111 protein-coding genes, 1 tRNA gene, 1 other RNA gene and 1 riboswitch (1 of these 114 only partly in view) are annotated in these 111987 nt (G+C 56.7%); of the genes, 55 read left to right on the forward strand and 58 right to left on the reverse strand.

What is annotated here, in order from left to right; all coding sequences use genetic code 11:
- The first annotated feature begins 4 nt into the window (after window positions 1-4).
- From NR114_RS00005 to pnuC, 4 genes are all read left to right on the forward strand, one after another.
- Window positions 5-136, forward strand: a non-coding RNA gene (locus NR114_RS00005) — RtT sRNA.
- Window positions 137-193: 57 nt separating this feature from the next.
- Window positions 194-269 (forward strand) — tRNA-Lys (locus tag NR114_RS00010).
- A gap of 345 nt (window positions 270-614) precedes the next feature.
- Window positions 615-1676, forward strand: coding sequence for a quinolinate synthase NadA (gene nadA, locus NR114_RS00015; protein WP_041415250.1), 1062 nt, complete (start codon window positions 615-617; stop codon window positions 1674-1676).
- A 21-nt stretch (window positions 1677-1697) separates the two neighbouring features.
- Window positions 1698-2423 carry a nicotinamide riboside transporter PnuC gene (gene pnuC, locus NR114_RS00020; protein ID WP_046374260.1) on the forward strand — a complete coding sequence of 242 codons (726 nt, stop codon included), beginning with the start codon at window positions 1698-1700 and terminating at the stop codon, window positions 2421-2423.
- Between the two features lie 38 nt (window positions 2424-2461).
- On the opposite strand, the gene zitB is transcribed toward pnuC, so the two are convergent.
- From zitB to NR114_RS00035, 3 genes are read right to left on the reverse strand one after another with little or no spacing between them, the layout of a single operon-like run.
- Entirely contained in the window at window positions 2462-3424 is a 963-nt protein-coding gene (gene zitB, locus NR114_RS00025) for a CDF family zinc transporter ZitB (RefSeq protein ID WP_046374259.1), read from the reverse strand.
- Entirely contained in the window at window positions 3424-6639 is a 3216-nt protein-coding gene (locus NR114_RS00030; protein ID WP_256813843.1) for an ATP-binding protein, read from the reverse strand. Before NR114_RS00030 ends, zitB begins: the two co-directional genes overlap by 1 nt.
- Window positions 6636-7241, reverse strand: coding sequence for a response regulator transcription factor (locus NR114_RS00035; RefSeq protein ID WP_020825691.1), 606 nt, complete (start codon window positions 7239-7241; stop codon window positions 6636-6638). The genes NR114_RS00030 and NR114_RS00035 overlap by 4 nt, the downstream gene beginning before the upstream one ends.
- Before the next feature lie 206 nt (window positions 7242-7447).
- On the opposite strand from NR114_RS00035, the gene aroG reads away from it, so the two are divergent.
- Window positions 7448-8500, forward strand: a complete 1053-nt coding sequence (aroG, locus tag NR114_RS00040) for a 3-deoxy-7-phosphoheptulonate synthase AroG (protein ID WP_020825692.1) — start codon at window positions 7448-7450, stop codon at window positions 8498-8500.
- 274 nt (window positions 8501-8774) lie between these two features.
- Window positions 8775-9926, forward strand: coding sequence for a YjgN family protein (locus tag NR114_RS00045; protein ID WP_234529455.1), 1152 nt, complete (start codon window positions 8775-8777; stop codon window positions 9924-9926).
- 73 nt (window positions 9927-9999) lie between these two features.
- Here the strand turns inward: NR114_RS00045 and gpmA are convergent, their stop codons facing one another.
- From gpmA to modE, 9 genes are all read right to left on the reverse strand, one after another.
- Window positions 10000-10752, reverse strand: a complete 753-nt coding sequence (gene gpmA, locus NR114_RS00050; RefSeq protein ID WP_004941818.1) for a 2,3-diphosphoglycerate-dependent phosphoglycerate mutase — start codon at window positions 10750-10752, stop codon at window positions 10000-10002.
- A 213-nt stretch (window positions 10753-10965) separates the two neighbouring features.
- Entirely contained in the window at window positions 10966-11304 is a 339-nt protein-coding gene (locus NR114_RS00055) for a PsiF family protein (RefSeq protein ID WP_046374257.1), read from the reverse strand.
- A 196-nt stretch (window positions 11305-11500) separates the two neighbouring features.
- On the reverse strand, window positions 11501-12544 hold the full coding sequence (galM, locus tag NR114_RS00060; protein WP_234529454.1) for a galactose-1-epimerase: 1044 nt from the start codon (window positions 12542-12544) through the stop codon (window positions 11501-11503).
- Window positions 12538-13689 carry a galactokinase gene (galK, locus tag NR114_RS00065; RefSeq protein WP_234529453.1) on the reverse strand — a complete coding sequence of 384 codons (1152 nt, stop codon included), beginning with the start codon at window positions 13687-13689 and terminating at the stop codon, window positions 12538-12540. The genes galM and galK overlap by 7 nt, the downstream gene beginning before the upstream one ends.
- Window positions 13686-14738, reverse strand: a complete 1053-nt coding sequence (galT, locus tag NR114_RS00070) for a galactose-1-phosphate uridylyltransferase (protein WP_020825697.1) — start codon at window positions 14736-14738, stop codon at window positions 13686-13688. The genes galK and galT overlap by 4 nt, the downstream gene beginning before the upstream one ends.
- 286 nt (window positions 14739-15024) lie before the next feature.
- A complete protein-coding gene (locus NR114_RS00075; protein ID WP_234529452.1) occupies window positions 15025-15846 on the reverse strand; it encodes a CPBP family intramembrane glutamic endopeptidase in 822 nt (273 codons plus the stop codon).
- 153 nt (window positions 15847-15999) lie between these two features.
- Window positions 16000-16572 (reverse strand): cysteine hydrolase family protein, encoded by a 573-nt coding sequence (locus NR114_RS00080; protein ID WP_130015920.1) that lies wholly within the window; start codon window positions 16570-16572, stop codon window positions 16000-16002.
- A gap of 131 nt (window positions 16573-16703) precedes the next feature.
- Window positions 16704-18176, reverse strand: coding sequence for a molybdate ABC transporter ATP-binding protein ModF (gene modF / locus NR114_RS00085; protein WP_048761185.1), 1473 nt, complete (start codon window positions 18174-18176; stop codon window positions 16704-16706).
- A gap of 90 nt (window positions 18177-18266) precedes the next feature.
- Window positions 18267-19058, reverse strand: a complete 792-nt coding sequence (gene modE, locus NR114_RS00090; RefSeq protein ID WP_046374251.1) for a molybdenum-dependent transcriptional regulator — start codon at window positions 19056-19058, stop codon at window positions 18267-18269.
- Between the two features lie 194 nt (window positions 19059-19252).
- Here modE and NR114_RS00095 point away from each other — a divergent pair, with 194 nt between their 5' ends.
- The 9 genes from NR114_RS00095 to modC all read left to right on the forward strand — a co-directional run bounded on the left by NR114_RS00095 (window position 19253) and on the right by modC (window position 28006).
- On the forward strand, window positions 19253-21418 hold the full coding sequence (locus tag NR114_RS00095) for a TonB-dependent siderophore receptor (protein WP_256813844.1): 2166 nt from the start codon (window positions 19253-19255) through the stop codon (window positions 21416-21418).
- Between the two features lie 7 nt (window positions 21419-21425).
- Entirely contained in the window at window positions 21426-22421 is a 996-nt protein-coding gene (locus NR114_RS00100; protein ID WP_234529450.1) for an ABC transporter substrate-binding protein, read from the forward strand.
- A 1-nt stretch (window position 22422) separates the two neighbouring features.
- A complete protein-coding gene (locus tag NR114_RS00105; protein ID WP_234529449.1) occupies window positions 22423-23178 on the forward strand; it encodes a trans-aconitate 2-methyltransferase in 756 nt (251 codons plus the stop codon).
- Window position 23179: 1 nt separating this feature from the next.
- Window positions 23180-24214 carry an iron ABC transporter permease gene (locus NR114_RS00110; RefSeq protein WP_129983916.1) on the forward strand — a complete coding sequence of 345 codons (1035 nt, stop codon included), beginning with the start codon at window positions 23180-23182 and terminating at the stop codon, window positions 24212-24214.
- A complete protein-coding gene (locus NR114_RS00115) occupies window positions 24211-24996 on the forward strand; it encodes an ABC transporter ATP-binding protein (RefSeq protein WP_256813845.1) in 786 nt (261 codons plus the stop codon). The genes NR114_RS00110 and NR114_RS00115 overlap by 4 nt, the downstream gene beginning before the upstream one ends.
- A 169-nt stretch (window positions 24997-25165) precedes the next feature.
- Window positions 25166-25315 (forward strand): AcrZ family multidrug efflux pump-associated protein, encoded by a 150-nt coding sequence (locus tag NR114_RS00120; RefSeq protein WP_020825707.1) that lies wholly within the window; start codon window positions 25166-25168, stop codon window positions 25313-25315.
- A gap of 163 nt (window positions 25316-25478) precedes the next feature.
- Window positions 25479-26252: a molybdate ABC transporter substrate-binding protein gene (gene modA / locus NR114_RS00125; protein ID WP_129983918.1), complete on the forward strand. Its 774-nt coding sequence runs from the start codon at window positions 25479-25481 to the stop codon at window positions 26250-26252.
- On the forward strand, window positions 26249-26938 hold the full coding sequence (gene modB / locus NR114_RS00130) for a molybdate ABC transporter permease subunit (RefSeq protein WP_020825709.1): 690 nt from the start codon (window positions 26249-26251) through the stop codon (window positions 26936-26938). The genes modA and modB overlap by 4 nt, the downstream gene beginning before the upstream one ends.
- The gene (gene modC / locus NR114_RS00135; protein ID WP_020825710.1) at window positions 26939-28006 is read left to right on the forward strand and encodes a molybdenum ABC transporter ATP-binding protein ModC; all 1068 of its coding nucleotides are present in this window, start codon (window positions 26939-26941) and stop codon (window positions 28004-28006) included. It begins immediately after the preceding gene.
- Between the two features lie 34 nt (window positions 28007-28040).
- On the opposite strand, the gene NR114_RS00140 is transcribed toward modC, so the two are convergent.
- On the reverse strand, window positions 28041-28865 hold the full coding sequence (locus NR114_RS00140) for a pyridoxal phosphatase (protein WP_020825711.1): 825 nt from the start codon (window positions 28863-28865) through the stop codon (window positions 28041-28043).
- A gap of 178 nt (window positions 28866-29043) precedes the next feature.
- On the opposite strand from NR114_RS00140, the gene pgl reads away from it, so the two are divergent.
- The gene (gene pgl, locus NR114_RS00145) at window positions 29044-30039 is read left to right on the forward strand and encodes a 6-phosphogluconolactonase (RefSeq protein ID WP_020825712.1); all 996 of its coding nucleotides are present in this window, start codon (window positions 29044-29046) and stop codon (window positions 30037-30039) included.
- A gap of 94 nt (window positions 30040-30133) precedes the next feature.
- Here the strand turns inward: pgl and NR114_RS00150 are convergent, their stop codons facing one another.
- Window positions 30134-30616, reverse strand: coding sequence for a kinase inhibitor (locus tag NR114_RS00150; protein ID WP_176983683.1), 483 nt, complete (start codon window positions 30614-30616; stop codon window positions 30134-30136).
- Window positions 30617-30781: 165 nt separating this feature from the next.
- Here NR114_RS00150 and NR114_RS24240 point away from each other — a divergent pair, with 165 nt between their 5' ends.
- Window positions 30782-31183, forward strand: coding sequence for a YkvA family protein (locus NR114_RS24240; protein ID WP_048761208.1), 402 nt, complete (start codon window positions 30782-30784; stop codon window positions 31181-31183).
- Window positions 31184-31187: 4 nt separating this feature from the next.
- On the opposite strand, the gene bioA is transcribed toward NR114_RS24240, so the two are convergent.
- Complete coding sequence (gene bioA, locus NR114_RS00160; RefSeq protein ID WP_234529448.1) at window positions 31188-32462, reverse strand: adenosylmethionine--8-amino-7-oxononanoate transaminase; 1275 nt, start codon at window positions 32460-32462, stop codon at window positions 31188-31190.
- A gap of 90 nt (window positions 32463-32552) precedes the next feature.
- On the opposite strand from bioA, the gene bioB reads away from it, so the two are divergent.
- The 4 genes from bioB to bioD are packed head-to-tail and all read left to right on the forward strand — an operon-like array spanning window position 32553 to window position 36159.
- Window positions 32553-33590, forward strand: coding sequence for a biotin synthase BioB (gene bioB / locus NR114_RS00165; protein WP_020825716.1), 1038 nt, complete (start codon window positions 32553-32555; stop codon window positions 33588-33590).
- Window positions 33590-34741 (forward strand): 8-amino-7-oxononanoate synthase, encoded by a 1152-nt coding sequence (gene bioF / locus NR114_RS00170; RefSeq protein ID WP_234529447.1) that lies wholly within the window; start codon window positions 33590-33592, stop codon window positions 34739-34741. Before bioB ends, bioF begins: the two co-directional genes overlap by 1 nt.
- On the forward strand, window positions 34725-35492 hold the full coding sequence (gene bioC, locus NR114_RS00175) for a malonyl-ACP O-methyltransferase BioC (protein ID WP_234529446.1): 768 nt from the start codon (window positions 34725-34727) through the stop codon (window positions 35490-35492). Before bioF ends, bioC begins: the two co-directional genes overlap by 17 nt.
- Window positions 35485-36159: a dethiobiotin synthase gene (gene bioD, locus NR114_RS00180; RefSeq protein WP_234529445.1), complete on the forward strand. Its 675-nt coding sequence runs from the start codon at window positions 35485-35487 to the stop codon at window positions 36157-36159. The genes bioC and bioD overlap by 8 nt, the downstream gene beginning before the upstream one ends.
- A gap of 38 nt (window positions 36160-36197) precedes the next feature.
- Here the strand turns inward: bioD and NR114_RS00185 are convergent, their stop codons facing one another.
- Window positions 36198-36908, reverse strand: coding sequence for an ATP-binding cassette domain-containing protein (locus tag NR114_RS00185; RefSeq protein WP_041414306.1), 711 nt, complete (start codon window positions 36906-36908; stop codon window positions 36198-36200).
- 1270 nt (window positions 36909-38178) lie between these two features.
- On the opposite strand from NR114_RS00185, the gene uvrB reads away from it, so the two are divergent.
- Both uvrB and NR114_RS00195 read left to right on the forward strand, forming a co-directional pair.
- A complete protein-coding gene (gene uvrB / locus NR114_RS00190; RefSeq protein WP_020825721.1) occupies window positions 38179-40191 on the forward strand; it encodes an excinuclease ABC subunit UvrB in 2013 nt (670 codons plus the stop codon).
- 108 nt (window positions 40192-40299) lie between these two features.
- Window positions 40300-40557, forward strand: a complete 258-nt coding sequence (locus NR114_RS00195; RefSeq protein ID WP_020825722.1) for a VF530 family DNA-binding protein — start codon at window positions 40300-40302, stop codon at window positions 40555-40557.
- Between the two features lie 4 nt (window positions 40558-40561).
- Here the strand turns inward: NR114_RS00195 and yvcK are convergent, their stop codons facing one another.
- Window positions 40562-41479, reverse strand: coding sequence for a uridine diphosphate-N-acetylglucosamine-binding protein YvcK (gene yvcK / locus NR114_RS00200; RefSeq protein ID WP_234529444.1), 918 nt, complete (start codon window positions 41477-41479; stop codon window positions 40562-40564).
- A gap of 260 nt (window positions 41480-41739) precedes the next feature.
- Window positions 41740-41882: riboswitch (molybdenum cofactor riboswitch) on the forward strand.
- Here yvcK and moaA point away from each other — a divergent pair.
- The 6 genes from moaA to NR114_RS00230 all read left to right on the forward strand — a co-directional run bounded on the left by moaA (window position 41869) and on the right by NR114_RS00230 (window position 45554).
- Window positions 41869-42855, forward strand: coding sequence for a GTP 3',8-cyclase MoaA (gene moaA / locus NR114_RS00205; RefSeq protein ID WP_020825724.1), 987 nt, complete (start codon window positions 41869-41871; stop codon window positions 42853-42855). It overlaps the preceding riboswitch by 14 nt.
- 149 nt (window positions 42856-43004) lie before the next feature.
- A complete protein-coding gene (gene moaB / locus NR114_RS00210) occupies window positions 43005-43517 on the forward strand; it encodes a molybdenum cofactor biosynthesis protein B (RefSeq protein ID WP_234529443.1) in 513 nt (170 codons plus the stop codon).
- Between the two features lie 5 nt (window positions 43518-43522).
- Window positions 43523-44002, forward strand: coding sequence for a cyclic pyranopterin monophosphate synthase MoaC (moaC, locus tag NR114_RS00215; protein ID WP_012005756.1), 480 nt, complete (start codon window positions 43523-43525; stop codon window positions 44000-44002).
- A complete protein-coding gene (moaD, locus tag NR114_RS00220; RefSeq protein ID WP_012005757.1) occupies window positions 43999-44244 on the forward strand; it encodes a molybdopterin synthase sulfur carrier subunit in 246 nt (81 codons plus the stop codon). The genes moaC and moaD overlap by 4 nt, the downstream gene beginning before the upstream one ends.
- A 2-nt stretch (window positions 44245-44246) precedes the next feature.
- A complete protein-coding gene (gene moaE / locus NR114_RS00225) occupies window positions 44247-44714 on the forward strand; it encodes a molybdopterin synthase catalytic subunit MoaE (RefSeq protein ID WP_234529461.1) in 468 nt (155 codons plus the stop codon).
- A gap of 129 nt (window positions 44715-44843) precedes the next feature.
- A complete protein-coding gene (locus NR114_RS00230) occupies window positions 44844-45554 on the forward strand; it encodes a Bax inhibitor-1/YccA family protein (RefSeq protein WP_020825728.1) in 711 nt (236 codons plus the stop codon).
- A gap of 168 nt (window positions 45555-45722) precedes the next feature.
- Here NR114_RS00230 and NR114_RS00235 read toward each other — a convergent pair whose 3' ends face one another.
- The 5 genes from NR114_RS00235 to cecR are packed head-to-tail and all read right to left on the reverse strand — an operon-like array spanning window position 45723 to window position 51427.
- The gene (locus tag NR114_RS00235) at window positions 45723-46829 is read right to left on the reverse strand and encodes an ABC transporter permease (RefSeq protein WP_020825729.1); all 1107 of its coding nucleotides are present in this window, start codon (window positions 46827-46829) and stop codon (window positions 45723-45725) included.
- 11 nt (window positions 46830-46840) lie between these two features.
- Entirely contained in the window at window positions 46841-47995 is a 1155-nt protein-coding gene (locus NR114_RS00240; protein ID WP_048761234.1) for an ABC transporter permease, read from the reverse strand.
- A complete protein-coding gene (locus NR114_RS00245; protein WP_020825731.1) occupies window positions 47992-49722 on the reverse strand; it encodes an ATP-binding cassette domain-containing protein in 1731 nt (576 codons plus the stop codon). Before NR114_RS00245 ends, NR114_RS00240 begins: the two co-directional genes overlap by 4 nt.
- A gap of 10 nt (window positions 49723-49732) precedes the next feature.
- Window positions 49733-50719 carry a secretion protein HlyD gene (gene hlyD, locus NR114_RS00250; RefSeq protein WP_046374234.1) on the reverse strand — a complete coding sequence of 329 codons (987 nt, stop codon included), beginning with the start codon at window positions 50717-50719 and terminating at the stop codon, window positions 49733-49735.
- A gap of 18 nt (window positions 50720-50737) precedes the next feature.
- Window positions 50738-51427, reverse strand: coding sequence for a transcriptional regulator CecR (gene cecR, locus NR114_RS00255; protein ID WP_234529441.1), 690 nt, complete (start codon window positions 51425-51427; stop codon window positions 50738-50740).
- A 302-nt stretch (window positions 51428-51729) separates the two neighbouring features.
- Here cecR and rhlE point away from each other — a divergent pair, with 302 nt between their 5' ends.
- Window positions 51730-53091, forward strand: a complete 1362-nt coding sequence (gene rhlE, locus NR114_RS00260; RefSeq protein WP_020825734.1) for an ATP-dependent RNA helicase RhlE — start codon at window positions 51730-51732, stop codon at window positions 53089-53091.
- A 92-nt stretch (window positions 53092-53183) separates the two neighbouring features.
- Here the strand turns inward: rhlE and NR114_RS00265 are convergent, their stop codons facing one another.
- On the reverse strand, window positions 53184-54212 hold the full coding sequence (locus NR114_RS00265; RefSeq protein ID WP_020825735.1) for an HlyD family secretion protein: 1029 nt from the start codon (window positions 54210-54212) through the stop codon (window positions 53184-53186).
- A gap of 2 nt (window positions 54213-54214) precedes the next feature.
- Entirely contained in the window at window positions 54215-55819 is a 1605-nt protein-coding gene (locus NR114_RS00270) for an MFS transporter (protein WP_234529440.1), read from the reverse strand.
- Between the two features lie 160 nt (window positions 55820-55979).
- Between NR114_RS00270 and NR114_RS00275 the strand changes: the two genes are divergently transcribed.
- From NR114_RS00275 to dusC, 4 genes are all read left to right on the forward strand, one after another.
- Window positions 55980-56759, forward strand: coding sequence for an IclR family transcriptional regulator (locus NR114_RS00275; RefSeq protein ID WP_122077661.1), 780 nt, complete (start codon window positions 55980-55982; stop codon window positions 56757-56759).
- 12 nt (window positions 56760-56771) lie between these two features.
- Window positions 56772-57221, forward strand: a complete 450-nt coding sequence (locus tag NR114_RS00280; RefSeq protein ID WP_234529439.1) for a universal stress protein — start codon at window positions 56772-56774, stop codon at window positions 57219-57221.
- A gap of 25 nt (window positions 57222-57246) precedes the next feature.
- Complete coding sequence (locus tag NR114_RS00285) at window positions 57247-58206, forward strand: D-2-hydroxyacid dehydrogenase family protein (protein ID WP_234529438.1); 960 nt, start codon at window positions 57247-57249, stop codon at window positions 58204-58206.
- Window positions 58207-58286: 80 nt separating this feature from the next.
- Window positions 58287-59222: a tRNA dihydrouridine(16) synthase DusC gene (dusC, locus tag NR114_RS00290; RefSeq protein ID WP_234529437.1), complete on the forward strand. Its 936-nt coding sequence runs from the start codon at window positions 58287-58289 to the stop codon at window positions 59220-59222.
- 40 nt (window positions 59223-59262) lie between these two features.
- Here dusC and NR114_RS00295 read toward each other — a convergent pair whose 3' ends face one another.
- The 3 genes from NR114_RS00295 to NR114_RS00305 form a co-directional block, all read right to left on the reverse strand.
- Window positions 59263-59529, reverse strand: coding sequence for a hypothetical protein (locus NR114_RS00295; RefSeq protein WP_020825741.1), 267 nt, complete (start codon window positions 59527-59529; stop codon window positions 59263-59265).
- 386 nt (window positions 59530-59915) lie between these two features.
- Complete coding sequence (locus NR114_RS00300) at window positions 59916-60677, reverse strand: arylamine N-acetyltransferase (RefSeq protein ID WP_116690977.1); 762 nt, start codon at window positions 60675-60677, stop codon at window positions 59916-59918.
- Between the two features lie 200 nt (window positions 60678-60877).
- Complete coding sequence (locus NR114_RS00305) at window positions 60878-61816, reverse strand: LysR substrate-binding domain-containing protein (RefSeq protein ID WP_116690976.1); 939 nt, start codon at window positions 61814-61816, stop codon at window positions 60878-60880.
- A gap of 90 nt (window positions 61817-61906) precedes the next feature.
- On the opposite strand from NR114_RS00305, the gene NR114_RS00310 reads away from it, so the two are divergent.
- Entirely contained in the window at window positions 61907-62752 is an 846-nt protein-coding gene (locus NR114_RS00310; protein ID WP_256814031.1) for a DMT family transporter, read from the forward strand.
- A 111-nt stretch (window positions 62753-62863) separates the two neighbouring features.
- On the opposite strand, the gene NR114_RS00315 is transcribed toward NR114_RS00310, so the two are convergent.
- Both NR114_RS00315 and NR114_RS00320 read right to left on the reverse strand, forming a co-directional pair.
- Window positions 62864-63907, reverse strand: coding sequence for an FAD-binding oxidoreductase (locus tag NR114_RS00315; RefSeq protein ID WP_256813851.1), 1044 nt, complete (start codon window positions 63905-63907; stop codon window positions 62864-62866).
- A gap of 97 nt (window positions 63908-64004) precedes the next feature.
- A complete protein-coding gene (locus tag NR114_RS00320; RefSeq protein WP_116690974.1) occupies window positions 64005-65297 on the reverse strand; it encodes an oligosaccharide flippase family protein in 1293 nt (430 codons plus the stop codon).
- 154 nt (window positions 65298-65451) lie between these two features.
- On the opposite strand from NR114_RS00320, the gene NR114_RS00325 reads away from it, so the two are divergent.
- The gene (locus tag NR114_RS00325) at window positions 65452-66306 is read left to right on the forward strand and encodes an ATP-grasp fold amidoligase family protein (protein ID WP_048761268.1); all 855 of its coding nucleotides are present in this window, start codon (window positions 65452-65454) and stop codon (window positions 66304-66306) included.
- A gap of 15 nt (window positions 66307-66321) precedes the next feature.
- On the opposite strand, the gene NR114_RS00330 is transcribed toward NR114_RS00325, so the two are convergent.
- Window positions 66322-67224: a LysR substrate-binding domain-containing protein gene (locus NR114_RS00330; protein WP_256813852.1), complete on the reverse strand. Its 903-nt coding sequence runs from the start codon at window positions 67222-67224 to the stop codon at window positions 66322-66324.
- A gap of 113 nt (window positions 67225-67337) precedes the next feature.
- Between NR114_RS00330 and NR114_RS00335 the strand changes: the two genes are divergently transcribed.
- The gene (locus NR114_RS00335; RefSeq protein ID WP_046374223.1) at window positions 67338-68117 is read left to right on the forward strand and encodes a 2OG-Fe(II) oxygenase; all 780 of its coding nucleotides are present in this window, start codon (window positions 67338-67340) and stop codon (window positions 68115-68117) included.
- A 155-nt stretch (window positions 68118-68272) separates the two neighbouring features.
- Here the strand turns inward: NR114_RS00335 and ansP are convergent, their stop codons facing one another.
- Together ansP and NR114_RS00345 are read right to left on the reverse strand one after the other, a co-directional pair.
- Window positions 68273-69736 (reverse strand): L-asparagine permease, encoded by a 1464-nt coding sequence (gene ansP, locus NR114_RS00340; protein ID WP_041414311.1) that lies wholly within the window; start codon window positions 69734-69736, stop codon window positions 68273-68275.
- Between the two features lie 446 nt (window positions 69737-70182).
- On the reverse strand, window positions 70183-70620 hold the full coding sequence (locus NR114_RS00345; RefSeq protein ID WP_048761278.1) for a PACE efflux transporter: 438 nt from the start codon (window positions 70618-70620) through the stop codon (window positions 70183-70185).
- A gap of 128 nt (window positions 70621-70748) precedes the next feature.
- Here NR114_RS00345 and NR114_RS00350 point away from each other — a divergent pair, with 128 nt between their 5' ends.
- Together NR114_RS00350 and NR114_RS00355 are read left to right on the forward strand one after the other, a co-directional pair.
- Complete coding sequence (locus NR114_RS00350) at window positions 70749-71642, forward strand: LysR family transcriptional regulator (RefSeq protein ID WP_020825752.1); 894 nt, start codon at window positions 70749-70751, stop codon at window positions 71640-71642.
- 75 nt (window positions 71643-71717) lie between these two features.
- Window positions 71718-72344 carry a LysE family translocator gene (locus NR114_RS00355; RefSeq protein WP_130015935.1) on the forward strand — a complete coding sequence of 209 codons (627 nt, stop codon included), beginning with the start codon at window positions 71718-71720 and terminating at the stop codon, window positions 72342-72344.
- A 2-nt stretch (window positions 72345-72346) separates the two neighbouring features.
- Here NR114_RS00355 and NR114_RS00360 read toward each other — a convergent pair whose 3' ends face one another.
- Entirely contained in the window at window positions 72347-72910 is a 564-nt protein-coding gene (locus NR114_RS00360; RefSeq protein ID WP_256813853.1) for a DedA family protein, read from the reverse strand.
- A gap of 50 nt (window positions 72911-72960) precedes the next feature.
- Window positions 72961-73641 carry a DJ-1/PfpI family protein gene (locus tag NR114_RS00365; RefSeq protein WP_256813854.1) on the reverse strand — a complete coding sequence of 227 codons (681 nt, stop codon included), beginning with the start codon at window positions 73639-73641 and terminating at the stop codon, window positions 72961-72963.
- A gap of 91 nt (window positions 73642-73732) precedes the next feature.
- Here NR114_RS00365 and NR114_RS00370 point away from each other — a divergent pair, with 91 nt between their 5' ends.
- The 3 genes from NR114_RS00370 (at window position 73733) to pbpG (ending at window position 76920) form a co-directional block, all read left to right on the forward strand.
- Window positions 73733-74677, forward strand: a complete 945-nt coding sequence (locus tag NR114_RS00370; protein ID WP_256814032.1) for a GlxA family transcriptional regulator — start codon at window positions 73733-73735, stop codon at window positions 74675-74677.
- 47 nt (window positions 74678-74724) lie between these two features.
- Window positions 74725-75828: an adenosylhomocysteinase gene (locus NR114_RS00375; protein WP_256813855.1), complete on the forward strand. Its 1104-nt coding sequence runs from the start codon at window positions 74725-74727 to the stop codon at window positions 75826-75828.
- A gap of 162 nt (window positions 75829-75990) precedes the next feature.
- Complete coding sequence (gene pbpG, locus NR114_RS00380) at window positions 75991-76920, forward strand: D-alanyl-D-alanine endopeptidase (RefSeq protein WP_020825758.1); 930 nt, start codon at window positions 75991-75993, stop codon at window positions 76918-76920.
- 35 nt (window positions 76921-76955) lie between these two features.
- On the opposite strand, the gene NR114_RS00385 is transcribed toward pbpG, so the two are convergent.
- Window positions 76956-77411 carry a GNAT family N-acetyltransferase gene (locus NR114_RS00385; RefSeq protein WP_176983696.1) on the reverse strand — a complete coding sequence of 152 codons (456 nt, stop codon included), beginning with the start codon at window positions 77409-77411 and terminating at the stop codon, window positions 76956-76958.
- An 82-nt stretch (window positions 77412-77493) separates the two neighbouring features.
- Here NR114_RS00385 and NR114_RS00390 point away from each other — a divergent pair, with 82 nt between their 5' ends.
- The 5 genes from NR114_RS00390 (at window position 77494) to NR114_RS00410 (ending at window position 81739) form a co-directional block, all read left to right on the forward strand.
- Entirely contained in the window at window positions 77494-77898 is a 405-nt protein-coding gene (locus NR114_RS00390) for a VOC family protein (protein ID WP_187962492.1), read from the forward strand.
- Window positions 77899-77963: 65 nt separating this feature from the next.
- Window positions 77964-79283: a sensor histidine kinase gene (locus NR114_RS00395; RefSeq protein ID WP_046374216.1), complete on the forward strand. Its 1320-nt coding sequence runs from the start codon at window positions 77964-77966 to the stop codon at window positions 79281-79283.
- Window positions 79283-79903, forward strand: coding sequence for a response regulator transcription factor (locus NR114_RS00400; protein ID WP_020825762.1), 621 nt, complete (start codon window positions 79283-79285; stop codon window positions 79901-79903). Before NR114_RS00395 ends, NR114_RS00400 begins: the two co-directional genes overlap by 1 nt.
- Before the next feature lie 159 nt (window positions 79904-80062).
- On the forward strand, window positions 80063-80560 hold the full coding sequence (locus tag NR114_RS00405) for a heme-binding protein (protein ID WP_020825763.1): 498 nt from the start codon (window positions 80063-80065) through the stop codon (window positions 80558-80560).
- Between the two features lie 258 nt (window positions 80561-80818).
- Window positions 80819-81739 (forward strand): DUF808 domain-containing protein, encoded by a 921-nt coding sequence (locus NR114_RS00410; protein ID WP_046374213.1) that lies wholly within the window; start codon window positions 80819-80821, stop codon window positions 81737-81739.
- Window positions 81740-81958: 219 nt separating this feature from the next.
- Here the strand turns inward: NR114_RS00410 and NR114_RS00415 are convergent, their stop codons facing one another.
- The 8 genes from NR114_RS00415 to NR114_RS00450 all read right to left on the reverse strand — a co-directional run bounded on the left by NR114_RS00415 (window position 81959) and on the right by NR114_RS00450 (window position 89148).
- Complete coding sequence (locus NR114_RS00415; protein WP_256813856.1) at window positions 81959-82495, reverse strand: GNAT family N-acetyltransferase; 537 nt, start codon at window positions 82493-82495, stop codon at window positions 81959-81961.
- 198 nt (window positions 82496-82693) lie between these two features.
- Complete coding sequence (locus tag NR114_RS00420; protein WP_256813857.1) at window positions 82694-83719, reverse strand: MerR family transcriptional regulator; 1026 nt, start codon at window positions 83717-83719, stop codon at window positions 82694-82696.
- A 289-nt stretch (window positions 83720-84008) separates the two neighbouring features.
- A complete protein-coding gene (locus tag NR114_RS00425; RefSeq protein ID WP_176983700.1) occupies window positions 84009-85238 on the reverse strand; it encodes a cysteine desulfurase-like protein in 1230 nt (409 codons plus the stop codon).
- A complete protein-coding gene (locus NR114_RS00430; RefSeq protein ID WP_104410908.1) occupies window positions 85235-85849 on the reverse strand; it encodes a 2OG-Fe dioxygenase family protein in 615 nt (204 codons plus the stop codon). The genes NR114_RS00425 and NR114_RS00430 overlap by 4 nt, the downstream gene beginning before the upstream one ends.
- A 346-nt stretch (window positions 85850-86195) precedes the next feature.
- The gene (locus tag NR114_RS00435) at window positions 86196-87008 is read right to left on the reverse strand and encodes a MetQ/NlpA family lipoprotein (protein WP_020825771.1); all 813 of its coding nucleotides are present in this window, start codon (window positions 87006-87008) and stop codon (window positions 86196-86198) included.
- Window positions 87009-87198: 190 nt separating this feature from the next.
- Window positions 87199-88035 (reverse strand): DUF1460 domain-containing protein, encoded by an 837-nt coding sequence (locus NR114_RS00440; protein WP_041414317.1) that lies wholly within the window; start codon window positions 88033-88035, stop codon window positions 87199-87201.
- A 103-nt stretch (window positions 88036-88138) separates the two neighbouring features.
- A complete protein-coding gene (locus tag NR114_RS00445) occupies window positions 88139-88681 on the reverse strand; it encodes a GNAT family N-acetyltransferase (RefSeq protein WP_046374208.1) in 543 nt (180 codons plus the stop codon).
- Window positions 88678-89148, reverse strand: coding sequence for an acyltransferase (locus NR114_RS00450; protein WP_122077695.1), 471 nt, complete (start codon window positions 89146-89148; stop codon window positions 88678-88680). Before NR114_RS00450 ends, NR114_RS00445 begins: the two co-directional genes overlap by 4 nt.
- A gap of 204 nt (window positions 89149-89352) precedes the next feature.
- On the opposite strand from NR114_RS00450, the gene NR114_RS00455 reads away from it, so the two are divergent.
- Window positions 89353-89943 (forward strand): Yip1 family protein, encoded by a 591-nt coding sequence (locus NR114_RS00455; protein ID WP_020825776.1) that lies wholly within the window; start codon window positions 89353-89355, stop codon window positions 89941-89943.
- 53 nt (window positions 89944-89996) lie between these two features.
- Here NR114_RS00455 and NR114_RS00460 read toward each other — a convergent pair whose 3' ends face one another.
- From NR114_RS00460 to NR114_RS00485, 6 genes are all read right to left on the reverse strand, one after another.
- On the reverse strand, window positions 89997-90848 hold the full coding sequence (locus tag NR114_RS00460; protein WP_020825777.1) for a DMT family transporter: 852 nt from the start codon (window positions 90846-90848) through the stop codon (window positions 89997-89999).
- A gap of 342 nt (window positions 90849-91190) precedes the next feature.
- Complete coding sequence (locus NR114_RS00465; protein ID WP_234529426.1) at window positions 91191-92732, reverse strand: sulfite reductase flavoprotein subunit alpha; 1542 nt, start codon at window positions 92730-92732, stop codon at window positions 91191-91193.
- Between the two features lie 5 nt (window positions 92733-92737).
- Complete coding sequence (locus NR114_RS00470; RefSeq protein WP_020825779.1) at window positions 92738-93163, reverse strand: PAS domain-containing protein; 426 nt, start codon at window positions 93161-93163, stop codon at window positions 92738-92740.
- A 208-nt stretch (window positions 93164-93371) separates the two neighbouring features.
- Window positions 93372-95090 (reverse strand): D-lactate dehydrogenase, encoded by a 1719-nt coding sequence (dld, locus tag NR114_RS00475; protein ID WP_020825780.1) that lies wholly within the window; start codon window positions 95088-95090, stop codon window positions 93372-93374.
- A 119-nt stretch (window positions 95091-95209) separates the two neighbouring features.
- Entirely contained in the window at window positions 95210-96004 is a 795-nt protein-coding gene (gene map, locus NR114_RS00480; RefSeq protein ID WP_149573468.1) for a type I methionyl aminopeptidase, read from the reverse strand.
- The gene (locus NR114_RS00485) at window positions 96001-96204 is read right to left on the reverse strand and encodes a ParD-like family protein (RefSeq protein ID WP_020825782.1); all 204 of its coding nucleotides are present in this window, start codon (window positions 96202-96204) and stop codon (window positions 96001-96003) included. Before NR114_RS00485 ends, map begins: the two co-directional genes overlap by 4 nt.
- 167 nt (window positions 96205-96371) lie before the next feature.
- Between NR114_RS00485 and ddlA the strand changes: the two genes are divergently transcribed.
- A complete protein-coding gene (ddlA, locus tag NR114_RS00490) occupies window positions 96372-97475 on the forward strand; it encodes a D-alanine--D-alanine ligase (protein ID WP_020825783.1) in 1104 nt (367 codons plus the stop codon).
- A 36-nt stretch (window positions 97476-97511) separates the two neighbouring features.
- On the opposite strand, the gene NR114_RS00495 is transcribed toward ddlA, so the two are convergent.
- Together NR114_RS00495 and NR114_RS00500 are read right to left on the reverse strand one after the other, a co-directional pair.
- Complete coding sequence (locus NR114_RS00495; protein ID WP_020825784.1) at window positions 97512-98291, reverse strand: ABC transporter substrate-binding protein; 780 nt, start codon at window positions 98289-98291, stop codon at window positions 97512-97514.
- A 42-nt stretch (window positions 98292-98333) separates the two neighbouring features.
- Window positions 98334-99488, reverse strand: coding sequence for a pyridoxal phosphate-dependent aminotransferase (locus NR114_RS00500; protein WP_116690958.1), 1155 nt, complete (start codon window positions 99486-99488; stop codon window positions 98334-98336).
- A 265-nt stretch (window positions 99489-99753) separates the two neighbouring features.
- On the opposite strand from NR114_RS00500, the gene NR114_RS00505 reads away from it, so the two are divergent.
- The 6 genes from NR114_RS00505 (at window position 99754) to NR114_RS00530 (ending at window position 106815) form a co-directional block, all read left to right on the forward strand.
- The gene (locus NR114_RS00505; protein WP_116690957.1) at window positions 99754-100683 is read left to right on the forward strand and encodes a LysR substrate-binding domain-containing protein; all 930 of its coding nucleotides are present in this window, start codon (window positions 99754-99756) and stop codon (window positions 100681-100683) included.
- A gap of 115 nt (window positions 100684-100798) precedes the next feature.
- On the forward strand, window positions 100799-103096 hold the full coding sequence (gene bglX, locus NR114_RS00510) for a beta-glucosidase BglX (RefSeq protein ID WP_256813858.1): 2298 nt from the start codon (window positions 100799-100801) through the stop codon (window positions 103094-103096).
- Between the two features lie 187 nt (window positions 103097-103283).
- Complete coding sequence (locus tag NR114_RS00515; RefSeq protein ID WP_048761328.1) at window positions 103284-104324, forward strand: ABC transporter substrate-binding protein; 1041 nt, start codon at window positions 103284-103286, stop codon at window positions 104322-104324.
- Window positions 104321-105319: an iron ABC transporter permease gene (locus NR114_RS00520; RefSeq protein WP_256813859.1), complete on the forward strand. Its 999-nt coding sequence runs from the start codon at window positions 104321-104323 to the stop codon at window positions 105317-105319. Before NR114_RS00515 ends, NR114_RS00520 begins: the two co-directional genes overlap by 4 nt.
- The gene (locus tag NR114_RS00525) at window positions 105312-106091 is read left to right on the forward strand and encodes an ABC transporter ATP-binding protein (protein ID WP_046374199.1); all 780 of its coding nucleotides are present in this window, start codon (window positions 105312-105314) and stop codon (window positions 106089-106091) included. Before NR114_RS00520 ends, NR114_RS00525 begins: the two co-directional genes overlap by 8 nt.
- Entirely contained in the window at window positions 106084-106815 is a 732-nt protein-coding gene (locus NR114_RS00530) for a substrate-binding domain-containing protein (RefSeq protein ID WP_256813860.1), read from the forward strand. The genes NR114_RS00525 and NR114_RS00530 overlap by 8 nt, the downstream gene beginning before the upstream one ends.
- A gap of 31 nt (window positions 106816-106846) precedes the next feature.
- Here the strand turns inward: NR114_RS00530 and NR114_RS00535 are convergent, their stop codons facing one another.
- The 7 genes from NR114_RS00535 to lsrK form a co-directional block, all read right to left on the reverse strand.
- Window positions 106847-107143: a hypothetical protein gene (locus NR114_RS00535; protein ID WP_020825792.1), complete on the reverse strand. Its 297-nt coding sequence runs from the start codon at window positions 107141-107143 to the stop codon at window positions 106847-106849.
- Window positions 107140-107775, reverse strand: coding sequence for an AAA family ATPase (locus tag NR114_RS00540; protein ID WP_256813861.1), 636 nt, complete (start codon window positions 107773-107775; stop codon window positions 107140-107142). The genes NR114_RS00535 and NR114_RS00540 overlap by 4 nt, the downstream gene beginning before the upstream one ends.
- Before the next feature lie 277 nt (window positions 107776-108052).
- The gene (yajD, locus tag NR114_RS00545; RefSeq protein WP_020825794.1) at window positions 108053-108394 is read right to left on the reverse strand and encodes an HNH nuclease YajD; all 342 of its coding nucleotides are present in this window, start codon (window positions 108392-108394) and stop codon (window positions 108053-108055) included.
- Between the two features lie 58 nt (window positions 108395-108452).
- A complete protein-coding gene (locus NR114_RS00550) occupies window positions 108453-108914 on the reverse strand; it encodes a GNAT family N-acetyltransferase (protein ID WP_020825795.1) in 462 nt (153 codons plus the stop codon).
- A gap of 52 nt (window positions 108915-108966) precedes the next feature.
- Window positions 108967-109860, reverse strand: a complete 894-nt coding sequence (locus NR114_RS00555; RefSeq protein WP_020825796.1) for a LysR family transcriptional regulator — start codon at window positions 109858-109860, stop codon at window positions 108967-108969.
- A gap of 210 nt (window positions 109861-110070) precedes the next feature.
- On the reverse strand, window positions 110071-111255 hold the full coding sequence (locus NR114_RS00560; RefSeq protein WP_020825797.1) for an MFS transporter: 1185 nt from the start codon (window positions 111253-111255) through the stop codon (window positions 110071-110073).
- A 235-nt stretch (window positions 111256-111490) separates the two neighbouring features.
- A protein-coding gene (lsrK, locus tag NR114_RS00565) for an autoinducer-2 kinase (RefSeq protein ID WP_256813862.1) crosses the window boundary here: on the reverse strand, window positions 111491-111987 show its 3' portion. It continues 1069 nt past the right edge of the window; only the last 497 of its 1566 coding nucleotides appear in the window; its start codon lies off the right edge, out of view; the stop codon is at window positions 111491-111493.

The following is a 111987-nucleotide window of genomic DNA, read 5'->3' on the forward strand; positions in this document are numbered from 1 at the left end:
TCGTTAGCTCAGTTGGTAGAGCAGTTGACTTTTAATCAATTGGTCGCAGGTTCGAGCCGAGCGAAGCGAGACGACAACGCGCAGCGTTGCCCGCAGGCTGAGGCCAGAGGCCGAATCAATCCTGCACGACTTACCATTCTTACGAATGGTTAGAAATTAAGTTTAGAGCAGTTCAGCAGTAAACCACACCAGTGGGTCGTTAGCTCAGTTGGTAGAGCAGTTGACTTTTAATCAATTGGTCGCAGGTTCGAATCCTGCACGACCCACCATCTCTCATAGTCCCTCAGTACTTCCCCAGAATTAAAATTCATATAGCACGAATCGTGTCGGTGAGAAGCTGCGTTCAGATTCGAGGAAATCTCCGGTACGTTCCACCCTCCGCCATTTTTGTTGGCATGCGCACTCCATTCTCTCTATCACGAAAGCACTTTCCCCCTGCAGATCTCGCTCTTTGATCAAAAATTCAATCCATTAAACTTCATCGGCGTGATATTGAAAATATCAGCGGACTTTTCGCTCAATTTTAGGTATTTTGTTTAGTATATAAAACGAAGGGGGTTGCGATGGGTAATACCCGGGCAGCAGACACCCAGCCTAGCACAGAGATTGCAGCGATGAGTGAAATGTTTGATGTTAATGCGGCGGTGTACCCGTTCCCGCCCAAACCCGTGCCGTTAGACGTCGCGCAGAAGGCGTTTTATCGTGAGAAGATTAAAACCCTGCTCAAGCAGCGTAATGCGGTGATGGTGGCCCATTACTATACCGATCCTGAGATCCAGGCGCTGGCGGAGGAAACCGGCGGCTGTGTGGCGGACTCGCTGGAAATGGCGCGCTTTGGCAGTAATCACCCGGCTTCGACCTTATTGGTCGCCGGCGTGCGCTTTATGGGCGAAACCGCCAAAATCCTCAGCCCGGAAAAACAGGTGCTGATGCCGACGTTGCACGCAGAATGCTCGCTGGATCTTGGCTGTCCGGAAGAAGAATTCCATGCATTTTGCGACAGCCACCCCGATCGCACCGTGGTGGTCTACGCTAATACCTCGGCGGCGGTAAAAGCTCGCGCGGACTGGGTAGTTACCTCCAGTATCGCCGTTGAACTGATTGAGCACCTCGACAGCCTGGGCGAGAAAATCATCTGGGCCCCGGACCGTCACCTGGGCAACTACGTGCAAAAGCAGACGGGCGCCGACGTATTGTGTTGGCAGGGGGCCTGTATCGTCCATGACGAGTTTAAAACCCAGGCACTGATGCGCATGAAGGCCTTATACCCTGACGCGGCGATACTGGTGCACCCTGAGTCGCCACAGGCGGTGGTTGATCTGGCCGATGCGGTAGGCTCAACCAGCCAATTGATACAGGCGGCGAAAACTTTGCCTAATCCGCAACTGATTGTCGCCACCGATCGCGGTATTTTTTATAAGATGCAACAGGCCTGCCCGGACAAGGAGCTTTTTGAAGCACCGACCGCCGGTGAAGGCGCCACCTGTCGCAGCTGTGCGCACTGCCCATGGATGGCGATGAACGGCCTGAAGGCGATTGCCGACGGGCTGGAGCAGGGCGGTGCACTGCATGAGATCCACGTGGATGCGGCGTTACGTCAAAAGGCGTTAATCCCGCTGAACCGGATGTTGGATTTTGCTGCCCAATTAAAAATGCAGGTAAAAGGGAACGCTTAACCGTTTAATAAGGATAATAAAATGAGCTTTTTCAGTACCAGCAATATCTTGGTGCATATCCCGCTGGGCGCGGGGGGTTATGATCTGTCATGGATTGAGGCGATCGGCACCCTGTTTGGTTTGTTGTGTATCTGGTATGCCAGCAAAGAGAAAATCATCAATTACCTGTTCGGCCTGATTAACGTCACGCTGTTCGCGGTGATTTTCTTCCAAATCCAGCTTTATGCCAGCCTGCTGCTGCAGCTTTTCTTCTTTGTTGCCAATATCTACGGCTGGTACGCCTGGAGTCGCCAGACGCAGGATAATCAGGCCGAGCTGAAGATTCGTTGGTTACCGCTGCCGAAGGCATTGGGCTGGGCGGCGGTATGCGTGATCGGTATTGCACTGATGACCTTTAATATCGACCGCGTTTTCGCCTGGTTGACGCAGGTTGCGGTGACGGTAATGCAGGGCTTGGGCCTCAGCGTGCAAATGCCTGAGCTGCAACCGGACGCCTTCCCGTTCTGGGATTCGGCGATGATGGTGCTGTCGATCGTCGCGATGATTCTGATGACGCGCAAGTACGTGGAAAACTGGTTGCTGTGGGTGGTGATTGACGTGATCAGCGTAGCGATTTTTGCCTATCAGGGCGTTTACGCCATGGCGCTGGAATACGTGATCCTGACGCTGATTGCGCTGAACGGTTCCTGGCTGTGGATCAAAAGCGCCGGGAACAACCACTCGCGGCCTTTGTCTTCCGCACCCTAAAATATCGCCGGGGCGCCCTATAAGGCGCCCCGAGTGTTTTAATGATGGTGCCCCAGATGGGAATGCGAGCCGGAATGTGAGTGGTCACTCGGCTCGGGAGCCCGATTAATTCCGCAGTCGGGCGTATCACAATGCTGGTATTCCATTTGAATGGTCACGTGGCCAATCCGGTAGTGTTCCAACAGATAACCCTGAATGCGGCGCAGCAAGCCATCATGGTCATTCGGCGGTATCACCTGCGCATGCAGCGTCATCAGCTTCTGTTCACCAATCTGCCAGACGTGGACGTGGTGGATATTGCGTACTTCCGGAATATTCAGGCACAGGTCTTTTTGCAGTTTGGCGATATCCACTTCCTGTGGCGTACCTTCCAGCAGCTCGTGGAAGCTCTCCTTCAGCAGCCGCCAGGCACTGCGTATCACCAGGCAGGATACCAGTACCGACAATATCGGGTCGATCGGCGTCCAGCCGGTGGTCAGGATCACAATCGCCGCGGCAATGGCACCCACCGACCCCAGTAAATCCCCCAATACGTGCAATGCCGCGGCCCGCACGTTGATGTTCTTCTCTTCGCTGCCGCGGTGCAACAGCCAGAAGGCGAACAGGTTAGCCAGCAACCCCGCTATGGCGATAATCAGCATTGGGGTACCCATCACCGGCTGTGGTTCGAAGAAACGCCGTATCGCCTCCCACAGTATGAATACCACGATCACCAACAGCGCGGCGGCGTTGAGGAAAGCCGCCAGTGTCGTCAAGCGCAGATAACCGAAGGTATGGCGTGCATTGGGCTTACGCTGCGAGAAGTGCACCGCCATCAATGCCACCAGCAGCGCCGCCGCATCGGTGAGCATATGGCCGGCATCGGCCAGCAGCGCCAGGGACCCTGAAATTAACCCACCGATCACTTCGGCGATCATGAATACCGCAGTGACTAAAAAAGCGGTCAGTAGGCGTTTACTATTACTGTCTTTCGGTAGGTGTACGTGCGGGCTATCCGACATTATTCATCCTTATGATGCATAGCAATATACGACTCGTTAGCGCTGACCAGATCATCCAGTTCTATCAGTATCTGTTCCACTAACGTACTTAGTTCAGTATAGGCATCCTGAAGCAATGTTCCTTCACGACCGCTTTCCACCAATTGTTGGCACAGGCTGGCCGCTGCCGGCAGTTGCAACATCAACAGGCTACCCTTAATGCGATGCGCGGCTTGCCCAAGCTGTAGCCAGTCCTCGTTTTGTGCCGCTAGCGCGAGCCGCTGTCGGTCTTGCTGCAGGGTTGTCAGCAGCGTTGTCGCCAAACGTTGGATCATCGGTCGGTCATTACCGGCCATATCGGTCAGGGACTGCTGAAGGTCAGTAAGGACTAACTGCTGCTCCAGCACCTGGGGTTGCTGTGGCAACGCTTGGGCGAGTGCGTCCAGCGAGATGGGCTTGGTTAAAAAGCGATCTATAGCCACCAGCTCCGGCGGGATACGGGTAAATTCCTGCACGTCCGCCGAGCAGAGGATAATTTGGCAAGCCGGACGTCGATGGCGTTGCTCGTCGCGGCGTATCAGCCTCGCTAGCGTCAGGCCATCCGGGCGCGGCATATTGTAATCAATGAACAGCAGATCAAACGGCTGCCGACGGTGGGCTTTCAGCAGCGGATAACCCTGCTCGAACAGCGTCGGCTGCAGACCGAAGTGGCGCAACTGTCGTTCCATCAGCAGGAGATTGGTGGGATGATCGTCAATCAGCGCCACGCGCAAACTCGGCGGCGGCAGGTTGAGCGGCTTATCGGTTTGCTGTGTCGCCGAGTCAAGAGCAACCTCGGTGACCGGTACCGACAGGGAAACCTCAGTGCCGACGCCGAGACGCGAGTGCAACTCAATCCGTCCGCCCATTTGTTCGATAATTTCCTTGCAAATAGACAGCCCTAATCCTGTTCCCTGTACGGATACACGCTGTGCACCACGCGCGCGGTAAAACGGCTGGAACAGTTTGCCAATCTCATCGGCGGCGATGCCACACCCGCTGTCGGTCACCGTCAGCGACAGTTCTCCCTGCTGTGCAGACTGCTCACGCCAGCCGATGCTGACCTGAATACTGCCGCGCGGGGTGAACTTAATCGCATTATTTATCAGATTGTTAGCGACCTGAAGTAAACGCTCACCATCAATAAGAACGGCTGCGGGCAGGTTGTCGGCCGCACTCACGTTTAGCGTCACCGGGCGTTCGCCAATCAGCGGTCGGTACAGGGCGCTAATGTGGGCCACCCAAGGGTGCAGGGCTACGGCCTTGGGCGCTAAGGTTAACGAGCCGGTGGCCAGCCGGGCATGATCTTGCAAGTCATTGAGCAGGTTGAGCAACGATGATGCCGAGCTGTAGATCACCGGCAGCCCCTCGGGCGTTGGCTGACGTTTCAGCTCCAGTTCCAACAAACCAAGAATGGCGTGCATCGGAGTGCGCAATTCATGGCTGACGGTAGCCAGGAATTTACTCTTCATTCGGTTTTCGGCTTCCGCATGCCGACGAGCCTGTTCAAGCACTTCCCGTTCGCGCTTATCCCGTCTCTGCAGGATAAACCGGCGCAGGGTCAGCCCCAACAGCAACAGGATCGCCGCAGCCAGCAGCGCCAGCAGCCAGGTGGTTTGCGGCTGCATACGGTTTTCATTCACGGCGTCAATCAGGTTGCTACGATCGACAATCCACTCATCGCGCAGTGATTGCAGCGTTTCCGACGGGATCTGCATCAGGTTTTTATCGAGGATAGCCAACAGTAATGGCTGATCCTGCCGCACGCCGAACGCTACCGGGTAGGCAATATTATTGGCGGCGAACGCCAACTTTATCGCCCCGGAGTAACGAGACAAAGCGACAAAGTTTGCCGAAATCACATTATCCACCAGCGCATCCAACTGGCCATTAGCCAGAGCGTCATACATGGCCTTACTGTCGGCAAAACGGATCTGTTCTTCGTTGGCAGGCACCAGGCCTTGTGCCAGATCGCCTTGCAGTACGCCGATGCGTTTACCGGCCAGATCGCTCCAGGTGGAAATCCCGTTGTCGTGTTGGCCAACATACACCCCCCACAGCGAACGGTGGATGGGCATACTTGCGCTGTAGCGCGCTTTAACCCCACGCGCCAATGGCAACGCGGTGCGAAAGCTGGCCTGGCCGGATTGCACCAATTGATCGGCCTGTTCGGCATTGCGCGCCCACAGCGGAACAAAGCGCAACCCGGTGTTTTGCGCAATGATATTCAAAATGTCGATGGCATAACCGCGCGCTTGCCCACCGGAACCGCGGTAAGCGAAGGGGAAGTTATTCTCGATGGCGGCGTAATAGACGGTGGGGTGAGTCTTCACCCAGCTTTTCTCCATCTGCGTCAGATCGGCGTTGCCGGTATCGAGATAGCTGGGGATCTTTTTACTCCAGCGACTTTGGATGGCATTCATCAACTCCATCGGGGTGTCGGCGATGGCCACGTTGAGGGTCTCGATCAGCGCCGGGTTGGCGGCGGCAAATACGAACGACAGGTTGCCGAGGTTGAGGGTACTTTCGATCTGATAAAGCTGGCCGAGCTGCAGCTGGTCGATAATAAAGCTGGCGCTGGCTTCATCGGCAATAAAGTAGTCGCTGCTGCCATTGAGCAGGGCATACACCGCCTGAAGGTTGTTGTCATAGCGTTGTACGTGGGACGACACCGTCTTTAGCGCATTGCCGGCCTGCATATCGGTCAGGGTGCTGATCGCCACCCGGGCATTGGCGGAGTTGAGCATCACTTTGCGATCGTTGCTGCGATCCCGCAGTACGCGCAGGTTACTGACGTAATAAGGCTGAGAAATTTTCAAGCCGTGTAGCGCTTCGTTTTGTGGAATGCCGTACACCAGATCGACAGTCCCGTCATGCAGCGCTTGCTCAAGTTTCGCCAGATAGGAGAAGCCGTAGATCTGAAAGTGGATGCCGGTGACCTGCTGAACATAGCCCAGGTAGTCGGCATTCAGACCGTACAGGTCGTCATCCACAATAATGTTATAAGGGCTGGTATTTTCACTGATGATACCGATGCGCAGCGTCGTGTCGCGCCAGGGGTTTTTCTCGCTGGCAATCAGCAGGTCGGGCGGGATATTCAGATTGCTGACCAATTGATAACGTACCGGCTGCGCCGCGTGCGCCAAGCTGCCGACGCACAGCAACATCGTTACCAGCAGCAAGAGCGCACGCATCATGGCGCCAACTCTTTAAACACCGCCACCAGCTCCAACAGATTACTGGCGCCGGTCTTACGTAGAATATTCTTCTTGTGGGTACTGACGGTTTTGTTGCTGATGTTCAGCATCTCGGCGATTTGCAGATTGGACAAGCCTTTGCTGAGCAGCCCGAGCACCTGCAGTTCTTTTGGCGTCAGCAGTGTGCCTTCTGCCGGTAGCGCCTCCTCGGTCATGGCGGTGGCGGGAAAGCTCAAGCTTCCATCCAGTACGGTTTCAATCGCCAGCACCAGTTCTTCAAGGCGGCTGCCCTTGTGCACAAATCCGTTGGCGCCGGCCGAATAGGCCATACGGGCGTAGATATCTTCTTCCTGTGCGGTATAGATCAGGATCGGTTGCTGCGGATAGTGGCGGCGGATTTTTTTCAATAATTGCAAACCGTCCACCTGTGGCAGACCGATATCGAGGATCACCAGCGCAAAGTCGGCCGTGGCCAATTGGGCCATTGCCTGAACGTCGTCTTGCACCGCCTGCAGGTGAAAGCGGCGGGATGACTTGATTAGCGCCGCTTCCAGTGCGACATGAACCACCGGGTGGTCATCAACTAATAACAAAGAGGGCATGGCTTGGCTCGAGTAACAGTATCCTGGCCGTTAGCATAACGAAAAAGGAGCCACTGCGCTCCCCTGATGAAACAGCACAATCCACTGTTAATTTAGAGGTTCATTCGGCAGGTGGCAAAGGTGATTTACAGCGTTATCCGCACAGGCTAAATTGGTTGGATCTATGCTCTGCGAAATACCGCCTCTCGATACCGAATGGAAAAGTTATGAATTACCAAAACGACGATTTACGCATTAAAGAAATTAAGGAACTCCTGCCACCGGTGGCCCTGTTAGAGAAGTTTCCGGCTACTGAACGTGCAGCAGAGACGGTGTCAAAGGCACGCAGTGCCATTCATCAGATCCTTCGCGGCAGTGACGATCGCCTGCTGGTGGTGATTGGTCCTTGTTCAATCCACGATACCAAAGCGGCGAAAGAGTATGCCGGTCGCCTGCTGTCGCTGCGTCAGGAACTGAGCGGCGAGCTGGAAGTGGTGATGCGGGTTTATTTTGAAAAGCCGCGTACCACCGTGGGCTGGAAAGGGTTGATCAACGATCCGCAAATGGATAACAGCTTCCAGATCAACGACGGTCTGCGTCTGGCCCGTAAGCTGCTGCTGGATATTAACGATACCGGTTTGCCGGCGGCGGGCGAATTCCTCGACATGATCACCCCGCAGTATCTGGCAGATCTGATGAGCTGGGGCGCGATCGGCGCTCGTACCACTGAATCTCAGGTGCATCGCGAGCTCTCTTCCGGCCTGTCTTGCCCGGTTGGCTTCAAGAACGGTACCGACGGCACCATCAAGGTTGCTATTGACGCCATCAATGCTGCCAGCGCACCGCACTGTTTCCTGTCGGTGACCAAATGGGGCCATTCAGCCATTGTGAACACCAGCGGTAACGGTGATTGCCACATTATTCTGCGCGGCGGCAAAGAGCCGAACTACAGCGCGGCACATGTGAAAGAAGTCAAAGAAGGCCTGGTCAAAGCAGGTCTGCCAGCGCAGGTGATGATCGATTTCAGCCATGCCAACAGCAGCAAGCAATTCAAAAAGCAGCTGGAAGTGAATGCTGACGTTTGCAAGCAGATTGCCGGCGGCGAAAAGGCGATTATGGGCGTGATGATTGAAAGCCATCTGGTGGAAGGCAACCAAAACCTGGAAAGCGGTGATCCGCTGGTTTATGGCAAGAGCGTCACCGACGCCTGCATCGGTTGGGAAGACACCGAAACCGTGCTGCGCGAGTTGGCAACAGCGGTGAAAGCGCGCCGCGGTTGATAAACCGATATTTATAGGGCCGCCTAAAAAGGTGGCCCTTTTTTTATCTATTTAACTAAAAATATATAAATATTTTGTATTTTAAAATTTAAATCATTTTAAAAAATGATATTTATGTTTTTTATTTATTACTTATGACGCTTTTAAGAATAAAATGTTTGCTGTCATCTGAAAACTATGATTACATAGCACGCTTTCTATATTCCGTTAAGCTGTTCCCTTTATTTGTGAGGGGACATGGAACGTTATTTATTACCTTCAGGATGAAAGGGTCATGGCTGAAAACAAGTCGCAGCTGCAAGGGCTGCATCGTATGAAATTCACTGGTAAAAGTAGCGAATACTTTTTTATTTGGTTAACTAATATTTTCTTAATAACGATAACACTGGGCGTGTATTCTGCCTGGGCAACGGTGCGCGAACATCGCTATTTTTATAATCATATGGAGCTGGATGGCGAAAAATTTGATTATCACGCACAGCCATTGCAAATTCTCATCGGCAGATTATTGGTGGTTGCCGGTATCGTCATTTTATTCTTTCTTTTAAAAATGGCACCAAAGCAGGGATTAGCAGTATTGCTGTTATTGATGGCGTTGATTCCTTGGGGAATTATTCATAATTGGCGTTACAATGCCGTCATGTCAAGCTATCGCGGCGTCCGATTTAATTACACTTGTCGTGTTTTGCGTACATATTGGGTTTTAATGCTGTGCCCAGCCCTACTGGGTGCTGGCGTTTATACCGCACTGGCGGTGTTAGCCGGTATCAGTAGTATCTTTGGATATGCCATTATGCTACTGACAGTTGTTATTTTGATAGTGCCAGCGTTGGCGCTGATCAACGGTATACTTTGTGCGATGCAATATGATCTGTACGTAAAAAACATGTACTTTGGTCATAGCCCGTTCGTCGTTAAATTGAAGAAGTTATCCTTTATAAAAATTTATCTTGTTAGTTGGTCAATTATCATATTATTTTTGATTAGTTCGCTCGTGCTTGGCAGAACATTTTATATTTCCCTGTATCAGACGGTGGTATTGGGGAGGGTATTTGATGTATTGTCCTTGCTGCAGGATAATGGCGGTATTCTACTTTTGAATATGTTTGTATTACTGTTCGGTATCCTGATTGCCAATAGTTACTATACCGTGGCTCAGCGAAATTATCTTTATAATCAAATGACGTTGAATACGAATATCAGGTTTCACTCTTCTGTGAAAATGTTCCCATATATGTGGTTGATACTGAGTAATAGCCTTATGACTGTACTCACCTTAGGCTTTGCTTTCCCTGTGGCGAAAGTCAGATTTGCCCGATATATGGCGAACTGTACAGCAGTCGAAGGGGATCTCTCAACGCTGGATACGGCAACTCACCAGATGACAGAGAACAGTGCAGAGGTTGAAGTTGTCGCAATGGTATAACAGATAAATCGTTACGCTAAACGATAAAAGCCCCCGGCCAAAACCGGGGGCTTTTTAGATCATGCGGCGAAAATTACTTCGCTTTACCCTGGTTTGCCACGGCGGCCGCTTTAGCAGCGATCTCGTCGGCATTGCCCAGGTAGTAACGTTTGATTGGCTTGAAGTTCTCGTCAAATTCATACACCAACGGCACGCCGGTTGGGATGTTCAGCTCGAGGATCTCGTCTTCGCTCAGGTTATCCAGGTATTTCACCAGCGCACGCAGGGAGTTGCCGTGTGCAGCAACGATAACGCGCTCGCCGCTTTTGATGCGTGGCAGAATTTCTTCGTCCCAGTAAGGGATCACGCGATCGATGGTCAGCGCCAGACTCTCGGTCAGCGGCAGCTCTTTCTCGGTCAGCGCGGAATAACGCGGATCGTGGCCCGGGTAACGTTCGTCATCTTTGGTCAGCTCTGGTGGAGTAACGGCGAAGCCGCGACGCCATTGCTTAACCTGCTCGTCACCGTATTTTTCTGCGGTTTCAGCCTTGTTCAGACCCTGCAGCGCGCCGTAGTGGCGTTCGTTCAGTTTCCAGGATTTCTCAGTCGGCAGCCAGGCCTGATCCAGTTCGTCCAGAATGTTCCACAGGGTGTGGATAGCGCGCTTCAGTACGGAGGTGTAAGCAAAGTCAAAAGAGAAACCTTCGTCTTTCAACAGTTTGCCTGCGGCTTTCGCTTCGGTGCGGCCTTTGTCGGACAAATCAACATCATACCAACCGGTGAAGCGGTTTTCGTTGTTCCACTGGCTTTCGCCGTGACGCACCAGAACCAGCTTAGTTACAGCCATAGCTTAACTCCTTAATAATCTGACATTTCAATGATAACGAAAATCATTATATTGCCGCGGCCGGGGGCTCGGCAATCGATAGTGTTTAACCATAGCCAATTTCTTGCCGCAAAGTAAGTGCTGTTCTGAGGAAAAGCTGAATCGATCAGGCTGGTGCAGACAGGGAGTGCGGCACGGCGAAGGGAGATTCGGCCGTGCCGTGGGGAAGGGCAATCAGGCTGCTTTTTTCAGGCAATTGCTCATAAAGGTTTTGCGCTCGTCACCCTTCAGGTTTTTGGTCTTGGCGTCGGCGTTACAGGTTTTCATTTTCTGCTGCTGCGGAGTCAGCGTTTTGGTCGCAGCGGTGCCTTCGGATTTCAGGCAGGTGCTCATGAAGGTAGAGCGATCTGCGCCTTTCAGCGTTTTGCTGGTGGCCTGTTGATTACAATCGGTCATGCGTTTCTGCTGCGCGGCCTGTGCCGGTGATGGCGTTTTTGCTGCGGTCTCGGCAGCCATCAGATTGGTGCTCAGCAGTAAACCCGCCAGTAATGGAAGTGCAGTAATCAGACGCATAGGTGTTCCTTCAGCTATTGGCCGGCCGGGGTGGCCGAAAATTGTGACGTTGCACAAGGTGTTGTGCTTATCACCGTAGCCTGATTCTAGTGCGCACTTTGGAATAAGGAAAGGCAGCCCTCGGCGCGGCAGCGGGGTAAAAAGGTAAGCATTTATAACAAACGGCCCCTCGCCGCGTGGCAAGGGGCGTAGCGGGTCAGATAGGATAAAACTGATAATGGGTGGCGCTCAGGTATTGTTGCCCCGGCTGCAGCCAACAGTTGGGCTGCGGCCATTCCGGGTGGTTCGGGCTGTCCGGCAAAAACTCGCTTTCCAGCGCCACGCCGGCGTAATTGGCATAGCTGCCGCCTTCACGTGCCGGCGTTCCGCCCAGATAGTTGCCGCTGTAGAGCTGCAACGCCGGCGCACTGGTGAAGACGCTCATTTGTACCTGGCCATCAGCCGACCAAAGATGGGCCGCCGGGCAGTCCAATGCGCCACAGGTACGATGCAGCAAAAAGGCATGATCGTAGCCTTTTACCCGCTGTTGACAGCGATCGCTCAAAAAATCCTGCAGCAGCGTTTTTGGTTGGCGGAAGTCCATGCCGCTGTCTGCCACCGGGGTTAGATCGGCACAGGGGATGCCTTCGCTGTCGACCGGCAGATAGCGGTCGGCAAACAGCTGTAGCCGCTGATGGCGGGCGTCGGTTCCGGCCCCGTCGAGGTTGAAGTAGGCGTGGTTGGTTAAATTGACCGGACAGGCGCTGTCGGTCCGCGCCTGATAGCTGATTTCCAGTCGATTGTCGGCAGTGAGTCGATAGTTGACCTGAACGTCGAGATTGCCGGGAAAACCCTGGTCACCCTCTGGCGAATGCAAGGCGTAGCTCACCTGCTGCTGATCCTGTTGGGTAATGCGCCAGCGGCGGGCATTAAAGCCTTCCGGCCCACCGTGCAGTTGGTGTTCTCCCTGATTGGCGACCAGCGGATGCGGTTTGCCATCAATCTGCAGGTTGGCGTGCGCGATGCGGTTGGCGTAGCGCCCGACGGTAGCGCCCAGGTAGGCCGCTTGATTCAGGTAGTCCGCTGGAGTACGACACCCCAGCAGCAACTCGCGCGTTTTGCCCGATTTCAGCGGCAATACTGCGGAGAGCCAGGTGGCGCCCCAATCCATCAGCGTTACCGTCATTCCGCCAGCGTTTTTCAACTGGGTCAATTGGTAGGGCTGGCCGTCAGGGGCCAACGTTTGACTGTCGCTCAGCATCTGCCGGCCCCCTCTGATGCCTTACAGACGTAAAAGGTTTCTTTCAGCCCATGGGTCTGCAGCGGGTATTCGCGTGCTACTGCCTCGCGGACCGGCTCGACCAGCGCCTGTGGCATTAGCGCCACGATACAGCCGCCAAAACCGCCGCCGGTCATGCGCACGCCGCCGCGGTCGCCGATAACGGCTTTGACGATCTCTACCAGCCGGTCGATCGGCGGCACGGTAATTTCAAAATCATCGCGCATCGAGGCGTGCGACTCCGCCATCAGTTTGCCCATCAGCTTCATATCTCCGGCGGCCAGCGCATCGGCAGCAGCCAGTGTACGATCGTTTTCGCTGATCACATGACGCGCTCGTTTGGCGACGATCGGGTCCAGCTCATGCTGGATCGGGAAAAACAGATCCGGGCTGACATCGCGCAGCGCTTTGACACCGAAGAAGCGCGCGGCTTCCTCACACTGCTTGCGGCGGGTGTTGTATTCGCTGTCTACCAGACCGCGTTTCACATTGGAATTGATGATCACCACCGCGATATCTTCCGGCACCGATACTGCGCGGGTTTCCAGCGTTCGGCAGTCGATCAGCAAAGCATGATCCCGTTCGCCGAGCGCGGAAATCAGTTGATCCATAATCCCGCAGTTACAGCCGACAAACTGGTTCTCTGCTTCTTGACCATTGAGGGCCAGCGCTACGCCATCCAGCGGCAGGGCATACAGTGCCTGCATGGCCTGACCAACGGCGACTTCCAAAGAGGCGGAAGAACTGAGGCCAGCACCTTGCGGCACATTACCGGAAATCACCAGGTCTGCACCGCAAAAATCGCTGTTGCGTTGCTGCAGGTGTTTGATCACGCCGCGTACGTAATCGGACCAGCGTTGGGTTGGATGGCTGACGATCGGTTCGTCGAGCGAAAACAGATCCTGCTCGGCGTCGTAATCGGCGGCGATCACCCGGATCTGACGGTCGTCTCGTTTGGCGCAGGCGATCACCGTCTGGTAATCGATGGCGCACGGCAGCACAAAACCGTCGTTATAGTCGGTATGCTCGCCGATCAAGTTCACCCGGCCCGGGGCCTGGATAGTCAGTGCGGGCGCGTAGCCAAAACGTTCGGTAAAAAGGGTGTGGGTAAGGTTCTTTAAACTCATTGTTGGGCTCCGGCTTCACGGTAATGAACATCGCTAACGGCACGCAGACGTTCTGCGGCCTGTTCTGCAGTCAAATCGCGCTGGGTTTCTGCCAGCATCTCGTAACCCACCATAAATTTACGCACCGTGGCGGAACGAAGCAGCGGCGGATAGAAGTGGGCGTGTAGTTGCCAATGGCGGTTATCTGCGTCGTTAAACGGGGCTCCGTGCCAGCCCATGGAGTAGGGGAAGGAGCACTGGAACAGGTTGTCGTAACGACTGGTCAGTTTTTTCAGCGCCACGGCCAGGTCACGGCTCTGTTCGGCGCTGAGGTCGGTAATGCGCTGCACCGAACTCTTCGGCAACAGCAGCGTTTCAAACGGCCAGGCCGCCCAGTAGGGCACCACGGCCAGCCAGTGTTCGGTTTCCACCACCGTACGGCTGCCGTCAGCCTGTTCGCGCTGGACGTAATCCGTCAACATCGCGGAGTGGTGCCGTTGGAAATACTCGCGTTGCAGTCGGTCCTCATGCTCGACTTCGTTCGGCAAGAAGCTGTTGGCCCAAACCTGTCCATGCGGATGCGGATTAGAGCAGCCCATCGCGGCGCCTTTGTTTTCAAAAACCTGCACCCACGGATAGCTGCGTCCCAGATCGGCGGTCTGTTCCTGCCAGGTGGCAATCACTCGTTCCAGCGCTTGCAGCGGCAGTTCCGGCAGGGTTTTGCTGTGATCGGGCGAGAAACAAATCACCCGGCTGGTGCCACGGGCGCTCTGGCAGCGCATCAACGGATCCTGACTTTCCGGTGCCAGCGGGGTATCCGTCATCAGCGCGGCAAAGTCGTTGGTGAATACGTAGGTGTCCTGATAGTTCGGGTTTTTATCGCCGGTAACACGGGTGTTGCCTGGGCAGAGGAAACAGTCGGGATCGTGCTGCGGCAACGTTTCCTGCTGTGTTGACTCCTGCTGGCCTTGCCACGGCCGTTTGGCACGGTGTGGCGAGACTAATACCCATTGGCCGGTCAGCGGGTTGTAGCGGCGATGGGGATGATCTACGGGGTTAAAATCCGTCATGGTGGTTCCTTTTTCTGGGGCGATGCGGCGCGGTGTAATCGCTTTCATCTGCCGCTAACCTACCCTTGACTCATACAAATGGATAACTATGAGCAAAAAGATAGCACGTCCCACGGGGGAAAAAGGTGATCCAGAGCGAAAAATGGAATCGTTTACACTGCGTGATGCAAGTGAGAAAACCGCTGGCAGTGTAGGAGGGGGAAAGCTGAAAAAGTTGGCATCGGGCTGGGAGTGATAGCGTTTTCACACTGGTAACCGGCAGGCGTTTACCTGCCGGTTATGGCGATCAGGAATGCTGGTACAGCGGATAAGTGAACAGCAGCAGATGGGTCAGATTAAGTCCGAAGTGGAATAAAATCGGCACCCACAAGCGGCCACTCCACATCCATGCCAGGCCGTAAATCAACCCGGCAAGCGTGGCGAAAATGACCATCAGCATGCCACCGGCCAGATGCGCGGCGCCAAAAATCAGCGCGGCAATAATCAATGCCGGCCAGGCCCCCAACCATTGGCTCAGCCGTTGCTGCAGATAACCGCGGAACAGCGCTTCTTCAGCCATGCAGACAAAGAACAGGTTGGCCATGATAAACGGCAGGATCCAGGCTGGTGCATGCAGCTCAATCTTCAGGCCACCGAGCGCCACCGCCAGCAACAGCAAGGCCGGAACGCTGATAACCAGCGCCGCCCAGGCCGATGTACCTACGCTTTTTTCAGGTTTATCGCGTTTAAACAGCGTTGGCAGACAGGCGAACAACAGGAAGGGCACTATCGCCTTGTCAAAGTTGTAATACATGGTGAAAGGGGCGCTTAAGGGGCCTGCTTTATCGCCGTCGATCATCAATTGGTTATTGATCCCCGGCACCAGGTGCAGAAATAGCGCCACACAGCTTAAAACCACTAACACTTCGAGCGGAACAACCAGATTACGCCGTGTCCGAAAATGGTGTCGCAGCCCTGCGAGGGCGGCAATGCCTAATAAGCAAGTCAGGCTGAGCGGGGTGAGTACCGCGTGGTACATGCCCATCCCCGCCGATGCGGCCAGAATCAAACAGGCAATAAGCCGGTTAAATGGCAAAAAGAATAACGAAGAAGCCAGTACGCCCCACATAACTATGTCCCTTTAAAATATGCACACGGTACCCATTACCGAAGGCAATCATTGCTTTATCGGTGTGCGAATGATCGGTGAGTTGGGCACTATGCCGGATAGTAGCACAGCGAAATGACGATAAAGGTCGGTGCAGTGGGTGAAATAGTGCTGTTAACCCTTCATCCAGGCTTGCGAACGGGTGATTTCCGCCAGGTTCTGCAGGATATCCAGACTCTGCTGGTGGATTTCCTGCGTCGGTGCGGCGCATAAGTCCTGCAAGACGGTCACCTGAAAACCGGCGTCGTGCGCCTGTCTAGCTGTGCTTTCGATCGCCAGTGGGGTACTGACTCCGCCCAGCAGCAAATGATGGCAGCGATGCTGCTGCAACCAGGCTAACAAATTGTTACCGGCAAAGGCGCCAACGCCGTGCTTTTCGAACTGAATATCCGTTGGCAGCACCTGCAAATCCTTATCCCATTGGCAGCCGGGGCTGCTCAGACGCAGTGCGCCAATCTGTTTCAGGTGGCTAAACAGCGGAGAGTGAGCGGGAATGTCGTGATAATCGTCGGCAAAACCGACGCGCACCCAAATCACAGGAATTTTACGTACCCGGGCGTAAGCCGCGGCGGCGTTGGTGTTGGCAATCAGGTCTTGTGCCAACACCTGCTCACGGCAATGATTCGCACGCCCTTTGGGGCCAATCAGATCGTCGATAAGATCGATAATAATCAGTGCGGCGGACATGGTGTCTCCAGAAGCGGATCCTTTACTCCTTATGATAAAAGGCCAAATGTGATGTGTTGCAGAGGAAGTGTTGCCGGATATGTCATCGGATGAGTAGCGGGGCTACCCATCCGCGCGGATTATCGAGGATTTCAGATCAGCGTATCCAACTGATAACGGTAGCCGTCGCCGTCAGGGACAAAGCTCAGGCGGTGGGTAATACTTTGCGGCGCGTCTTCCGCATGGTGGGAGACAAACAGCAGTTGGGTCGATCCCTGGCCGATCAACACGTCGACAAAGCGACGGACCAACTGGCGATTGAGCGGATCCAGCCCCTGCAGCGGTTCATCGAGGATCAACAGCGCCGGGTGTTTGACCAGTGCGCGGGCGATCAGCGCTAACCGTTGCTGGCCCCAGGAAAGGCTGTGGAAGGGGGCCTCGCCGTTTGCCCCGCCCAGCCCCAGCAACGCCAGCCACTGGTCAGCCAATTGCCGTTGGCGATCGGATACCGCCTGGTAAATGCCGATCGAATCGAAAAAACCGGACAGGATCACGTTGCGCACGCTGGCGCTGACGCGGTAATCCAGATGCAGACTGCTGCTGACGTAGCCGATATGGCGTTTGATATCCCAGATGGTTTCCCCGCTGCCGCGCCGCCGGCCGAACAGGGTAAGATCGTTACTGTACCCCTGAGGGTGATCGCCGGTGATCAGGCTGAGCAGCGTCGATTTACCGGCACCGTTCGGGCCGACGATCTGCCAGTGTTCGCCGGGATTAACCTGCCAGTCGAGGTGATTGAGAATAGGTCGATCGTTGTAGCTGACCCTCCCGTCGCGCAGGATAATTAACGGTTGATCCGCCGGCAGCGTGGTTTTCTGCGCCGGATCTTCGGTTTCCGGCAGCGCCAGGCCATCCAGATTCTCGCTGTGCGCCAGTTGCGCTACCAGCGCTTCCGCCATCACCTGCCGGCGCGTCCCCTGGCTTGCCAGGGTGCAATCGGCAAGCACGCCCACGTTACGGATAAAGTCCGGCACTTCGTCAAAGCGATTGAGCACCAGCACCAGGGTATAGCCATGCCCGGAGAGGTCATTCAACAGCGTAGCCAACTGAGCGCGTGAATTCACGTCCAGCCCGTCGAAGGGTTCATCCAGGATCAGTAAATCGGGTTGTGGCATCAGCGCCCGACACAGCAGGGTTTTGCGCGTTTCGCCGGTAGAAAGGTATTTAAAGCGACGTGACAACAGCGAGGTAATGCCGAACTGCTCCGCCAGCTGCGCACAGCGCGTGGGGTCTTTGACCTCTTCCTGAATGATTTCCGCTGCGGTGCGTCCGGTATCTTCCTCGCCCGGGCTGAGCAGGTCGGTATTGTTACGTTGCCATTCGTCGCTGACCAGCTTTTGCAACTGTTCGAAGGAGATGCGCACCGCATGCTTGAAATCGCTGTGGCGCTCGCCGTTGAGCAACACCAGTTCATCGGCCAGTGCGCGTGCCAGGGCGGATTTGCCGCTGCCGTTGGCGCCGACAAAGGCCCAGCTGTCGCCGGCCTGAATCTCCAGCGCTTCCAGCGTCAGGGTACGGGTATCGCTTAAGCGAAATGAACCTTGCGAAATGTGCAACGACGACATCACCTGTTCCTTTTTATGCAATTATTTTGTTTAGAAATAGGCGCATTGCGGAGCGATGTCAATCGGCAAAAATGCAACGTTACGTTGCGTTTAGCACAACGTGGCGACAATCACCCGATCGGCGTTAAACAAGGCGTGAACCTGGCTGCCGGTTCGCAGTTTAAGCTGCTGCAGCTCTGGGTTGGCCACGGTGGCGCACAGGGTTTCACCGCCCGTCAGCGTGACCAGCACCTCGCTGTGATCGGCACCCGGTTGAATGCTGGCGACCACGCCCGCCAATGCGTTGTCCGCTGCCCCGACCAGGGCCGGATCGGTATTCAGTTTCACCCAGGGGGCTTTAATCAGCGCCAGCACTTCCTTTCCGGGGGAGAGCTGCAGCCGATCGGCGCTCTGTTGGGTGATGGCCGCGCTGAGACGGGTTTTGCCGTCGTTAAGCAGAATATCCAGATGCTGCTGCACCTGCTGGTGATCGCGTTCGATCACGGTGCCAAAGAACTGGTTGCGGGCGCTGGTTTGCAGCGAGAAACGCGAGATTGCCGCTAACAGGCTATCGAGCGGCAACTCGTCCTGTTGCAGCACGTCGAAGGCTTTTTGTTGGATCTGCCCCAGCAGATCGTAAAGCTGGATCAACCTCTCACCATAGCGAGTCACCTGCGCACCGCCACCGCCTTTGCCGCCGGTGGCACGTTCCACCACCGTCTGCTCCGCCAACTGGTTCATTTCGTTAATCGCGTCCCAGGCACTTTTATAGCTGATGCCCGCCAGTTTGGCGCCCTGGCTGATGGAACCGGTGTGCCGGACCTGTTTAAGCAGCGCGATGCGGCGCGGGTCGGCGAACAGCTTCTGCTGAAGTTTTAGGGTAAGAAGAATTTCGGCCTGCATAACGCGTCCTGTCGGCTGCAAAAGCCTTATTGTCGCCGATTTAGCCGCAAAGCGCCAAAGGATGCGTCGGCTACAGTCAGGGCTCGGTAACAATAAAACTGGCCTTCAATAATTGAAATGTTATAACATAACAAAAAATATAATGATTGATGCCGGCCACGGCGGGTTTTTATTTCACCAAAGGGATGCTGTAAATGAGTGCTGCACGTCTGGGTTTCGTCACGCCCAAAAAACCACCTTATTACCTGATTACCGCTTTGCTGTTAAGCCTGCCGAACGCCGCGCTGGCCGTCGGCGCTTGCGACAAAACCGAAAAGTCATCACGTTGCGAAGACAGCTTAACCGTGCAGGCATCCAGCCAACCCCAGAGCACCTATGGCTCGTTGGAGGTCGTCACCCAGTTGGCTTCGCGCCTGGGGCTGACCAATCTGGAGACCCCTCGCAGTATTGATGTTATCAGCGCACAGGCTATCCAGCAGCGGGGTGATAAATCGCTAGCCGCCGTTGTCGAGCGTGCTCCCGGCATGTCCGGCGTGGCTTCCCCCACGCTCAGCAATAACTTTTCACTTCGCGGTTTCAGGCCGGTGTCTTGGCTGTATAACGGCGTCGAAACGCCGGGCAGCACCCTTCAGCTAGCGGATCCTTCCCATTACGGCAGTGTAGAAGTGTTGCGCGGCCCCGGATCGGTGCTCAATGGCCTGAGCGCCGCCGGCGGCAGCGTCAATCTGCTTTCGCGCCAGCCGACCTTCAGCCGCCAGCCCATCGAGTTCGACTATGGCCTGTCGAGTTATAACAGCCAGCGCCTGCACCTGGGAGCGGGAGGGACGTTAGTCGACGACGTGGCAGCTTATCGTCTGGACGTCAGCGGCAGCGACAGCGGCACCAATGTGCAATATGAGCGTGACAAACAGAAACGGGTATCCGGCACGCTGCTGTTTAAACTGTCTGATAATGCCCTGCTGACGTTAAGCCTGGATCGCATGCTCAATCGCACCAACAACCCTTACTACGGCACGCCGCTGGTGGAAGGGAACATCGCCCGCGAGCTGCGCGATATCAACTACAACAACCTGACCGACAGCCGTATCCAGAGTAATGCCACGTCGTTTCAGGCCAGCCTGGATTGGTTCACCACGCCTGAAATTGAGCTGCATAACCAGTTCTACTACTACAGCGGCTTTCGCGAATGGCGCAATGTGGAACGCTTTCGCATCTCGGCGGCCACCCAGCCCGGCTATGTCAATCGCGATTCGTTCGGGGCGCTGGCCCACGATGACGACCTGATCGGCAACCGCAGTTCACTGGTGTTCGACCGGCCGTTGGGCGGCTTCGATAACCGGTTTATTGTCGGCCTTGATCTGAGTAAACGTCGCTTTCAGTACTACTCCAACGGCTTCCCCGGTTCCGAAGAGGTTCCGCTGCAGGCACCGATCAGAGAAAGTTTTTCACAGGGCACCGCTAGCCAACGTTCTCCGGTTCGCCACGTTACGCAAAACCAGTACGCCGCCTTTATGGAAGACCGCTTCAGCCTGACTGAACGTTTAACGCTGCTGGGGCAGTTGCGCTACAACCATATGGATATGGATTGGCATTTTCAGGGCCCGCAAGAAGAGCGCTCCGCGCAAACCTACGTCTTCAGCGTCTGGAGCCTTGGCCCCAGCTATGCCTTGACCGATAACATCAATATTTACGCCAACTACACTACCGGCAAGGAGCCGGGCAACGACCTGTTCTTTTTAAGTCCGGCGCAAACCGGTCTGCCGCTCACCCGGGTACGCCAATGGGAAGTCGGCGCCAAGGGGCAGTTTTGGGATAACAAGGGAGAGGCCACGCTGGCATTGTACGAACTGCGCAAGGACAACCTGTTTGTGCCCAATGCGCAGCAGCCGGATACGCTAAATGCCGTTGGCCGGCAGACCTCGCGCGGCGTGGAATTAAGCCTGATGTTGCGCCCCAGCGATCGCTGGGAGCTGGCCGCCAATGCGGCCTACACCCACGCCCGTTATGATGAGTACCGCGGCGGCAGCCCGTTACGTAGCTATAACGGTAATCGTCCGGCCTACATCCCTGACTGGACCGCCAACCTTACGGCACGTTATATGCCGACGGAACAGTGGGGGCTCACCTCATCGCTGCGCTACGTGGGCAGCAGTTATAACGACGACGCCAACCAGCGTAAAATGCCGTCCTACACCACGCTCGATTTGGCGACGGACTATCAGATCACCCGGACCGTGGGTGTGGGCGTGCGTATCAGAAACGTCACCAACCAGTTGTATGCCTATCAACGTACTTACCCGGATCAGGTGCTGATTGCGCCATCACGCACCTATGAAAGCTTTATTTCGGTGAGGTTCTGATCCCGCTATGCAGTCAATAATCTGCCTGCTGGTGGCGCTGGGCCTGTCGTTTCATGCGCTGGCACAGGCCGGTGCTGTCACCCTCAATAACTGTGACCAGGCGTACCGCTACCCCACGGCGCCTGAGCGGGTGCTGGTTTACGCCAACCCCGCGTTGGAAAACCTGCTGGCGCTGGGACTGGCGCAGCGCATCGTCGGCATTATCGGTTATGACTATGCACGGGATACGGCTCCGTCTCCGACGACGTGGGGCAAAGCCCTGAGCCAGCTGTCGGCCGCCGCACCGCCGGCGGCGGAACCTTTGCTGTTGCTCAATCCGGATTTGGTCTATTCGGCCAGTTACTACTGGTTTAACAGCCCGGAAACGCCCAGCCGCGATCGGCTGACGGAGTGGGGAATCGCCACCTATCTCTCGCCTGACGTCTGCAGTGGCCAACAAAGTACCGTAAGCCGCTCGGCGAGCTTCGAGGGTATTTTTGCCGAATTGCGTGAAATTGCCCGAATTTTTCACGTCACCGGCGTGGCTGAGCGCTTAATTAAAAAGCAGCAGTCACAACTGCGGGAACTGGAGCGACAGGCGGTGTCCTTGCCCCAACAGCGGCTACTTTGGTGGTATGCCGGTACGCAAACCCCTTATGTGGCGGGGTGCTGCGGCGCACCTGCACTGTTGACCCGTCAGATTGGCAGTCAAAATCTGTTTAGGGATCTGCCCGAGCTTTGGCCCACCGTATCCTGGGAAACCATTGCCGCCCGCGATCCCGACGTGATTGTGCTGGGCGATTTGCCTCGTGGCGGCCTCGGCGACAGTGCCAAAGATAAGATCCATTTTCTGGAGCATCACCCCCTGACCTCAACCCTGCGCGCCGTGCGCCAAAAACGCTATGTCATTTTGCCCGGCTACGACCTGGATCCCTCGGTGCGTACCCTGGCAGCCTTGCAACGTTTAATTCAGGGCCTGCAGCAACAGGCCCTAGGATCATCCATTCTCAAAAAGGAACCCTGATATGTCCTCTCTTTCATTCTCCTCACTGTTGACCTCGTGGGATCAGCAACAAGGGGCTTACATCGCCGAGCGAGAAGCGCGTTTTAATGCCCAACTCGACGTGTTAGCGCTTTCGGTCGGCGAGGATTTTCACGTACTAGATCTGGCTTGTGGGCCGGGATCGCTAAGCCTGCGCATCCTTCAGCGTTTCCCACAGGCCAAAGTGACGGCGATGGATCTCGATCCGTTACTGTTGGCTATCGCCCGCGGTGCCCTGGCGGAATATGGCGACAGGATCCGCATTCTTCAGGCCGATCTCGCCGATCCTGAGTGTTTCTCATTGCTCGAGGGGGCAACGCCTGACGCGGTGGTTTCCAGCACGGCGCTGCACTGGTTAATGCCGGAACAGCTGACGGTGCTGTATCGCAACATCGCCGAACGGCTGCCCAAGGGGGGCGTATTTTTGAATGCTGACCACCAGCGTTATGACCATCGACAGCCACGCGTTAAAACGTTGGCTGAACTGCACGATAACCAGACGCAGCAACAGGCCTGGCGCAACGGTGTCGAAGACTGGGAGCAGTGGTTTGACAAGGTGCAGCAGCTGCCGGAGCTGGCGCAATATCGGCAACAGCGGGAAAAGCTGTTCGCCGGGCGTCCTGTCCCTCCGGCGACGGCATTGGATTTCCAACTTGCCAGCCTGACGCAGGCGGGGTTTACCGAAGTAGGGCCGGTCTGGCAGCTGCTGGATGACTACGTGATTGCAGGCTGGAAATAGTATGGACGGATCGGTTCGTCGGGGGGCCAGGCGTTCAGGCGGTTGGTTGTGCATGCTGGCGCTGGCGTTGCCGCTATTTTTGCTCGCTGCCTTGTTGTACGGACCGGCGCCAATATCGCTGCATGACGCGTGGCGTATTTTGTCTGCCCCTGGCGCCGCTAACGCCGAGGACGGTAGCGAGATTTATCAACGGATAATCTGGTCATTGAGAATGCCGAGGGCGCTGTTGGCCGCGGTGGCAGGGGCCGGTCTGGCCCTGGCCGGCACCGTCCTGCAGTCGCTGACGCGCAACCCGTTGGCCGATCCCTGGGTGCTGGGGATCTCTTCCGGGGCGGGCGTGGGCGCTGTTCTGGTGCTGGTGTTGGGGCTCGGCGGCGGCCTGTTGTCGGTGTCTGGCGGAGCATTTATCGGTGCGGCCGGGGCCTTTGCTCTGGTTTTACTGCTCGCCGGGCGTTCCTTGAACGCCGAGTCATCGCTGTTTATTTTGGCGGGGGTCGCGGTCACGCAACTGCTTTCGGCACTGACCTCGCTGATTACCCTGTGGCAAGCGGACGCTAACGCCACGCGTGGCGTGATGTTCTGGTTACTGGGATCCTTCAGTGACGCCCGCTGGTCGCAGGTGGGGCTTTGCGCTCTGCTGCTGGCGGCGGCACTGGCGATTTGCTGGATGAAAGCGGGTGAGCTGGACGCATTGGCGTTCGGCGGCCTGACCGCGGCGTCGTTGGGAGTGGCGGTGGCGCCGCTGAAGCTGCTGCTGTACGGCATTACCATGGCGCTGACGGCCGTTATCGTCGCATTCAGCGGCGCGGTGGGGTTTATTGGGCTGACGGTGCCGCACGTCGCCAGACTGCTGGTCGGGCCGCGTCACCGGTTGCTGTTGCCGGCCAGCGCGCTGTGCGGCGCGTTGTTTGCCGTCGCGGCGGACACCCTGGCCAGAACCTTGTTTGAACCGCGTGAACTGCCGGTGGGCGTCTTGACCGCGTTGTTGGGTGTCCCGGTATTTCTCGCCTTGCTGTATCGGAAAATAAACGCATGAACATTGAAAGCCGGTTATCGGGGCTGCGTGCCGAAGGGTTGGGGTGGTCAACGGCAGAAAGAGTGGTGCTGAATAACCTCAGTTTTCACGCCCGGCCCGGTGAAATTACCGGCGTGCTCGGCGTCAACGGCAGCGGAAAATCTACGCTGCTCAAGTTACTGGCGGGATTGATTCCCCCCAACCGTGGCCGGGTGTATTTGCAGCAAACCGATATTGCCTCAATGAAAGGGCGCGAACGAGCCAAATCCATGACTTTCCTCGAACAGTCCGGGCCCGGCGCCTTTGCCATTGCGGTGAAAGACGTGGTGCTGCTCGGGCGTCTGGTTTACGCCAGCCGCTGGGCAGGGTTCAGCGCGGTAGATTATCGCATTGCCGGCCAGGCGATGGAGCAGGTCGGCATTTCGCACCTGGCCGAGCGTGAATGGCATCAGCTGTCCGGCGGGGAACAGCAGCGCGTTCATCTGGCACGCGCGCTGGCGCAACAAACGCCATGGCTGTTATTGGATGAGCCTGCCAACCATCTTGATATTGCCCATCAGCAGCAGTTTATGGCGTTATTGCGGCGGCTGGGCATCAGCGTAGTGGTTTCGCTGCACGGCCTGAATTTGGCGGCCTGCTACTGCGACCGGCTGATGTTGTTAAAGCAGGGCGGTTTACACGCGTTCGGCCCCCCGCAGCAGGTGCTGACATCGGAGACGATAGACAGGGTTTATGGGGTAGAGGCCAGGCTGGCGGCGGTTAGCGATTATGCCGCGCCGCTGATCTATTACCCTGTTCAATAGCGTGCGCCGCAGGCCGATAGGCGCCACCGGAGCACAAATGGCACGTTTGGCCGGTTACAAATTCCGCCCAGTCTTTAAAATAACCCCGTTTTAGTCGGGTTTTTGGTTTAAACTAGAATTTACGTGGCGGTGTTCATTACCGCTCAATGGGCAGTTAAGTGAGGCTACCATGTTGGATTTATTGAAAAGTTTGCTGTTCGCTGTGGTCATGGTTCCGGTTGTGATGGCCATCATCCTCGGCCTGATCTACGGTTTGGCGGAAGTGTTCAACATTTTCTCCAAAGTGGGCCGTTCGAAAGAAAATCGTACCCAGCACTGATCGTTACCCATCCCCATTTCAAAGCCTGCCGGCGTCGTTCGGCAGGTGTTTCTCAAGATATCTCACACCCTGCCGATAAACCGCATGACAAGCTTCTGCGCGACGTTATATTATTTTTTATATAACGAAGAGTGATAATGCACGTTAACTTGCGGAGAAAACAATGAAACAGCAATGGACTAAGTGGGTCGGCGGTATCGTATTGGCATCCGGTATGGTTATGCAGGCATCGGCAGCGGATAAAATTACCGTTTTTGCGGCCGCCTCGCTGACTAACGCACTGCAGGATATCGCGACCCAATACCAGAAAGGCAAGGATGTGCAGGTGGTTTCCTCATTCGCCTCTTCTTCCACGCTGGCGCGCCAGATTGAGCAGGGCGCCCCGGCCGATCTGTTTATCTCTGCCGATCAGCAGTGGATGGATTACGCCATCGACAAACAGCAAATGGTCAAAGACACCCGTTATACCCTGTTGGGCAACGAACTGGTGTTGATCGCGGCAAAAGACGCCAAACCGGCTAAAATCACGCTCGACAAGCAAACCGACTGGGCAAAACTGCTCAATGGCGGCCGCCTGTCGGTGGGCGATCCGGATCATGTACCGGCCGGCATTTATGCCAAGGAAGCGCTGCAGAATCTCGGAGCCTGGACCGTGCTGGAACCTAAGTTGGCCCGGGCCAACAACGTACGCAGCGCCATGGCATTGGTAGAACGTGGCGAAGCGCCATTGGGCATTGTTTATGGTTCAGACGCGGTAGCCAGTGATAAAGTCAGCGTGGTGGCCATCTTCCCGGAAGACAGCCACAAACCGGTGGAATACCCGATGGCGATTGTGAAAGGTCATCAAACCCCGGCCGTCAGCGCGTTCTACAGCTACCTGAAGAGCCCGGAAGCGGCTGCTATTTTCAAACATTATGGATTCTCCCCGCGTAAATGATCCTGAGTGAGTACGAGTGGCAGGCCGTTGAACTGAGCCTGAAAGTGTCCGCCCTGGCGGTGGTGTGCAGTTTACCCTTTGGCATTCTGATGGCCTGGGTACTGGTACGCTGCCGCTTCCCGGGTAAATCGCTGCTGGACAGTATTATTCACCTGCCGCTGGTACTGCCACCGGTGGTGGTCGGCTATTTATTGCTGATCGCCATGGGGCGGCGCGGCGTGATTGGTGAATGGCTGTATGACTGGTTTGGCTTCAGTTTCAGCTTTAGCTGGCGCGGTGCGGCGCTGGCTTCTGCCGTGGTGGCGTTCCCGCTGATGGTGCGCGCCATCCGGTTGGCGCTGGAGGCGGTGGATACCCGGCTGGAGCAGGCTGCCCGCACCCTGGGGGCCAACCCGTGGCGGGTGTTTTTCACCATCACGCTGCCGCTGTCGCTGCCCGGCGTGATTGTCGGTGTGGTATTGGCCTTTGCCCGTTCTTTGGGCGAGTTCGGCGCCACCATTACCTTTGTTTCCAACATTCCCGGCGAGACGCGCACCATACCGCTGGCGATGTATACCCTGATTGAAACGCCGGGGGCTGAAGCCGCCGCCGCGCGCCTGTGCGTGATTGCCATAGTGCTGTCACTGCTTTCACTGATGGTTTCCGAGTGGCTGGCCCGCTGGGGTCGTAAACGGATGGGCGTGTAAATGCTGGAGCTGGATTTCTCCCAACGCCTTGGGGATTTAAACCTTAACGTGCGCGCCGATCTGCCCGCGCAGGGCATCACCGCGATTTTTGGCCTGTCGGGTGCGGGTAAAACTTCCTTAATCAATGCCATTGGCGGCCTGACGCGCCTGCAGCAAGGCCGCATTGTGCTCAATGGCCGTACGCTGGTGGATACCGCCAGCGGCCTGTGCCTGCCACCGGAGAAGCGGCGGATTGGCTACGTGTTTCAGGACGCGCGCCTGTTCCCGCATTATCGGGTACGTGGCAACTTGCAATACGGTATGGCGACCAGTATGCGTGCTCAGTTCGACAACATTGTTGAATTGCTGGGTATCGGACCTTTGCTCAACCGCCTGCCGTTGACGCTGTCCGGCGGTGAAAAGCAGCGGGTGGCGATTGGTCGTGCTTTATTGACCGCGCCGGAGTTGCTGCTGATGGATGAACCTCTGGCGTCGCTGGACCTGCCGCGCAAGCGCGAACTGCTGCCGTATCTGGAGCGGTTGGCTCAGGACGTCAATACGCCGATCCTTTATGTCAGCCACAGCATGGATGAAATTCTGCGTTTGGCCGAGCAGGTGATGGTGCTGGATAACGGTCAGGTAAGGGCATTCGGCGGGCTGGAAGAAGTGTGGGCCAGCAGCGCACTGCGGCCATGGTTGCAGCGTGAAGATCAGAGCAGCGTGCTGCGCGTCAGCGTAATTGAACATCATGCGCGCTACGCCATGACGGCCCTGGCGTTGGGCGACCAACGCCTGTGGGTCAGCGGAGTCGATGCCGCGTTGGGCGCTCAACTGCGCATCCGAATCAACGCCGCCGACGTTTCATTAGTGCTGCAGCCGCCGGTCAACAGCAGTATCCGCAACGTACTGCCGGCCAAGGTGACCGAGTGCCTGGACGTGGATGGACAGGTGGAGGTGAAACTGGCGGTGGGAGAGAGCGTGCTGTGGGCGCGTATTACGCCGTGGGCGCGTGATGAGTTGGCGATCCGACCGGGTCAATGGTTGTATGCGCAGGTGAAAAGCGTGTCGATCAGCCGCGAGGCGCGTTAAATAGCGCCCTCCCCGCGGGGAGAGCAATCACAAATTACTGACCCAGCACGCGCGTGCGGATCACCTCGGCGATGCCGGGCTGCAGGTGATCGGCGATCACCAAATCGGCGCGCTGCTTGATAGCGTCATCGGCATTGCCCATCGCCACGCCCAGACCTACCGCTTCCAGCATGCTGAGGTCATTGTAGTTATCCCCGAACGCCACTACCTGATCCATGCTCAGGCCCTGCGACTCGACCCACTGCTGCAGGCGTTTCCCTTTGCTGTTGCCGCCTTTGGCGATATCGACCTGATCGTGCCACGACCATTCGCAGGCCAGCCCCAGCTCTTTTTCCACCGTTTCGGCAAACTGGCGCAGCGCGGGAATATCGGCGTGCGAAGTGGCGAATTTCCAGATGGATTGTGCTTCATCGGCCGCCTGTACCAGGCTGTTGACCTGCAACAGCGTTGGGCGCTGCGCCGGTGGCAGGGTTTCCGCCCAGGCAAGTGAACGGGTGACGTGGCCGCTGGGTTCCTGATACAGCATGGCGTCGTCCACGTACATCAGGCCGTGAATGCCGCTTTGTTTCAGCATTTGCAGCACCAGTTTGGCCTGATCTTTGGCCAGCGGATCGGCGGCCAGCACTTTTTGCTGCTGGAAGTCATACAGATAGGTGCCGTTGCAGCAGATTGCCGGGGTGTCTATCTCCAGCGCCTGATAAAACGGGTGGATCGCCACGTGATGGCGGCCGGTGACGACAATCACTTTGATACCGGCAGCGCGCGCTTGCGCCAGGGCTGCCAGCGACTGCGGTAAAATGCGTTTTTGGTTGTCCAGCAGGGTGCCATCCAGATCGAGGGCAATGACGCGGTAGCTCATAGGGATCTCATTATCGTTAGCAACAAAATTAAACCGATGGTACACCGGATAAGCGATGGATAAAACAGCACAGATTTCCTCAGCAACACAGGGTTGTTATGTCACGGATGTGAGGTAAGCTAGGGGAAACCGAAAAACCTGAAACCGGTTTCTCTCTTACCCTATTCAAGGAGAACACATGAAGCAAATCGTTTATGTCGCCAGCCCGGAAAGCCAACAAATTCACGTCTGGCAGTTAGGCGATGCAGGGGCCCTGGCGCTGCTGCAAACCGTCGAAGTCCCGGGTCAGGTGCAACCGATGGCGATCCACCCGGACCGAACGCACCTGTACGTCGGCGTGCGCCCGGCGTTCGGCATTGTCAGCTACCGCATCGAGGCGGATGGCACGCTGCAACAGGCGGGCATGGCACCGCTGCCGGGCAGCCCGACCCATATCTCCACCGATTTGCAGGGGCGTTATCTGTTCTCCGCCTCCTACAGCGGCAACTGCGCCAGCGTCAGTCCGATCGGCCATGACGGCGTAGTGGGCGCACCTCTTCAGCAGATTGACGGGTTAACTGCGCCGCACTCGGCCAATATCGATCCGACCAATCAGCTGCTGCTGGTGCCTTGCCTGAAAGAAGATCGCATTCGTCTGTTCAATTTGGATCAACAGGGTGAACTGACGCCGCATGCTCAGGAAGCGGTTGCAACCGCCGCCGGTGCTGGCCCGCGCCACATGGCATTCCACCCTAACGACAAATTTGCCTACTGCGTCAACGAGCTGGACGGCACGGTAGACGTGCTGGCCATCAGTGAAAACGGCGCTAAATACACCCTGGCGCAAACGCTGGATATCATGCCTGCCGATTTCAACGGCACCCGTTGGGCGGCGGATATTCACCTCACGCCGAATGGCCGCTTCCTCTACACCAGCGACCGCACCGCCAGCATTTTGACCATTTTCAGCGTCTCCGAAGACGGCAGCACCCTGTCGGTCGTTGGCTACCACCCGACTGAAGAGCAGCCACGCGGCTTCAACATCGACCACAGCGGCCGCTTTGTGATCTCGTCCGGTCAGAAGTCCGATCATATCGGGGTATATGAAATCGATCAGGCCAGCGGCAAGCTGACCACTCTGGCACGTTACCCGGTGGGTAAAGGCCCGATGTGGGTAAGCGTATTAGCGAAGTAAATGATACCCGGTTGCCGTAAGGGTGAATGAATAATGAGGGCGCAGCTTGCTGCGCCCCTACAGTCTCTCGGGTTGGGGTTGTTTTTCCCGAAAATCAGCTGTATTTCACCGTCAGCGTGGCGCTGCCAAGGCTATGGAAGTGCACGTTGAAACCGACCAGCGCGCCGCTGGAACCTTCATCCACCTCAATACTTTCTACGTCCAGTGCGTGGACGGTGAAGTGATAGCGGTGGCTTTCTCCCTGCGGTGGCGCCGCGCCGCCATAGCCGGCGGAACCAAAATCGGTGCGGGTCTGCACGGCGCCGGCCGGTAAGCCGCCCTTGTCGGAACCTGCGCCCTGCGGCAGTTCACGCGTGGCAGCCGGGATATTGGCTACCACCCAGTGCCACCAGCCGGAGCCGGTCGGGGCATCGGGATCGTATACCGAAATCACGAAACTCTTGGTGCCTTCCGGCACGCCGTCCCAGGCCAGATGCGGCGACAGATTATCGCCATGATAACCCATGCCGTTGAATACCTGGCGCTCCGGCATTTTCGCGCCGTCCTGCAAATCGTTGCTGTACAAACGAAAGCTCATAATGACTCCATTGGTCGGTAAAAGCTGAATGCCTAAGCTAGACCTTTTTGACGTAATAACACAAGCCTCATTGCGCCTCGCCAGCGGCCTGCTCTATGAGTTATCCTCGTTAACGCCGAAGCTACATACGCGACATCAATAATTCACAGATCGATACAAGCAATCATGATTTCATTAAAAAAACGCACGCCGTGGTTTGGTTGGCTGCGCCGCTGGGCCAAGGGCATCAAGCGCGACATTTATGCTCTTTGGCTGGCCGCCCGTGACCGGCGCACGCCCTGGTATGCCAAATTGATCGCCCTGCTGGTGGCGGGTTATGCGGTATCGCCTATCGATCTGATCCCGGATTTTATTCCGGTGCTGGGCTATCTGGACGACGTGATTATTGTGCCGCTGGGCATAATGCTGGCGGTGCGGTTGATCCCCAAGCCGCTGATGGTGGAGTTCCGCGAGAAGGCGCAAAGGCGTATCGACAATCCTACCGGGCGGATGGCGGCGGTAATGATCATTTTGCTGTGGGTGTTGTGTCTGGTATTGCTGGCCCGTTATCTGGACCAGCATTGGTAATCTGTTATTGGACCGCGGCGGTGACTGCGGCGGTCAGTTTGCTGAGCTGTTCAGGCTCGATGATGTAAGGCGGCATTAAATAAATCAGTTTGCCGAACGGGCGGATCCACACGCCGCGCTCGACGAATCCGCGCTGTAGCTGCGCCATATCCACCGGCTCGCGCATTTCCACTACGCCAATCGCCCCCAATACCCGCACGTCCGCTACTTTTGGCTGCATTTTCAGCGGCAATAGCTGCTGTTTCAACTGGGTCTCGATGGCGGCCACCTGCTGTTGCCAGCGGTTTTCCGCCAGCAGCGACAGGCTGGCATTCGCCACCGCGCAGGCCAAAGGATTGCCCATAAAGGTAGGACCGTGCATAAAGCAGCCCGCAGCGCCGTTGCTGATGGTTTCCGCCACGTGGCGGGTGGTCAGGGTGGCGGAAAGCGTCATATAGCCGCCGGTCAACGCCTTGCCCAGACACAGAATATCCGGTACTACCTCGGCATGTTCACAGGCGAACAGCTTGCCGGTGCGTCCGAAGCCGGTAGCGATCTCGTCGGCAATCAGCAGCACCTGATAGCGGTCACAGAGTTCGCGTACTCGTTTAAGGTAAGTCGGGTGATAGATGCGCATGCCGCCCGCTCCCTGGACCACCGGTTCCAGGATCACCGCCGCCACTTCACCGGCGTGTTGTTCCAGCAGCGCGGCGAACGGGGCGATATCATTTTCATCCCAGGCCTGATCGAAACCGCACTGCGGCGCGGTAGCGAACAGGTGCGGCGCGAGATAGCCCTGATACAGGCTGTGCATCGAGTTGTCCGGATCGCATACCGACATCGCGCCGAAGGTATCGCCGTGATAGCCGTGACGCAGGGTCAGAATGCGCTGCCGCCGTTCCCCGCGCGCTTGCCAGTATTGCAACGCCATCTTCAGCGACACTTCCACCGCCACCGATCCGGAATCCGCCAGGAACACGCATTGCAGCGCTTCCGGCGTCATAGCGACCAACTTGCGACACAGTTCAATCGCAGCGGGATGGGTAATGCCGCCGAACATCACGTGCGACATCTTTTCCAACTGCTGCGTGGCGGCCAGGTTCAACTGCGGGTGGTTATACCCGTGAATGGCCGCCCACCAGGACGACATACCGTCAATCAGGCGTCGGCCATCGGCCAATTGCAGTTCAACGCCGCTGGCGGCCTCTACCGGATAACAGGGCAGTGGGTGGCTCATCGAGGTGTAAGGGTGCCAGATATGGCGCTGATCGAATTCCAGGTCGGAGTCAGTGATAGACATACTTGTAAACCAAATCATGTGTGTAATGGTTGACAGTATATCCACAATATCTAAACTGACGACACTTTTTTCATTTTTGGAGACGCCGTGATGGCCGATCGCATTCACTGGACAGTGGGTCTCGCCCAGACCCTGTTTGATAAACCCCTTCTTGAGTTATTGTTTGAAGCCCAGACGGTTCACCGCCAGCATTTTGATCCGCGTCAGGTGCAGGTGAGCACGCTGTTATCAATCAAAACCGGCGCCTGTCCCGAAGACTGCAAGTACTGTCCGCAGAGTTCCCGCTACAAAACCGGCCTGGAGTCGGAGCGGTTGATGCAGGTGGAACAGGTGCTGGAATCGGCGCGCAAGGCCAAGGCCAACGGTTCGACCCGCTTCTGTATGGGCGCGGCATGGAAAAACCCGCACGAGCGCGATATGCCTTACCTGCAGCAGATGGTGCAAGGCGTGAAGGCCATGGGGATGGAAACCTGCATGACCCTGGGCACGCTGGATGGCTCACAGGCGGAACGCTTGGCCGAAGCCGGGCTGGATTATTACAACCACAACCTGGATACCTCGCCGGAATTCTACGGCAATATCATCACCACCCGCAGCTATCAGGAACGCCTGGATACGTTGGGCAAGGTGCGTGGTGCGGGTATCAAAGTCTGTTCCGGTGGCATCGTTGGGCTGGGAGAAACGGTGCGTGACCGCGCAGGGCTGCTGGTACAGCTGGCCAATCTGCCCACGCCGCCGGAGAGCGTGCCGATCAACATGTTGGTGAAGGTTAAGGGGACGCCGCTGGCGGACAACGACGACGTTGATCCTTTTGATTTCATTCGTACTATCGCAGTAGCACGCATCATGATGCCGTCTTCTTACGTGCGTCTTTCAGCCGGTCGCGAGCAGATGAACGAACAAACCCAGGCGATGTGCTTTATGGCCGGCGCCAACTCCATCTTCTACGGTTGCAAACTGCTGACCACGCCAAACCCGGAAGAGGACAAGGATCTGCAATTGTTCCGCAAGCTGGGCCTCAACCCGCAGCAGACCGAAACCGAGCACGGCGACAACCAGCAACAAGAAGTGCTGGCTGCGCGCCTGATGCAGGCCGATACCGCTGAGTTTTACAACGCGGCGCTGTAATGAGCTGGCAACAACGTATTGAACAGGCGCTGGAGGAGCGGCAACAGAGTGCCGCTTACCGCTACCGTTTGGTGAATCAGGGCGGCAATGGCCGCCATCTTCAGCTTAACGACCAACGCTACCTGAATTTTTCCGGCAATGACTATCTGGGCCTGAGCCAGAATGCGCAGGTGATCGCTGCCTGGCAGCAGGGCGCGCAGCAATATGGCGTGGGGTCCGGCGGTTCCGGCCACGTCACCGGTTTTTGTACCGCGCATCAGGCGCTGGAACAACAATTGGCGCAGTGGTTGGGCTATCCGCGCGCGCTGCTGTTTATCTCTGGCTATGCCGCCAATCAGGCGCTGCTGGCGGCGCTGATGCAGGGCGAGGATCGCATCCTGGCCGATCGGCTTAGCCACGCCTCGCTGCTGGAGGCGGCAGCTCACTCACCGGCCCAACTCCGACGCTTTCGCCATAACCAACCGCAGGCGTTGGCCGATTTGCTGGCAAAACCCTGCAGCGGCCAGACGTTGGCGGTCACCGAAGGGGTGTTCAGCATGGACGGCGACAGTGCCCCATTGGCAGAGCTGCACCGTTTGACCCGCGAGGCAGGCGCCTGGCTGATGGTTGACGACGCACATGGCATTGGCGTTCAGGGTGAGCAGGGGCGCGGCAGTTGCTGGCAGCAGGGCGTACGGCCCGAGTTGTTGGTGGTCACTTTCGGCAAAGCCTTTGGCCTCAGTGGCGCTGCGGTCCTGTGCGATGAATCTACGGCCGAATACCTGTTGCAGTTTGCCCGCCATCTGATTTACAGCACGGCGATGCCGCCGGCACAGGCCTGTGCGCTGCAGGCAGCGTTGCATTGTATCCAGCAGGGCGACGAATTACGCACGCGGTTGAATACGAATATTCAGCGATTTCGCCAGGGGGCGGCCCAGTTGTCGCTGACGCTGACGGAGTCTCTAACCGCCATTCAGCCGTTGCTGGTGGGGGATAATCAGCGAGCGCTTGATTTGGCGCAGCACCTGCGGGGGCAAGGCCTGTGGGTGAGTGCGATCCGCCCGCCAACGGTACCGCCGGGCGGTGCGCGTTTGCGTATTACCCTGACGGCGGCGCATCAGCCACAGGATATCGATCGTCTGCTGGAGGTATTGCATGACGTCAGCGTTTGAACAGGTTAACAAGCAAGCGGTCGCCTCGGCCTTTAGCCGTGCGGCCGTGGGTTATGACGCGGCAGCGGTATTGCAGCGTGATGTGGGTGAGCGCTTACTGGGGATGGGGCAGGAGCACCGGGGCGAGCAACTGCTCGATGCCGGCTGTGGCACCGGTTATTTCAGCCGCCGCTGGCGTGAACTGGGCAAGCAGGTGACGGCGCTCGATTTGGCACCGGGCATGCTGGCCTTTGCCCGCCAGCAGCAGGCAGCGGATCATTATCTGCTGGGCGACATCGAAAATGTTCCCTTAGCCGATGCTGCCGTGGATATCAGTTTCAGCAGCCTGGTGGTGCAATGGTGCAGCGATCTGCCGCGGGCGTTGGCAGAGTTGTACCGCGTTACCCGCCCGGGCGGCGTGATTTTATTTTCCACCCTGGCTGAAGGTTCGCTGCATGAATTGGGTGACGCCTGGCAGCAGGTGGACGGTGAGCGCCATGTTAATGATTTTCTGCCATTGGCGCAGATTGAGGCGGCCTGTGCGGGTTATCGCCATCACCTGCAGGCGGAATGGCAAACCCTGAATTACCCGGACGTAATGGCGTTGATGCGATCCCTCAAGGGGATAGGTGCGACCCATTTGCATCAGGGACGAGAGGCTGGGTTACTGTCCCGACAACGCCTCGCCGCCTTGCAGGCAGCCTATCCCTGCCGTCGTGGACAATTTCCGCTCAGCTATCATCTGGTTTATGGAGTGATTTATCGTGATTAAGCGTTGGTTTGTCACCGGCACCGATACCGAAGTGGGCAAAACCGTGGCCAGTAGCGCCTTGCTGCAGGCAGCCAATTTGGCGGGTTACCGCACGGCCGGCTACAAACCGGTAGCTTCAGGCAGCGAGATGACCACGGAAGGGCTACGTAACGGCGATGCGTTGGCATTGCAGGCCAACAGCGCGGTGGCGCTAAGCTATGACGAAGTAAACCCTTATGTGTTTGCAGAACCGACCTCACCGCACATTGTCAGCGCCGACGAAGGGCGGCCGATCGAACTGGCTCAGCTTTCCGCCGGGTTACGTCACCTGGAGCAGCGGGCCGAGTGGCTGTTGGTCGAAGGCGCCGGGGGCTGGTTTACACCGCTTAGTGAGCAACATACCTTTGCCGACTGGGTGCAGCAGGAACAACTGTCGGTCATTTTGGTGGTGGGAATACGGCTGGGCTGCATCAACCATGCCGTGCTGACCGCACAGGCTATCCGGCAGGCGGGATTGCCGCTGGTCGGTTGGATCGCCAATGACGTCTGCGCACCGGGTCGCCGCCATCAGGAATATATGGCCACGCTGCGCCGCATGTTACCGGCCCCGCTGCTGGGGGAGATCCCCCATCTGCCCGAAGCCGAACGCCAGGCGCTGGGGCAGTATCTGGATTTGAGCGTGTTATAAAGGGACTGGGGGAAATTTCTCCCCCCATATCCTGTTCGTCACACCGCCAGATAGGCATTGATCAAGTCCTCATCCAACTGTTCCAGCGTACCATCCGCCACGCTGCGGCCCTTATCCATCAGGCAAAAGCGATCTGCCACGCGGCGGACAAAGGGCAGTTTGTGCTCCACCAGCAGGATAGTCATGCCCAGTTCCCGGTTAAGTTTGCGGATCACGTTGCCGATATCGGCGGCGATAGACGGTTGAACACCGCTGGTGGGTTCGTCGAGGATCAGTAGTTCTGGTTCCAGTACCAGTGCGCGGCCAATCGCCAGCTGCTGCTGTTCACCGTCGCCCAAATCGCCGGCCCGACGTCCGCGCATCTCCCGAAGGTTGGGGAACAGGTTATAAATCAACGGCGGGATGCGGCGGGATTTATCGCGTCCGGCCATCAGCGCCACCTGCAGGTTTTCCTCAACGCTGAGTTGCGAAAATATCTGTCGCCCCTGGGGAACGTAGCTGATCCCCAGCTCCGTTCGGGTTTCTACCGGCTGCTGCAGCAGATTTTGCGGGGGTTCGTCTGCCAACTGCCAGGTCATGCTGCCGCTGACTACCGGCAAATGGCCCATGATGCAATTGACCAGCGTAGTTTTTCCCACGCCGTTACGGCCGATAAGTACCGTGCATTGGCCACGCGGCAGTTCCAGATTGATATCCCACAAGGTATGGTTTTGCCCATAAAACTGATTCACTGACCTTAAACTTAACATCCGGCATTCTCCTCAAAGACCTGTCTTCCACTCGTGGTTGTACGCCCCTAGCGGGCGTCAGCGTAACGCGGCGTTAACAGGCCGCGCCGATTTCACCTGCCGGAACCGCAGGGCGGCCGGTGCAGGGAAGGGGGACGAACCCCTTCTTCCTCGCTTAATCCACTCCCTACTGCGATTTCCGCCTTAGCGGTTTCTTTCCCGAGTGTTTCAATGTCTGGAACAAAATGCTGATCTGCTACCTTCAACGAGGTAGTTAAGTTTTGACTTAAGCGAGCAATACATAGGTGAAAATGGCACCTAAAGGCCATTCGTCAGCGCTCTCTCATGTTTATGTCGCCAATGTCAGTTGATTCGCATTGGCGTGACGCTAAACCCCGAGCAGCTCATTCTGCCGTTTCGGGGCGTAGATTTCCCCGAGCCCACTTTCGCCGTGAAAGGGTAATGCAACCCTTGGGCCAACTTTTTGAACGCTGTAAATCAGAGATTGTTATTGCCTTGTTAACGGTCTGGCGCGCCTACAGCGGCCCAGGCAGACCTGGTGAAAATAGGGTCGAAAGTTAACGCGGACAATTTTTGCACTCTTCCAGTGCTGCCAGGAATAGTTATGGTGCAAACTATTTCGCCTGTCGCCGCAAGATGCAGCAGTTGAGGGTAACAATGGGATGAATCTGTTTTTGGCAATGGGGATTTTTAGCATTAATCGGCATAAACAAAGCGATATTTTTGTGAAAAAATAACTAAAAAAGCCATCTTGGCGAGAAGAAACGCCAAAAAGCGTTCTTTCTGCAACTCCCGCCGGGGGCGGGGCGGTGAGAGTTATCCACTATTCCTGTGGATAACCTTGTGCATTAGATTTAGAAAACCGGTTTAAAGCGAGAGCGGACGCGGGTTCTGTTCGCTTTGTCCGCAATCTCGTCTCTTTTATAAATTCATTATTTATCAATAAATTAACTAAAATCAAGCGGCCTCTGTATTGATGAAGTGTCTATGTATGATTTTTGGCCACAGTGCTATCAATAAGTTAATTCGTGACGGATTTTGGGGATAAAACTGTTATTGACAATAAAAATGTCACGCGACTGTAACCCTGGCGGTGCATGCAGCCCGGTTTGACGCACGCCAAAGCGACGAATCGCTTGAAGCTGGTTTTATATCCAGTATCATAGGCACTGGCGAAAATCGCCGGGGCTTTCCATAATTAGAGGCCATTCACCGAGCAGCAGCTCCATGGCCGCCTGAGCGCGCGCATCTCCACAGGGTAGCCGAGTCAATGAGTAAAACGTTCAAACTGCATTCCGAATTCAAGCCGGCCGGCGACCAGCCGGAAGCCATCCGTAAGCTGGAAGAGGGCCTGGAAGACGGCCTGGCTCACCAAACGCTGCTGGGCGTAACCGGCTCGGGCAAGACATTCACCGTCGCTAATGTGATCGCCGATCTCAACCGGCCCACCATGGTGCTGGCGCCCAATAAAACTTTGGCGGCGCAGCTGTATGGTGAGATGAAAGAGTTCTTTCCCGAGAATGCGGTCGAGTATTTCGTTTCTTACTACGACTACTATCAGCCGGAGGCCTACGTCCCCAGCTCCGACACCTTTATCGAAAAAGATGCCTCGGTGAACGAACACATCGAGCAGATGCGCCTTTCCGCGACGAAAGCGCTGTTGGAACGTCGCGATGTGATCGTGGTGGCGTCGGTATCGGCGATCTACGGCCTGGGCGATCCGGATTTATACCTGAAGATGATGCTGCACCTGACCAAAGGCATGATCATCGATCAGCGGGCGATCCTGCGCCGTTTGGCGGAGCTGCAATATAGCCGCAACGATCAGGCTTTCCAGCGCGCGACGTTCCGCGTGCGGGGTGAAGTGATTGACGTCTTCCCGGCGGAATCGGATGAATTGGCGCTGCGCATCGAGCTGTTTGACGAAGAGGTCGAACGGCTTTCGCTGTTTGATCCCCTGACCGGCCAGATCGAACAAGAGGTGCAGCGTTTTACCATTTACCCCAAATCGCACTATGTGACGCCGCGTGAGCGGATCCTGCAGGCGATGGAAGAGATCAAGGTGGATCTGGCCGAGCGGCGCAAGGTGCTGCTGGCCAATAACAAGCTGCTGGAAGAACAGCGTCTGACGCAGCGCACCCAGTTTGATTTGGAGATGATGAACGAACTGGGCTACTGCTCCGGCATTGAAAACTATTCGCGCTACCTGTCCGGGCGCGGCGAGGGTGAGCCTCCGCCGACGCTGTTTGACTATTTGCCGGCGGATGGCCTGCTGGTGGTTGACGAGTCCCACGTGACCATTCCGCAAATCGGCGGTATGTACAAAGGCGACCGTTCACGCAAGGAAACACTGGTGGAATACGGTTTCCGCCTGCCGTCGGCGCTGGATAACCGCCCGCTGCGCTTTGAAGAGTTCGAAGCGCTGGCGCCACAGACTATCTATGTGTCTGCTACGCCGGGCAAATACGAGCTGGAAAAATCCGGTGGTGACATTATCGATCAGGTGGTGCGCCCAACCGGGCTGCTGGATCCGCAAATCGAAGTGCGGCCGGTGACCACCCAGGTGGACGATCTGCTTTCTGAAATCCGCAAGCGGGTGGCGATCAACGAGCGTGTGCTGGTTACCACGCTGACCAAACGCATGGCGGAAGATCTGACCGAATACCTGGAAGAGCATGGCGAGCGGGTGCGCTACCTGCACTCGGACATCGATACCGTGGAACGGGTCGAAATCATTCGTGACCTGCGCCTGGGCGAGTTTGACGTGCTGGTGGGTATCAACCTGCTGCGTGAAGGGCTGGACATGCCAGAGGTGTCGCTGGTGGCGATTTTGGATGCCGATAAAGAGGGCTTCCTGCGCTCCGAACGTTCATTGATCCAGACCATTGGCCGTGCGGCGCGTAACCTCAATGGTAAAGCTATCCTCTACGGTGATAAAATTACCGACTCGATGGCCAGAGCGATCGGCGAGACCGAGCGTCGCCGTGCCAAACAGCAGGCGTTCAACGAAGAAAACGGCATTGTACCGCAGGGCTTGAACAAGAAAATTTCCGATATTTTGCAGTTGGGCAAACCCAGTACCCGCAGCAAGGGCAAAGGGAAGGGCAAAGCTGCGGAAAACGCCGCCCAGTACCAAAATCTTACGCCAAAAGCGCTGGATCAGAAGATTCGCGAGTTGGAAGCGCAGATGTATACCCACGCGCAAAACCTGGAGTTCGAGCAGGCGGCGGGCTTGCGTGACGAAATCCACCAGCTGCGCGAGCAGTTTATTGCCATTTCATAACCCATTGGCGCGCTGCAGACCGCGGCGCCGCCAAAACATAAAATCCTTGTCGCCTCCGCCAAAGCTGATTATGGTGTGCGGCCATTTGACTACTGCGAGCCACCGACCATGACCCAACACCAGTCCAAAGACCCGATGCACGGCATCACTCTGGAACAGCTTCTGAATAAACTGGTGGAAAACTACGGTTGGTCAGGGCTGGCTGAACGCATTCGCATCAACTGCTTCAGCAGCGATCCCAGCATCAAGTCCAGCCTGAAATTTCTGCGTCGCACGCCCTGGGCGCGCAAACAGGTGGAAGATCTTTATCTCGACATGGTTGAGCAGGCCGCCAGCGATAACCCGTGGCTACGTGGCGGCAAATAAACGCTTAGGCGCGGGCACCTAACTCGATCAACGCCTGATCCAGCGCCTGGCGCAGCAACTGACGATCGTGGCGGTAAGGAATATCCTGTGCTTCCAGCGGCTGTTTGATCACCACCCGATCCTGCACTTCACGGGTATCCGCCGTTGGCCCGACAATGACGGCATCAATCATCTGGCGGCCAATTTTCGCCTCCATCAATTCCAGCTTGTTCATCAGCGTCAAGGCTGCCGCCGCGACGCTTAATTCGCGTCCGAGGTTGTCGATATAAATCATATTGGCGCTGCTGCGACGCAGAGCCTGCGTAAGGTCATCGAGCAACAGCAGAGGCATCAGGCTGGTCAGAAAACTGCCCGGTCCTATCAGGATCACGTCGGCCTGCGCGATAGCATCCAGCGCCTCGCGCGTCGCGTTGACATAGGGCGACAGCATCAGCTCCTGTGGCATGTCGGTCAGTTGATCGACATTCACCTCGCCGTAAACGTGGTTGCCTTCATGATCGTGCGCCATCAGGTCCACCGGCTGTTCGGACATCGGAATCAGCGCCGCGTCCACCTTCAGCAGGCTGCGCACCAGGTTGATCGCTTCCAATGGGCGTACGCTCAGGTGATCCAGGGCTTTCAACATCAGATTGCCGAGGTTGTGCCCAGACAGTTCGCCATTGCCGCTGAAGCGGTATTCGAACATCGCGGAAGCCACGCTCGGTTCGGTGATCAACTGATTCAGGCAGTTACGGGTATCGCCCCAGGCAATGCCCCCTTCCGAACGGCGAATACGGCCGGTAGAACCGCCGTTATCGGTGGTGGTGACAATACCGGTTAAACGGGAGCCTAAAGACGACAGGGAAGACATCACGCGACCAAGACCATGACCGCCGCCTAATGCCACTACCCGATCGAGATCGGCCAGGGTTCGATTACGCATAAATTTCCTTACAAGGGGGCTTAACTGCCCGCATAAAGTAGCGGATTTGGCGTAAAAACGCGAAAAAGAGTGTGGTTTGCGTGATTCCGGTCAATTCGTCTCCCTAAAGGCTGTTTATCATGGTTTACCAGATTAGGAATCGCCTAAAATCGCTGTATACACAATTATATAGCGAAATTGCGCGTTGGCTATCGCGTTTGTTTAGCGCTAGAATTCCGATGAAAACCACGGTTTCGTTCCGGCTACTCCGACTGCGGGAACTGAGACCAAAACTCCTAGCCTCTGGGCCTACGTTGTTCCTGCGAACAATATGGCGCTTGGGCCGTGGCGAAGTCAGCCACCAGGGTGCAGAGCGGAAACGTTCGCATCTCCCGACTTTGGAAGGTGTTATGGTGCCGCAACTCATTGATGCTTATGAGCGCAAGTTCTATTACTTGCGCCTGTCGATCACCGACGTGTGCAACTTTCGTTGCACCTACTGCTTGCCGGACGGCTACCGCCCGAACGGCAGCCCGAAAACATTCTTGTCGCTTGATGAGATCCGACGCGTCAGTCGCGCATTCGCCGAACTGGGCACCGAAAAAGTGCGCCTGACCGGCGGAGAGCCTTCTCTGCGCCGCGATTTCACCGAGATCATCGCCGCCGTGCGTGAAAACCCGGCCATCCGCCAGCTCGCCGTGACCACCAACGGTTACCGTATGGCACGCGACGTCGCCGGCTGGCGTGATGCCGGCCTGACGGCGGTCAACGTCAGCGTCGACAGCCTGGATCCCCGCCAATTTCATGCCATTACCGGGCAGGACAAGTTCCGCCAGGTGATGGACGGCATCGACGCCGCCTTTACCGCCGGTTTCAGCAAGGTGAAGGTCAACGCGGTGCTGATGCGTGACGTGAACCACCAACAGCTGGGCGCCTTCCTTAACTGGATCAAAGACCGTCCGATTCAACTGCGCTTTATCGAACTGATGGAAACCGGCGAGGGGGGCGATCTGTTTCGCAAGCACCACGTTTCCGGTGAAGTGATCCGTTTGCAGCTGGAACAGCAGGGCTGGCAGCGTCAGCCGCGCGGCCGCAGCGACGGCCCGGCGCAGGTGTTCAGCCATCCGGATTATCAGGGTGAAGTGGGCTTGATCATGCCGTATGAAAAAGATTTCTGCGCCAGCTGCAACCGGCTGCGTGTTTCCGCTATCGGCAATTTACACCTGTGTCTGTTCGGCGAGCAGGGTATTGGTCTGCGCGATCTGCTGACGAATGATCAGCAGCTTGATGAACTGAAGGACCGCATCCAGGGCGGGCTGCTGAGTAAGAAACAGACTCACTTCCTGCATCAGGGTAACAGTGGCATAACGCAGAACCTGTCGTTTATCGGCGGCTGATCCCCGGCATCTTTCAAGCCGCAGCGTTGTTGGCTGCGGGCGCTCACCCCAGTCACTTACCTGAGTAAGCTCCTGGGGATTTACGGCCTTGCCGCCTAGCTGCAACTTGAAATCTATTGGGTATCCTATGAATAGGAGCAAAGTGAACAATGAGTCATGCCAGCAGTGAATTCATTCCGGTACATATCGCTATTTTGACCGTTTCGGACAGCCGTGGCGAAGCGGAAGACACCTCGGGCCAGTACCTGCAAGAAGCGGCGCTTGAAGCCGGACACCGGGTAGTGGATCGCGCCATCGTCAAAGACGACAAATACCTGATCCGCGCACGCGTTTCCACGTGGATTGCAGACGAAACGGTACAGGCCGTGCTGATCACTGGGGGCACCGGCTTTACCGCCAGAGACTACACCCCCGAAGCGCTGCTGCCGCTGTTTGATCGCGAAGTGGAAGGGTTCGGCGAACTGTTCCGCATGGTGTCTTACGAAGAGATTGGCACCGCCACGGTCCAGTCACGCGCGCTGGCCGGTATGGTCAACCAGACGGTCATTTTTGCCATGCCGGGGTCAACCCGCGCCTGCCGCACCGCCTGGGAACGCATTATTGAAGAGCAGTTGGACGCGCGTCATCGCCCGTGCAACTTTCTGCCACATCTGAAGAAATAAAAATTATGACGCAGCTAACTCACATTAACGCCGCGGGCGAAGCCCATATGGTTGACGTTTCAGCCAAAGCAGAAACGGTGCGCGAGGCGCGCGCCGAAGCTTTCGTCGAGATGTTGCCGACCACGCTGGCGATGATTATCGAGGGCAGCCACCACAAGGGCGACGTGTTCGCCACGGCGCGCATCGCCGGTATTCAGGCGGCGAAACGCACCTGGGAGCTGATCCCGCTGTGCCATCCGCTGATGCTGAGCAAGGTCGAAGTGCAGTTGGAGGCCCAACCGGAACACAGCCGGGTGCGGATTGAAACCTGTTGCCGACTGACCGGCAAGACCGGTGTTGAAATGGAAGCGTTAACCGCGGCTTCAGTGGCCGCATTGACCATTTACGACATGTGTAAAGCGGTACAGAAAGACATGGTGATCGGCCCGGTGCGGCTGCTGGCGAAAAGCGGCGGCAAATCCGGTGATTTTAAGGTGGAACTATGATTAATATTCTTTTTTTTGCTCAGGTACGCGAACTGGTTGGCACCGGCGATTTATCGATGCCGGCAGATTACCCGACGGTTGAAGCGCTACGTAAGGCGCTGTGCGAACGTGGCGACCGTTGGGCATTGGCGCTGGAGTCCGGCAAGCTGTTGACCGCGGTGAACCAGTCGCTGGTGGCGGCCGAACATCCGCTGCGCGCCGGCGATGAAGTTGCTTTCTTTCCACCGGTAACCGGAGGTTAATGGTGGAAAATACCCGTATCCGCGTGGGGGAAGCGCCGTTCAGCGTGGGCGACGAATACCAGTGGTTGGCGCAGTGCGACGATGATGGCGCCGTGGTCACCTTTACCGGCAAGGTACGCAATCATAATCTGGGCGATAACGTCAGTGCGCTAACGCTCGAGCACTACCCTGGCATGACCGAAAAAGCGCTGGCCGAGATCCTGGACGAAGCCCGTAGCCGTTGGCCCTTGCAGCGCGCGACGGTGATCCATCGCGTGGGCGAACTGTTTCCCGGTGATGAGATTGTCTTCGTTGGCGTGACCAGTGCGCACCGCAGTATGGCGTTCGAGGCTGCCGAGTTCATTATGGATTACCTGAAAACCCGGGCGCCCTTCTGGAAACGCGAAGCCGTCGGGCAGGGAGACCGCTGGGTCGATGCGCGCGACAGCGATCGCCAGGCGGCGGAACGCTGGCATAACGCAGATAAATAACCGTTAAACAGCGGAAACAAATCAATACCTTTGCCGCTTTGCCATCGGGTTTTATGTGGTACGCTTATAGCAGGCCGAGCCCCATAAATGGGGATCGAAATCTTGTTTCATACGCAAAAGGTAACCGTCATGGACCGATATCCACGCTCTAATGGTTCAATCGTCGAACGTGCCAACAGCGGCATTCAGGCTTATATGGCGCAGGTTTATGGCTGGATGACCTGCGGTATGCTGTTGACGGCGTTTGTTTCCTGGTACGCGGCCAACACGCCTGCGATCCTTAACTTTATCTTCTCCAGCCAGATCACCTTCTTTGGCCTGATCATCGCGCAGTTGGGGTTGGTTTTCGTCATTTCCGGCATGGTCAATCGTCTTAGTGGCACGGTCGCCACCTCGCTGTTTATGCTCTATTCGGCGCTGACCGGGCTGACGCTTTCCAGCATTTTCATCGCTTACACCTACAGCTCGATCGCCAGCACCTTCGTGGTGACCGCCGGCATGTTCGGTGCGATGAGCCTGTACGGCTACACCACCAAGCGCGACCTGAGCGGTTTCGGCAGCATGCTGTTTATGGCGCTGATCGGGATTGTGTTAGCTTCGCTGGTCAATATCTGGCTGAAAAGCACGGCGTTGATGTGGGCAATTACCTATATCGGCGTGGTGGTGTTTGTTGGCCTGACGGCGTACGACACCCAGAAACTGAAGGCCATGGGCGAGCAACTGAATGCCGATGATAAAGACAGCTTCCGCAAATACGCCATTGTTGGCGCGTTGACGCTGTATCTCGATTTCATCAACCTGTTCCTGATGTTGCTGCGCATTTTCGGCAACCGCCGCTAAATCCGTCGTCTTTCAAGCCGCAGCGTTGTTGACTGCGCTCGCCTACCCCAGTTACTTACTTAGGTAAGCTCCTGGGGATACACGAGCTGGTCGCCTAGCCGCAGCATGAAATCCATAGGATTTACAGCGAATAGAAAGACTCTGCGATCTCGATCGCAGAGTCTTTTTTTATGCAATTTTACGGCGGAACATGGCATAGGCGGCGCTGCCGGTGGTGGCGGTAATGGCCAACAGCGGCCACAGGCTGTGCCAGATGATGCTGAAACTGGCGTCTTTCAAATAGATCTGTTTGGTGATGTCGGTGAAGTGGCGGATGGGGTTCACCCAGGTGAGGTTTTGCAGCCACACCGGCATATTCTCCACCGGTGAAACATAACCGGAGAGCAGGATGGCCGGCATCATAAACACGAACACGCCGATAAACGCCTGTTGCTGGGTGGCGCACAGCGACGAAATCAGCAGGCCGAACCCCACCAGCGACAGCCCGTAAATCAACATGGTGCCGTAGAACAACAGCAGCGACCCGGCGAACGGGATCTGATAGATAAAGATGCCGATCAGCAACACTATGCTGGCCTGGAAGGTGGCGACGATCAGCGCCGGCACCGCTTTGCCGATAAAAATCTGCCAGGTGGTCAACGGCGACACCAGCAGTTGCTCCAGCGTGCCCTGTTCACGTTCGCGCGCCACCGACAGTGAAGTCACTATCAGCACGCCGATGGTGGTGATCATGGCGATCAGCGACGGCACCACAAACCACTTGTAGTCCAAATTCGGGTTATACCAGTTGCGCACCACCAGTTCGCTGTTGTTAGGTTTGGCACGGTTGCCGATCAGCTCATTTTGGTAGTCCTGCACGATTTGTTGCACGTAGTTGGCGGCGATCTGTGCGCTGTTGGAGTTGCGCCCATCGAGCAACAACTGCAGCGGGGCCGTATTGCCGCTGGCGATATCCCGTGAAAATTGTGCCGGGAAACGGATCAGCAGCAGCGCTTTTTGGTTATCGATAACGCTTTGTATCTCTTGCGGGCTGCGCAACAGCAGCACGTGGGAGAAGGCCTTGGCCTTGGCAAAGCGCTGGGTCAGCTCGACCGAGGCATGGCCGCTGTCTTCGCTGTACACCGCAATGGTGGCATTGGTCACTTCCAGCGTGGCGGCGAAGGGAAACAGCAGCACCTGCAGAATAACCGGCAAAATCAGAATGGCGCGGGTTTGCGGGTCGCGCAGCAGCGATTGCATTTCCTTAATGATTAACGTCCAGAGACGGTGAAACATCTTCTTTCCCCTTAATCCAGCCGCCGCTGGGTTTTCCAGGCCGTCAGGCCGATAAATACCACCGCAGAAGCGATCAGGAACAGCAGGTTAATCATCAACACCGTGCCGACGTTGCCCGCCAGGAATAGCGTTTGCAGCGTGCTGACGAAGTAACGCGCCGGAATGATGTAAGTGACGGCGCGTACGATGGCCGGCATGCTGTCGATCTGGAAGATAAAGCCGGACAGCATAATCGACGGCAGAAAGGCGGCGTTCAGCGCCACCATCGCCGCGTTGAACTGGTTGCGGGTAATGGTGGAAATCAGCAGCCCCATGCCGAGCGTACTGGCGAGGAACAGGCTGCTGATGACGAACAGAATCAGCAGAGAGCCGCGATAGGGCACCCCGAGCACCCACACCGAAACCACCATGCACAACACCATGGCGATCATGCCGAGGAAGTAGTAAGGCACCAGCTTCGACAGCAGCAGTTCGGTTCGCGTCACCTGAGTGGAAAGCAGCGCTTCCATGGTGCCGCGCTCCCATTCGCGTGCGATCACCAACGAGGTGAGGATAGCGCCGATGACCGTCATGATAATGGTGATGGCGCCGGGAATGATGTAATGCCGGCTGATGGCCGCCGGGTTAAACCAGTAGCGCATCTGCACGTCGATCAGCGGTTTTTCTTCGCGCCCGCTGTCGGTGGCGCGCTGCTGTTGCCAGATTTGCCACACTCCCTGGGTATAGCCCTGAACGAAGTTGGCGGTATTGGGTTCACTGCCGTCGGTAATGATTTGCAAGGGGGCGCTGTCGTGCGGCCGCGCCATACGTTGGGCAAAATCATTGGGGATCACCACCAGCCCGCGGATGCGCCCGGCTTGCATCAGCTGGATCAACTGCTGGCGATTGTCGCTGATGGTGGGCTCGATATAGGGCGAACCGGTAAAAGCGTTAGCCAGATCGCGCGCCTCTTCACTTTGTTGTTCCATCAAAATCCCCAGCCGCAGCTTGCTGGAATCCAGGTTGATGCCGTAGCCAAAAATAAACAGCAGCATCAGCGGAATGACGAAGGCGATCAGCCCGCTGCTCGGATCGCGCATAATTTGCCGCGTCTCTTTCAGGCACAGCGCGCGCAGCCGCCGCCAGGAGAAACCGCTGTCGTCGGTGCTGGCCGTTTCGCTATTCATGCTTTTTCCTCCTGATCATAACCCTGCACCAGTTCGATAAATGCCTGCTCCATCGAAGGGTTGGGATTCTCGCTGCTGGCCACCTGATGCTTGAGATCGTCCGGGGTCCCGGCGGCGATGATTTTGCCGCGATACACCAGCCCGATGCGGTCGCAATATTCCGCCTCGTCCATAAAGTGGGTGGTGACCATGACGGTGACGCCCTTGTCTACCATACCGTTGATATGCAGCCAGAATTCACGCCGGGTGAGGGGATCGACACCGGAGGTGGGTTCGTCGAGAAACAGAATATCCGGTTCGTGCATCAGCGCGCAGGCCAACGCCAGCCGTTGTTTGAAGCCAAGCGGCAGGGAATCTGGTGTCTGGTTAATGATGGGGTCGAAGTTGAAGGCGCGGGACATCTCACTGATTTTTTCGCGCTGCGCCTTGCCGCTCAGGCCATACACGCCGGAGAAAAATTTCAGGTTTTGCGCCACCGTCAGGTTGCCGTACAGCGAGAATTTTTGCGCCATGTAGCCCAAATGCTGGCGCGCCTTGCCCGAGCTGGTTTTCAGGTCCATTCCCAGCACCAACGCCTTGCCTTCGGTTGGCACCAGCAGCCCGCACATCATTTTGAAAGTGGTGGACTTACCGGCCCCGTTGGGGCCCAGCAGTCCAAAAATCTCGCCGCGCTGCACTTTAAAATCCACGTGGTCGGTGGCGGCAAAGTCACCGAATTTCTTCGTCAGTCCCTGCGCTTCGATCACGGTTTCGGTGCTTTCCCCTTCGACGGTTGGCATGATTTCCGCCAGCGCCGACTTGCTGTTCGGCCCGCCGCCGAGCAAATCGATAAATGCATCCTCAAAGCGCGGTTCCGCTTCGCTCAGTTCGGCGTCCGGCAGATCCAACGCCTGCAACACCTGGCGGTGATCTTCGCCTTCTTTCAGGATCAGGCGCAGATATTTGCCCTGGATCACGCCGTCGGTGACCGCAGGCAGGCAGATCGCGCGTTGCAGCAAGGCACGGTGGCTGCCGGCTGGTGGTGCTATCAACACCGTGCGCCCGGCCATGCGCTGGGTGAGATCTTTAGGTGCGCCGCTGAACAACAGTTCCCCTTCATTGAGCAACAGCACTTCACGGCATTGTTCCGCTTCGTCCAGATAGGAAGTGCTCCACAGGATCAGCATGCCGTCGTTGGCCAGCTCATGCACCATGCGCCACAGCTCGCGGCGCGAGATCGGATCGACGCCGACGCCGGGCTCATCGAGCAACAGCACCTGCGGTTGCCCGACCAGCGTACAAGCCAGCCCAAGCTTCTGCTTCATGCCGCCCGACAGTTTGCCCGCCAGCCGGCTGGTGAAGCGGGTGAGATCGGTAAATGTCAGCAGCCGATCAAAAGTCTGCTTACGCAGATCGCCAGTGACGCCGCGCAGATCGGCATACAGCGTCAGGTTCTCCATCACCGTCAGATCTTCGTACAGGCCAAACTTTTGCGGCATATAACCGAGGATCGCATGCAACTGGCGATCCTGAGCGATCGGATCCAGCCCGGCGACGCGTAACGTTCCGCTGCTGGGTTTGAGCAAACCGGCCAGCATGCGTAGCAGGGTGGTTTTTCCGGCGCCGTCCGGGCCAACCAGCCCGGTAACCGCGCCGCTGGTCAGCCGGGTGGTCAGGCTGGCGACCGCCGGTTTTTGCAGCGACGGAAAACGTTTCTCCAGCGCTTCCAGCTCAATCACCTGTTCCATCACCGTCCCCTCAAGGTTTGGCAAAGTGAACGGTAACCGGCATCCCCTGGCGCAGCGCGTCATCGGCATCGGTGACGATCACCCGCAAGCGGTAAACCAGATCGGTTCGCAGGTCTGGGGTTTCGACGCTTTTCGGCGTGAATTCAGCGGTCGGTGAGACAAAACCAATTTTGCCGTGATAGGGCTTGTTCGGTCGGCTGTCGGTATAAATTTCCAGTTCGGTGCCCGGCGTTGCTTTACCCAGGTTGACTTCATTCACGTAGGCACGTACCCAGACCGGACGGGTCAGCGACAGAGTAAACACCGTGCCGCCGGCATTGAGCATGGTGCCTGGCTCAACGGCCCGAGTCAGTACGGTACCGGCCGACGGGGAAACCAGAGTGGTGTCGTGTAAATTAAGCTGTGCCTGAGCCAGTGCGGCTTCGCTCTGCGCCAGATTGGCTTTGGCTTCTTCAATCTCCTGCGGCCGGTTGCCTTTCAGGTATTGCGCCAGCTTGTCCTTTGACGCCTGCAGGTTGGCCTGCGCCTGATTGCGTGCGGTACGGGCATCTTCCAGCGCATCGGCAGAAGTGGCGTTTTTCGCCCACAGCCCTTGCTGACGTTTCAGATAGCTGTCGGCGTAGCTGAACGCGGACAGGCGCTGCGCCATTTCCGAACGCACCTGGGCGATTTCCTCGGTGCGGTAACCGGCCAGCAGCAGCGCCAGTTTGGCTTTGGCACTGCCGACGTTAGCCTGCGCCTGCTGCAGGGCGTTGATGTAAGGCGCGTCGTCCAGTTTCCCGAGCAATTGCCCCGGCTGAAGGGCATCGCCTTCATCCACCGTCAGCGACGCCAGCCGCCCATCGACGCGGAAGCCCAAATTCACCGTGCGGATATCCACGTTGCCATACAGCGTCAGCGGTTTGTCCTGCTGCTGCTGGTAATACCAAACCCCGTAAACGGCCGCGGCGATCAGCACAATAGCCGCCACAATGAGGGCACTGCGTTTCTTGTTCATAACACTCCCTGCCTGAATTTACGCGCCATAGCGTTGGCGCAGCCCATTAACCAGAATCTCGATATGTTCAGCCAGCACCTCGCTGATTTGTTCCGCCTCGGCCGCGCCGATCTGCTGCCAGCCGGCCTGACGGCGAACGGTTTCCCGCGCCACGCGAAACGACAGCACTTCGCCGATCAGCGCGTGGGTATGCAGCACGATTTTGGTCGAATTCCCATCCAGGCCGGTGTAGGCCGCCAGCAGGCGACAAAGCTTGTCATGCAGCGGTGCGACCACCTGCTGGTGGATCAGCGGGTAGGCATCGGTGGGGGAAAGCTGCTCGCGCGACATGATTTTGCTCAGGTTCAGCGTCTGCGGTTGCGTCATCAAATCACTGAACGCCAGTAGGCCGCGCTTCAGGTGGTCGAGGTGGTGCTCCGGCAGGCGTTCGGTGGCCGGCAACTGCCAGAAGCGATCAATCTCGTCGGCCAGGGGGCGAAACGCCTGCTGGATAAAATCGGCAATCCACTGTGCAACGGCCAGATACAGGCCTTCTTTGGAATTGAAGTAGTAGGTGATGGCGGCGATGTTGTGCCCGGCGCGCTGGGCGATATCGCGGGTGGTCGCACCCTGAATGCCATATTCGCCGAACATCTCGATGGCGGCGGCGATCAGCTGCTGTCGCGCCTGCTCACCCCGTGCCCGGCTGGCGGTCTGGTTATTTGGCATTGATGGCACTCGCTAAAGTTAATCAATCATATGATTAACTTTATGCCAGCTTGGGTAAAATGCAACCAGTAGGCATCGTTTATTTAAGGTTATTTTTTCGGACTAGGCTGAATTCCCGGCATATTGTGCTTTGAGCCAGTAAAATTGCGTTTTCTTGTTCGAGTTCTGCTACAATCGCCCGCTTGGTGCACTGCAGTTTGTGCCAATCCCTCGTGGTCATGCTTAATGTCCCGTCTGATAATCCTCCCAGGAAACTGCACCGAACACTGTTAGGTTAGGGGGGATCTGGAGTTTTTCTCTTTATGTCATTTGAAACCCTCGGCTTAAGTGCTGAAATTCTGCGCGCTGTTGAAGAACAGGGCTATCGCGAACCTACGCCAATTCAACGCCAGGCGATTCCTGTCGTATTGGAAGGTCGTGACCTGATGGCCAGCGCCCAGACCGGTACCGGTAAAACCGCTGGCTTTACCCTGCCGCTGTTGCAGCTGCTGAGTAAGCATGACCATCCGGTCAAAGGCCGCCGCCCGGTACGCGCGTTGATCCTGACGCCAACCCGTGAGCTGGCAGCGCAGATCGGCGAAAACGTCGAAGCCTACAGCAAATACCTGCGCCTGCGTTCGCTGGTGGTATTTGGTGGTGTGAGCATCAACCCGCAGATGATGAAACTGCGCGGCGGCGTCGACATTCTGGTGGCAACACCGGGTCGCCTGCTGGATCTGGAACACCAACGCGCCGTTGACCTGTCCAAAGTTGAAATTCTGGTGCTGGACGAAGCCGACCGCATGCTGGATATGGGCTTTATCCATGATATCCGCCGCGTGCTGGCCAAGCTGCCCGCCAAGCGTCAGAACCTGCTGTTCTCTGCGACCTTCTCCGACGATATCAAAGGGCTGGCCAACAAGCTGTTGCACAACCCGGCATCGGTTGAAGTGGCGCGCCGCAATACCGCGTCTGAGCAGATCGAACAAAGCGTGCACTTCGTAGACAAGAAGCGTAAGCGGGAATTGCTGTCCCAGATGATCGGTGAAGGTGACTGGAAGCAGGTGCTGGTGTTCAACCGCACCAAGCACGGTGCTAACCACCTGGCCGAACAGTTGAACAAAGACGGCATCACGGCCGCTGCGATCCACGGCAATAAAAGCCAGGGCGCTCGTACCCGTGCGTTGGCCGATTTTAAAGACGGTAAAATTCGCGTATTGGTTGCTACCGACATCGCGGCGCGTGGTCTGGACATCGATCAGTTGCCACACGTGGTGAACTACGAACTGCCTAACGTACCGGAAGACTACGTACACCGTATCGGTCGTACCGGTCGTGCAGAACGTACCGGTGAGGCTATCTCACTGGTGTGCGTGGATGAACACAAGCTGCTGCGCGATATCGAACGCCTGCTCAAGCGTGAAATCCCACGTATTGCCCTGCCAGGCTACGAGCCGGATCCAAGCATCAAGGCGGAGCCGATCATTAACGGCCGTCAGGGTGGTGGACGTGGTGCGCCGCGCGGCAACGGCGGTGGTCAACGCGCCGGTAACGGTGGCGGCCAGCGCAGTGGCAACGGCGGCCAGCGTGAAAACCGCGGTGGTGGCAGCGCCCGCCCACAGGGTGATGGCAAACCGCGTTCAGGCGCACCTTCGCGTCGTCCGCGCAGCCGTCCGGCCGAGTAAGCTGATACCTGATGATAAAAAAGCCACCGTTTACGGTGGCTTTTTTTTACGTGAAACCCAGATGATCGCGTCAAAGCGAGGGGCAAAAACTCTCAGCGCATTTCGAGTTCCGGCACCACCGACATACCGACCCGCAACCGTGCCAGGTCAGCCTGGTTCGGCTCCAGCAGAATTTTCACCGGCAGGCGTTGCACCACTTTGGTGTAGTTGCCGGTGGCATTATCGGCGCTGATGGCGGCAAAGGTGGCGCCGGTGGCTGGCGCTATGCTGTCGACATGACCGCGCAGCGTTACGCCGGGCAGCGCATCTACGCGGATCGATACCGGTTGGCCGGCGGAGACATTGGCCAACTGGGTTTCCAGGAAGTTGGCGACAACATAGCTCTGCTGCAGTGGCACTACCGCCAGCAACCTCGTCCCGGCAGAGACCCAGGCCCCTTCGCGTACCGCTCGCTGGCCCACGGTGCCGGCAATGGGCGCGATGATTTGCGTATAAGAAAGATTGAGGCGTGCCTGGTCAACGCTGGCCTGTGAGGCGGCAATGTTGGCTTCGGCCTGTTTCCTGCTGGCCTGTAATACCCCGACCTCTTTGCGTGCAGAGACCACGCCAGCCTGGTTTTGCTTCAGCTGTGCCGCGGCGGTTTGCATCGCGGAGGCGGACTTTTGCTGTTCATCGGCGGTTGCGGTACCGGTTTTTAGCAGTCGGCGATAGCGGTCGGCATTTTGCCCCGCGTAGTTGAGCGTGGCCTGGCTGGCGCTGACGCCGGCTTCCTGTTGGGCAATATTGGCCTGTTGTTGATCCAGCTGCGCTTGAATACTGGCCAGCTTGGCCTGGCTAATTTGCAGATTGGCCTCCGCCGTTTCCAGCGCCACGCGATAGTCGCGGTCGTCGATAGTGGCCAATACTTCGCCGGGTTTAACCTGCTGGTTATCGGTTACGTTAACGCTGCGGATGTAGCCGGAAACCTTGGGCGCCACCAGTGTGTAATCGGCCGTCACCACCGCGTCGTCGGTACGAAAATGGTGGCGGGTAAGCGATGAATAGACAAAGAAAGCGATGGCCAGCAGGATGACCAGCAGCAGCGCCAGAGTTAAGGTTCGTTTTGCAGGAGTGAAGCTCATGGTTATGATCCTGATGTTTTTGGAACTAAAGGTAAAAGGGTTTGCGGCGGGTAGACGCGGGTCGGTAGCCAGGCAGTCAACAGCACCAGCAGCAGGGCACAGCAGATAATCAGCAGATAGGCATCACTGATGCTGAGGATCATCGCCTGATGTTTCACCAGCGTTGAAAAATGCCCGAGGTTTTCCGCAGAACTGACCGATCCGTCCGGCAATAACGGCATGGCGCCGCTAGCTTGTTCTGAGTTCTCTGCGGTCATAAGCCATGGGCTATTGCCCAGTCGATCCACCAGCACCTGAGAGTGGAACTTCTCCCGGTGACTCATGAAATTCTCCACCAGACTCCCCGCCGCCACGGTCGAGAAGCCGCGTACGGTGTTAAACATCGCCGAGGCGAAAGGCCCCTCGGGTGCCAGCACGACGCTGGTGGAGGTCATCAGGACCGGCAAAATCATCATCGGTTGCCCAAACGCCAGCAGGCTCTGGATCAGCCAGAAGTTTTGCCGTGCCCAATCATCGGTTAATTGCATACCCAGCAAGCAAGCGCTGACGATGAGGCCCGCGCCGGCGGCGAGCATCCAGCGACAGTCAATCCAACGGAAATTCAGCAGGGTAGCGACGAGTGGCGCTATCACTAACTGCGGTAAGCCAATGGTCAGCGCCAGTGGCGCGAATTGTGCGGTGCGGAAACCTTCAACCTGCGAGAAATAGAATGAAGGAAGCAGTGAGCCGGACAGCCCCAGTATCAGTACGCCTGCCAGCGTCAATAGACTATGAGACAGGTTTATCCGCTTTAGCATTTGCAGCTTGAACAGGGGGAGCGGGTGATACCATTCGTTGATTAAAAACGTCACCAGCAATGCGATGGATACCGGCAGCATCAGGCAAATCAACGGCGAATTAAACCAGTCGAGCCGCTCTCCCTGCGTTAGCGACAGGATCAACAATGCAATGCCACTGCAACCGGTCAGCATGCCGAACAGATCAATCTGGTGTAAACGTTCAAGGCGTAATGGATCCTGCGGTAACCCCCATCCCATCAATAAAGAAGCGATAACACACAGTGGGATAGCCTGCCAGAAGACAAACTGCCAGCCCAGATGATCGGTCCACAGCGCCGCCAGCGGCGCCGCGACGTTGGGACCAAAGGTGGCGGTGAGCGCGTAGGCGGCCAAACCATAAAGTTTGATACCCGGCGGCAGGAAACGCAGCGCGACCGTCATCAGCAGCGGCGGCAGGGCACCGCCAAACAGCCCTTGAACGATTCGTAGCGCAATAAACAGCGTGGGATCAGAGATTAAGGGTTGGAGTACGCCGACCGCAGCAAATCCGCTGACCATCACCAGGGCAAAGCGCCGCAGTGAGAACGTCACGGCAAACCAGGGCGCGACCATCATCGCTGCCACCTCCGCAGCCTGATAAGACGAGGTGATCCAACTAGCTTCGTCATAGCCAATGCCGATAGCCGCACGAATATCCGCCAACGCCAGATCGCTTAACCGGTCATTCAGCCCCGAAGTCAGGGCAGCAATCAGTACCCCCACCAGGCCTAATGCCAGGCGCAGGGTGAAAGGATGCGGTGCAGCGGCAGGCGCAGGCTGAACATTCATAGTGTGACTCCGGTAACGAAACTAACGATGCACTGTATTGCATGGTGGTACAATGTGATGCATGCTACATTGTGGTTCGCTGTATTGCAATGTGGTACATCGTGTCTGGGGGAATAAAAAAATGTTACAGTGTGGGCCAAAAGTCAGGGAGAGAGCCTCAATGTCTGAACCTACAACCTACTGTGATGATGAAAGGGCCGGTGGCATTCAGGTCATTACCCGTGCAGCGAAAATCCTTGATGCCCTGGGTGAAAAACCGAACGGCATGAGCCTGGGGGAAATCGCTGCGGCGGTCGATCTGCCGCGCTCCACCGTGCAGCGTATTGTCAATGCGTTGGATTCTGTACAACTGGTGCGTGGCGGAGCCGGAGGCGTACGCCTGGGGCCGTCGCTGTTGCGGCTGATTGCCAGCGTACATACTGAAATGGTGGCAATTGCCACCCCCTGGTTGCAGGCATTGAGCGATGCTACCGGTGAGACGGTATCTCTGGGACGAGCCAGCGGGCTGCAGTTGGCTGTGGTGCACTACATCGTGGCGGATCGGGAACTGCGAGTCGTACCGCGCATCGGCATGAATTTGCCGCTGTACAGCACCTCCGGCGGGCGCGCGCTACTGGCGTTGAACAGCGATGATGCGGCGCGGGATCTGTTGGGTGAAGCCTATCAGGCGGTGACTGACTTGACGGTACGTGATTTTGCCGGGCTGATGGATCGCTTGGCTGACATACGCCGTACCGGGCTGGCTTACGACCGGGAAGAAACGCTGGAAGGCGTCTCCACCATGGCGGTGGCTATCGACACTATCCTCGGGCGCTTCTCCATCAGCCTGTTAGTGCCCAGCAGTCGCTTGATCAAAAACGAAGCTCGCTATCGTGAGGAGATCCTCAAATGCAAAGAGGCGCTGATCGATGAGATTGGTAAAGGCACATCGCGAGATTGACGGGAGAAGACGATGAAAACGCTGTTGGTCGCAGTTGATAATTCCGCCACCGCTCGTAAAGTTATTTCACTGGCTGCTGAACAGGGGTTGGCCCAACGGGCAACGGTAGTGGTGCTATGCTGTGTGGACCTCAGCTATTCCACGACGGGCCCCTATGAGATTGCCGTCGGTGAAGATCCGGCGGATTTTGGCTGCGCACAGGATGAACAAGGCGCAGCGGCAGCCGTAGTGCGTCAGGCGCTGAGTGAATTGAAAGATGCCGGTGTCAGCGCGCGTGGCAAGGTAGTGCCCGGTGAACCGGCGGAAACCATAGTGGCTCAGGCTAAAGAGCTGAATGCCGGCATGATTATTATGGGCCGCAGGCATCTTTCACCCTTTAACCGTTTGTTGAGAGGCTCGCACAGCGCTTTGGTAATAGAAAACGCCGACTGCCCGGTGTTGATCGACGTACGCGCTGATTGACTGTCTCTGCTTCCCGGAGCCGAAGATGAAATTGAAGTGTGCAATTCTTGATGATTATCAGCAGGTGGCGCTTGGCATGGCGGACTGGTCGGCTATTGCCGATCGGGTAGAAGTATTCGCCATGAGCCAGCATTTTACCGACGAAGCGGAGTTGGCCGTGCACCTGCAGGATTGCGACATTCTGGTGATCATGCGCGAGCGCACGCCAATCACGGCCTCGCTGTTGGTGCGTTTGCCTAAGTTGAAGCTGGTGATCACCTCGGGTATGCGCAATGCGTCTGTTGATCTGGCCGCGGCGGCGCAACGTGGCGTTGTGGTCTGCGGTACCGCCAGCGGTTCGGCCGCGCCGATGGAGCTGACCTGGGCGCTGTTGCTTGGGCTGGCGAAGCATATCGTGCCGGAAAACGCCGGGCTGCGTAATAACGGCCCCTGGCAGCAGGCGCTGGGCGTGACGCTGCAAGGGAAAACGTTGGGGCTGATGGGCCTGGGCAAGATTGGCAGTCAGATGGCGGTGGTCGCGCAGGCCTTTGGCATGCGTGTGGTGGCCTGGAGCCAAAATCTGACGGCGGAAAAAGCCGCGCAGCAGGGGGTTCACCTGGTGGAATCTAAACAGGCGCTGTTTGAACAAAGCGATTTTGTTTCCGTCCATCTGGTGCTGAGTGAACGCACTCGCGGGCTGGTGGGCCAGCAGGAGCTGCAGGCAATGAAAAAAACCGCTTACCTGATCAACACCTCACGTGCGGCCATTGTCGACCGCGCTGCGTTGATTGACGCCTTGCAGAACCAGCGGATAGCCGGGGCCGGGCTGGATGTGTTCGAAGTCGAGCCTCTGCCGCTCGACGATATCTTCCGCCGTCTGCCCAATGTGTTGGCGACGCCGCATCTGGGCTACGTGGCGGATGATAACTATGGCATTTATTTCCGCGAAGCGATCGAAGACATCGTGGCGTTTCTCGCCAATGAACCGATACGCCGTTTGAGCTAGCCGGCTTTTATTCCCCTGGATGCTTGTCTGATGCGGGTATTCGCCCGTATCATTGCGCGTCTTTTTTAGCAGGGGTAATCATGCGCGTATTATTGGCTCCGATGGAGGGCGTTCTCGATTCTTTGGTGCGTGAGTTACTCACCGAAGTGAACGACTACGACCTGTGCATCACCGAATTTCTGCGCGTGGTCGATCAGCTGTTACCCGCCAAATCTTTCTATCGCCTGTGCCCCGAACTGCATCATGCCAGCCGCACGCCGTCCGGCACCCTGGTGCGCATCCAATTGCTGGGCCAATATCCGCAGTGGCTGGCGGAAAACGCCGCCCGTGCGGTTGAACTCGGGTCCTATGGCGTCGATCTCAACTGCGGCTGCCCGTCCAAGCTGGTCAACGGCAGCGGCGGTGGCGCGACGCTGCTGAAAGATCCGGAGCTGATTTATCAGGGGGCCAAAGCGATGCGTGCGGCGGTGCCGGATCATTTGCCGGTCACGGTAAAAGTCCGGTTAGGTTGGGACAGCGACAGCCGCAGTTTCGAAATTGCCGACGCGGTCCAGCAGGCGGGCGCCACCGAACTGGCGGTGCATGGCCGCACCAAAGAGGACGGCTACAAGGCGGAACGCATCAACTGGGCGGCGATTGGCGAGATCCGCAAGCGGCTGACCATTCCGGTGATCGCCAACGGCGAAATCTGGGACTGGCAAAGTGCGCAAGATTGCCTGCAAACCACCGGCTGTGATGCGGTGATGCTGGGGCGCGGCGCGCTTAACGTGCCGAACCTGAGCCGGGTAGTGAAGTATAATGAACCGCGCATGCCCTGGCCGCAGGTGGTGCAGCTGCTGCAAAAATATGTTCAGCTGGAAAAGCAGGGCGATACCGGCCTTTATCACGTGGCGCGCATCAAGCAGTGGCTGGGTTATTTACGCAAGGAATATGACGAGGCGACCGAGCTGTTCGGCGAAGTGCGCACCTTGAATAATTCAAAAGATATCGCCCGGGTAATTTGCCGCTCGGAATAACAAAAACCCGCCTAAGGCGGGTTAGCATAAATTCGTATTATCAGGACTCACTGTCGAGACGATTTATTTCTATCTCGATATCCTGAATGGTTTTTTCCAACCCTTCAAGGCAGGCGCCCTGTTTATTCAGCAGGTCGCCAATCGCCCCAGCGAATTCCTTATGTTTATATTCGCCTTGGTCGAAAGCCAGCCATTGCGCAGACAGCGTCTCGGTATTGGATTGTGCATAGTGTCTCATTTCCTTCAGCTGAGAAACCACATCACGTAAATTATCAATCTGCGTTTTGCTGTTTTCATTGTCACTCATGCATAGCTCCTTGGGGTACGTCGTTTAAATAATTGCGACTGCCAGATAAAGACTACCCTATCTGGAAAAATATATCAGTGCTATGAGCTGCCATGACTGATTATCGTGGGATACATATCGTTAAAATTGCTTTATAAACAAAATAATATGCCAATTGTAAAATTTTATAAATTATCATTATTAAATCGTTTTTATAGGTGTTAATTAAATTGTCAATAGTCTGTGTCTTATATTTTGATGGCGGAAGGAAAGCGTAAATATTTAATTTTTGTAGCGCTATAAAATAGAAGGAATATTCCCCTATTGAAAGGGGCGTTATTTCCCTGCTGGCGGCTTAGCCCTTTTTATACTGCGCCACCGGGCCATGCCATAGCTAATTCAGAGCGTCAGTTGTCCAGATCAATCCCAAAATAGCGCATCAGCGCTTCACGGCGCTCCTGTTCCGAATGCAACGTCGACTCCCGACGGTGGTGATCTTCGGTGATAATCAGCTTGTTCTCACTGATCGTCACGCGGCCATTTTCTGTGGCGTGGGAACACACCAGTTTTTGGGTGAAGTGCGACTGCGGTGAAGTGCTGTGGTATTCACACATGTCAGCAAACTCGTTGAGCTCGCGTTTTTGCAGGGTAAAGCGGTACAGGGTTTTGGCGTGCGAGCGATTGTCGCCATTGCGGCGTTCCAGATAGTAGGTCTCGCCTTCCTGTTCCAAATGGAAGGTGCCGCTGGTCTGCGGCTGTTGTTCGGTGGTGGTTATCTTTAAGGGCGTCAGGAAGGAGTCACCAAACCCCACGTCCACCAGATACGGCTGATCCAGCTCTACCATCAGCGCCATATGATCGAAGGGCGCGCCGAAGCTGCCGTCGCGGGCGCGGATCTCGCCGGAAATAAAATTCACCTTGAAACCGATGTCTTTCAGCAGCAGGGCGAACAGCCGGTTCAGCTCATAGCAAAAACCGCCGCGGTTGCGTTCGACAATTTTATTGAACAGCGCCTGTTCTTCCAGATCAATGCCCTGATGGTAAATAATGCTCAGGTTCTCAAAGGGCACGCTCAGCATATGGCAGCGGTGTAATTGCTGCAGCGTCAGGAGGTCTGGTTGGGGGATGCCTGCGAATCCAATATGTTGCAGGTAGCGTTGTCTGTCCACGGTTTGTCTCGCAGCAAAAAATTTGATTATATCTTTCATACTTCAAGCTGCCTCTTTGTTGACTTCCTGCGCTTACCCAGTCACGTACTGTTTGTACGCTCCCGGAGATGCGCTTAGTTGTCGCCGCGATGCAACTCGAATTATTTTGGATATATAAAATAGATGGATTTTTCGCATCTGTGGGAGCAATAAGTGCTGCGTCAGAACGCCGGGGGTTTACCGGCCGCCTGTAGCAGCAGATTCACCCAGCGGCGGGTGGTAGTGCTGACGAACGCGCTGTCCGCCCAGCACAGGCGATATTGATAGGCTGCGGGTAGTTGTTGGTTTTCGCCAAACACCCGAGCCAGCTTGCCGGCAGCCAGGGCGTCCTGAGCGACCGCCAGGCTACCGAGTACCACGCCGTTGCCGTCGATGGCTTCTTGCAGCGCATGCCCGACGCTGTTAAAGGTGATTATACCGCGTGGCGCGGTGGTGCCTTCGCCAAAGGCGGCAAACCAGTCCTGCCAACCGGCAACGCCGAGCTTATGCCCGTCTTTCCACGGCGAATGGATCAGCTGCAACGATGCCAAGTTAGCGGCGGTGATCGGCGCTGAATAGGCGGCGAGAAAGCTTGGGCTTGCCAGCGGGGCGAAGGCATCGGCGAGGAGTTCGTGCGAGTGTGGCGGCGGGTTGTCCGTGGGGCTATAGCGGATAGCAATGTCGGCTTCACCACTGGCCAGATCGCGTAAGCTTTCGTTGGCATCCAACACCAGCGAAACATCGGGATCGGCACGGCGTAACGCCGGCAAACGTGCCGCCAGCCAATGGCTGGCGATCCCCAGGGTACAGGTCAGTTTCAGCGTTTGCTGCTGCTCCGGCCGGGCGCGGTCACTGGCTTTTTGCAGCAGCGTCAGCGCGCGAGTGACATCAATCGCCAGCCTTTTTCCGGTCTCGTTAAGCGCTACCGCATTGCCCTTGCGGTGAAACAGTTCCACCCCCAGCTCGTTCTCCAGATGACGTATCTGGCGGCTGACCGCACCCAGCGTCACGTTCAACTCTTCCGCCGCTTCGGTAAAACTGGCGCAGCGGGAAGCAACCTCGAAGGTATGCAAGGCTTTCAGCGACGGCAGACGAGGTTGAGCGTTCAGCTTGAGTTTCATTCAACCATATTGCCAATCTATCGATGTTCCACAAGCGATTTTTTGCTTACTTTTGGGGCAACAATCGGACGGGAGTATCGCGTGGACGTAATGTTGGGGCTGGCCGCCGCGCTGTGCTGGGGCAGCACGGATTTTTTGATTGGCATTAACGCCCGAGCGGTGGGGGTGCGCAGGGCGGTATTTTTCTCGCAGGCGATCGGCTTTGTGATTTTTAGCGCGTGGTTATGGGCCACTGCTGCCCCTTGGTTAGAAGCTTCAGCTTCCATTTGGGGGCTGGCGTTGCTGGCCGCTTGCCTGACAGTGGGGGGAACGCTTGCGCTGTCGCAGGCCTTTGCCATTGGCAAGGCGGCGATGGTGGCGCCGCTGGTTACCAGCTACGGGGCGGTCACTACGCTGTTATCGTGGATCAGCGGTGAACGGCTGGGAGCTTTGACCCTGGCAGGGCTGGCGGTGTGTCTGCTGGGCGTCATGTTGACTGCCGTGAGCCCGGGTCGTCAGCCGGGCAGATCGCGCTCGACTTTGCCCGCAGTGACCTTTGCGCTGATCGCCGCCTTTTGTTATGGCACCGGTTTCTGGTTACAAGGGAAATACACGCTGCCGGTGCTGGGGCCGAGCCTTAGCCTGTGGCTTGGTTATACGGTAGGGCTGACGGCTCTGCTAACGCTGAATACTGACCGACGCGCATTGATGGCCCGGCCCAGTTGGCGGCAGGGTGGAGTGCTGTTGCTGGCCAGTCTGCTGAGTCTGGCGGGCTTTAGCGCATTTGCCATGGGGGCCGGTAGCGGATCGCTGGCGATTGTGACGGTGCTGAGCACCCTGTCTGGCGGCATTGCCGCACTGCTCGGCGCGTTGTTACTGCGCGAGCGGCTATCTGCCTTGCAGTGGGCAGGCGTGCTGACGGTACTGGCTGGCGCCCTGGTGCTGCATATGAAGTGACCTAACCCATAACCAGCAGCGTTTTAATTTGGGCCGTTGTTTGCATTGATGATCTGAGCGGGCGATATTCATTCCAACCCTGAATTTCGCCCGGTTTTACTGCGTGGCCTGCTATTTTTCGCAAAAACGCGTGGGTCGATAACGCTCGGGGATTTCCCGGTTTTTACCGTCGATCAGTTCTTCACTGACCCACCTTCCAACCGTGGCGGCGCAGGTTACCGCCGGATGCATCACGGCCACATAAAGCCCAGTAACCTCACCGATAAACCCCATGACGGGGCATTTGTCCTCGGGTACGGGTCGTTGTCCCACCGATTGGCTGAGCAGGCGTGCGGATCCTGTCCCTTTCAACCTTTTGGCTATTGCCGCCAAGGTGTCGGAAGCCATCTCATCAGCACCACCAACGGCCGGATAATCTTCAGCGGCCAGGATATCGCCGTTGCGGGCATGGCGAACTTCTATATCATCCCCTGAAATGAGGGTATTGATGACGTGGTCCGGCGTGCTGTAGCGCAGCAAAATTGCCGGCGAAGCTTTAATCGGAAGTGAGATGCCAATGGCGTTTAGCAAAGGGGAAATACCCGTTCCGCAGGCCAGCACGACACAATCTGCGTTGAACGTTCCCTGCAGGGTGTCAACGCCGGTAATGGCATTGCCTTCCCTGACGAGTCCGGTGACCGGCGTCTGGGTTTTTAATACAGCGCCGAGGCGGCAAGCCGTATCCAGCAAGGCGTGGGTGGCGTCGATCGGGTCAACGGCGCCATCCTGTTTTGCATAATAAGCCTGTGGAGGCGGATTATTCATCGCGGGTTCAAGCTGGGAGATCACGGATTGCTCAAGCATTTTTTCATGGGCCTGAGCCGCCAATGAATCGCTGTCGTAACTCAGTGCGCCGGCCCAATGCAGCCAAAGCTCCGGCACTTCTTTCTCCAGCCGATGCCAGTCGGCCACGGACGTACGGCGGAGCAGGACATCGGGCGCATCATCACTCACCGTGCTGTGGATCCAGCCGAAAGAGCTGCCGGTGGCACCTGATGCCGGGTGGTGTTGGTCAATGACGGTGACCTTCACACCACGGCGAGCCAAATGATAAGCGATGGTCGCGCCGATAATGCCTGCGCCCACAATAAGAATATGCCTGTCAGAGAGATCCATACCCACGTTCTACCTCGCATGTACCGGGCACAAACTATCCCATAAATTAACGGTTTCATGCAGATAAATGTGCTTTGCTCCGCGAAGCCTACCAACCTCAACCTGCGTGCTGAGTGCGTCTGATATAGGTCCAGGGGTTCAGCGAACGCAGATGCATTTGCAATACCGCGCCACGGCGGAAGAAGTAGTTAAGCAGGGTCAGTGACAACAGCTCTGTCAGCAGGGTGCTATAAGCGGCGCCCATCATGCCGTACTGGCGGATCAGAAAGTACGACAGCGGAATGTTGATGATAAACACCAGAAACATCTTCTTCGACAGGAAGCCATAGCCGGAGAAGAGCACAATGTATTTGTAGGCTACGGTGCCCAACGCGGAAAGCAGCGTTGAAACCGCCAAGACGCCCATCGCCGGATAGGCTGCCAAATATTGCTCCCCGTACAGCAACACGATGACCGGTTTGCCAAGCAAAACGATACCGGCCACGATGGCGGCGGCGATGGCCAGCACCAGCCCATTCAGTTTGGCGGCGGTGCGCATTGCGTCATCGCGGTGATAGGCGAAGATTTTGGCGAAAAACGAGGTGATCACCGCATCGGTAACAAACATCCAGGCGGTTGCCAGGGTGATGGCAACCGAGTAAATGCCCAGCGCTTGCGCCGAGACGAACCACATCAGGAACAGCTGCGCCAGCCGGGTATAAATGGCAATGGAGACATTGGATACTGCCAGTGGCAGGCCGCTGGCGAGCAAATAGCGCACATATTTACGCCGTACGCGTTTTGGCGCGACAAAGCGCGGATAACGGCGGTGGTAGATATGGTGGCGAATCAGATAGGGGATCAGGTAAACCATCACGATCGGGATTGCCAGGAAATACAGGTGCAGATCAAGATAAACAATCAGATAACGCACCAGCAGTGCGCTGCCCAACCCGGCTACGTTAGCCAGCGTATTGAAGCGTGATTCCAGCCGGGCGTCGTGATAAATGGTGAACACGTCTCTGAGCGAGAAGAAGCTGGCGATAAAGGTGGCGGCGCAAAAATAGAAGGTAATGAAATCTTCACGCAACCCGGTGTAAATCAATATTGCCGCAGAGAGCAGCACAAAGCAGCCCTGTCGCAGCCGATTGGTGGAGAACATCAGGGCGGTTCCGGAACCTGGGTTGCGGCTAATCCGCTTGAACAGCACGGTATCGGAGCCCAGCAGCGCCAGCGTTTGGGTAATGGCGAAAATAGCGGTAGCGAAGGTGATCTTGCCGAAGCTTTCCGGGCCAATGTATTTCGCCATATAGGCGGTAATGAAAATGACCCCCAGAATAGAGACCATTTTTTCGGATATCATCCAAAACGCATTTCTCACAATATTGATATCTATGAATTTTAATTTCATTGGTACTTTCCCTGTCGCCTCTAATAATAGGAATCGTCCGATTATTCCCTTACCCATTGTAAGGGATGCCCCGCAGGGTTTTATAATTGAGATGCAATAATCGGAATGTGAGAAGCATTCCTGCGTATGCTATGTTCATGGAAGAAAGAGAAGAATGAGAAAACTCGCAAAACGACTCTATCGGGCCGCACCCGATTTTATCTATTACCAAGTTAGCCATTATCTTGCCCACGGCTCTTGGGTTAGCTTCAAAAACCCGAAAACATTTTCAGAGAAGATTTATCAGCGCATGCGCTACCCGCATAATGATTTCAGTATGTTAGCGGATAAGGTGGCGGTCAGAGAGTATATTTCTCAGCGGGTTTCAGATAAATACCTAACGCCCATTATCATGATTACCGATAATTTTAGCGAACGGGACTACCTGGCCTTGCCACAATCATTTGTTATCAAAACCAATAATGCCTCTCAGCAGGTCAAGATAGTTAAAGATAAAAGTAAGGTCACCTATCAGGATATTACGAAAATTCTTAGCGAATGGTCTGGAATAACCTATTGGAAAAGATTTCGAGAAAAACACTACGCTAATATTCCGCAGAAAATTATTGTTGAGGAGCTGCTGGATATTGAATGCGACGGTGAGCTGATAGATTACAAAGTGCACGTGTTTAACGGCAAATACTCTTATTTATTCGTTGAGTTGTTACGTGGCGGGCCAGAGCCGACTTCGCTGGAGTTTTTGGACGAATATGCCCACCATTGTTTTTTCACCCAGGGTGACATTCCGCAGATCAATACGCTGAACCAGAAACCGGCGTTTTGGGATGAAATGATCCAGGTGGCGAAAGCGGTCTCGGCAGATCTGGATTATTGCCGCGTCGATTTTTATCTCACTCGCGACCAGATCTACATTGGTGAACTGACGCTCACGCCTGGCGCAGGCAACGAAGTTTATCTGCCGCGCGCGACGAATCTGCTGCTGGGCGAGATGATGTCCAAAGACGGGTAAACATTGCGACGCCGCTTACCGCGCGCTGTCCGCCGGTGCGATGCTTTGCAGCCACGCCAGAAATTCGGCGGCTTTGGGTTTGTCCAGCGCGCGTTGCGGGTAGACCACATAGTAAGGCTTGCTCAGCGGTAGCGTCGGTTCTGCCAGCGGCACCAGGGTTCCCTGAGCCAGTTCACGCTGGATCAGCTGCTGCTGGCCGAGTAAAACGCCGTGGCCCTCAACCGCGGCGTCAATCGCCAGCGAGGTCAGATTATAAGTCAGGCCGCGCCGCTGCGGCGGTGGTAACCCGGCGGCGCTGAACCACTCATGCCAGCCCGGCAGAAACTGGCTCTCCTTTCCCCAATCCACCTGAATCAGCGGCTGTTGAGTCCAGTCGCCGATCCTCTGTAACTGCGGGCTACACACCGGCTGCACGCAGTCCTGAAACAGCCGCACTTTTTCCATCAATGGATAGTCCTGATCGCCAAAGCTCAGGGCAAAATCCGCCGTTGAAGCGGCAAAATCGACCTCGGCGTGGGTGGCGTGCAGGCGAATATCCATCTGCGGATGCTGATTCAGCCACTTGCCGATGGCCGGGTTCAGCCATTTTGACGCCAGGGCCGGCAAGGCAAAAATCGTCAATGCCTCTTGGCCCCGTTGGCGATCGACATGCTGTTGCGCCACGCGCAGCGTTTCAAACGCCTGCTGCACGTAGGCCAGATAATCCGCCCCTTGTTCAGTCAGCGTCACGCCGCTTTTGGCGCGAATGAACAGTGTGATACCCAGATGCTGCTCGAGCTGGCGGATCTGCTGGCTGACGGCGGCGGCGGTCAGCGCCAGGCTGTCTGCCGCTCTGGCCAGGCTGCCGGTACGGGCAGCGGTTTCAAACGCCAGAATGGCGCTCAGTTTGGGCAGGCGGCTGCGGGAAGGTGCGTTCATGGTGGCTATCGCTAAGAATTGGTTAGCTCATCCTTAACGCATTTTTGTTATTACGGCAATCCGACATTCGCTACAGTGAGGTTATCCGGCCCTTATGCCCTCAGGAGTTCAGCATGCAGCAACTTGCTCATATCATTGATTTATCCGCCAACCCGATTGGCGATGCTGCCTTTCAAGCCCGTTGCCGGGCGACGCTGGATGCGGCAGGGGCGCTGGTGCTACCCGGCTTTTTGACCGCCGCGGCGCTGGCGACGGTGCGTTTGGAGGGGGCAGAGCACAGCCCTGCGGCGTTTTATGCCGCCAGCAAGCACAATGTCTACCTGAAGCCGCAGGACGACGCCTTGCCGGCCGATCACCCACGCAACCGGCTGGTGGTTTCTTCCAAGGGGTGTATTACCGACGAGGATATCCCGGCGCAGTCGCCGCTGCGTACGCTGTACGATGCGCAATCCTTCCGCGATTTCCTCTGTGCGGTACTGCAAGAACAACAGCTGTATCCTTACGCCGATCGGCTGTCTTCAATCAATCTGCATTATGCCCATCGCGGGCAGGAGCTGGGCTGGCATTTTGACAATTCGTCGTTTGCCATCACGCTGCTGATCCAGAAACCGCGCGCCGGTGGGCAATTCGAGTACGTGGAAAACCTGCGGGATGCCGATCGTGGGGAGATGAATTACGCTGGCGTGTCGCAGGTATTGGACGGCGAACGGGCGGTTAAGACCTTGGCGATCGAAGAGGGGGATTTGGTGCTGTTCCGGGGACGCAATGCCATGCACCGCGTCACGCCAACCGAAGGCGATACCACCCGCATGCTGGTGGTGCTGGCCTACAATGCCCAGCCGGATATCGCGCTGTCGGAGAGCGCCAGAATGACCTTTTACGGCCGACTCTAAGAATAAAAAATTCAGGGGGCTGACAAGCCCGCATAAGGGTTAACCGATAGGGGGCGAACATGTTCGACCCGATTTAACCGATTGATTATGCGGTAGGGCGCGGCATGCAGCGCCCCTACTACGAATAACTGCCCCGAAAGGGGCAGTTAAGAGACTCAGTGGTGGGCTTCTTCGTGAGCCTGCTGTTCCAGCTTCACTTCCTGAGCCCGCTTGCGCAGGCCGAACCAGCCCAGCGTCAGCAGCACCGCCAGCACCGGAATGGTGGCGATAGTCCAGGTGCCGTTCGGGTAGTCGAACGCCATCATGATGACGACCGCCAGCAGGAATGCCAGCGTTAGCCAAGAGGTGAAGGGCGCGCCGGGCATTCTGAATGATACCGGCTGGGCGCGGCCTTCGCGTACGGCTTTACGCAAACGCATCTGGCACACGATGATAAACGCCCATGAGGCGATAATGCCCAGCGAAGCGATGTTCAGCACGATTTCAAACACCCGCGAAGGCACCAGATAGTTCAGCAAAACGCCAATCACATAGATGCCGCAGGTCACCAGAATACCGGCGTAAGGTACTTGCTGGCTGCTCATTCTAGCCATGAATTTCGGCGCTGACCCGCCCATCGACAGTGAACGCAGGATACGGCCGGTGGAGTACAGGCCGGAGTTGAGGCTGGAAAGTGCTGCGGTCAGCACCACGATATTCATGATGGTGCCGATATAAGGCACGCCCAGCTTGCTGAAGAAGGTAACGAACGGGCTTTGGCCCGCCTGGTAGGCGTTCCACGGCAGCAGCAGCACCAACAGTACCACCGAACCGACGTAGAACAGGCCAATGCGCCAGATCACGCTGTTGATCGCTTTTGGCATCATTTTGGCCGGATCCTTACACTCACCGGCGGCGGTGCCGATCAGCTCAATCCCGGCGAAGGCGAAAATAACACCCTGCACTAACACCAGCGCTGGCAGCAGCCCGTGCGGGAACATGCCGCCGTTTTCGGTAATCAGGTGCAGGCCGGTGGTGTTGCCGGCCACCGGGGTACCGGTGCCGAGGAACACGACCCCCACCACCAGGAACAATGCGATGGCGACGACTTTGATCAGGGCGAACCAGAACTCCATTTCGGCGAACCACTTCACGCCGATCATGTTCATGGTGGCAACCACGCCGAGGGCGCAGAGCGCGAACAGCCATTGCGGGACGTCGGCGAAGGTGCCCCAGTAGTGCATGTACAGCGCCACCGCGGTGATATCGACGATGCCGGTCATCGCCCAGTTGAGGAAATACATCCACCCGGCGACGTAAGAGGCTTTTTCGCCGAGAAACTCACGGGCATAAGACACGAAGCTGCCGCTGGACGGGCGATGCAGAACCAATTCGCCCAATGCGCGCAGAATGAAGAAAGAGAAAATACCGCACACCAGATATACCAACGCCAGTGCCGGGCCGGCCAATTCCAGACGGCCACCGGTACCGAGGAACAAGCCGGTACCGATTGAACCGCCGATAGCGATCATCTGTATTTGTCGATTGCCCATGCTTTTGTGATAACCGGATTCATGGGAGTCTAACCATCGTCTTCTGGCTGCGTGCTTGTCATGCGCAGACTTTTTATTTGATTGCATTATCCGTCCTGTTTACCTGTCTATGGAATTACCCTGCTCTGGCTTCAGAGCAAACGATTGCTATGGACAATCGTTATGAGAATGAGGTCATGGCATCAATCTGCTGTTTATTGTGTATACAAGCCGCCACGAAATAACGGCGAAGCATGCTACCTTTTCTCAGTAAATGTGGCAAAAAATCCTGCGTATAAATCGTGAACAAGTGTGTTTGTTTTTTGTTCTATATATAAAAGAATATATTATTCAATAAGATGGTTGATTTTATCAAGACGGAAATATCGAGGAATAAAAAGTGATTAAAATCACATAATAATAATTACCGTGCAAACTACAGGGAATTTTTCTTATTAATGGGTGAGGTGAAAGGAGGGGATAATAAGACCTCCCAACCTGTGGTGATATTGTCCGCAGGCGGGAGATAATAAACGGAGATATTTGGCCGATTTTTAGGCGGATTCACCGGCCGGCAGAGCCGAAGTCGGCAGGCCGAATACCTTGTCGAACACCCAGTTAAACACAAAGGTGTAGCACGGGATAATCACTATCAGGGCCATATCCAGCAGCAGCGCCTGCCACAGCGTAATTCCCATCCACCAGGCAATCAGCGGGATCAGGTAAACCACTAACGTTAATTGAAAGCCTATGGCGTGCAGAATACGGCGTTTAAGCGTACGGCCGCGTGAGGCCTGGCGACTTTCCCACAGCTCAAACAGCGAGTTGTAGATGAAGTTCCAGGTGACGGCGATAGTGGTAATGATCACCGCCAGCGGCCCGGTGCTGCTGGGGGCGCTGCCGGAAAGCAGCGCCAGCCCGAGCGCTGAGATCGCCATGCCGATAATTTCATAGGCGGTGACATACACCAGTTTGCGTTTAACGCCTTGCATTACTCATCTCCTGACTGATTTCTTGGCTTTGTGGCCGGGTGACCTTTTGCCGTCTGGCGGGTAAGATAACGTCAATCACATTGATAGAAAAAGTCAGGAGCTGTCAGTTTTACTGACAGGAAGGCGCAATGAATTTTTCCAGCGACAATATTGAGCTATTTCTGGCGGTACTGGATCGCGGTTCGTTTTCCGCCGCGGCCCGATCGCTGCGCCGCGTACCTTCGGCGGTGAGTATGGGGATCGCCAATATGGAGGCGGAACTGGGGTTTCAACTGTTTGATCGTTCGCACCGCGAGCCGGTGCCGACCGCGTTGGCATTGGCCCTGGCACCCCATGCGCGACTGATAGCCGAACAGCTTAAGCAGTTGCAGAACCACGCTATCGAACTGTCGCAAGGGCTGGAGAGCACCTTGTCGATTGGCGTTGCCTCGGACATCAACAGCAGCGGCCTGCTGACGGCGATCAACACGCTGGCGGAGCGCTATCCGCTGCTGAATATTGAAGTGCTGACCGCTCCGCAGGATGACGTGGTGCATATGCTGCATCAAGAGCGAGTCGACGTTTGCCTGGCATTTGGCGGACTAAACATCAACAGCCAGGAACAGTTTCACTTCGTCGGCGCGGAATCGCTGGTTGCCATGCTTTCGCCACGGCACCCGGCGTTGCAGGGGGCGCCGGATGAGCTGTTCCTCGAGGATTTGGTCAACGTGCGGCAGATAATGGTGGCCAGCCGTGATTTGCCGATCGCCGATCTGCGGCCGCGGGTGGCGGAATCTTACTGGCGCACCGACAGCCTGCCGATGGCGCTGAACATGGTCGAGGCGGGTTTGGGGTGGGGCAATTTCCCGCTATCGCTGACCGCACCATTGTTAGCTCAGGGGCGGTTGATCAGGCTGAAATTTAAAAACACCAAAAATGAGCTGCGATTGCCGATACACCTTGTCTGGCTGAAAAGCCGACCGTTGGATAAGGCCGCGCGCGAACTGGTGGCCCTGATGCGCGACGCGTCGCAGGCGGAATAATCCCGGCGGCCGTATTGCTTTTGTTTTCATCACTGGGCTACTTTGAACCGTGGCATTTACGAGGGGGCGGAAAGCATGATCAGCGAGACGGCATTATCGGTATTGAGCATTACTGGCGCCATTGCGCTGGGGGCAATGAGTCCGGGCCAAAGCTTTATTCTGGTGGCGCGTACGGCCGTGGCATCGTCGCGCCGCGACGGTATGGCAGTGGCGCTGGGTATGGGCGTCGGGTGCTTTATTTTTGCACTGGTGGCTCTGTTGGGGCTTCAGTCATTGCTGTTGGCATTGCCATGGCTGTACTCCACGCTGAAAGTGCTGGGGGGCGCTTACCTGGTCTACCTGGCGTTCAAAATGCTGCGTGGGGCGAGTCAACCGTTGAACGTGGAGGCCGTCGGCGCGCAGTCTCTGGGCTTTCGCAAGGCCTTTACCACGGGGCTATTGACCCAGTTGAGCAACCCGAACACCGCCATCGTGTTCGGCAGCGTGTTTGCCGCCTTGCTCAGCCATAAAATCTCGCCGCTGATGTACATTATTCTGCCGGTGATCGCCCTGACGGTTGACGTCCTCTGGTATGCCTTCGTGGCCTTTGTGTTGTCATCACCACGTCCGCGTCGCGCCTACCTGCGTTTTAAAGCCTGGTTCGATCGGGTAGGCGGCGGAGTGTTGGCCTTGCTCGGTGTGAAACTGATGCTGAACCGATAAGCTTAATCGGCATGCCGACGGCGCCACCAAAACCGTACTAGCAGAATGGCGGCGATCACCAGCGCGCAGAACAGCACGCTGGTGAGTCTTTTGTCGAAGCCCGAGATAAAGCGGCCGATCGCCTCGCCACCAAAATAGCCCAGCAGCACAAAGATTGTCGCCCACAGGATGGCGCCCAAAATGTTCAGTGGTACAAAGCGCGACGGCGGCAGCTTGCTGGCGCCGATCAGAACCGGGCCGATAATGCGGAAGCCATACATAAAACGTACGCCAATCACGAACAGCATTGGGTGGCGTGCGATCAGCTTTCTGGCGCGTTCGATGCGTTTTTCCTGGCTTTTCATGCGTGAAATGACCCGTCCGCCGAAGCGACGGCCCAGGAAAAACAGCAGTTGATCCCCCAGCGTGCCGCCCAACGCCACCGCCGCAATAACCCAAGGCAGATGTAACAGTCCCTGATGTGCCGCAATGCCGCCCAGCAGCGTGATGGTTTCGCCTTCGGCCAGACAGCCGATAAACAGCGCCCAATAACCGTAGTCCGTAATGTAGTGGGCTAAATCCGCCATTCTGATCCCCTATGTCTTTAACACATAAGGTGAAGTATACGCCCTGTGCGCTAGCCGCGGGCGGCAATCTGCGCCACCAACGCTCGACGTTGCCGCAAACTGTCGGCCATTTGCGCCTGAACCCGGGCCAGGACATGCGCCGGCGCCAGTTCCGGCGTCCCTCCCTGGAAAGGCGGTGCCGGCGCATATTCCAGATACAGTTGGATCATTTGCGCGGTTTCCTCATCGTGCAATTCGGCGATTAATGCCAGGGCGAAATCGATGCCAGCAGTCACGCCGCCGCCGCTGATGACGTTACCGTCACGCTCTACCCGGGCATGACTGGGGAGGGCACCGAACAGCGCCAGGCTTTCGCGCATGCTCCAGTGACAGGCGGCGCGTTTGCCCTGCAGCAAACCGGCAGCGGCCAGGATCAGCGAACCGGTACACACGGAGGTCAGATAGCGGGCATCAAGTCCCAGACGGCGGATCTGGCTCATGAAGGCGTCGTTTTCCAGCGCCTGGGTACAGCCGGCGCCGCCCGGTACGCACAGCACGTCGCAACGCGCGACTTCTTCCAGCTTCTGCAACTGGGTAAAGTGCAATCCTTCGGCGCTGATATCTGCGCCACCGACGGAGGCCACGACAATTTCGGCCCCCGGCATGTGTCGCAAGAACTGCAGTGGCCCGGTAAAGTCCAGCTGGGTGACGCCCTGATAGATCGGAAAAACAATCACTAATGGTTCAGACATGATATTCGCCTCAGTTTTGTCATTTGCTTTGGGTCATAATAGCGGCCCTGTTTTTGGCTGATATGACGGATAACCCTCAAAAAGCGCCATGATGAAAAATATCGGCTTTGTGGTCTTCCCCGGCTTTAATCTGCTCGACTTCGCCGGGCCATTGGCGGCCTTTGATAATTCCAACCAGTTTACGGCGACCCAGGCCTACCGATGTCTGCCGCTCTCGGAGCGGGGCGGCAGCGTGGCGAGCTCTTCGGGTGTGGAAGTGCTCACTCAGCCGTTTGGCGAACATCGCCTTGATACGCTATTGATTGCCGGAGGCAGCGGCAACGTCGTCGCCACCCAGTCGGCGGGGCTATTGGCGTTTCTCCACCGGCAAAGCCGGCAGGCACGGCGCATGGCCAGCGTGTGCACCGGCGCATTTATACTGGCGGCTGCCGGGTTGCTGGACGGCAAGCGCGCGACTACTCATTGGTACCATGCCGCACGGCTGCAACAGAGTTATCCGCGTATCCGCGTCGACAGCAATCGTATTTATATCCGCGACGGTGCGATCTGGACTTCGGCGGGCATCACTGCCGGTATCGATTTGGCGCTGGCGATGGTCGAGGAAGATCTCGGCAGCGCATTGGCGGCCAGCGTTGCGCGGCAACTGGTGGTGTATCACCGCCGTCCGGGCGGGCAGTCGCAGTATTCCTTGCTGCTGGAGCTCAACCCGTCTTCAGATCGCATTCGCAACGCGCTCTCTTATGCTCGCGAACACCTCCATCATACGCTGACGGTGGGCGATCTGGCGGACGCCGCCTGTCTGAGCGAGCGGCAGTTTGGCCGCTTGTTCCGCGCCGAAACCGGCCAGACGCCGGCCAAGGTGATTGAACAATTGCGAGTCGAGGCCGCCAGGGTCAGGATTGAAGAAGGTCACGAAGCGCTGGAGAGCATCGCCCGCGCCGTCGGGTTCAGTGACCCGGAGCGTATGCGGCGGGCCTTCATCCGTCTGTTTGGCCTGTCGCCACAGGCGATAAAGCGCCTGAGCCGCAGCGGTTAAATCATTCTGCCGTGCCCCGGTGGCGCGGCGCAGTAGAGGAGCGACAGATGTATCAGGATTTTGAAAGTGAGCTGAACTGGGCGATGCGCCACATGCCGCGTACCCGGGCGGCCGTTGCTGCACTGCCGGATTTAAGCGGCGTGCGTCTGGCGTGCAATATGCACCTGGATCTGAAAATGGCCCCGCTGGTGGCGGGTCTGTTGGATAAGGGCGCTGCCATCTATCTGACCACCTGCAACCCGACCACGGTGCAGGATGACGTGGTCGCCTGGCTGGAACGCCGTGGGGCACAGGCTCACGCCTGGCGCGACATGAGCGACGCCGATTGGTCGGCATCGTTTGACCGCGCGCTGGCCTGGGGGCCTACCCAGCTGTGCGAAATGGGGGCGGATCTGACTACCCGCCTGCACCAGTCTGCCGACGGCCCGCAGATTATCGCCGGGCTGGAAGCGACAGGTTCCGGCATCAGTCGACTGAACGGTATGGCACCGCGCTATCCTATTTTTAACTGGGACGATTTGCCGGTAAAAGAAGGGCTGCATAACCGTCACATGGTCGGCTTGACCGCCTGGCACACCTTCTTCCAGACCACCCATTTGACGCTGCATGAGAAATGCGTGCTGGTGATTGGCTATGGTTTGGTTGGGCAGGGCGTTGCGGCAGCGGCGAAAGCTTACGGCGGCCAGGTGATCGTGGCGGAAATCGATCCGGCGCGTGCGCTGCAGGCGCGTTATGACGGCTGGGCGGTCGTTGATTTGGCCAGTGCGGTCGGCCAGGCCGATGTAATTGCCACGGCAACCGGGGCAAAAAACGTGCTGTCAGCGCAGCATCTGCAGCAGGCGAAAGACGGGGTGTTCATCCTCAACGTCGGCCATGTAACGGCGGAAATTGACGTCGGTTTCCTGCAGAACCTGCCGCACAGCGAGCCTATGCCGTTTGTAAATGCCTACCAACTTGGCGACAAACAGTTGTACTTGTTGGCCAACGGTTCAATGTTCAACCTGACGGCGGGCTACGGCGACAGCCTGAATGCCTTCGATGTGACGCTGGCGGTGATGGCTGCAGGCATTGGCCATATCGTCGGGGACGGCGCACGCCAGGCCCCTGGGTTGTACCTGTTGCCGCAGTCGGCCTGGCAACCGGCACTGTAACTTTTTCAACGCGGGCGTTCATCCCAGAGCGCTCGCGGTTTGCGCAATTATCTCTCCGACAGAATTTGTCACAAATCGGCTGACATAATCCCAGTGCCAATGGGAGAACCCTCACATATAATTCGGCCAAATAAGACCTTCATCTTCTTCAGTGACAGAGTAATGCATGTGAAAAAACGTGTTTTGGTACTAGCCCTGCTCGCTTTGCAGGCAGGGGCAGGCTTCGCGCCGCGCGCGCTGGCCAGCGAAAATAACGCCGTCACCCGGGCCGCCCAGCCTGAGCTGGCTTCCGGCAGCGCCATGGTGGTGGATATGCAGACCCACAAGGTGATGTATGCCCGCAACCCGGATGAAGTGGTGCCGATCGCCTCCATCACCAAGCTGATGACGGCAATGGTGACGCTGGACGCCCATCTGCCGCTGGATGAAATGCTGTCGGTAGATATTCACCAGACGCCGGAGATGAAAGGGGTCTATTCGCGCGTACGGCTGAACAGTGAGATCAGCCGTAAAGATATGCTGCTGTTGGCGCTGATGTCGTCGGAAAACCGTGCTGCCGCCAGTCTGGCGCATCATTACCCGGGTGGGTACGGTGCATTTATCAAAGCGATGAACGCCAAAGCCAGGGCGCTGGGCATGACCAACACGCGTTATGTGGAACCGACCGGGCTGTCGATCAAAAACGTCTCTACCGCCCGCGACCTGACCAAATTGTTGATCGCTACCAAGCAATATCCGCTGATTGGCCAGCTCAGCACCACCACCGAACGCATGGCGAGCTTCAAGGATCCGAACTATACCCTGCCGTTCCGCAATACCAATCATCTGGTATACAACCCGAAATGGAACATCCAGCTGACCAAAACCGGCTTCACTAACGAAGCGGGACACTGCCTGGCGATGCGCACCATGATCGGCAGTCATTCCGTGTCGCTGGTGGTGCTGGATGCCTTTGGCAAGTATACCCACTTCGCCGATGCCAACCGTCTGCGCAGTTGGATCGAAACCGGTAAGGTGACGCCAATCCCTGCCGCTGCCCGTGACTACCGTCGTCAGAAAGACGCCCGTCTGGCGAAGAACGAAACCGAATAATCGATGCTGTGGCCTGCGGAGCTGTTCGCAGGCCGTTACCGTCCCTCAGGACGCCGGATCACAAAACCCCGCTCCCGATCGCCGTCGAACCCGGCGCGCAGATACAGCTGATGTGCCCCGGTGCGCTGTTGACCGGAGAGCAGCATCACTTTGTAGCAACCTTTCCGCCATGCCAGTTGCAATGCGTATTCAAGCATCGCTAAAGCAATACCTTGTCCGCGATGCGCCTGAGCAGTGACCACGTGCTCAATGATGCCGAAGGGTTGCCCCTGATGCACCAGCCCCGGCACCATCGCCAGCATGCAGGTCGCCACCGGTTGGTCATCGACCACGCTGACCACCAGACGAATCGCCGGGTTGTCGAGCAGGCGTTGCAAAGTACGCTGGGCATTATCCGGGCGCAGTGGCTGATCCTGCGGGCGTAACTCCCTGTACAGCGCCTGCAGGCCGGCAAGATCGCTCAATTGGGCCTGACGGTGGATGACGGTCATATTTCCTCCTTTCAATCGCCGTGAAGGCGTATCCATCCGCTATCATCAATTAATACCATATTGCACGCGAGGGCAGCATCCCATGAGCCACGTTTCTACCTTTGTCATGTTTCAGGGCCAGGCCCAACAGGCGATAGATCTTTATAGCGAACTGTTTGCCGGTTTCCAGGTTCAGCAACTGCTGCATTTTGATGAGCGCGATGGCGGTCCGCGACGGATCAAGCAGGCTACCATCGATTTTGATCGGCATAATCTGGTGTTTATTGACAGCCCGGTCAGCCATGACTTCAGCTTTACCCCGGCGGTCTCGCTTCATGTGAACTTGGCCACCGAGGCGGAGCTTGAAAGGATCTTCGCCCGCTTGGCAGAGGGCGGCGAGGTGCTTATGCCGATTGATGATTATGGTTTCGGCGCGCGCTTCGGATGGTTGAACGACCGCTTTGGCCTGTCCTGGCAACTGAACGTGCCTGCCGGTGATGCCGGCTGAGATACCCGCACCCGCTCTTTTATGGTATTTAAGCGTTCAGAAAATTTGCGCAGGGATGGATGGGTATGTTCAAGATAATGGGCTGGTTAGCGTTGGCTCTGCTCTCCAGCGGCGGGCTGACAGCCTATTTTTTGCAGCAGCAGTACGAAGAGAAAAGCGCTGATTTTCGTATACTTTATCGCGACGTGACGGTGAAGCTTTCACAGCACGACGCCATCATTCCGCTATTGCCGGCCAGCCAATACAGCCGGGAAGTGCAGAGGATCTTTCCGCAAATCATCCATTGGCGTTCTCATCCTGGTATTGAACCGCGACGGCTCATCGTAGTGGAACAAAATGGGCGCTACTGGCTCAATGCCGGTAACCAGTCGTTGTTGATCGATCTGAACCAATTGATGAACGAATTGGTGGGAGAAAACGGCTTCCGGCACCTGGTGGTACGTTGGAACGGTCAGACCTTATTTGAGCGCGGGGCGGCGCAGGCTTCCTACTATTGGCAATGGGAAAAGGTGATAGCCAGCCAGTCGCAGCCTTTTGTGCTGGCCGCCGGTGACGATCCGAACTGGGCTACGCTGCCCTGGCCCCTGATCCTGTCCCCTGCATTGTTCTGGGGACTGGTGCTTTACTTGATTAACCAATATCGAACCAACCGTCGGCGGCGAGATATCGCCGATCTGCGTGCCCATTACGCCGAAATCACACGGCTCAATACCCTGGGCGAACTGACCGCCGGTATCGTGCATGAACTTAACCAGCCCCTCACCGCGATTTTGAGTTACAACCAAACGGCCTTGCGTCTGGTTCGGCAACAGCACACCGAACAACTGCCGCAGTTGCTTGAGGCCGCCGTGGTTCAAATCAAGCGCACCGACGCATTACTGCAGCAATTTCGTCAGAAGCTGACCAGTGAGCGAGTCGATTATCAACCCGTCGCGCTGGGCGCACTCTGGGCCCGGGTGAGGACGCTGTTGGACAATGAAATTCGGGGCAATAAAGTCAAAATTAACAGCAGCATTCCTGACAATTTGCCCAGGCTGTTTGCTCCGCCGCTGTGGATAGAGCAAATTCTGCACAACATCGCCAGCAATGCGATTCAGGCGCAAGAAAATAATGCTGTCGGGACGGCTTGGATCAACCTGGCAGCCACGGCGACCGACGAGGGGATTGCTTTAACCCTGACTGACGGTGGCCCAGGGCTATCGGAACAGGCTCTGCAGCATGTATTTATGCCGTTTTTCACCACGCGCGCCCAGGGTATAGGATTGGGGATGGCCTTGACGGATACGCTGATCCAACGTCTTAACGGCACCATCGAAGCGACGAATATTGTCGGGCAAGGGGCCTGCTTCCGACTCTGGTTACCGATACACCCTGAGGAGAGATGATGAACCAAACCATTTACCTTATTGACGACGAACCGGCCATTCTCTCCTCGCTTAGCGCCTTGCTGGGTACCGTCGGTTGGCAAACCCGTACTTACAGCAGTGCGCTGGCGTTTCAGCAAGGCGTCGGTGAGCTGCATGGTTTAACCGGCTGTCTGCTGCTGGATATCAGGATGCCGGGCAAAACCGGGCTGACGCTGTTGGAGGAATGGCAACGGCAAGGGTTGGCGATCCCGGTGATCATCATGACCGGGCACGCGAACATTGATTTATGCCGCCGGGCCTTCAAAAACGGCGCCTTCGAATTCCTGACCAAACCGATCGACGCCGATTTACTGTTCGAAGTGGTCGGCAGCGCATTGGAACAGCAGCAGAACTTGCAGGAGCGGCAACAAAAAATACGCCTGATGCAACACCGGCTGGCTACGTTGACTGCTCGCGAACAGGATATTTTTGAGCACATTATGCAGGGGAATTCGAGCAAGGAGATCGCTCGCGTTTTTGCACTGTCTCCGCGCACTGTGGAGGCCCACCGGGCCAATATCTTCGCCAAGCTGGACGTCAATTCTTTGCCCAAACTGATGAACGAATATGGCGAGCTGGCGCTGCTGAAAAAAATGTAAAAACGCTTTGTTATTGATGAAAATGGGGCGCAAGTCCCGTCCCAAGGGCATTCTAGGTAAAATTACTTAATCGCGTAGGTAATCACGCCAATAGTGTGCTGCGGCTGCACCTTTTACTATTCCTGATATCCACAAGGGACAAGCAAGGAGCAAGCCAGTATGAAAATCATCATTTCAAGCATCATTTTACTCAGCAGCGTGACGTCGTTCGCCAGCATGGCCGGTGGCGTTCTCAGTGAAAAAAACCTTTCCCTCGACCTGGCCGATAAACTGGCTCAGAGCGCTATTCAGGCCTGCAGTGCGAAAAACTATAACGTCGCCGTCACGCTGGTCGATCGCGCCGGTACCCCGCTTGTCATCAAGAAAATGGATAACGCCGGTCCGCATACGATCGAAGCCAGTCGCATGAAGGCGTTTACCGCCCTCAGCACCAAAAACCCGACGGAAAACGTGATGAAGAATGCTCAGGCTAACCCAGGGGCGGCAAACCTGCGCGATATCCCGGGCTTCCTGTTGCTGGCAGGTGGCGTACCGGTGAAATCTGGGGACGTGGTCATCGGTGCCATTGGCATTGGTGGGGCACCGGGCGGGGATCTTGACCAGCAGTGCGCGCTGGAAGCCTTGAAAAATAACCAGAGCAGCCTGAATGCCGGGTGATCTTTTTTAACGGTTACCGCCGCTTCTTAGGGGGCGTTAACCTGATGACCGGCACGGCTATACGCTTTCACCCACTGGATGATTTGCTGCAACCACCTGGGCAATCATCCAGCAATACTTTCTGTTTATCCCCCGTCTCTCCTCCCAATCGTTATTTCTCCACTAAAATATTCATTAGCAAATCGACAATCATTAATGTTGTAGTATGAATCTCGACGAAGAGATCGTGACTCGTGAATATGAAAAGGATGAACCACTTTGGCTGGAAGTAGCTTACTGACTTTAATCGACGATATTGCCTCACTGCTGGACGACGTCTCGCTGATGACCAAGATGGCGGCGAAAAAAACCGCCGGGGTATTGGGAGACGATCTGGCACTTAACGCGCAGCAGGTCACCGGCGTAAAGGCCGATCGCGAGCTGCCGGTGGTGTGGAGCGTGGCCAAGGGCTCGTTTATCAACAAGGCGATCCTGGTGCCGCTGGCGTTGCTGATCAGCGCATTTGCTCCTTGGGCGATCACGCCGCTGCTGATGGTGGGTGGGGCTTACCTGTGTTACGAAGGGTTCGAGAAGGTGTTCCACAGCCTGACCCACAAAAAACAGGATGGGGAAGAGAATAAAGAGGCGCTGAACGCCAATGAAGACGTGGCGGCCTATGAACAACGCAAGGTGAAAGGAGCTATCCGCACCGATTTTGTGCTGTCGGCCGAAATTATTGCCATTACTCTGGGCACCGTGGCCGGGGCGACCTTCAGCCAGCAGGTGATTGTGCTGTGCGGTATCGCGATTGTGATGACGGTGGGGGTTTACGGCATCGTGGCCGGCATCGTCAAACTCGACGACCTGGGGTTGTATCTGAGCCGTAAAAGCAGTGCGCTGGCCCGCTCAATCGGCAGCGGTATTGTCAGTGCGGCACCTTATCTGATGAAGACCCTGTCGGTAGTCGGTACCATCGCCATGTTTATGGTCGGGGGCGGTATCCTGACCCATGGCTTGCCGCCGGTGCATCATTTGTTTGAGGACTGGGCGTCGTACGCCACCGTGGTGCCAACCTTCGGTCAGATCCTGCAGGGCGTGATTCCCGCCTTGCTCAACGTGGTGTTTGGTCTGGTTGCCGGCGGCGTAGTCCTGCTGGTGGTTTCGGCTCTGGGGGCGATCCGGGGACGTTTAAAGGCCTAAGCTAATCCCGCGCCTTTCGGCGCGGGGTCATTTAAAAGATCAGCTTGAACACGCCGGTGATGGTGAGCAGGCCAACGATAAAGATAATAGCGACAATCCACAGAATGATTTTCATTCGTCTCTCCCAATTGATTTGAATGACGGCGCGAGTTTTCGCTAACCTGATGAAATCATTATTTACTGTAGTCGATAATTCGCAAATTGCTCGCTGCAAGCCCATCAGGGGGGATTGTCGCCACCTGCGCCTAACGCACGCTGCATGATATGGGTGTCGCGCCACTTACCCAATTTAAACCCGACCGCCTTTAGCGTCCCCACGCTGCCAAACCCCAGTTTTTGATGCAAAGTCAGCGAGCCATGGTTTTCCCCGGCATTGCCGACGACAGCCAACATTTGGCGCCACGGCCCCTGCTCGCAGCGGGCAATCAGCTCGATCAGTAGCGCTTTGCCGATGCCCTGACCCTGTTGCCCTTCGGCGATATATACCGATTCTTCCACGGTGAATCGATAGGCTGGACGCGGTCGATAAGGCGTGGCGTAACAGTAGCCCACGACGAGATGACCCCGCTTGGCCACCAGCCAGGGCAGCCCGGCCTCTTGCACTTTGCCCAGCCGCTGCCGCATTTCTTCCTGCGTGGGGGGCGTTTCTTCAAACGAAGCGGCGCCGAATAACACGTGATGGGCGTAAATCTGTTGGATGGCGGCTATGTCGTCCGGCGTAGCGTCGGTGAGGATCAGCGGAGCGGTGTGGGGCATAGTGATTCATGTTTACCTTGGAAATCAGAAGATAAGCGCATTATGCGCCGCGCCTGGCGACAAGGAAAATTGGGCTTTCTTATGCTGAAGATAAAAAAAAGTTATACCCATCCGCGAAACGAAAAAATGGCGCATGACGATCTTCGCCATGCGCCGGGAGCCGCTGCGAGCAGCATTCGGACGTGGGAAAAAACCGGGCTAGCCGCGCATGAAGTGCGCCACCGCCTGCTGCAGGTAGCGTAATAGCGGCGGGGTCAGCCAGGTGCCTTCCGTCAGCGTCGGTTCCTGCTCCATGGCCTGGCGGATTTTCATCTGGGTGGCTGGGTGGGGACCGGCGTAGGACTGGAACAGTTCAAGCCATTGGGCTGCCAGCTGTTTTGCCCGCGCTGACTCTGGCGGTATGCCCTCATTCAGCGCCTGATGGAACTGGGCGATCAGTGCCGGCCATTCCTGCAGGCGGGTAAAGTAGTGCTGGCGCACATGGGCGTATTCTTCCGCCGACAGGTATTTTTGGTAGATTGACAGCTTGGTTTCGGCGAATGCCCGGGTCACATAGTCGGTCATAGCCGGGGTAATGCCGGTTTGTTCGCGTATCGCGGGCTCATCGGCATGCATGGCGTTGAGTCGGGTGAGAAACGCCGGATTACGCGCCGTATCGCGTTCCAGCATCAGCATCCAACGACGCGCCAGCGTCTGAGCCTGCAACGCTTGCGGTTCAACGCCGCCATCGATCAACTGGCGCATGCTGCTGACCAACTCGGCCCACTCCTGATTGCGGCTCGGGTCGGCCTGATAGAAAGGCAATTGGGCCAGTTCGTCTGCGGTAAAATATTTATCGTACATGGTCATTAACTCCAACGTAGTCAGCCAGTCGTTCAGTTCCGGTTCGTCTCCGGCGGTGAGCTGAGCATGCATATGCTGCAGACGATCGCGCAGCGCGGCGGTCTGTTCCAACTGCCGCTCCAGCATGACGATTTGCTGTTGTATCACCGAAGTGAGCGCCATCCCCGAACGCGCCAAAATTGCCCCGACCTCTGCCAACGAGACGCCCATTCGGCGCAATGCCTGAATGTGGTGCAAGCGAGTGATGTCAGCCCGGTTGTATAACCGATACCCGGCGTCGGAACGCGCAGAAGGAACCAGCAAGCCAATGCTGTCGTAATAATGCAGCGTCCGGACGGTAATGCCGGAACGGCGGGCCAGTTCGCCCACTTTCAATAACATCGGTGTGCTCCTCCCTTGTGCGTTCCGGGATACTAAAACCTGACGTAGCGTGAGGGTCAATAGCGGAGTTAAGGATATTTTTGGCAACGGAGGAGGGCGTTTGCCTTAGGGAACATTGGCGAAGTGCTCTGTTGTTTCGTAGTGGGGGCACTGCATGCTGCGCCCTATTACATAATCAACAGATTAAATCGGGTCGAACATGTTCGACCCCTACCGACTTAACCCATATGCAGGGGTGTCAGCCGTATGAGCCCAGCCAGGGGGCTGGGCTTTGTGGATCTATGTGCTGCTACCTTTCGCTAACGAGCAGCTCAAACAGCGTGTCGATTTCCTGCAGGGTGTTGTAATGCATCATTCCAATGCGCAATACGCCGCCGCTGTCTTGCAGGTTCAGCCGTTGGATTAAGCCTTGCGCATAGAAGTGCCCGCTGCCGACGCAGATATTGTGTCGGCCTAATCGGCGCGCAACCTGTTCGGGGGCATGTCGCTTAAAGGTCAGTGCAAAGGTGGGCGTGCGGCGTTGGCAATCCGCCTGAGCGGAACCGTACAGTTGTACATCGTCTATTTGCTGTAAGCGCTGCAAAAAATAACGGCACAGGTTCTCTTCATGGCGATGGTAGTCGGCAAAACTTTCCTGCAAACGCTGCCTTAAGGACGCGCCGGGCGTTCCCCATTGCGCCAGGTAGTCAACGGCTGCCGTGACTCCTGCCAGCCCTTCAAAACTCTGAGTACCCGTCTCAAAACGTCCTGGCCCCACGTCGGTAGCCGGTTCTACTTTATAGGGTTGTAGCCGCTGTAACCACTGCGGCGCGATATAGGCCATGCCGATGTGCGGACCAAAGAATTTATAGGCGGAGCACACTAAAAAATCACATCCCAATGCCTGCACATCGATCAGATTGTGTGGGGCATAGTGCACGGCATCGACATAAACCTGAGCGCCGACCCGGTGAGCGGCTTCGGTGATGGTTTTAATATCGACGATGCTGCCGGTAACGTTGGACGCGTAGGTCACCGCCACCAGACGGGTTTTAGCGGTGATCTGTTCGCACAGTCGGGCAACATCCAAAGAACAGTCTGCTTGTTGCAGGGGGATTTGATGCACGGTGACTTGTTTATCGTTTGCCGCCTGTTGCCAACTGGAGACATTGGCGTAGTGATCCAATTCGGTGACGATAATCTCATCGCCGGCCTGCCAGTGACGGCTAATGATTCGGCTGAGATGGAATGTCAGCGAGGTCATATTCATGCCAAAAATGATGTTATCGGGCGTCGGCGCGTTTAATAAGGCGCGCACCGACTCCCTGGCATTATTCATCACTTCTCCGGTCACGTGGCTGGAAAAATAGTGCCCGCCCAGATTGGCGTTATATTTCCCCAGGTAGTCCGTCATTTTTTCCAGTACGCCTCGTGAAACCTGAGACCCACCAGGGCCATCGAAGAAGATCACCGGTTGATCGTTATAATGCTGGGTCAGCGCGCTAAACTGGGCTCGGGCGAGTTCGGGCGTAAAAGTCATGCTTTTTCTCCGCGGGCCGTCAGGACAAAGATATCCAGGTGTCCTTCTTCTTCCGGGACAATGGCGCTGATCGGCGTGGCGTTATGCCATAACTTGCTGTCCGCCAGTAAAACGGCTTCGCCGTCCGCCAGCGCTTTTTTAAAGAAGGGAGGCTGGTGATTATCGGCGTATAACATGATTTCGCCGCCGACAATATTCTGCCGATGAATAGCAATCATCGCGATATGATCAAAACCATCCTGATGGATCCCTTCCGGCGCGACCTGCGTTTCATTATGAATGGCGACCACGCGCATCTGGTGAATTTCTATCTCCGCGCCTTCGGGTAAATCATTACTTTCCGCGAATAGATTACACATTTCATCCATGCCGGCGCTTTGCAACACGTCGCTATCAATGGGTTCAAAATGGCGTACCACGTTGCCCTGGAAGTGATTGATCTCATCGGACTGCACGAAATTGCGTTGGCCAACCTCTACCACATGGCCATTGAGATGTTTGACTACCGAATAGCGCCGTAAGCGGTATTTTCCGTCAGCGTGTTGCGTATGGGGCAATGCAGAAAACGACGGCGTTAATTGTTGAGTGGCCTGACGGCTAAGCGTAGTCATACTTATTACGTTTTCGTGTTTCTGTAACATAATCACCTCTAATATTATTGAATGATGACTTTGTAGGGAGGTATTTCGATTGAATTGTAGTCGACACTTTTGCCAAAGCAATTTTTGGCCGTCGCTCCGCAAACGTGGCTGTAAACGGGGATGAACGCAGAGAATGTTGGGGGTTGTGCGGCCGATGGTTACCCGGTGCGGTGAGGCTGGCGATCGGGGCTGTAATGAGCTGCGGAATGGTTTTGGCTGGCTGCCGGACCGAGCGCGGCGATGGTCGGGGGACTGAACCTGGGGAGAGATTAAAAGTGCGAGCACCTGCACAGGTGCTCGCAAGTAGAGCGCTGTTTTACCAGCCTTTGACCGCACCGCCGTTAAAGATCTTTTCGGCGGCTTTGGCAACTTCATCCGACTCGTAGGCTTTGATGAAGTTTTGTACGTTCGGCGCGTCCTTGTTGTCTTCACGCGTCACGATGATGTTGGTGTACGGCGAATCCTTGTCTTCGATGAAAATGCCGTCTTTGGTTGGCGTCAGGCCAGTTTGATTAATGTAGGTGGTGCTGATGATTGCCACGGTGACTTTCGGATCATCCAGCAGCTGCGGCAGCTGTGCGCCTTCCAGCTCCATAATCTTGTAGTTATGCGGGTTGGCGCTGATATCCAGTGAGGTCGGCAATAGCCCCTTGCCCGGTTTCAGCTTAATCAGGCCAGTTTTTTCCAGCAGCAGCAGCGCACGGCCGAGGTTGGTGGGATCCAGCGGAATAGCGATAACCGCGCCGTCCTGCAGCTCTTTCAGCGATTTGATTTTTTTCGAATAGCCGGCCATCGGGAACACAAAGGTATTGCCTACCGCCACCAGTTTGTAGCCGTGATCTTTATTCTGTTGTTCGAGGAATGGCCGGTGTTGGAAAACGTTGGCATCCAGTTCACCTTTGTCGGTGGCGTCATTGGGCAGCAATGAACCGCTGAAACCGACCAGTTCAACATCCAGGCCGTACTTCTCTTTCGCCACCTGCTTGGCGACTTCCGCTACGTCCTGTTCCGCGCCGTTGATGACCCCTACCTTGATGTGATTCTGATCGGTTTTCTGTTCACAGCCCTGCAGTGCCAGCACCGCGGCAAACGCCGCCAGCAGAGGGGTATAACGCCAGCTTTTGGTCATCGAGTGCTCCCTGAAAAAAACAATGAAATCAGTTGGTTTTGTGCTGCTAGCTAAGCCTGAACCTGCGGGGAAGTCAAACGCTTGCTCAGCACAAACGCTTATAGCTCATAACGGGAAGTTTTAAATCCCCCTTCTTGCAAGACGCTACGCCGTTAGCGGCAAGCGCAAAGCCTGAAGGGGGAGGGGAATGTTATTTGGCGCGCAGCACCACGATGCCTGGCGTAGCCTGGACGTACTCCATAAACGGCGAGTCCACCACCTGCATATTCTCTTTACGCGACGAGGCGTTGCGCAATACTGGGCCGTTTTCGGTCATGATATAGATACCGGTATGGGTGACGTCCAGACCGGCCAGGTTGGTATAAATACCGATGTAATCACCGGTGTGCAACCGGGCAAGAACCTTGTCGTCAATCGCCTCGCTGGGCAGGTAGGTAATGCTGCGTCGAACGTTTTTCAGCCCTGGCAGATAGCTGCTGCCGTCTGATTTTTGATTGAGGTTTTTCACCAGCGTCACGGCATGCGGGCTGAGCGTGGCTGTAACGTCCGTTACGTTGGTTTTGGCCTGATGCGACCAGTCGGTGAAGAAGTGTTTACGCTTCAGGAAGCTGATATCGCCATTGGCATAGCGGATTTGAATCAGCCGCTGTACAAAGTCAGCCTGGCTGTTGGCCTGGCGCAGCGCATCGACATAATCGATGTAGGTGAAGCAATCCAGACCGCGGAAGTCGATCACCAGTTCTTCCGGCGTAGTCTGCGAGCCAATCAGCCGGTTGGCGACGTAGGGCGTACCGAGGAAAGGTCGTGACAGCAGGTCGATCATGCGGCCGTTATCCTGCCGTTGCTCGGGCGTTGCCTTGGCGCGCAGGGCGAGAAGCTCATTGAGTTTGTTTAACGTGTCGTTGTCCATGCTGGCCTTGAGATCTGCAGGTGGGGTAGTGATGGGTTCAGGTGTTTGCCCGACCGGAATTTTATCTGCACAACCGCTAAGCGCAATAGCCAATATCATTGAAACTACCCTGTACATTTTACCCTCCAATGGTTCGGCTTGTGATCGTAGAAATGATAACAGTTCTCACCATGGCCAGGATGGTTAATGTTTAAACATAGCCTCAACGTTCGGCGATCGCTTAATACCCGATTTCGCTGTTAAACGGCAGATACCAGAACAGGGCAATTTCGTGATCGGGAATATCAGGTTGAGCACGGTACAGCAGATGATCGATGCCGCCGAGGATAAACCCAAAGCGCTGGTAGCAGCGGCAGGCAGGCAAATTGGTGTTTTGCGTTTCCAGCATCAGCCCGGCGGTTTCGTGACGTTGCGCCCAGAGTCGTGCGCTCTCCAGCAGCGCGGTGGCGACGCCGAGTCGGCGCACATGAGCACTGACGACAATCTCCTCGATGAGCGCATAGCCATTCCAGTTATTGCTCAGCGTGATATGGCCAACCGCCTCCCCGCGATGACGCGCCAGAAAGGTTTCGCTTTCATCATTGACGAACGGTGCCAGCGGGTAGTGCTTGCGAAACGGCGTCACCGGCAGCAGCGGCCAGCTGTCAATCGGCGCGTTGAAAATCGGCTGGGCGTAGTGGGCAATCTGAAAGCTGAAGTCGCAGCCGGTCAAGTATCCGTCGGGCAACTGGGTCACCGGGGTAATTTGAATCGCTTCGCTCATGGGGTCAGTTCCCTTAGCAGGCGGGCTGGATTGCCGGCGTAAATCCCCTTGCGGGTGATGTTTTTGGTGACCACCGCACCGGCGCCGATCACCACTCCGCTGCAGATTTCCACCGCCAGTACCGTGGCGCCGGACCCGATGGAGACGTCGTCGCCAATCCGCGTGCGGCCCCAGCTTGCCGGATCGGCATTGGGGGCGCCATCTTTGAACAGATCGTTGGCGAAGGTCACGTTGTGGCCGATAAAACAGTCCTCGCCGATGGTGACATATTCGCAGATAAAGCTGTGAGACTGGATTTTACTGCGGGCGCCAATGCTGACGTTTTTTTGGATTTCGACAAAGGGGCCGACGAACACCCCGTCACCGAGTCGGCAGCCGTACAGATTACAGGGCTCTACGACGGTGACATTTTGCCCGGCGTCGACATCGACGATGCCGACCTGGCGAATCTTGATGGCGGATGACATGGCATTCCTCACGGCGGATAAGCAGGCGGGAATTATAAAACAAACTGCCGCCGCGTTTGCGCTTTCTGAACGTTTTTTCAGCGAAAGACTATAATTAGTACAGGGGAGAGAGCCCCGTGGCCGCAATCCTCGTACGGTTAGCAATCCGTCAGAGGGGTAAATTCGTTCGCCGATCGCGACCTACGGCGATGGAGGAGGTGTCTCATGGTTAATCATGTTTGGGGACTTCTGGCGCATCCAAGCACCGAGTTCGAACACATTAAAAGCGAGAACGAAAGCGTCTCGCACCTTTACACCCACCACGTGCTGTTGCTGGCGTTGATCCCGGTGATCTGCGCGTTTATCGGTACCACCCAACTGGGCTGGCTTTCCGGCGAAGGGCACGCTATCCGGCTCGATATGTTTACGGCTTCCTATACGGCGGTCGCGTTTTACCTGCTGATGCTGGCAGGCGTAGCTATCATGGGGAAAGTGATCCACTGGATGGCGCGCCGTTATGAGGTTCGTCCCAGCTTGCATCGTTGCATGGTGTTCGCCGGTTATGTCGCCACCCCGATGTTCCTCAGCGGCATCGTGGCGTTATATCCCGTCGTGTGGTTGTGTCTGTTTGTCGGCGTGATTGGCCTGTGTTATTCAGGCTATTTGCTGAACCTGGGCATACCTCACTTCCTGAATATCGACAGTAAAGAAGGCTTTATTTTCTCCAGCTCTACCTTTGCCATCGGCATCCTGCTGCTTGAGTTATTGCTTGGGGTTACGGTGCTGCTGTGGGGGTATGGTTCCTGGTTGTTCTGAAGTGATTGAGTGTTAGCCCCTCACGCCGGCCTGGCGTGAGGGGCTTTTGCTATTTAAGGTTGGCGAAACACCAGCATCACCCCGAGCAGAATGGCTGCCATGCCCAGCATGCTGATGGCCGCCAGCGCGTGACCGAGCAGCAGATAGTCCAGCAGGGCGGTTACCGCCGGGATCAGATAAAACAGGCTGGTGACCTGCACCAGATTGCCGCGCTGGATCAGCCGGTACAGCAGGAAGGTGGCCAACACCGAAATCACCACCGCCATCCACAGCAGCGGCAGAACAAATGCCAGGCTCCAATCGACCCGCAGCGGTTCAAACGGCAGCACCAGCGAACACATCAGCAGCCCAACTGCATACTGCAGCGGCAATACCGCCAGCGGCGGTTGGCTAAGCCCTTTTTGCAGCAAAGTCCCGGCGGTTATGCAGCCCAGCGCGATAAAGGCGCACAGCATACCGACCAGTGAGAAGTGGGCAATCATCAGGCTTTGATACACCACCAGCGTCAGTCCGGCCATCGCCAGCAGCAGGCCCAAGCCGCGCAACCCTGAGCAGCGGCGTTCGGTAATGAACTGGGTGAGTATCGGCTGAACGCCGAGCAGCGTCGCCAATACGCCGGGGGTAATGCCCTGTTCCAGCGCCAGCAAATAACAAATCTGATAGCTGCCGATCATCAGCAGACCGATCAGCGCCACCCGAAGACGGGTGCCCGGAGCCGGCAAGCACTGCCGTTGCCACAGGCCGATAGCCAACAGCAGCGCCAGTGCGATGGCGCAACGAAAGAAGAGAAAAGCGAAGGCGGAAGCATGCTCCAACCCCCAGCGCGAGAAAATTGCGCCGCTGCTCCAGAGCAGAACGAATAGCGTAGCCAAGCCGACGTTGGCCCAGTGAGAAATCAATCGCATTTTGTTTTCACCTGTCGTGAAAATAACAAGCTCCAGCACGCGCGGCGTTCTACGCCTGAGCGCAAAGCAAGGAAAGCTGGAGGTGAGGAATTCGGTTTGGCTTAACGCACAACCACGGCGTGTGGTGGGTAAGCGGCTACCGCGGTAACGACAGAGAAAACGGCGGGTGGGGCTGAGGATGCGCACAGCAGAACGACGGCCGCAAGCGGCGTGTTTTCTGGATCGGTAGCGTGCGCAAACTCTGTCATGGATATTCCTGAATACAGGGAGTGATTAACCTCTTCAAGATAGTCAAGTTTGGCGGAGGGCGCAACCTAAAAACGGCGCACTCCGCAACCGTTCTCAGTACAGCTCCAGATGCAGACGCCCTTGTTGCGTCAGCCTTTGCCACAGGCTGTCCGTCGCGGTTTCGGCCCCTGGAGCACAGGCCTTTTCCAGCGCCTGCGCGACGGCGGTTTCAAGATACTGTCGGTTGCCGCACAGGTAGAGGTGTGCCCCCTTAAGCAACAGCTCCCTCACGTAATCGGCATGTTCTTCGATCGCGTGCTGCACGTAGTATTTGGCGGCACCATCGCGGGAAAACGCGGTAATGAGCCGATTCAGTACGCCATTCTTGCACAGTGACTCAAGCTCTTCGCGGTATAGGAAGTCTTCGTCGCGGCGTTTTTCGCCGAAGATTAAGGCGGTTTCTCGCTGTCCGCCGTCGATCGCCATTTCACGCAGCAAGCCTATCAACGGGGCGATACCGGTACCGGTGCCGATGAACAGCACGGGAGTTTGCGGATCGGGCGGCAGGTAGAAGTTGGGATTGGCGCGGCAGAAGACACGGAAGGGGCCTGGGTTATCGAGCAACCAGCCGGTGGCCGTGCCGTTTCGGGTGCGCCCATTACGCTCGTAGCGAACCTCGCGAACGCACAAATCCAGGCTGTCTTCTCGCGAAGCCGAAGCGATCGAATAGGCGCGCGGTAAGCAGGCAGGGAGCAGCGTTAGCAGATCATCCAAAGTGACCGACTGCGGCGTGCAAAACTCTTGCAGCACGTCCAGCAGATCGGCGCCGTACAGGTAGGCTTCCAGCGCTTTGCGCTGGCGGATTTTCAGCATCTCCTTAAGGTCTTCGCTGCCGGCAAGCTGCGCCAGTTCGCGCAATGTCGCTTTGCTTATTTGGCGCAGTTCCCGGCGGCGCAGCGCCTCTGCGGCCTCCGGCCGGTCGAACCAGGCTGACAGACGAAGCAGTAAATCCTCGTCGTTTTCCGGCAACAGGTAGAGCGTATCGCCTGCCCGGTAGGCGATGCCGCTGCCGCTGATATCCAGACGAAGATGCCAGGCATGCGGCGCGCGGGCACTGAGCGAACGGCGCTCCAGCAGGCCGGCGGCAAAAGCATTGTCCTCGCCATAGGCGGTGACGCGCAGATGCAGATCGCGACCGGCCTGCCAATCCCCCGCAATCACCTGTTCCACTACGGCTGACCAGGTGGTGAAAAAGCTCTCGAAGTTTACGTCGGCATCAACGCGGTTGACGATGGCCTGCGCGCCGCGTTCGGACAACCCGGCGTCAAGCCATTGCGTGAAACCGCAAAAACGCGGGTACGCCGTGTCGCCCAAGCCGAAAATGGCGTAGCGCAGGTGCGCGAGGTTTGGCGTGTGTGTCAGAACGTCGAAAAAAAGCTCGGCGTTGGCGGGCGGCTCCCCGTCACCAAACGAACTGGATACGATAAGCAATAGGTCGCCTTTCCCCAGGTTTGCCGGTGAAATTTCGTTGAGGGTCAATAGGGTGGGGGCGTAAGGGTGCAGAAAAGGTAACTCGCCCAAGCGCGTAGCCAGCGCCTGGGCTTTGCCCGATTCCGAACCGTAGCCAATCAGGATACGTTCGATGATATCGGCCATGTTTCTTACTTATCGTAGTGGTTGTCGAACTGTTCTTTGGAGAATTCGACGGAGTCGAAATCGGTCATTAGATCGTTGATCACACGGCGGATACTGATGTAGGCCTCGATTTTGCCCTGAGCGTCATAGAGCGGTTGCACGGTGGTGTCGACCACATACAGCACGCCACCCTTGCCAACGTTGGGAATGATGCCGGTCCAGATATTTCCGGCTTTAATGGTATCCCACATCTCTTTGTAGATGGCCTTGGGGACGGAAGGGTGACGCACGATGTTGTGGGGTTGCCCGACCAGTTCTTCCCGGGTAAAGCCGGTGAGCTGGCAAAACAGGTCGTTGACATAGGTGATGGTGCCTTGCAGGTCGGTGGTGGAGATCACCATCACTTTGTCCAGTGCAGACAGCAGTTGGGCGGAATCGAGGGTCTGGCTCATGGTAGGTTCCTTCTCATTAATTTTGCGGTGAACGTCACGGCAGATGTCACGTATCCGTCATGACAAATTTGTTATTGATTCTTATTTACACCGCATAATAATCAGCAGACTTTAAAGTTGCAATAAAAATGCATCTTTAAGATTGCAAAAGAGGGAAGCATCTTGAAGGAGGGCTCGCCCGTACAGCGGCGAGCCGGAGGGAAGAAGGTTATTGACCGTTACCGGCCCAGTGCTTCCGCTTGCTGGTTTTGCCCAAACCGGGATTAAAGCTGTTGGTGGGATCGGCGCTGCGGTAGAACGCCTGCAGATCCGGCTTGGCGGTGTACAGATGGCCGACGTTATGTTCCGCCGGGTACTCCGCGCCGCGTTGGTTGAGGATCTCCAACATCTTTTCCTTGAGCGCATGGCTGTCGACGCCTTTTTTCACCACATAATCCTGATGGAAGACGTGACACATAAAGTGGCCGTAATACAGCTTGTGCACCAGTTGGCTGTCGATTTCCGGCGGCAGGGTTTCGAACCAGTCGGTGTCGTTGCGGCGCAGCGCGATATCCAGCGCCAAAATATCCTCGACCTTGTCGGCGTGCACCGCATGGTAACGCACCGCGGCACCGGCGGCGGCAAAGCGGTGCAGGAAAGCTTTCTTGCCTTCATCCGGGGTGCAGACGAAGAACGCCCCGTTGGCCTGAGCAAAGTATTGGCTCAGGTACTGCTGCGCCTCTTCGACGCCCGGCCCGGCCATTTTCAGCAGCAGGTGGTGTTCAAAGCGCTCGCGATACTCTTTCATGCGTTTAGGCAGGTGGCTGGGCGCCAGATGGCTCAGGCCCTGCATCAGGCGGTCGGTCAGGTTATGCGGCAGCAACGGCAGCTTGTTGAGGCTGGCGTCCATGCGGCCTTTCAGAGTGAAGAAGGTCGGCATCTGATCGGTGCCGAGCTTATCGATCATCATAAAGGTGTCTTTGCCGTACACTTCGGCGATATCAAAAATATCCCGATGCATGTATTCGCCGGCAACCGGCAGGTTGTCAAACTTGCTCAGCATGTGGCGGCGCAGTTCGGTCAGTACGGCGGTGTCGTTGGTCCCGATGTAAAACACCTGCTCTTTGCCTTCTTTCTCGAAGGTATCCAGCCGCACGGCAAATACCGCCAACTTGCCTGCGCAGCCGGAGGCTTCGTACAGGCGGCGCTTGTCGGCGTTAAAACGGGAGGGCGTATCGGCATCAACGTCGCGTACGCGGCTGGCGTATTCATTGTCGGAGGCACGCAGTTCGCCGTGCTCGACATCTTCCGGCCGGTAGTCGCCTTTCTCCAGGCGGGTAAGGATCTCTTCCGGCGTGTCCCCGAGGTTAATGCCCAGATGGTTAACCAGACGCAACTGACCGTCTTCACCCAGTTGGGCATACAGCGCCATCTCGGTATAGGCAGGGCCGCGTTTGACCAGTGAACCGCCGGAGTTGTTGCACACGCCGCCGATCACCGAAGCGCCGATGCAGGACGAGCCAATTACCGAATGCGGTTCGCGGCCATAAGGCTTGAGCAATTTTTCCAACTGGTTGAGCGTACTGCCGGGGAAGCCGACCACCTGTTTGCCATTGTCCAGCACCTGCACATGGTTGAGCCGCAGGGTGCTGATAATGACGATATCACGGTCATAGTCGTTGCCGCTGGGCGTTGAACCTTCGGTCAGACCGGTGTTCGCCGCCTGCATGATGACGATTTTATCGGCGGCGACGCAGGCCTCAAGCAACTGCCACAACTGCAGCAGGCGTGTCGGGAACACCACCGCCAGCGCCTGGCCCTCGCCGGAGCGGAAGCCCTTGCGGTAACGTTCGGTGCTGCGTTCACCGGTCAGCAGCTGCGGGCCACCGACGATGCTTTTGAGCTTACTGAGAAACGCCTGGTTGGTGGCGCTGGTGGACTGCGTCATGCCGATCTCCCTGTCGTCCCCGTCGTTTTCCACCGGGCAGCCTTGTCGATTGCCCGGTGAAATCCATGAGGTGATTAATTTAGTAAGTCATTAACTTGGTGGCTTAATGGCTTAATAACTTAGCATCGTTCTTTGTAACCAGCCTGGCGCTCTTCGTCGCGCAGCGTCAGGATTTCCACGCCGTCGGCGGTGACCGCCACGGTGTGCTCCCACTGGGCAGACAGCTTTTTGTCGCGCGTAACCACTGTCCAACCGTCTTTCTTTTGCTTGATGCGGTGGTCGCCCTGATTGATCATCGGCTCGATGGTAAACACCATGCCTTCCTGCAGCACCATTCCGGTACCCGGTTTGCCAAAGTGCATTACCGCCGGCTCTTCGTGCATCTCGCGGCCGATACCGTGGCCGCAGTACTCCCGCACGATGCTGTATCCGGCCTGTTCTGCATGCTGTTGAATTGCATGGCCGATATCCCCCAGCGTCGCGCCCGGTTTCACCACGCGGATGCCTTGCCACATCGACTCATACACGTTATTCACCAGCCGTTTGGCCAGCGGCGTGATCTGCCCAATGCAGTACATTTTACTGGAGTCGGCAATATAACCGTCGTGTTCCAGCGTAATGTCGACGTTAACGATCATGCCGGAGCGCAGTATTTTGCTGACCGACGGAACGCCGTGACAGATCACTTCGTCAATCGAGGTATTGAGCACATAGGGAAAACCGTACTGTCCTTTTGTAGACGGGCGCGATTTCAGCTCATCAACGATAAAGGCTTCGGCGCGGTCGTTAATCTCCATCGTGGAGATACCTTCGACTATCACCTCATCGAGCATAGCAAACACCTTTGCCAGCAGCGCGCCAGAGTGACGCATTTTGACAATCTCTTCCGGTGTTTTGATCACAATCTGTTTCACCCGACAATCTCCTTTAACGTCATCGCGTTATCTTTCATCATTTTTTTTACCAGTTGGGGGTAGGTCAGTTCCGGATGGAACTCCGCCAGCATGCCAATCTTGATCCAGTATTCCGCCTGCGCGTTGATCGAACGCGTCATCGTCAGGCTGGCGAGGCGCAGATCGTCATGCAGCGCGTCTGAAATTTTCACAATGCCCATAGGCTGCTCCTCAGTGAGTAATATACGAAGTGTATACGTTTTGGATGGTCGCAATTTGGCATTCCGTGGGGTGGTCATTTTCCGGGTTGCAACGATTGCTGCCACGGGGCAATGCGTTTATTGTGATAAACGACTTTTTTGCCATGATTTTTCAGAAGGATTAGGGCGTGACCAAATTACGTGTTGGGGTGATCTTCGGCGGTAAATCGGCGGAGCATGAGGTTTCACTGCAGTCGGCAAAAAACATTGTGGATGCCATAGACAAAGAGAAGTTTGACGTCACATTGCTGGGGATAGACAAGCAGGGGCATTGGCACATCAACGATGCGTCCAACTACCTGCTGAATGCGGAAAACCCGGCGCTGATTGCGTTGAACCGCTCAAATAAAAATGTAGCGCTGATCCCCGGTCAGGAAAAACAGCAGTTGATCGAGTCAGGCAGCGCCGGTGCGCTGGGCCAGCTCGACGTGGTGTTCCCGATAGTGCACGGCACGCTGGGGGAAGACGGTTCATTGCAGGGGCTACTGCGGATGGCGAATTTGCCGTTCGTCGGCGCTGGCGTGCTGGGGTCTGCGGTCAGCATGGACAAAGACGTCACCAAACGCCTGCTGCGTGATGCCGGGCTGGCGGTCGCGCCCTTTGTAACCCTGACGCGCAGCAACCGCGCCAAATTCACGTTTGAACAGCTCAGCGAACGCCTGGGGCTGCCGCTGTTTGTTAAACCGGCTAACCAGGGGTCTTCGGTGGGCGTCAGCAAGGTGCAGGATCGCGCCGGCTATGAGGCCGCAGTGGCGCTGGCGTTCAGTTTCGATCACAAGGTGCTGGTGGAGTCGGCGATTGTCGGCCGCGAAATCGAGTGTGCGGTGCTGGGCAATGATGATCCGCAGGCCAGCCTGTGTGGCGAAATCGTGCTGAGCGACGCCTTCTATTCGTACGACACCAAATACATCAACGAGCAGGGTGCTCAGGTCGTGGTACCGGCGGCGATTACGCCGGAGGTGAGCGACAAAATCCGTGAGGTGGCGCTGAAAGCCTTCCGGGCGCTGGAATGTTTCGGTTTGGCGCGCGTGGACGTGTTCCTGACGCCAGACAACAACGTGGTGATCAACGAGATCAACACGCTGCCGGGCTTCACCAATATCAGCATGTATCCCAAACTGTGGGCCGCCAGCGGCATCAGCTACAGCCAACTGATTACCCGTCTGATTGAGCTGGCGCTGGAGCGCCATCAGCAGGATCGTGCGTTGAACAGTTCGGTATTCGATCGCTAAAACAGTCAGGGGCGAAGCGATTTTCGCCCCTGATTTTTACTTCACCGTTACGTCAATATCGCCAAAATATTTCTTCGCCAGCTCGCTCACCGTGCCTTGCTGCTTCACTTTGACGATCGCCTCATTCAGTTTTTTCTTCAGCGCCTCATCGCCTTTACGCAGGCCGAAAGCAATGCCCTCGCCAAGGATTTTGTCGTCGCTGACCGCATCGCCGACGAAGGCAAAGCCCTTACCGTCCGGGTGCGCCAGGAAGCCGCTTTGTCCCGACGGGGCCATCACCAGCGTGGCGTCGAGACGCCCGGCGGTCAGGTCCAGATAGGCCTGGTTCTGATCCTGATAAGACACCACGTCCACGCCCTGCGGCGCCCAGTGAGCCTTGGCATAAGTCTCCTGAATCGAGCCTTGCAGCACGCCGACGTGTTTGCCTGCCAGCGAGGTGGCGTTCGGCAACAGGCCGCTGTCGGCCTTGGCGATCAGGCGGTTCGGTACCTGATAGATTGAATCGGTGAAGTCGATGGCCTGGCGACGCTGATCGGTGACGTTCATCGCCGAGTTGATGGCGTCAAACTTGCGCGCCTTCAGCGCCGGGATCAGGCTGTCGAAAGAGGTTTCAACCCAGCTGCATTTCAACTGGGCGGCGGCGCAAACGGCATTGCCCAGATCGATATCAAAACCGACGAGCTGACCGCTGGCAGATTTGGATTCAAACGGTGGGTACAGCGCTTCCAGGCCAAAACGCAAGGTGTTTTCCGCCGCCAGCGTGGAACCGGCGGCCAGCAGGCAGCCTGCGGCGATCAACGTTTTCAGTGATTTCATATTCAGAGCCCTTTTCCCATGGTCAAAGCAAAAGTGAATGCATTACACCTGACACAGACGGCGTGCGCCCTCCAGCAGGGTCTGGTTATCTTTTGAAAAACTCAGTCGAATAATGCCGGTATTGGTGCCGTCGCTGTAGAACGCCGACAGCGGGATAGTGGCGACTTTGGCTTCGCGGATCAGACGCACCGCAAAATCGTTGTCGCTTTCGCTGCTGAAACCGCTAAAGCGGGCCAGCATAAAGAAACTGCCACGGCTGGGCAGTAATTCAAAGCGCGAATCTTGCAGGGCGTTCGCCAGCAGGTCGCGTTTCTGCTGGTAGAAAGCCGCCAGCCCTAAATAACTTTGCGGGTTAGCCAAGGCTTCGGCGAAGGCATACTGCATCGGGGTATCGGCGGAAAACACCATAAACTGGTGTACCTTGCGGATCTCGTCCATCAGCGCCGCCGGTGCCATGCAGTAACCGACGCGCCAGCCGGTGACGTGATAGGTTTTGCCAAACGACGAAACGATCACGCTGCGTTCGGCCAGCTGCGGGTGGCGTGCCATGCTGTGATGAATATCGCCGTCGAACACCACGTGTTCGTAAACTTCGTCGGACAGAATGACGATGTCGGTATTGCGAGTCAGGGCGGTCAGCCGTTCGATATCATGTTCACCGAATACGCTGCCCGTTGGGTTGTGCGGGCTGTTGACGATGATCATCCGCGTTTTGCTGTTGATGGCCGCAGCGACCTCATCCCAGTCAATATGCAGATCTTCCAGCGACAGTTTAATCGCCACCGGAGTGGCGCCCTGCAGACGCACGATCGGCGCATAGCTGTCGAACGCCGGTTCAAAATAGATCACCTCATCGCCAGGGTGCACCAGTGCGCTGATGGCGGAATACAACCCTTCGCTGGCGCTGGCAATGACCGTGATTTCTTCGTCAGCGTCATAGCGTGCGCCATATAAACGTTCAACTTTATCCGCCAGCGCGATACGCAATGCTGCCACGCCGCTCATCGGCGCGTACTGGTTATGTCCTGTACGCATGGCTTGCGACACTGCCTCAACCAATTGCGGTTCACAGGCGAAGTTTGGCGCGCCCTGCGACAGATTCAGGGCCTGGTGTTCGGCGCTGAGCTGGCCGATAACGGTAAAAATAGTGGTGCCGACGTCCGGCAACTTCGAGCGTTGTGCGCATGCGCTCTGCATGAGTGGCTCCAGGGAATAGGGGGATATCGCTTGATTAAGCATCAATGACGGTAGGCCAACAAGGGAAAGTTTGTCATACTTGCCATGCACTCAGATCATGACTGATTCTCCTTCATTCTTGAAACGATCTCGGCGTTGGCTGCGCTTACTTACCCGAATCACTGACTCATGTCAGCTCATCGGGTTGCGTTCACTGGCCGCCTTGATGTCGTTCCAATTATTTGGGGGAATCCTTGGAATTTCAGGGGATATCAAGGAACTCGCCATGTCGTCATCACTGCCGTCGCTCGACGTATTGAAAACCTTTTTGGTGGTGGCCCAGCGTCTTAATTTCACTCACGCCGCCCAGAGCCTGCACCTGACGCAGGGCGCGGTCAGCCGGCAAATACTGGGGCTGGAACAGCATCTGGGTTATCCGTTGTTTAGCCGTCGCGCGCGTGGCCTGACGTTGACACCGCAGGGAGCCATGCTGTTGGCCCCGGTGCAGCAAGCCCTGGGACAGTTGGATGAGGCGCTGAGCCGAATCGGGGCGCAGCCGGGGACCTTGCGGATCAAGTGCCCGACCTGTGCCATGCGCTGGGTGCTGCCGCGTATTATCCGGCTTCAAAACGAGCGACCGGAAATGCATATTGAGCTGACCGCTTCGGTATCGCACGGGCTGGATTTCGCTGCGGAACACTTCGATGCCGCGGTGGTGTTCGGCCAGCCGCAGGGCAAAAAACTGACGGTGCATCATCTGTTCGATGAAATTCTCACGCCGGTCTGCACGCCGACTTACCTGCCCGATTTATCCCGCCCGCCGACGCCGGCCGATCTGGCGGAGAAAACGCTGTTACATCCCACGCGCGATCGCCGCGACTGGCTGCTGTGGCTAAAGGCGGCGGGGCAGGAAACGCTGCCTTCCGGTAAGGCGCAGCATTTCGATACGCTCGATCTGGCGATGAGTGCGGCACTGCAGGGTTTTGGCATCGCCATCGGTGATTTATGTTTGCTGGAGGAAGACATTCAGGCGCAGCGTATCGTTACGCCGTTCCCACTCAGCGTGGTCAGCGGTGCGGCTTACTATCTGGTCTATCCTGAACGAGCAGTGCAATCGCCGGCATTAACTACGCTGGTGGATTTCCTGGGCGATGAGGCGGCGCAAAGCCGCACCCGGCTGAAAAACTATCGCCCGGCCCGCGCTAATAGCTTGTAACCTTTAACATTACAAAGTATTTCTGCGGTGAAAAGGAGTATGGCACACTGCCTTTTCACATCGATTAATCATCTCCGCCGCGGTCTGCGACGGGAGCATGCCTGAGATAAAAAATATGAAATGGCTTTGTGTGGTGAGTATGTTGTCCGGTCTGGCCATCAGCCCGGTTTTTGCACAGGAAAACGCCGTAACGCAAGGCGTTAATGCCCAGCAGCGCGATGCCTTTGTTTCCAACCTGATGAAGCAGATGACGCTGGAAGAAAAAATCGGCCAGCTGCGGTTAATCAGCGTCGGCCCGGATAACCCGAAAGAGGCGATCCGCGACGGCATCAGCAAGGGGCAGATTGGCGCGATCTTCAACACCGTCACCCGACCGGATATCCGCGTTATGCAGGATCAGGCGATGCAGCTCAGCCGCCTGAAAATCCCGCTGTTCTTTGCCTATGACGTGGTGCACGGCCAACGTACCGTGTTCCCAATCAGCCTCGGGTTGGCGGCCAGCTTTGATCTGGAAGCCATCGCACTCAGCGGTCGAGTGTCGGCGCAGGAAGCCAGCGACGACGGCCTGAACATGACCTTCTCGCCGATGGTCGACATCACCCGCGATCCGCGTTGGGGCCGGGTCTCTGAAGGCTTCGGTGAAGACACCTGGCTGGTATCCAAAATCGCCAAGGTGATGGTGGACGCCTACCAAAACGGTGACCCGTCCAAGCCCGGCTCAATCATGGCCAGCGTGAAGCACTTCGCGCTGTACGGCGCTACTGAAGGCGGCCGCGACTACAACACCGTCGATATGAGCCCATTGCGGATGTATCAGGACTATCTGCCGCCCTATAAAGCGGCGGTGGAAGCCGGCAGCGGTGGCGTCATGGTGTCGCTCAATTCGGTGAACGGCATTCCGGCCACTGCTAACCCATGGCTGCTGAAGGACCTGCTGCGCGATCAGTGGGGCTTCAAGGGCATCACTATCAGCGACCACGGTGCGATCAAAGAGCTGATAAAACACGGTGTGGCAGCGGACGCGCGTGATGCAGTACGACTGGCGATCACCTCTGGCGTCGACATGAGCATGAGCGACGAATATTACGACCAATACCTGCCGGGGCTGGTGAAAGACGGGCTGGTGTCGGAAAGCGACATTGACCGTGCCTGTCGCGACGTGTTGAACACCAAATATGATATGGGCCTGTTTAAAGACCCTTACACCCATCTTGGCCCGGCAGGTTCCGACCCGCAGGACACCAATGCCGAAAGCCGCCTGCACCGTGCCGAAGCGCGCGTGATCGCGCGTAAGACTATGGTGCTGTTGAAGAACGACCGGCAGACATTGCCGTTAAGCAAACAGGCGACCATTGCGCTGGTCGGGCCGATGGCCGACAGCCAGCGTGACGTGATGGGCAGCTGGTCAGCGGCCGGGGTAATCAAACAGTCGGTGACCCTCCGCGAAGGGCTGGAACGTGCGGTGGGCGACAAGGCGAAAATCCTCTATGCCAAGGGGGCCAACGTCACTCAGGACAAGAGCATTATCGACTACCTGAACGAGTATGAGCCGGCGGTGGCGTTTGACACCCGTCCACCGCAGCAGATGATTGACGAAGCGGTACAGGCGGCGAAGAAAGCCGACGTGGTGGTGGCGGTGGTCGGGGAATCGCAGGGTATGGCGCATGAAGCGTCCAGCCGCGCCGATATTACTATCCCGCAAAGCCAGCGCGACCTGATCGCGGCGCTGAAAGCCACCGGCAAGCCTTTGGTATTGGTACTGATGAACGGCCGACCGCTGGCGCTGAGTTGGGAAAGCCAGCAGGCGGATGCGATGCTGGAAACCTGGTACAGCGGTACCGAAGGCGGTAATGCGGTTGCCGACGTGCTGTTTGGCGATTACAACCCGTCGGGCAAGTTACCGATGACCTTCCCGCGTTCGGTCGGTCAGATCCCGATGTATTACAACCACCTGAACACCGGCCGTCCGTTCGGCAAGGAAAACCCGGGCAAATACACCTCGCGCTACTTTGACTCGGCAAACGGTCCGCTGTATCCCTTCGGTTATGGCCTGAGCTACACCAGCTTCAGCCTGTCGGACCTGAAACTTTCCAGCCCGACAATGGCGCGCAACGGCAAGATCACCGCCAGCGTCACGCTGAAGAATACCGGCAAATATGATGGTGCCACCGTTGTGCAGCTGTACCTGCAGGACGTGACCGCCTCGGTCAGCCGCCCGGTGAAAGAGCTGCGCAACTTTAAAAAAGTGATGCTGAAAGCGGGCCAGGCGCAGACCGTCGAGCTGCCGATCACTGAAGACGATCTCAAGTTCTACAACGCCAGCCTGAAATGGGGCGCGGAACCGGGCAAGTTTAACGTGTTTGTCGGCCTGGACTCTGACAACGTACAGGCACAGAGCTTTACGTTGAAGTAATCACCCTCTCTGACCCTCTCTCATCGCGGTGGGAGAGGGTTTGCGTTGCTTTTGAGATCCCAAGCTCTTCAACGCATAACCGTTCTGCTTTCGCACGGAAAATCCCGTTGTTTTGATCCCGCTGATTGTTTCGCCACAGCTATCGCTATATGATTTTATATATAACGATAACTCACCGGAATCACCCATGTTCAAACGCTTGTTGCTGATTTTTATTCTTTTCTCTTCCGCCGCGCAGGCGGATCGCCAGGTCACCGACCAACTCAACAGACAGGTCACATTGCCCGATACCATTACTCGCGCGGTGGTGCTGCAACACCAGACGCTGAACCTGCTGGTGCAGCTCGATGCGCTACCGCAGGTGGTGGGTGTGCTCAGTAGCTGGAAGAAACAGCTGGGGCCGAATTATCTGCGACTGGCTCCTGGGTTGGCAAAAATGCCGATGCCGGGCGATCTCACCTCGGTGAACATCGAAAGCCTGCTCAGCCTGCACCCGCAGGTAGTGTTTGTCGCCAACTATGCACCGCCGGAAATGATTGCCCAGATTGAACGGGCCGGTATTCCGGTGGTGGCTATTTCGTTGCGCCGTGAGGCGGCGGATCAGGCCGGGAAAATGAACCCGGTACTCAATGATGAAGATCAGGCCTATAACCTTGGCCTGCAGGACGGTATCCGCCTGATCGGCACGGTAATGGGGCACCAGCCGCAGGCAGAGGCGATGATCCAGGACGTTTTTCAGCAGAGAACGCTGGTGGCCGACCGGCTGCGAGACCTGCCTGCGGACCAACGGGTTCGGGTGTATATGGCCAATCCGGATTTAACCACTTATGGATCGGGCAAATACACCGGACTGATGATGCAGCACGCCGGTGCGCTAAACGTGGCGGCGAAGGACATTCAGGGTTTTAAGCAGGTATCGATTGAAGACGTGCTGAAGTGGAACCCGGCGGTGATTTTCGTACAGGAGCGTTATCCCGAGGTGGTGCAGCAAATCCTCAGTTCGCCGCAGTGGCAGGGGATTGACGCGGTAAAAAATAAACGCGTCTATCTGATGCCGGAATACGCCAAGGCCTGGGGTTACCCGATGCCGGAAGCGTTGGCGCTGGGTGAACTCTGGATGGCGAAAAAGCTGTATCCGCAGCGTTTTAGCGACGTCAATTTGCAGCAGCGGGTGGATGCCTATTACCGGCAGTATTATCGCAGCAGCTGTTGCCAGAGCGAGCAATGAGGCTTGGCTGGCTGCTCCTGCTGACGTTGCTTTGCGCGCTGCTGTCGTTGGGGATTGGCCGTTACCCGGTATCGGCAGCTCACAGTTTGATGATCCTGCTGGAGCCGTTGACCGGCCCGAACGGCGCTATTGATGCGGTTCAACGCCAGGTGATTCTGGGGGTTCGCGTACCCAGAGTGTTATTGGCGATGGGGGCCGGCGCCTCTCTGGCCCTGTGTGGCGCCGCGCTGCAGGGGGGCTTTCGTAATCCGCTGGTGGATCCGCATATCATCGGCGTCTCTTCCGGTGCGGCCTTTGGCGGCACGCTGGCAATTTTACTCAGCCTGCCGATGGCCGCGCTGTTGCTGTCTGCATTTGTATTCGGCATGGCGGCGTTGCTGCTGATTTTTGCCATTACCAGCGCCATCGCCCGGCGCAATATTTTGTCGTTGGTGCTGGCTGGGGTGATCCTCAGCGGCTTTTTCTCCGCCTGCGTCAGCCTGTTGCAATACCTGGCCGATACCGAAGAGAAACTGCCGAGCATCGTGTTCTGGCTGCTGGGCAGCTTCGCCACCGCCGACGACAATAAACTGTTGATGCTTTTCCTGCCGTTGTTGTTGGCTGGCGGGCTGTTATTGGCATTGCGCTGGCGCATCAATTTGCTGTCGATGGGGGATGAGGACGCCGCTGCACTGGGCATTAACGTCGAGCGCACCCGCTGGCTGATCCTGACGTTGTGCGCCGCGATTGTCGCTGCACAGGTGGCGGTCAGCGGCAGCATTGGCTGGGTTGGGTTGGTTATTCCGCACGTTGCCCGGCTGCTGGTCGGCCCCGATCATCGTCGTCTGTTACCGGCTTCTCTGTGTTTGGGGGCGTTGTATATGGTGTTGATCGACGATTTGGCACGCACGCTGAGCAGCAGTGAAATTCCGCTGGGTATTTTAACGGCATTGATTGGCGCACCGCTGTTTGCGTTGCTGCTGCGCCGTGCGCAACTGAGAGGTTGGCATGGCTGAGACATTACTGACGGTTAAAGATCTCAGTTTTGGTTGGCCCGGCCAAGCGCCTTTGTTTAACGCGCTGAGCCTGCAATTGTCGCGTGGCGAAGTCTTGGCGGTACTGGGCCCCAACGGGCGCGGTAAAAGTACCCTGATGCAGCTGTTGCTCGGCACCCTGCCGCTGCAACAGGGGGCGGTTGAATGTGCCGGCGGCATCGGTTTTGTGCCGCAGCATTTCACGGCGCCTTTTGCCTATCGGGTGCTGGATATCGTGCTGATGGGGCGAGCGCGTTATGTGGGGTTGTTCCGCTCCCCTTCGGCGCAGGATCATCGGCTGGCGAAAGAAGCCCTGCAGTCGCTGGATATGTTGGGCTTTGCCGACCGCGAATTTGGCAGTTTATCGGGCGGACAGCGGCAGCTGGTGCTGATTGCCCGCGCATTGGCGATGAGCTGCGAGGTGCTGATACTGGATGAACCCACTTCGGCATTGGATCTTCATCACCAGGATCGGGTGCTGAGCCTGATCTCGTCACTGGCGCGGGAACGACAGATGGCGGTGATGTTTTCGACCCATCAACCCAATCATGCTCATGCGGTGGCCGATCGCGCTTTGCTGCTGGGGGCCGAGGGACAGCATCAAATCGGGCCCTGTGCCAGGGTGCTGACGGCCGAGTGCTTGTCGCCACTGTTTGATTTGGCGATTGAGCGGGTGGCTTTGCAGATTGAGGGGCGGCAGTTTGAAACGCTGGTGCCTTTATATCGCAGTCAAAGGGAGCGTCATCATGAGTAATCTTCTGCTGTTTGCTGCCGGTAGCCTGCGCGTGGCATTTGGGCCGCTGCTGGCCGCGTTTCAGGCACAAACCGGCGAGGTTGTAGATGCGGTATTTGGTCCCGCAGGCCTGCTGCGTCAGCGCATTGAAGCCGGTGAACGGCCGCATGTTTTCGCTTCGGCCAATCTGGCGCATCCGCAGCGATTGGTCGATCTGCATTTATCGCCACGGGTGCAAACTTTTGCCCGTAATCGGTTATGCGCGACGGTACGTAATAGTGCCGGGCTAACAGAACGCCCGTTGTTGGAGGTACTGCTGGACTCGCGTTGGCGGGTGGCGACCTCAACGCCGGGTGCCGATCCTTCCGGTGACTATGCGCTGCAATTATTTGAACGTATTGAATCCCTGGCGCCGGGGCAGGGGACAGCCCTGCGGCAACGGGCTTTGGCTCTGGTGGGCGGCCCAGATTCAGCGCCGTTGCCGATGGACCGGCCAGCGGCTGAGTATCTGCTCAACAGCGGGCAGGCGGATATCTTCCTCGGTTACGCCAGCTATGGTGCGGCGTTGGCAAGGTTTCCCGAGCTGGTGGTGCGGCAGTTACCGCCTTCGCTGACGATTGAGGCCGACTATGGTCTGTGTCTGTTGGATGGACGGGCACAGCCCTTGGCCGAGTTTATTCTGGCGGAACAGGGGCAGGCGATACTGCGTGAACAGGGGTTTTTACCTGCCAACCTGGTGAGCTAATGGCTTATTAAGTTGGCAGGTTAAGAGGCTATTACAGCTTTTTCAGCAGTTGCATCAGATGTTCTTCGCTCTTCTCCGCCAGGCCGTCAATCGCCAGCTTGATGATATCGGAGCGGGTAATGCGCACCACGCCGTTACGCGCCGCCTGCACAATGATTTCATCGATGGCGTCGACGTGATTATCGGTCAGGCTGACTGAAATGGCTTTGTAAGTGCGTTTGCGACCCTGCGGCTTGGCTTCGGGGGCGGGAACCAGCAAAGTGTGCGACGTGGCGCTATTGATAAATTCGTCTTCCGACATGCGGTGGGTTGGGGTGCGTTTTTTCACAGGATCACCTCCTTCACCAGGCTTTCGATTTCCGCCTGCGCTTTTTCGTTATGCGCCTCATGCACGGTAATCGCCTCGCCCCAGGCGTCGCGGTAAATCTTGCGGTCACACAGGCGGTTACTGACCAGCGTCAGTTCCGGGTATTCGCTTAATACCTGCGCCGCTTCGTTGGCTTCATTAATGAAGATGTTGGTCGGGCACATGTTCAGCACGATGTAGCCTCTCACCTTCTCGTTATATTCTTGCGCCGTGGCGAACATTTCAGACAGATACCCGACGGTGTCCAGATCCATCTGCGACGGGCGCAGCGGAGAAAGGAACAGATCGGCGGCTAACAGGCCCGAGCGCAGTTCGGCGCTGTCGCGGCCGGCGGTGTCGACAATCACATAATCGTAATGGCGATCCAGCTCCAGCAGCGTCTCTTTGATTTTACCCGAGGCGGCAACCACCGGAATATGTGGCAGACCTTCAACATTTTGGCGATCGTTATACCAGGTCATGATTGATTTCTGATCGTCGGCATCGACGATGATGGCCGTTTTTCCCTGCTTGAGGATCAGATATCCGGCGATATTGACCGCCTTGGTCGATTTCCCTACGCCACCCTTTTGCGAGCCAATCAAAACAATCATGCTGCCATCTCTCAAGTTATTAAGCTGGTAACTTATTAAGTTAATGCGCTTATTAGGTTGATAACTAAACAGGTTAACTACAACAGAGCCTGAACAATATGCACCAATGTCGGCGGCTTGCCAAGCCAGTATGCGGTTAACTTTACAGCCTATTTTGCTGGTAACGTAGTCAGCGGGTAAGTAGGAATGTTCTGGGAAGGGGGGACAAGCGGAAGTATTTTTTTAATTTAGCAGCTTAATAAGTTATTAAGCTGCTAATGATGACGCTGCCAGAACGCTACTTTTTCAACATCGACTTCAGGTTGGCGAACGGGTTATGGGTCGCGAGACCGACGTCTTTTTGCGCATCTTCACCGGCAACAACCGTGGAGCCATATTGATCGGCTTCGGTGTATTTTGAATGCTCATGGTCGTGACAATACAGGCACAGCATTTCCCAGTTGCTGCCGTCTTCCGGGTTGTTGCTGTGGTCGTGATCGATATGGTGAACCGTCAGTTCGCGCAGGTTGGAGTACACAAACTCACGCGAGCAGCGTCCGCAGACCCAGGGAAAGATTTTCAGCGCTTTTTCGCGGTAGCCAGTTTCCAGCCTCGCGTAGTTTTTTGGGATATATGCCATGGTGAATGCCCGTCGGGTGATAATAATAATACGTAAAATAATACCACAAAGCGCCGGCTTACAGCGTGCGGCACATCACCGTGACGGTTTCGCCACAAACTTCACGTTGCTCAACAGGTTGCCAGCCCAGTTTCTGATAAAGCGGTTGTTGGTCGGGCGTGTAGAGATACAGCGCGGTGATCTGTTCCCGTCGGCAGTGGGCAATGCACTGGGCGATCAGTTCGCTAGCCACGCCCTGGCCGCGGTGTTGTGGATGGGTAAAGACTTCCCCCAGCCAGAACTTGCGCTCTGGCTTATCTGCCAGTTCGTAAACGATCAGGCTGGCGGTTCCGAGGATCTGTTGTTGCGGTGACAGAGCCAACAGCGCCAGCCCGGGGTGCTGTGGTTCACAGCGCTGTTCCAGGCGCTGGCTGATTTTCTCTCGGCAGCTCCACGGGGGGAAGTCCTGCCACTCCTGATGCAGTAAAGCGGCCAGTTCACCAATGCGCTGGCGATGCGCAGAAAGTCGTTCGATACGCATGATTAGGTTCATTTTTTGCCCAAGGGCAGACAACTATAGCGACGATTTTCGCCTATTTGAAGGTCTCGATCGCCCAATCGATAAATACCCGCATTTTGGCGCTCAGATGGCGGTTGGAAGGGTACACCACATACATCTGCTCAGCCGGTGGTTGCCAGTCGTGCAGCAGGCTGACCAGCTCGCCGCTGTCCAGATGCGGTTGTGCCATAAAACGGAAGGTTTGGATGATACCCAATCCGGCCAGCGCCGCCGCCAGCAGCGCATTGCTTTCGTTGACGCTGACGTGATAGCGGTGCTGGATATCGATTTCTTTGCCTCGATCGACGAAGTGCAGCGGCAGGATGCGATCGTTCAACGCATGACGATAGTGTGCCAGCGGATACCCCAGTTCCAGATCGCAGGGATGCTGCGGCGTACCGTAATGAGCCAGATAGGCCGGGGTTGCGCAGGTTACCCATTCAAGCTCGAACAACCGGCGGGCAATCAGGCTGGAGTCGGCCAGCGGACCGCTGCGGATCACGCAGTCGGCGCTGTCGTTGATCAGGTCGATGAGTCGATCGCCCACGCCCAGATCAATCTGTATTTGCGGATAGCGGGCAATAAAGTCCGGCAGCGCCGGCAACAGCAGTTGGCGTGCGGTGGCACCGCCAACGTCGATGCGCAGCACGCCCTGCGGCGCACTCTGCGACTCGGTCATGCTGCCTTCCATTTGCTCCAGCTCTGCCAGCCATTTAACCGTTCGTTGGTAGTAACATTCGCCTTCGGGCGTTACCGACACGCTGCGGGTGGTGCGCTTGAACAGCTTGGTTTGCAGGTGATCTTCCAGGCTCTGGATCAGCTTGGTGACGGTGGCTTTAGGCATCCGCAACGAGTCCGCGGCACGGGTGAAGCCGCCGGTTTCCACCACGCGGTTAAACACCCGGATAGCGAGTAAATGATGATCCATAGCGCTCTCAGTGCAAACCCCGGCGGCAAGCCGGGGTGAATTTGATGACAAACACCCGAAAAGCGTGGTTTTCGGATGTTTGGGGTAAACCTGAAGACATCATTCTTTGTTTTTATTAGTGCACAAAACATGACTTTTAAGTACAGAGGACTTTGTCAGCCGTCTGACCCCGGCGGCAAGCCGGGGAGTGTTTCTGCCAGTAAATAATGATTATGACTGTTTAGCGCTAATCATGCCGGAGCGCAAGGTCAGGCCGAATACCAGCGCGGCGGACAGGGTCAGTGCGCCACCGAACAACATGGCGCTGCTGACGCCCTGCCAGTCAACCACTTCTCCACCCAGCAGCGCGCCGGAGGCCAGGGCAATCTGGATCACGCAGACCAACAGTGCCTGGCCGGCCTCCGGTGCCTGCGGTACCGCAGCGAACATCCAGTTGGTAGCGCACACTGGCACGGCGCCGAACGCCAACCCCCATACCATCACCATCAGCGTAGCCCCGGCGATGCCGCTGAGGAACGGCGACACAATCAGGATGGCGGCCAACATGGCGGCAATCAGGATAAAGGTGGCGCGCAGGCTGCGTTCGGCCAGCCTCTCGCCCAAAAAGGTTCCGAGCAGGCCAATGGCGCCATAGGCCAGCAGCTGCAGCGAAATCGCCGACGGGCTGAGGACGAATACCTGCTGCAGCAGCGGTTTCAGGTAGGTGTAGGCGGCAAAATGGCCGATAAACAGCAGCACTATGGCAATAAGCCCGGTACGCGCCATCGGCAGACGCAGCGGCAACAGCAGATCGCGTGGCGTAACCGGCCGGGTGGGGGGTACCGATGTCAGCAGGCGCAGCTGTGCCAATAACACCCCGACCGCCAGCACCGCGCTGCCAAAGAAAGCGGCGCGCCAGCCGAACAGGTCTCCAATCAACGCACCGGCAGGAACGCCGCACACGGCACCGACCGAAATGCCGCTCAGGATAAGCGCAGTGGCCCGGCCCTGGCTGGCTTCCGGCACCAGATGGCGGCCGTAGTTGGCGGCAAAGGCCCAAAAACCGCCGACGCAAATGCCCAGCAGCACGCGGCCCAGCAACATCATGGGGAAGTTTACCGCCAGTGCGGAGACCAGGTTGGAAACCGTCAATAGCACGCTCAATGCCAGCATCAGCAGACGACGATCGAGCCGACCGGCCGCCAGACTGAGGGCAGGGGCGGCGATTGCCGCGACGATACCGGGCACGGTCACCATCAGTCCGGCTTTGCCGGTGCTGACGTCCAGCGATGGGGCGATATTGGTCAGCAGGCCAATCGGTAGAAATTCGGTGGTAACCATCACAAAGCAGGCGACGGTCAGCGAGAAGATCGCCAGCCAGGGTGATGGTGCAGGTTTCTCATTATTATTCAGCATAGTACCGCTCGTCCCAGGTGGATGCGTAAACCGCGCGGTAGGCGCGGAGTGACAGAGATCACAATTTACGCAGGCCTCTGCGGCGGATAAATCCGTTTGCGGTGGTTACACTGTTTCTGAGGGGGAATAATCGCGCGCGGCCAGTCTGGCATGGGTTATCGGCCATCAGGCTGGCTAAATGTTTAATTGGCATAAGCTTATGCGATGGGTGCAGCAGGCTGCACCCGGTCGTGTATTACAAGCCCGGCGCTTTCCACATCGAGGTGGTCAGGCCGTGATCGACCAGGGTGAGCTGATCGGCATACACCTGACGCCAGGTTTCTTTTTGCTGCCGGTACAGCTCATGGTTGGCCATATCCGGCTGATATTCTCGCTCCCAACGCACCAGCTGTTCCCCGGTTTGCGCCAACGATTCATACAGTCCCGCCCCCACCCCAGCGGCAATTGCGCAACCCAGCGCGGTGGCTTCTTTCACCACCGGCACACGCACCGTCAGGCCGGTAACGTCGCTAAGGATTTGGCTCCACAGCTTGCCCTTCGAGCCGCCGCCGGCGAACACCAGCGAACGGGCCTGCACGCCGGAGAAGCTGGCGATTTGTTCCAGATTGCAGGCCGACACAATGGCGGCATTTTCTTCCAGCGCACGGAACAGGGTCTGCTTATTGCAGCGCTCCGGGTCGAGCGACAGGTTAATAAACGACGGCGCGGCGTGGTACCAGGTCTTGAAATGCA

The organism is Serratia sp. Ser99 (genome assembly GCF_024519545.1).
GTDB classification, from domain to species: Bacteria; Pseudomonadota; Gammaproteobacteria; order Enterobacterales; family Enterobacteriaceae; genus Serratia; species Serratia liquefaciens.

What these genes read in the sequence shown, in the direction of transcription:
- NR114_RS00235 (WP_020825729.1), bottom strand. Translation starts at nt 46,829, where the DNA reads ATGTTTCACCGTCTCTGGACGTTAATCATTAAGGAAATGCAATCGCTG.
- NR114_RS00390 (WP_187962492.1), top strand. Translation starts at nt 77,494, where the DNA reads ATGAGCCACGTTTCTACCTTTGTCATGTTTCAGGGCCAGGCCCAACAG.
- galT (WP_020825697.1), bottom strand. Translation starts at nt 14,738, where the DNA reads ATGACGGATTTTAACCCCGTAGATCATCCCCATCGCCGCTACAACCCG.
- modF (WP_048761185.1), bottom strand. Translation starts at nt 18,176, where the DNA reads ATGTCGTCGTTGCACATTTCGCAAGGTTCATTTCGCTTAAGCGATACC.
- NR114_RS00345 (WP_048761278.1), bottom strand. Translation starts at nt 70,620, where the DNA reads ATGCAAGGCGTTAAACGCAAACTGGTGTATGTCACCGCCTATGAAATT.
- NR114_RS00445 (WP_046374208.1), bottom strand. Translation starts at nt 88,681, where the DNA reads ATGAGCGAAGCGATTCAAATTACCCCGGTGACCCAGTTGCCCGACGGA.
- NR114_RS00315 (WP_256813851.1), bottom strand. Translation starts at nt 63,907, where the DNA reads ATGGATCTCTCTGACAGGCATATTCTTATTGTGGGCGCAGGCATTATC.
- nadA (WP_041415250.1), top strand. Translation starts at nt 615, where the DNA reads ATGAGTGAAATGTTTGATGTTAATGCGGCGGTGTACCCGTTCCCGCCC.
- NR114_RS00325 (WP_048761268.1), top strand. Translation starts at nt 65,452, where the DNA reads ATGAGAAAACTCGCAAAACGACTCTATCGGGCCGCACCCGATTTTATC.
- NR114_RS00405 (WP_020825763.1), top strand. Translation starts at nt 80,063, where the DNA reads ATGAAAATCATCATTTCAAGCATCATTTTACTCAGCAGCGTGACGTCG.
- NR114_RS00245 (WP_020825731.1), bottom strand. Translation starts at nt 49,722, where the DNA reads ATGGAACAGGTGATTGAGCTGGAAGCGCTGGAGAAACGTTTTCCGTCG.
- NR114_RS00455 (WP_020825776.1), top strand. Translation starts at nt 89,353, where the DNA reads ATGGTTAATCATGTTTGGGGACTTCTGGCGCATCCAAGCACCGAGTTC.
- modA (WP_129983918.1), top strand. Translation starts at nt 25,479, where the DNA reads ATGAAACAGCAATGGACTAAGTGGGTCGGCGGTATCGTATTGGCATCC.
- modE (WP_046374251.1), bottom strand. Translation starts at nt 19,058, where the DNA reads ATGCAGGCCGAAATTCTTCTTACCCTAAAACTTCAGCAGAAGCTGTTC.
- NR114_RS00195 (WP_020825722.1), top strand. Translation starts at nt 40,300, where the DNA reads ATGACCCAACACCAGTCCAAAGACCCGATGCACGGCATCACTCTGGAA.
- NR114_RS00330 (WP_256813852.1), bottom strand. Translation starts at nt 67,224, where the DNA reads ATGAACGCACCTTCCCGCAGCCGCCTGCCCAAACTGAGCGCCATTCTG.
- NR114_RS00485 (WP_020825782.1), bottom strand. Translation starts at nt 96,204, where the DNA reads ATGGGCATTGTGAAAATTTCAGACGCGCTGCATGACGATCTGCGCCTC.
- galM (WP_234529454.1), bottom strand. Translation starts at nt 12,544, where the DNA reads ATGCTGAGCGACAGTCAAACGTTGGCCCCTGACGGCCAGCCCTACCAA.
- dld (WP_020825780.1), bottom strand. Translation starts at nt 95,090, where the DNA reads ATGACGCAGTCCACCAGCGCCACCAACCAGGCGTTTCTCAGTAAGCTC.
- NR114_RS00305 (WP_116690976.1), bottom strand. Translation starts at nt 61,816, where the DNA reads ATGAAACTCAAGCTGAACGCTCAACCTCGTCTGCCGTCGCTGAAAGCC.
- NR114_RS00540 (WP_256813861.1), bottom strand. Translation starts at nt 107,775, where the DNA reads ATGATTGTTTTGATTGGCTCGCAAAAGGGTGGCGTAGGGAAATCGACC.
- pgl (WP_020825712.1), top strand. Translation starts at nt 29,044, where the DNA reads ATGAAGCAAATCGTTTATGTCGCCAGCCCGGAAAGCCAACAAATTCAC.
- NR114_RS00295 (WP_020825741.1), bottom strand. Translation starts at nt 59,529, where the DNA reads ATGAGTGACAATGAAAACAGCAAAACGCAGATTGATAATTTACGTGAT.
- NR114_RS00105 (WP_234529449.1), top strand. Translation starts at nt 22,423, where the DNA reads ATGTCCTCTCTTTCATTCTCCTCACTGTTGACCTCGTGGGATCAGCAA.
- NR114_RS00110 (WP_129983916.1), top strand. Translation starts at nt 23,180, where the DNA reads ATGGACGGATCGGTTCGTCGGGGGGCCAGGCGTTCAGGCGGTTGGTTG.
- NR114_RS00150 (WP_176983683.1), bottom strand. Translation starts at nt 30,616, where the DNA reads ATGAGCTTTCGTTTGTACAGCAACGATTTGCAGGACGGCGCGAAAATG.
- NR114_RS00030 (WP_256813843.1), bottom strand. Translation starts at nt 6,639, where the DNA reads ATGATGCGTGCGCTCTTGCTGCTGGTAACGATGTTGCTGTGCGTCGGC.
- moaB (WP_234529443.1), top strand. Translation starts at nt 43,005, where the DNA reads ATGAGTCATGCCAGCAGTGAATTCATTCCGGTACATATCGCTATTTTG.
- NR114_RS00415 (WP_256813856.1), bottom strand. Translation starts at nt 82,495, where the DNA reads ATGCCCCACACCGCTCCGCTGATCCTCACCGACGCTACGCCGGACGAC.
- NR114_RS00270 (WP_234529440.1), bottom strand. Translation starts at nt 55,819, where the DNA reads ATGAATGTTCAGCCTGCGCCTGCCGCTGCACCGCATCCTTTCACCCTG.
- NR114_RS00395 (WP_046374216.1), top strand. Translation starts at nt 77,964, where the DNA reads ATGTTCAAGATAATGGGCTGGTTAGCGTTGGCTCTGCTCTCCAGCGGC.
- NR114_RS00120 (WP_020825707.1), top strand. Translation starts at nt 25,166, where the DNA reads ATGTTGGATTTATTGAAAAGTTTGCTGTTCGCTGTGGTCATGGTTCCG.
- NR114_RS00530 (WP_256813860.1), top strand. Translation starts at nt 106,084, where the DNA reads ATGAGTAATCTTCTGCTGTTTGCTGCCGGTAGCCTGCGCGTGGCATTT.
- NR114_RS00335 (WP_046374223.1), top strand. Translation starts at nt 67,338, where the DNA reads ATGCAGCAACTTGCTCATATCATTGATTTATCCGCCAACCCGATTGGC.
- NR114_RS00115 (WP_256813845.1), top strand. Translation starts at nt 24,211, where the DNA reads ATGAACATTGAAAGCCGGTTATCGGGGCTGCGTGCCGAAGGGTTGGGG.
- NR114_RS00035 (WP_020825691.1), bottom strand. Translation starts at nt 7,241, where the DNA reads ATGCCCTCTTTGTTATTAGTTGATGACCACCCGGTGGTTCATGTCGCA.
- bioF (WP_234529447.1), top strand. Translation starts at nt 33,590, where the DNA reads ATGAGCTGGCAACAACGTATTGAACAGGCGCTGGAGGAGCGGCAACAG.
- NR114_RS00515 (WP_048761328.1), top strand. Translation starts at nt 103,284, where the DNA reads ATGTTCAAACGCTTGTTGCTGATTTTTATTCTTTTCTCTTCCGCCGCG.
- NR114_RS00230 (WP_020825728.1), top strand. Translation starts at nt 44,844, where the DNA reads ATGGACCGATATCCACGCTCTAATGGTTCAATCGTCGAACGTGCCAAC.
- NR114_RS00045 (WP_234529455.1), top strand. Translation starts at nt 8,775, where the DNA reads ATGGCTGAAAACAAGTCGCAGCTGCAAGGGCTGCATCGTATGAAATTC.
- NR114_RS00420 (WP_256813857.1), bottom strand. Translation starts at nt 83,719, where the DNA reads ATGTTATTGAAAGTGGGCGAACTGGCCCGCCGTTCCGGCATTACCGTC.
- uvrB (WP_020825721.1), top strand. Translation starts at nt 38,179, where the DNA reads ATGAGTAAAACGTTCAAACTGCATTCCGAATTCAAGCCGGCCGGCGAC.
- NR114_RS00185 (WP_041414306.1), bottom strand. Translation starts at nt 36,908, where the DNA reads ATGTTAAGTTTAAGGTCAGTGAATCAGTTTTATGGGCAAAACCATACC.
- modC (WP_020825710.1), top strand. Translation starts at nt 26,939, where the DNA reads ATGCTGGAGCTGGATTTCTCCCAACGCCTTGGGGATTTAAACCTTAAC.
- NR114_RS00310 (WP_256814031.1), top strand. Translation starts at nt 61,907, where the DNA reads ATGTTGGGGCTGGCCGCCGCGCTGTGCTGGGGCAGCACGGATTTTTTG.
- NR114_RS00100 (WP_234529450.1), top strand. Translation starts at nt 21,426, where the DNA reads ATGCAGTCAATAATCTGCCTGCTGGTGGCGCTGGGCCTGTCGTTTCAT.
- bglX (WP_256813858.1), top strand. Translation starts at nt 100,799, where the DNA reads ATGAAATGGCTTTGTGTGGTGAGTATGTTGTCCGGTCTGGCCATCAGC.
- NR114_RS00560 (WP_020825797.1), bottom strand. Translation starts at nt 111,255, where the DNA reads ATGCTGAATAATAATGAGAAACCTGCACCATCACCCTGGCTGGCGATC.
- NR114_RS00080 (WP_130015920.1), bottom strand. Translation starts at nt 16,572, where the DNA reads ATGTCCGCCGCACTGATTATTATCGATCTTATCGACGATCTGATTGGC.
- NR114_RS00470 (WP_020825779.1), bottom strand. Translation starts at nt 93,163, where the DNA reads ATGAGCCAGACCCTCGATTCCGCCCAACTGCTGTCTGCACTGGACAAA.
- cecR (WP_234529441.1), bottom strand. Translation starts at nt 51,427, where the DNA reads ATGCCAAATAACCAGACCGCCAGCCGGGCACGGGGTGAGCAGGCGCGA.
- moaA (WP_020825724.1), top strand. Translation starts at nt 41,869, where the DNA reads ATGGTGCCGCAACTCATTGATGCTTATGAGCGCAAGTTCTATTACTTG.
- NR114_RS00370 (WP_256814032.1), top strand. Translation starts at nt 73,733, where the DNA reads ATGAAAAATATCGGCTTTGTGGTCTTCCCCGGCTTTAATCTGCTCGAC.
- NR114_RS00425 (WP_176983700.1), bottom strand. Translation starts at nt 85,238, where the DNA reads ATGACTTTTACGCCCGAACTCGCCCGAGCCCAGTTTAGCGCGCTGACC.
- NR114_RS00285 (WP_234529438.1), top strand. Translation starts at nt 57,247, where the DNA reads ATGAAATTGAAGTGTGCAATTCTTGATGATTATCAGCAGGTGGCGCTT.
- NR114_RS00550 (WP_020825795.1), bottom strand. Translation starts at nt 108,914, where the DNA reads ATGCGTATCGAACGACTTTCTGCGCATCGCCAGCGCATTGGTGAACTG.
- NR114_RS00350 (WP_020825752.1), top strand. Translation starts at nt 70,749, where the DNA reads ATGAATTTTTCCAGCGACAATATTGAGCTATTTCTGGCGGTACTGGAT.
- NR114_RS00265 (WP_020825735.1), bottom strand. Translation starts at nt 54,212, where the DNA reads ATGAGCTTCACTCCTGCAAAACGAACCTTAACTCTGGCGCTGCTGCTG.
- dusC (WP_234529437.1), top strand. Translation starts at nt 58,287, where the DNA reads ATGCGCGTATTATTGGCTCCGATGGAGGGCGTTCTCGATTCTTTGGTG.
- zitB (WP_046374259.1), bottom strand. Translation starts at nt 3,424, where the DNA reads ATGTCGGATAGCCCGCACGTACACCTACCGAAAGACAGTAATAGTAAA.
- moaD (WP_012005757.1), top strand. Translation starts at nt 43,999, where the DNA reads ATGATTAATATTCTTTTTTTTGCTCAGGTACGCGAACTGGTTGGCACC.
- NR114_RS24240 (WP_048761208.1), top strand. Translation starts at nt 30,782, where the DNA reads ATGATTTCATTAAAAAAACGCACGCCGTGGTTTGGTTGGCTGCGCCGC.
- NR114_RS00400 (WP_020825762.1), top strand. Translation starts at nt 79,283, where the DNA reads ATGAACCAAACCATTTACCTTATTGACGACGAACCGGCCATTCTCTCC.
- bioA (WP_234529448.1), bottom strand. Translation starts at nt 32,462, where the DNA reads ATGTCTATCACTGACTCCGACCTGGAATTCGATCAGCGCCATATCTGG.
- NR114_RS00385 (WP_176983696.1), bottom strand. Translation starts at nt 77,411, where the DNA reads ATGACCGTCATCCACCGTCAGGCCCAATTGAGCGATCTTGCCGGCCTG.
- NR114_RS00525 (WP_046374199.1), top strand. Translation starts at nt 105,312, where the DNA reads ATGGCTGAGACATTACTGACGGTTAAAGATCTCAGTTTTGGTTGGCCC.
- NR114_RS00095 (WP_256813844.1), top strand. Translation starts at nt 19,253, where the DNA reads ATGAGTGCTGCACGTCTGGGTTTCGTCACGCCCAAAAAACCACCTTAT.
- NR114_RS00520 (WP_256813859.1), top strand. Translation starts at nt 104,321, where the DNA reads ATGAGGCTTGGCTGGCTGCTCCTGCTGACGTTGCTTTGCGCGCTGCTG.
- NR114_RS00505 (WP_116690957.1), top strand. Translation starts at nt 99,754, where the DNA reads ATGTCGTCATCACTGCCGTCGCTCGACGTATTGAAAACCTTTTTGGTG.
- NR114_RS00280 (WP_234529439.1), top strand. Translation starts at nt 56,772, where the DNA reads ATGAAAACGCTGTTGGTCGCAGTTGATAATTCCGCCACCGCTCGTAAA.
- NR114_RS00240 (WP_048761234.1), bottom strand. Translation starts at nt 47,995, where the DNA reads ATGAATAGCGAAACGGCCAGCACCGACGACAGCGGTTTCTCCTGGCGG.
- gpmA (WP_004941818.1), bottom strand. Translation starts at nt 10,752, where the DNA reads ATGGCTGTAACTAAGCTGGTTCTGGTGCGTCACGGCGAAAGCCAGTGG.
- hlyD (WP_046374234.1), bottom strand. Translation starts at nt 50,719, where the DNA reads ATGAACAAGAAACGCAGTGCCCTCATTGTGGCGGCTATTGTGCTGATC.
- NR114_RS00360 (WP_256813853.1), bottom strand. Translation starts at nt 72,910, where the DNA reads ATGGCGGATTTAGCCCACTACATTACGGACTACGGTTATTGGGCGCTG.
- NR114_RS00275 (WP_122077661.1), top strand. Translation starts at nt 55,980, where the DNA reads ATGTCTGAACCTACAACCTACTGTGATGATGAAAGGGCCGGTGGCATT.
- NR114_RS00320 (WP_116690974.1), bottom strand. Translation starts at nt 65,297, where the DNA reads ATGAAATTAAAATTCATAGATATCAATATTGTGAGAAATGCGTTTTGG.
- NR114_RS00375 (WP_256813855.1), top strand. Translation starts at nt 74,725, where the DNA reads ATGTATCAGGATTTTGAAAGTGAGCTGAACTGGGCGATGCGCCACATG.
- yajD (WP_020825794.1), bottom strand. Translation starts at nt 108,394, where the DNA reads ATGGCATATATCCCAAAAAACTACGCGAGGCTGGAAACTGGCTACCGC.
- NR114_RS00435 (WP_020825771.1), bottom strand. Translation starts at nt 87,008, where the DNA reads ATGACCAAAAGCTGGCGTTATACCCCTCTGCTGGCGGCGTTTGCCGCG.
- NR114_RS00555 (WP_020825796.1), bottom strand. Translation starts at nt 109,860, where the DNA reads ATGGATCATCATTTACTCGCTATCCGGGTGTTTAACCGCGTGGTGGAA.
- bioB (WP_020825716.1), top strand. Translation starts at nt 32,553, where the DNA reads ATGGCCGATCGCATTCACTGGACAGTGGGTCTCGCCCAGACCCTGTTT.
- NR114_RS00355 (WP_130015935.1), top strand. Translation starts at nt 71,718, where the DNA reads ATGATCAGCGAGACGGCATTATCGGTATTGAGCATTACTGGCGCCATT.
- NR114_RS00055 (WP_046374257.1), bottom strand. Translation starts at nt 11,304, where the DNA reads ATGCGTCTGATTACTGCACTTCCATTACTGGCGGGTTTACTGCTGAGC.
- bioC (WP_234529446.1), top strand. Translation starts at nt 34,725, where the DNA reads ATGACGTCAGCGTTTGAACAGGTTAACAAGCAAGCGGTCGCCTCGGCC.
- NR114_RS00495 (WP_020825784.1), bottom strand. Translation starts at nt 98,291, where the DNA reads ATGAAATCACTGAAAACGTTGATCGCCGCAGGCTGCCTGCTGGCCGCC.
- NR114_RS00140 (WP_020825711.1), bottom strand. Translation starts at nt 28,865, where the DNA reads ATGAGCTACCGCGTCATTGCCCTCGATCTGGATGGCACCCTGCTGGAC.
- NR114_RS00075 (WP_234529452.1), bottom strand. Translation starts at nt 15,846, where the DNA reads ATGTGGGGCGTACTGGCTTCTTCGTTATTCTTTTTGCCATTTAACCGG.
- NR114_RS00465 (WP_234529426.1), bottom strand. Translation starts at nt 92,732, where the DNA reads ATGGCCGATATCATCGAACGTATCCTGATTGGCTACGGTTCGGAATCG.
- pnuC (WP_046374260.1), top strand. Translation starts at nt 1,698, where the DNA reads ATGAGCTTTTTCAGTACCAGCAATATCTTGGTGCATATCCCGCTGGGC.
- NR114_RS00450 (WP_122077695.1), bottom strand. Translation starts at nt 89,148, where the DNA reads ATGTCATCCGCCATCAAGATTCGCCAGGTCGGCATCGTCGATGTCGAC.
- rhlE (WP_020825734.1), top strand. Translation starts at nt 51,730, where the DNA reads ATGTCATTTGAAACCCTCGGCTTAAGTGCTGAAATTCTGCGCGCTGTT.
- NR114_RS00460 (WP_020825777.1), bottom strand. Translation starts at nt 90,848, where the DNA reads ATGCGATTGATTTCTCACTGGGCCAACGTCGGCTTGGCTACGCTATTC.
- NR114_RS00430 (WP_104410908.1), bottom strand. Translation starts at nt 85,849, where the DNA reads ATGACTACGCTTAGCCGTCAGGCCACTCAACAATTAACGCCGTCGTTT.
- NR114_RS00440 (WP_041414317.1), bottom strand. Translation starts at nt 88,035, where the DNA reads ATGTACAGGGTAGTTTCAATGATATTGGCTATTGCGCTTAGCGGTTGT.
- yvcK (WP_234529444.1), bottom strand. Translation starts at nt 41,479, where the DNA reads ATGCGTAATCGAACCCTGGCCGATCTCGATCGGGTAGTGGCATTAGGC.
- pbpG (WP_020825758.1), top strand. Translation starts at nt 75,991, where the DNA reads ATGCATGTGAAAAAACGTGTTTTGGTACTAGCCCTGCTCGCTTTGCAG.
- NR114_RS00365 (WP_256813854.1), bottom strand. Translation starts at nt 73,641, where the DNA reads ATGTCTGAACCATTAGTGATTGTTTTTCCGATCTATCAGGGCGTCACC.
- modB (WP_020825709.1), top strand. Translation starts at nt 26,249, where the DNA reads ATGATCCTGAGTGAGTACGAGTGGCAGGCCGTTGAACTGAGCCTGAAA.
- moaC (WP_012005756.1), top strand. Translation starts at nt 43,523, where the DNA reads ATGACGCAGCTAACTCACATTAACGCCGCGGGCGAAGCCCATATGGTT.
- aroG (WP_020825692.1), top strand. Translation starts at nt 7,448, where the DNA reads ATGAATTACCAAAACGACGATTTACGCATTAAAGAAATTAAGGAACTC.
- galK (WP_234529453.1), bottom strand. Translation starts at nt 13,689, where the DNA reads ATGAGTTTAAAGAACCTTACCCACACCCTTTTTACCGAACGTTTTGGC.
- NR114_RS00500 (WP_116690958.1), bottom strand. Translation starts at nt 99,488, where the DNA reads ATGCAGAGCGCATGCGCACAACGCTCGAAGTTGCCGGACGTCGGCACC.
- ansP (WP_041414311.1), bottom strand. Translation starts at nt 69,736, where the DNA reads ATGCAATCAAATAAAAAGTCTGCGCATGACAAGCACGCAGCCAGAAGA.